Source organism: Brucella sp. HL-2 (assembly GCF_025846885.2).
In the GTDB taxonomy this organism is placed as follows: Bacteria; Pseudomonadota; Alphaproteobacteria; order Rhizobiales; family Rhizobiaceae; genus Brucella; species Brucella quorumnocens.
In genome coordinates, this window is record NZ_JAOYTK010000001.1 from 56,870 (window position 1) to 171,153 (window position 114,284).

Below are 114,284 nucleotides of genomic sequence, written 5' to 3' on the forward strand. Positions count from 1 at the left end.
TAGATAGAGTCTGTCCAGAAAAAGGACCCTCACTTTTCGGGAATAACGCAATGCTTCCTGATGGCAAAGGCTTCAACGTCTGCTAGAAAAAAGCACGCACGAGCTTAGGCGTCGGGGGACTCGCGAGCATATGCATACGGATGACAGATTGATCGACAAAGCCGTCCGCATGCAGAGCGGCTTATTTTCAGCAGAATTGCTGCACCGATTATCCAAGGTTGCAGGCGCGCTTGCTGTTTTGGTGGCCATCGCTGTCACCGTGATTTATTCCATCTCGAAACCGGACAACAACTGGGACATGATCCCCTATATCGCCACCGCGATAGAGGATCGTTATCCTGATGCCGTAGCGCTTCATGACGAAACATGGCGACAGGTCGCAGCTGCGACCTCGCAAAACGAGATCAACGCTCTGAAATACGCCGGTGATTACCGTCGCGCCCAATGGGAAAGTCCCGATAACTTTCAGTCACAACTCATCATGTACAGGGTCAAGGTCGGTTACGTGCAAATGTTGCGTCTGATCGAACCCTATACAGGACTCGTCCTGGGAGGACATCTCATCAGTCTTGCAGCAGCCATTGCTTCTGGTCTGATTATCCTCGCGATCCTTGCCTATTATAACGCCCTTCAAGCCGGTCTTCTAGTCGGACCTGCCCTTCTGTTGGCAGGCTTTGGACCAATGACCTCGGCAGTCTTTCCGGACATCGTTCTCGCCGCATTTTCCTTTGCAGCCATTTTTGCTCTGTTGAAAGAGCGCGACTGGCTCGCATCTATTCTGCTCGTTCTGTCATTCACGATCAGGCCCGATAATATAATTATGATTTTTGCCCTGCTGATTGCTGCGGTGCTCTTTGGCTGGCGCAAACTCCCCTTGCTCGCAGCATTCGTCGCATCGGTGATCATAGGCCTCGTTATATCAAGTCACACCGGGCATACCGGCTGGTGGGCGCATCTCTATTTCACCTGCATCGAAATGCAGCATTCAATGGCTGGCTTCAAGCCAGACTTCTCACTCGCGCTTCTCGTCAAAGCCTATGTTCGCGGGATCATTTTGGCTCTGTATCTTGAAAGCTGGCCTTCAATCCTTTTGGTATCGCTGGTTGCTTGGGCGGCAATGGCGAGAGCCGGGATCAACACGACGATTCCGCGGCTCAATGGCATTATCTTCGCCATGTTCATCGGAATGCTCGGCAAGTTCGTCTATTTTCCGATGCCCTATGACCGCTTCTTTTTCAATATGCTCATTACGATGGTGCTGATGCTGTCCCTCGCATGGGCCACACACACAAACAGGAAGATCGCCTGAAGCCAGCACTGGAAGCGATGGCAAGACGCCCTATGTGAGGTGTTACCCCAAACAGAGGAGTTTCCCATGGACAGAAAAGCAACGGCGGTCTGGAAAGGTACACTCAAGGACGGCAAAGGCACGCTCAACACGCAAAGCGGCGCGTTGAAAGATTTGCCTTACGATTTCAAGGCACGCTTTGAAGACGAAAGCGGGCGCGCTGGTACCAATCCTGAAGAACTGCTTGGAGCGGCACATGCAGGCTGCTTCGCAATGCAGCTTTCCGCACTTCTGACAGAGCACGGCACGCCACCTGAGAAGCTGGAAGCCACCGCTGCTGTAACGGTTGGCCCTGCCTCCAGCGGTGGTTTTTCAATCTCGCGCAGCGCTTTAACACTCAGCGCCACCATACCCGGTATTTCAGCAGACGACTTTGCGAGCCTTGCCAAGAAAGCAAAGGAATCCTGCCCTCTTTCCAAGGCACTGGGCGCGATTGAAGTAACTTTGGATGCGAAGCTCGTCTGAGCGATCACTCCACAAAAAGCAGGCCACTCTATAATTTAGAGCGCGTTTCGATCTGATTGGATCAGATCGGCCGCTCTAATTATCTGTTTTAACGAGCATCTTTATCCGAAAACCGTTTCTCACTTTTCGGGATGCGCACTAAACTGCAGAGTGACCTTTGTGCGCCCAGCCGGGCGCACGGCGCGCTATGCCGCTTTTTTACTCCGGCAAATGACAGACAGCCTCAATATTGTGCCCATCGGGATCAATCACGAAGGCCGCGTAATAGTCCGGATGGTAGTGCTCACGCAGCCCGGGCTTACCATTGTCACGACCGCCTGCTGCAAGTGCTGACTCATAGAAGCGATCAACCTCAGATCGCGTGCCAGCCGAAAAAGCTACATGCAACACGCCTTCAAGTTTTGAGCCTTTTTGCTTGCCGATCCAGAATTCCGGCTTGCCGTTGCGGCCATAACCGACCCACTCACCGAATTCCATCGCCCGAGTGATGCCCAACGGCGACAAAGCCGCATCGTAAAATGCACGGGATTTAGGCATGCTGGAAATGTTGAAACCGATATGATCGAGCATGAAAGACCTTCAAAGCAGCGGTGAACTCTACTGAATAGATCAGATATCGGCGAAACGGCAAAGATCAAGTCTCTGCCAATAGATCAATAAAAGAAAAGGGAGGCTAAGCCTCCCTTCGTATTCGTTTATCAGAGCAGGATTTAGACCCGGCGCTCGACCATCATCTTCTTAATCTCGGCAATCGCCTTGGCAGGGTTGAGACCCTTCGGGCAAGTCTGCGCACAGTTCATGATCGTGTGGCAGCGATAGAGACGGAACGGATCTTCGAGGTTGTCGAGACGTTCGCCCTTGGCTTCATCGCGGCTGTCGATCAGCCAGCGATAGGCTTGAAGCAGTACAGCTGGACCGAGATAGCGGTCGCCGTTCCACCAGTAGCTCGGGCACGAGGTCGAGCAACAAGCGCAGAGAATGCACTCGTAAAGACCGTCAAGCTTCTGGCGATCTTCGTGGCTCTGCAGCCATTCCTTCTGCGGCTCAGGCGAAACCGTCTTGAGCCAAGGCTCAATCGAACGGTGCTGGGCGTAGAAGTTGCTCAGATCCGGCACAAGGTCCTTCACCACCGGCATATGCGGCAGCGGATAAACCTTGATGGAGCCCTTGATCTCGTCCATGCCCTTGGTGCAGGCGAGCGTGTTTGCGCCATCGATGTTCATTGCGCAGGAACCGCAAATGCCTTCACGGCACGAACGGCGCAGCGTCAGCGTCGGGTCGATCTTGTTCTTGATATAGAGCAGACCATCGAGCACCATCGGGCCGCAATCATCGCGATCGATATAATAGGTATCGATGCTTGGATTTGCGTCATCATCCGGCGACCAGCGATAAATACGGAACTCCGTTACATTCTTGGCACCATCTGGACGCGGCCAGGTCTTGCCTTCCTGCATACGGGAGTTTTTGGGAAGTGCGAGTTCAACCATTGCTCATTCCCTCGATCAATAAACGCGCTTCTTGGGCGCAATCTTGGCCAAGCTGATGCCGCCTTCATCCTCGGTCGTCAGCGGATCGAGATGAACTGGGCGATAATCAAGCTTCACTTCGCCATCTGGCGACAGCCACGACAGGGTGTGTTTACGCCATTCGGCATCGTTACGGTCCGGGAAATCCTCGTGTGCATGTGCACCGCGGCTTTCGTGACGGGCTTCAGCCGAAACGACTGTCACCATCGCGTTTGCCATCAGGTTTTCCAGCTCCAGTGTCTCAACCAGATCGGAGTTCCAGATCATCGAACGGTCGCTGACCTTAATGTCGGGCAGTTCTTTCCAGATTGCCGACATGCGCGCGACACCCTGCTTAAGCGACTCATCCGTGCGGAACACGGCAGCATCTTCCTGCATGGTGCGCTGCATCTTCTCGCGCAGTTCTGCGGTCGGCGTCGAGCCGTTGGCATAACGAAGGCGATGGAAACGATCCATGATCTTTTCAACAGCGGCTTCGTTGATATCAGGGATCTTGGCGGCGCGGTCGATGACCTCGCCTGCACGGATCGCAGCCGCGCGGCCAAACACCACCAGATCGATCAGCGAGTTGGAGCCGAGACGGTTGGCACCATGTACTGATGCGCAGCCTGCTTCGCCAACAGCCATCAGGCCCGGCTGAACGCGGTCTGGATCTTCCGAGGTTGGGTTCAGCACTTCACCCCAATAATTGGTTGGAATGCCACCCATATTATAGTGAACTGTCGGCAGAACCGGGATCGGTTCCTTGGTCACATCGACGCCTGCGAAAATCTTGGCCGACTCGGAAATACCCGGCAGACGTTCATGCAGAACAGCCGGATCGAGATGGTCAAGATGCAGATAGATGTGGTCCTTGTTCTTGCCAACGCCGCGACCAGCGCGGATTTCCATGGTCATGCAGCGCGAGACAACGTCACGCGAAGCAAGATCCTTGGCGGAAGGCGCATAACGCTCCATGAAGCGCTCACCTTCGGAATTGACGAGATAGCCGCCTTCACCGCGTGCGCCTTCAGTAATCAGGCAACCTGCGCCATAAATACCGGTTGGGTGGAACTGAACAAATTCCATATCCTGAAGTGGCAGACCAGCACGTGCCGCCATACCGCCACCGTCACCGGTGCAGGTGTGAGCAGAAGTAGCCGAAAAATAGGAACGTCCGTAACCACCGGTCGCCAGAACCACCATCTTGGCGGAAAAGCGATGGATCGTACCGTCGTCGAGGTTCCAGGCAACAACACCGGTGCAGACGCCGTCAGTCATGATCAGATCGAGCGCAAAATATTCGATGAAAAACTGCGCATTATTCTTAAGCGACTGGCCATAAAGCGTGTGCAGGATGGCGTGGCCGGTACGGTCAGCAGCAGCGCAGGTGCGCTGTACCGGCGGACCATCACCAAAGTTCTGCATGTGGCCACCGAATGGGCGCTGATAAATCTTACCTTCTTCGGTACGCGAGAAAGGAACGCCGTAATGTTCCAGCTCATAGACCGCGGCAGGCGCTTCACGCGCCAGATATTCCATGGCATCAGTATCGCCCAGCCAGTCCGATCCCTTAACGGTATCGTACATGTGCCACTGCCAGCTATCCGGACCCATATTCTTGAGCGAAGCCGCAATACCACCCTGCGCCGCAACCGTATGGGAGCGCGTCGGGAAAACCTTGGTGATGCAAGCCGTCTTCAGACCCTGTTCGGCCATGCCGAGCGTTGCACGCAGTCCGGCACCACCGGCACCAACGACGACGACATCGAACTTGTGATCGACGAACGTATAGGACTTTTCGCCCGCAGCACTGGCTGCATTGTTTTCTGCACTAGCCATCAGGCTCTCAACCTCCGAAGCTCAGCTTGAGGATCGCGTAAACGCAGGCAACGCCAACAACAACCGTGAAGAAGGTGTTGAGCATAACCAGCAGGACCTTCAGGCCTTCGCCGTGAATGTAATCTTCAATAATGACCTGCATGCCAAGTCGCATGTGGTAGACACCGGTCAGCACGAACAGCGCCATCACGAGCGCTGTGAAAGGATGTGCCAGAACGGCCTTCACTTCCGCATAGCTCGCGCCATTGAGCGAGATAACCAGACCAAGGAAAAACAAAACAAGCGGCACGAGCGCGACAGCACTCATACGCTGAAACCAGAAATGGCCGGTGCCTTCCTTGGCCGACCCCAGACCGCGAACCTTGCCGAGAGGCGTACGCATATCGCTCATGTCAGAATTCCTTTCAGCGCACCGCGAAGGCAACAACCCAGACAAGGATCGTCGCAGGCAGCGAGAAGGCCAGCGTCAGCCATGCAATCTTGCTGGCCGTGTGCTTTTCAAGTCCGGCACCCATGTCCCAGATGAAATGGCGTATGCCGCCAGCCAGATGGTGCAGCAGCGCCCACGTATAGCCAAACAGCACCAGATAGCCGATCCAGGAATTATAAACCCAGCTCACCGTGTTGAATGCATCTTCGCCGATTGCAGCAGCGATCAGCCATGCAGCAAGCAGAAGGGTTCCAAAATAAAGCGCGCCACCAGTGATACGATGAATGATGGACATCGTCATCGTGACTTTCGGTCGATAAATCGACAGATGTGGCGACAAAGGACGCTGACGCGTAACGGTCGGTTGTGTCATGGCTCTCGTGGGCTTCCCTGACGTTTCTACCCATTTCATAGTGCCGGAGTTTTATTTGGCATAATGAAACGAATGGCCGGTTTTTCAAAACCGAGTTCGATGTCGCTCACAACGCAGGGAACAGAATTTTCGATCCTGCGCCGGCACGACCCAGAAAATGTGGCTTGATCGTGTCGCACGACCCTATGTGGCGCTTTCTACTGCGCTTTTACCATCACGTCAAAGAAGCTTTTTCACGAAAAGACTAACAATTGGTCGCACCCGGGCGACACTTTCGCGTGATTTGGGAATTTAAACGATTGAAGACCGGGATTCCCAAAAACATGTGTAATTTCATCCACTTTTGCGGATGAGGCCTAGTTGCCGAAGCGAATCACATAGCTCGACCAGTCGGCAGCAGTTGCGATCTGCTCATAAAGCTTACGACCATCTTCGGGTACACGCGGCGCATTGAGCACCAGCTTCGACCAGCTGCGTTCTTCTGCCTTGTCGGCCAGCAAATCGATGAGCGCCTTGGCGATGCCTTTGCCGCGGTGATCGTGATGCACATAGATATGATCCACCTGCCCTGCACGAAGCCCCGATACCGGCTCGGGGAGATCATAGAAGATCACAAAACCAACGAGATCGCCGTCAACGCGAGCGCCCAGAATTTCGGTAGCACGGTCCTGCAACAAATGCTCCGCGTAAAACTCGTCCGGACGACGCGGCGCGCCGCGCTTCAATGCCTGCGCATAGCTTGCAAGCAGCGGCGCGAACTCGTGGGCATCGCGCAGATGAAGAAGCGCTATATCGACGGCATGATCTACGGTCATGAGCAATCTTTCCCTCAAAATATATTTCCTGAAATCGGAAACATCTCAATGTTAAACAAGTGCTGGGCGTAGACAAGAGCCCTGCCCATACCAAAGTGTATCGAGTGAAACTCATTAGGCTTTGATTAAGCCCGAGTGGCGCTTGAACTTTATCAAGGCGTGATGGGTTAGCGTCTTAGCGCCTTGGTATAAAAGTAAAGCCCATTGCATGCGAAATCAGCTCAGCCTGCGGCCACTGTTGATGCCCCGAAACTCGACCACATTGTCATCGAGCATCATCGGTAGCGCTGTGCGAACACAATTACGGCCATTCTTCTTGGCTTCGTAGAGCGCGCCGTCGGCCCGCTTGTAAACATCGGAAAAGTAGTCATCAAACTCCATTTCCGTAACACCAAAACTCACTGCGAAGGCAACATCGCCCGAAACACCGGGAAGTGTGATATCGGCACAGGCCAGGCGCGCCCTTTCTGCAAACCGCCATGCCGATTGGATCGTATGGCCGGGAAGCAGAACAGCAAACTCCTCGCCGCCCATGCGCGCAGCAATCCCACCTTTGGAGGCCGCCGAACGGCGCAATTCATCGGCAAAAGCCGCAATCACCCGGTCGCCCAGCGCATGTCCATGGGTGTCGTTGATCGACTTGAAGTAATCAATATCGCAGACAATGAGCGAGAGTGCCTGTCGAACACGCTTTGATTTATCAATTGCAGCTTCTGCCCGGAACTCAAACCCCCGTCGATTAAGAAGGCTCGAAAGCTGATCCGTTTCCGAGCGCAACGTGACGTCGGAAATCAATTCACCCATGAGACTCAGCAAAAGTAGCAAACCCGCCGCAACCGAGAGCCCTGCCCCGATTGATTGCACCAGCAGCGCATAGTCAGTGCGAACATAGTCGTTCGGATCAACACCAACCCCACCCACCAGCGAGGCCAAGACTGGCTTGATCAGAAAATGAATGGCGCTGATCGTAAACAGCCCCGCCATGAGCCCATCAAGCGCGCCCCAGGACCGTCCAAACGGTCGATTTTGTGCACGCGTGTTTGAGCGCCCGCGCATGATCACCCAGACGGCAAGCATCAATGTCAGGAAATAAGGCGACTGATACAGAATTTGGCCAATCATCTCGCTGCGTGCAATGTCGTAAATGCCATAGACCAGCGACAGTGATCCGATCAGCAGCAACCCGAGCGGCCACCATGGAACCGTCGAAGAGTACATGCGCGCAAGTCCAATCACCAGACAGGCCAGCGTCATGAAATAAGCGCCAAAGGCCAGCATATAGCCAAGTTTCTGATTTGGGATCGATGGGATCAGCAGTTCTGTGAGGAAGTAGAGCATCGCGAAAACGAAGCCCATTGCAAAAACCGGTGCAGCAGCATTGTCGCGCGCAAAGGCCGCAATACCGAGAAAGGTAAACACAAACAGACCCGAAACGGTCATATTGATCAGGAGTATGAACTCTGCTCCGTCCATCCGCGCTTTCCGGCATACGCCTACGGACCATTCCTATAGGTCCGCATTCCCCGATCCGATTACCCGACAAGACCGCTCGTTTCAGCCAAGCTGAAGAAGCATTTGCCAACCCCACGCATCGCGTTTTCCAGAAATCGATATATACTCTTGGACCGATGCATAGATTAAATAAAGTAGAACGTCCTCTGTACGCCAAGAGGGCGCACGGCGCTCTAACGCATTATACATTCAAAGCATAAAAATGCAGCTAATTTAGCACGTAAACCTTTCATTTCAGACAGTGCCCTAAGCACAAAAAGCCGACGGATTACTCCGGCGGCTTTTTTCAAGTTTGTTCAAAATCTCTCGAAAGAACGATTAGAACGTGTCGCGTTTAATTGCACCCATGGTGCTCGCTCTAGATTCATTTAATTGCCGCATGTTCGCGAACGTTAAATGAATCCATTTAACTGCGACGTGTTTTAGTTCCAGTCGCGGATATCCACGAAATGACCAGCAATAGCAGCGGCAGCAGCCATCGCAGGCGAAACCAGATGCGTGCGTCCCTTGAAGCCCTGACGGCCTTCAAAGTTGCGGTTTGAGGTCGATGCGCAACGTTCGCCCGGCTTAAGCCGATCATCATTCATGGCAAGGCACATGGAGCAGCCCGGCTCACGCCAGTCGAAACCAGCTTCGATGAAGACTTTGTCGAGACCTTCGGCTTCTGCCTGTTCCTTCACAAGACCCGAACCCGGAACAATCATTGCGCTTACGCCAGCGGCAACTTTCTTGCCCTTCGCCATACGTGCAGCGTCACGCAGATCTTCGATACGGCCATTGGTGCAGGAACCGATAAAGACGCGGTCAATCGTAATGTCGGTCATCTTGGTGCCTGGCTTCAGGCCCATATAGTCGAGCGCACGCCACTTCGATGCACGCTTGGTTTCGTCCTTGATCTCATCAGGATTAGGTACGATATCGGTGACGAACACCACGTCTTCCGGGGATGAGCCCCAGGAAACAACTGGCGAGATTTTGGCAGCATCCAGTTCGACTATCTTGTCGAAATGTGCACCTTCATCCGAATGCAGAGTCTTCCAGTAGCCAATCGCCTGATCAAGGGTTTCGCCCTTTGGTGCACGTGGCTTGCCTGTGATGTAAGCGAAGGTCGTCTCATCAGGTGCGATCAGACCGGCGCGTGCGCCGCCTTCAATCGACATATTGCAGACCGTCATGCGGCCTTCCATCGACAGCGAGCGAATGGCGCTACCGGCATATTCGATCACATAGCCTGTGCCGCCAGCCGTGCCGATCTCACCAATGATCGCAAGCGTGATATCCTTGGCGGTGACGCCTGGGGCCAGCTCACCATCAACACGCACCAGCATGTTCTTGGCTTTTTTCTGGATCAGTGTCTGGGTGGCCAGAACATGTTCGACTTCCGAAGTGCCGATACCGTGTGCAAGCGAACCGAAAGCACCATGCGTCGACGTGTGGCTGTCGCCGCAGACAATCGTCATACCCGGCAGTGTAAAGCCCTGCTCAGGTCCAACAATATGGACGACGCCCTGACGCTTGTCGCGCTCGGAATAATATTCAACGCCGAAATCAGCAGCGTTCTTGGCCAGAGCTTCGACCTGAATACGGCTTTCCTCGTTCTTGATGCCGTTGATACGGTCAGGCGAGGTCGGCACGTTGTGGTCGACAACAGCCAGTGTTCTCTCTGGATGGCGCACCTTGCGGCCGGTCAAGCGCAGACCTTCAAAAGCCTGCGGGCTTGTCACTTCGTGCACAAGATGGCGATCAATATAAAGGAGGCAGGTACCATCGTCCTGCTGATCCACTACATGGTCGTCCCAGATCTTGTCATAAAGTGTACGCGGCGCGCTCATTGCGAGAGTTCCTTTGAATAGTTCTTAATTGAGCTGTCATATGCACTCACCTTGGCGTTTCGTCAAGAAAGCGAAACCGCAACAGGGTGTCGCAGTAATAATCTTGCGTGATTTAGGCAAAATTATGCGCGATATTATGCGAAGCATTTTGATTTTGGCAAACAAAAAAGGCGGCCAATGGCCGCCTTTTTAAAGATCTCTGCTTCAAAACTTATTCAGCAGCGGTCTTGGCAGCCTGCGCCTGGGCAGCTGCAGCTAGCTTGTCAGCTTCACGCTCGGCCTTGGTGCGGTTGTCTTTCTTTTCAGCAATACGAGCAGCCTTACCGGTGAGGCCACGGAGGTAGTAAAGCTTCGCGCGACGGACTTTACCGCGGCGAACCAGTTCAACGCCTTCTACGATTGGCGAATAAACAGGGAATACGCGCTCTACGCCTTCGCCGTAAGAAATCTTACGAACGGTGAAATTTTCGTTGATGCCAGCGCCGGAACGGGCAATGCAAACGCCTTCATAGGCCTGCACACGGGTACGTGTACCTTCGGTAACGCGAACCTGAACGCGAACGGTGTCGCCTGGCTGGAAATCTGGAAGTGTGCGCTTTTCAGCGATCTTTGCTGCCTGTTCGGCTTCAAGCTGACGAATGATGTCGGTCATCGTCTGACTCCTTCTGAATTCTTCTCAAACAGTCAGAGCGCTCTGCACTTGCCGCCAAGCAACCTTGGCCTTGCGGCTATGCCCAAAGAATCAGGCAGGAGCGGTACACCATTTATTGGTTTACGGACGTCTCGGGCTTTGCCCGAACCGGATATTACGATGTCGGATTTCCCCGAACTGGCAGGCTCATACAGCATCGCCATCAACTTGTCACGCCCTGTCAGAAATTTTCGTAGCCAGTAGTCCAAGACTGTGCCACTCTTATTGTCAACAATAAGAGATTAAATTGCAAACAATCTCAATAAGCTACTACTAAAATGGGGACAAAATGACTATCAAAAATCCATCACCCTCATTGTATAATGAGGACTTAGCACCGGCTGAAGACCGAAAATGGGGCGCATTCAGCATTTTCAACGTCTGGACATCGGACGTGCATAGCCTCTGGGGCTATTATCTTGCCGCAAGTCTCTTTCTTCTTTGCGGCAGCTTCCTGAATTTTGTGATCGCCATTGGCATCGGATCGTTGGTGATTTTCTTTCTGATGAGCCTCGTGGGCAATGCCGGTGTGCGAACGGGCGTGCCATTTCCGGTCTTGGCGCGCGCATCGTTTGGAACTTTCGGCGCAAACTTTCCAGCACTCGTACGCGGCATCGTTGCCTGTTTCTGGTATGGTGCGCAGACTGCCGCCGCATCCGGGGCGATCGTCGCCCTCCTCATTCGCAATGAAAGCGTTCTCGCCTTCCATCAGAACAGCCACATGCTTGGCCATTCGACACTGGAAGTCATGTGCTACGTTCTGGTCTGGGCAGCCCAGCTTCTCATCATCCAGCGTGGCATGGAAACGGTACGTAAATTTCAGGATTGGGCAGGCCCCGCGGTCTGGATAATGATGCTGATCCTTGCGATCTATCTTCTTATCAAGTCGGGCACATTCTCGTTCGGCAGCGAAATTCCACGCGATATCCTTCTTGAAAAGACCAAGGATGCGGGTGTCACCGGCGAACCTGGCTCCTTTGCAGCGCTTGCTGCTGTTTCGGCAACCTGGATCACCTATTTTGCAGCACTTTATCTCAACTTCTGCGACTTCTCGCGCTACGCGAAGGATGAGGCTTCTCTGCGCCGTGGCAATCTTTGGGGCTTGCCCGTCAACCTTCTGGCATTCTGTCTCGTCGCAGGCGTAACGACCACCGCCGCCTTTACGGTTTACGGTGAAGTGCTTCTCCATCCTGACCAGATTTCTGCGAAATTTGACAGCTGGTTCCTTGCGCTTCTAGCAGCTTTGACCTTCACAGTAGCGACGCTGGGTATCAACGTGGTTGCAAACTTCGTGTCAGCTTCATTCGATTTTTCCAACACCTTCCCACAGAAAGTGTCATTCAAACGCGGTGGTGTAATTGCGGCCTTGATCGCGCTTATTCTCTATCCGTTCGCACCATGGGAAACGGGTGCAGCACATTTTGTGAACTTCCTAGGCTCTACCATGGGTCCGATTTTCGGCATCATGATGGTCGATTATTATCTGTTGCGCCGTGGCAAGATAAACGTTGCCGACCTTTATCAGGAGAATGGGGAATTCCGTTTCCAAAATGGCTGGCACATCAAAGCGTTTATCGCTTTTGGAATTGGCGCACTATTCTCATCGATCCTGCCGATGACGACCAATATCCTGCCTGCATGGTGGGCGACCTATGGTTGGTTCTTTGGTGTCGCAATTGGTGGTGGCGTCTATTTTGTGCTCCGTAAATCCGCTGCACAACAACAGTCCGTGGCAAAGCCCCACATGGCCTGATCGTTAAACAAAAAATGCCCGGCATTCACCGGGCATTTTTATTCAACTGCCAATAAGCCCAAGATGGGTATCATTAAAGCCGGTCCCGTATTTGAGACCAAACCCAAGCGCACGATCCACGCCAATATGTACGGCCCAGATAAGAGCAATCGCAAAGCAAAGCGGCCAGCTCATCACCCAGCCCAGCACAGACAGCAGCACCACGCCAATCCAGCTATGCGCTATATTATAAACCACCGCACCTGTGCGTGGGCCTTTCAGATAGGCAAAGAACGACAGATCCGGCGCGAGAATAAGGATCGCGAAAAGCCACCAGCTCACGCCACTGATCCAGTAAGCGCCGAGCGCCAGCAGCGCTAAGGAAAGACTTTCAAGCCGCTGGATCAGGTTCATTTGCGTTTGGCCTCTCGATAGGCTTCCCAAAGATCAGGACGCCGTTCCTTTGTGATGCGTAGAGCCTCAGTATGCCGCCATTTATCAATCGCGCCATGATTCCCGGATGTCAGGATTTCAGGGATGGATCGCCCTTCCCAAACCTGCGGGCGCGTATAATGCGGATGCTCTAGAAGTCCGGTCTCGAAGCTTTCCGTTTCGCCCGATTCGCGATTGCCCATGACGCCCGGAAGAAGACGCACAATAGCGTCGAGCAATACGATTGCCGCTGTCTCGCCACCCGAAAGGATATAATCACCGATCGATATTTCTTCGAGCTCACGCCCTTCGATCACCCGCTCGTCCACGCCCTCAAAGCGTCCGCAAAGGATAATCGCACCCGGACCGTCCGCCAGTTCACGCACGCGCTTCTGCGTCAGTGGCGCACCGCGCGGGCTCATCAACAGCATAGGGCGATTATCCGCGACCGAATCAAGCGCACGCGCCACAACATCCGGCTTCATCACCATGCCTGCCCCGCCACCCGAAGGTGTGTCGTCAACCATGCGGTGCTTGCCCTCGGCAAAATCACGGATCTGCACCGTATCAAGCGACCATGTGCTTTCGGCGAGTGCTTTGCCAGCCAGAGAAATACCCAATGGTCCGGGAAACATTTCGGGATAAAGCGTCAGAACGGAAGCATGAAATGTTTGCTCGGCTCTATCCGTCTCAGGCAGATCGATCATGATTTCTTCGGCCGCTTCTTTTCGCTCTGGGGCTTGTTATCTTCACGAAGTGGATTGTCGTCTTCGTCCGCGATCAACCCCGCCGCATGCGGATCGACACGTATCGTGCCTTCCTCAAAATCGATCTCCGGTACTGCTGCTTCCGTGAAAGGGATCAGCATGGGGCGCTTGCCCTTGAGGCTCAGTTCAATCAGATCGCCACCGCCAAAATCGAAAACGGCACTGACAACGCCATAAGACTTGCCGTCTGCATCAAGTGCTTCAAGGCCAATCAGATCAGTTTGAAAAAACTCATCCTCATCAAGATCATCATCCGACAATTGCGAACGATCGATAAAAAGCTCGGTTCCGTTCAACGCTTCGGCAGCATTGCGATCATTAACACCTTTAAAGCGTACAACCACCACAGTCTTGGCCGAACGTGCCTCAAGCACCTCATAGGCTTTGCCCTGTGCATCATAGAGCTGGCCATAGTCGGCAATCGCCAGCGGGTCGTCGGTATATGTCTTGACCCGGACTTCGCCGCGTATGCCATGGGCGGCTCCAATAACGGCAAGCTGAATAGGGTTCTCTGGGCGCGACATGAAAATTTCCGTAATTAAGGGCTGTTTTATACCGCTTACTCAATTTCCTGTAAAAACGCCAAGAAAAATACAATTTCGCATCTTTACGGCTGGGCAACCTATCAATGGCAAACTGGGTAGATTGTAATGGAAGCAGTGAAACCCGGCCATGACGACACAGAGCGAAATCCTGATCCCGGCCCGCGCCGATCTTGCGGCCGCGCGCGAAGAATGGCTGAAAACGCTGAAAGATATGCGCCGTCTTTCCGAAAACACGCTTGAAGCCTATGAACGCGACACGCGCCAGTTTCTGCATTTTCTAACCCATCATCTGGGAGAACCGCCCTCAATCAAGGATGTCGGTAATCTGCGTGTTGCTGATCTGCGTTCGTTTCTTGCCAATCGCCGCAATGATGGCGTGGGTGCGCGCACGCTTGGTCGTGGTCTTGCCGGTGTACGGTCACTGCTGCGGCATCTGGAAAAACGTGGTCTGGTCAATGCGGCTGGTGCGGCTGCGATACGTGCGCCCCGCCAGCCAAAATCGCTGCCAAAGCCCCTCACCGCAGAAGATGCGTGCCGTGTTGTTGCAGCTGATGGACAGATGGCAGAGGAGCCGTGGATTGCAGCACGCAATGCTGCGGTCCTGACGCTTCTCTATGGCTGCGGCCTGCGTATCTCGGAAGCGCTTGGGCTTGCCGGTGACGCGCTCAATGACGCTTCCGCCCTCTCGATCTCAATCACTGGTAAGGGCGGCAAGGCACGCATGGTGCCACTGCTTCCGGCGGTGCATCGTGCGGTCGCACAATATCGCGCGCTTTGTCCGTTTGATCTTTCCGTCGAAAAGCCGCTGTTCCGCGGTGCCAAGGGAGGGATACTGCATTCGGCAATCATCCAGCGAGAAATGCAAAAGCTCCGTGCCGGTCTTGGTCTGCCGGATACTGCAACGCCACATGCGCTGCGCCATTCTTTTGCCACGCATCTTTTGGGTCGCGGTGGTGATCTGCGCACCATTCAGGAATTGCTGGGCCATGCGAGCCTGTCGACCACGCAGGTCTATACCGGCGTCGATACGGCGCGACTTCTCGAAGTTTATGACAAGGCGCATCCGCGCGCCTGAAAATTGGCATTTAATATCGCGCCCGACCACCTATATTCTCTTTATGAAAAAGCTGTTTCTCCTGTTTGCCTGCGCCCTCTTTGCAAGCTCGATCCATGTTCGCGCGGAAGAGGCTTCCACGACCTGCACCACACGTGGTGTCAATCTGCTCGACGGTCTGGACAAGAAAGACCCAAAACTCTGGGACGAGCTACGCGCAGAAACAGAGACCATTCCCAATCACAAAGGCATTATCTGGAAGATAGAAAAGGACGGACTGGCACCGTCTTATCTTTTCGGCACCATTCATCTCAGCGACCCTCGTGTGATGAAATTACCGGATACTGCTGCAAGGGCTTATGCGTCTGCCGACACCATCGTGATCGAAGCCACCGACGTTCTTGATCAGAAAGCTCTTTTTCGGCTCAAGCTGGAACAGCCGGAGCTGATGCTTTTTACCGATGGTACGACGCTACAATCGCATCTGCCACCCGATCGCCTTGCCGAAATCACCCAAAAGCTTGAGGCGCGCGGTATTGTTCTTGGCGCTGTCGCCAAAATGAAGCCGTGGATCGTCAGCAGCCTGCTGGCACTTCCCAAATGTGAGCGGGAACGAAAGCTGCGCGGCGAAGCGTTTCTCGATGGTCAACTTGCAGGGGACGCCGAAGAAGAAGGACGCCCCGTGGAAGGATTGGAGACAGCAGCCGAACAACTAGGCGCCATGAACAAGCTTCCGCTCGATTTTCATATGCGCAATCTGATTGCCACTGCTGATTTCGGCGACGCAATCGAAGACACCACAGAGACAATGATCGCCCTTTATCTTCAGGGCGAAACCGGAATGATCATGCCCGCTCTACGCAAAATTGTTCCCGGTGATCTGACCGATGAAGACTATGACCTTTTCCAGAAAGTCATGCTCACCGACCGCAATCACACCATGGCGGAACGTGCAGCCCCACTTCTTGAGAAAGGCGGGATGTTCATTGCTGTTGGTGCGCTACATTTGCCCGGCAAAGAAGGTCTGGTCGAATTGTTACGCAATGAGGGTTATCGCGTCTCGGCAATGTAAGACGGAACAATCGGAACTTCTTTGCGTTAACTCTCCAATGGATACAACCAACTGGAGGAGAGCTAATGGTTGACCCACTCGATCCCCGTAATGATCCGCTGAACAGTCCGCGTCATGCCGACCCGCTCGCCAACCCCGTCGGAAGGCCGCCACAGCCCAGAGGAAGCAACGGCCTTATGCTGGCTGTTATTCTGGTAGCGGCCATTCTGATACTCGGCTATTTCTTTTATCGCGGCGGCAGTAGCACGGATACGGCAGCACCGCCGCCGCCTGCTGCACAGGGCGAAACCACGATGCCGCCCGCAGCACCGCCTGCAACTCCACCGGCCACACCGCCAGCACAAAACTAATTCTACGAAAAAGGCCCGCTTTCGCGGGCCTTTTGCATACCGAGCTTAAACAACAATTACATATGGATTGGCTTGGCGAAGGTCGCCAGTGCCGATTCACGAACAGCTTCCGACATGGTTGGATGCGCATGGCAGGTACGTGCGAGATCTTCAGACGAACCACCAAACTCCATCAGAACAGCCAGTTCGTGGATCATTTCACCAGCATTATAACCAAGGATATGAGCACCCAATACGCGATCAGTTGCCTTGTCGGCGAGGATCTTCACGAAACCATCCGTGTGCAGCATGGCGCGTGCGCGACCGTTTGCCGTGAACGGGAACTTGCCGATCTTGTATTCGATGCCTGCGGCTTTCAGCTCTTCTTCGGTCTTGCCGACAGACGCTACTTCTGGCTGCGTGTAAACAACGCTTGGAATAACGTCAAAGTTTACGTGTCCAGCCTGACCGGCAATGATTTCAGCAACCGCGATACCTTCGTCCTCGGCCTTGTGCGCAAGCATCGGACCCTGCACAACGTCGCCGATGGCATAGATGCCTTCGACATTGGTGCGCCAGTGACCATCGATTGCAACGCGACCGCGATCGTCGACATTCACGCCTGCTTCCGCAAGACCAAGACCATCCGTGTAAGGACGGCGGCCCGTGGAAATCAGAACGGCATCAGCGTCAATGGTTTCGGCATCGCCGCCCTTGACTGGTTCAAAGGTCACTTTCGCACCCTTACCGGCCTTTTCAACGCCAGTAACCTTTGCGTTCAGCTTGAAAACAATGCCCTGCTTTTCGAGAAGACGCTGGAACTGCTTGGATACTTCGCCATCCATCGCGCCAAGCACCTTGTCGAGATATTCGACAACGGTCACTTTCGCTCCCAGACGTGCCCAGACCGAACCAAGTTCGAGACCAATTACGCCGCCGCCAACGACAACCAAATGACCCGGAACCTTGTCGAAAGCGATTGCGCCGGTCGAGGACACAATGATTTTTTCATCAATGTCGACCTTGACGCCAGGAATGCCAGCAACGTCTGAACCGGTTGCGATGATGATGTTCTTAGCTTCGATTTCCTGAACAGTGCCGTCTTCAGCGGTCACGGAAACCTTGCCTTTGGCAACGATCTTGCCGGTGCCGATAAAAGGCGTGATCTTGTTTTTCTTGAACAGGAATTCAACGCCAGTGACGTTCGACTTTACCGTCGCGTCCTTGTGAGCCAGCATTTTTTCGAGGTTGAGCTTCGGCTTACCGATTTCAACGCCCAGCGTGTCGAAGGAATGACCGGCTTCAGCAAACACTTCGGATGCGTGCAGCAGCGCCTTGGAAGGAATGCAGCCAACATTGAGACAAGTGCCGCCAAAGGTCTTGCGCTTTTCCACAACAGCCACGGAAAGGCCGAGCTGTGCGGCCTTGATTGCGGCGACATAACCGCCAGGGCCGGTACCGATGACAACCACATCGTAAGACATTGAACTATCCTTCTTCAGTCTGATCCAGAATGGGTCGTTCTAAGACCCTTAAACTTTCATACAACCGGCAATCCGGTCATTCTTCTTCAGGCGAGCACGATTTGAAACGGAACGTTTCAAATTGCAGCGGCTTTTCAGGCTTCGCTGCACCAAAATCATACCCGTCCAGCGCCGTTGCCAGATCGGGAAACAGGATGGCCTGCGCTGCTGGCTCATCGGCCTTCGGCAGCACATCCGCTTCTGCACCTTCCTTCAGCGCGTAGACAACGCTTTGCCAGAGGCTGCAATCATCGAGGTCCTCCGGATCGGTGCCACCATTCTTGCAGTTATAGGTAATGAGCGCATAGGGGCGTGCAACCCCCTCTTCCGGCCAAATGACGAGGCCGGAGAGTTTGAACTCTGGCTTATCATCGGCAGTGATTGTGAATTCGTTGGTCGGTGCCGGGCTCATCTTGAGCGCATTGGACTGCGCGGCATGAAAAGTCAGCGTGTAGGCGTCACCCTGATCGCGATAAACAGCGCGGTTCTGCGTACAAGCGGCCTGAACGGCGCTTGAAAAAACCGTCACGGCCAGCGCCGATGCAGCCACCACCTTGAAGAGCTTCTTCACGTCATGCATCTGTCGGTTCTCCTCGGTTGTCCGGCAGTTCGCGCTACTGCGCTTTCACGATGGCAAGTTTCAGACCAAGAGCAATGAAAACCACGCCGCTTGTTCTGTCGATCCATTTTGAAGCGCGCGAGAAAACGGCACGCATCTTCGGCGTCGTCATGAAAAGGCTGACACCGATAAACCACGAAATCAAAGTCGTGGCCATAACCACACCGTAACCAAGTTTGACTTCGGTTGGCGTATGAACGCTGATAACCGTCGAAAAGATGGAGAGGAAGAAGAAGACCGCCTTCGGATTAAGCGCATTAGCGGCAAAGCCCAGGCTGAAAGCCTTGAGTGCACTTTGCTTGCGGCTCGGCTCCTGCGCGGTCATATCGACATCGATCTTGGTGGCACCTGCGCGCAACGCCTTGATGCCGATATAGATCAGATAGGCGACGCCACACCATTTGACGATGTTGAAGAGATAGATCGACTGAGAAATGATCAGCCCCAGGCCAAGCACCGTATAGGTGACATGCATCATGAAGGCAGCACCAATGCCGAAGCTGGTGATGATCGCTTCGCGACGTCCCTGCATCAACGACTGACGGATCACCATCGCAAGATCAGCACCCGGCGAAACGATAGCAAAGACGAAAATCGCCATCAGAGATGCAAGTTCAAACAGATAGGGATGCATCACTTTTCCTTCGCTCCGCACCCGTCAGATGCGGACAACCGTCAAAAAACCAGATTGAAAAACATGAGCGCAAGCCCGGCTAGCGAACCGATCCAGACGAGCGAGCGGATATAGGGAATACCCGCAAGATAAAGCGGAATATAGACAATGCGGCATGCAAACCAGATCCACGCACCATAAAGCCCCCATCCGTGAGCATCACCCTTGAACACAAGTGCAAGCGCCAAAGCGATAAATGCGGGATAGGTTTCGCGGAAATTATTGGAGGCACGTTCCGCGCGACCGGCAAGATGGCCGGTGGGTTTCAACCCATTGTCGCGCGGACCCGCATTCCATTGAGAGCCGAGTTCCTTCGTCACTGTCCAGCCCTGCAGGAGGATATGAAACACCAGCAGGGCAACACTCCAGCCAATCAGCGGGAGAAAAGGTGACGCGGAAAATAAACCCGGCTCCATCACGTAATTCCTTGTTAAAGCATTTGAACCAAAAACTGCGAAGCCGTTTGGCGTTGGATAATGCGCAAAAAAAAATAGTTACAGCGGCTCCAACGATTCAGTCTTAACTGAAACCGTTGTACGCGTCCCCTGAAAGCCGTGCCTTCAGGGGTATCGCATCTTACAGGTCGAGAACGAGACGTTCCGGATCTTCGAGGCTTTCCTTGACGCGGACGAGGAAGGTTACGGCTTCCTTGCCGTCAACGATGCGGTGATCGTAGCTCAGTGCCAGATACATCATCGGACGGATAACGATCTGACCGCCAACAACAACCGGGCGATCCTGGATCTTGTGCATACCGAGAATACCCGACTGCGGCGCATTGAGGATCGGCGAGGACATCAGCGAGCCGTAAACACCACCATTGGTGATGGTGAAGGTGCCGCCCTGCATGTCGCCAACCGAAAGCGAACCGTCGCGTGCTGCCTTGGCAAGACGTCCCAGTTCTTTTTCAACGCCAGCGATCGAAAGCTGATCTGCGTCACGGATGACAGGAACAACAAGACCCTTGTCGGTGCCGACAGCCATGCCAACATGCGCAAAGTTCTTGTAGATGATGTCGGTGCCGTCGATCTCGGCGTTAACAGCCGGGATTTCCTTGAGCGCATGGGTTACAGCCTTCGTGAAGAAACCCATGAAGCCAAGCTTCACGCCGTGCTTCTTTTCAAAGATGTCCTTATAACGCGAACGCAGTTCCATCACAGCAGACATGTCGACTTCGTTGTAAGTCGTCAGCATTGCAGCGGTGTTCTGTGCGTCTTTCAGACGACGTGCAATCGTCTGACGCAGGCGGGTCATCTTCACGCGTTCTTCGCGCGAGGCGTCGCCAGCTGATGATGCCGGACGGGCAGCAGCAGGTGCTGCGGCGGCAGCCGGAGCGGCCGAAACGCCCTTTGCAATCGCATCAAGAACATCGCCCTTGAGAACCTGACCGCGCTTGCCCGAACCTTCAACCTGATCAGCCGAAAGGCCATTTTCAGAAAGGATCTTGGAGGCAGCAGGGGCTGGCTGCATTGCAGGTCCCGAGGTTGAAGCAGCAGGGGCAGAAGCAGCGGCAGCCGCTGGCTTGGCTTCTTCCTTCTTAGGAGCAGGAGCGGAACCCGCGCCCGAAATCTGGCCGAGCAGTGCGTTGACTTCAACGGTGTCACCTTCCTGCGCCACGATTTCAGCGAGAACGCCAGCAGCCGCTGCCGGAACTTCAATCGTCACCTTGTCGGTTTCCAGTTCCACCAGCGGTTCGTCAGCAGCGATAGCGTCGCCAACCTTCTTGAACCACTTTCCGATGGTTGCCTCAGTAACGGACTCCCCAAGCGTGGGAACGCGAATTTCGGTGGCCATGGTTTCTTCTTCCGTGATCTTCGATCTTTAGATTTTACGTTCAATTCAAGCTGGAAGCGATTTTTCCAAACCGCTCCAAGCCGAAAATTAAATTAGTTTCCAAGCGCATCCTCGAGGAAAGCCTCGAGCTGTGCAAGATGCTTCGACATCAGACCCGTCGCAGGCGAAGCTGCTGCCGGACGACCGGTGTAGCGAACGCGCTGATGCTTGGCATCGATATGTGCAAGAACCCATTCCAGATACGGATCGATGAACGACCACGCACCCATGTTCTTTGGTTCTTCCTGACACCAGACGATTTCCGCATGACGGAAGCGGGAGAGCTCATTGATGAGCGCCTTAGCCGGGAACGGATAAAGTTGTTCCACACGCAGCAGGTAGACATCATCGATGCCACGCTTTTCGCGCTCTTCATACAGATCGTAATAGACCTTGCCCGAGCACAGAACGACGCGACGGATCTTGGCATCCTTCTGAAGCTTGATCCCATCGCCCTTGTTGTACTGGGCATCATCCCAAAGCAGACGGTGGAACGAAGAATCGCCCGACAGTTCGTTGAGGGTCGAAACAGCACGCTTGTGGCGCAGCAGCGACTTCGGCGTCATCATGATGAGCGGCTTACGGAAGTCACGCTTCATCTGACGGCGCAGAATGTGGAAGTAGTTAGCCGGCGTCGTAACGTTGGCGACCTGCATGTTATCTTCCGCACACATCTGCAACCAGCGCTCCAGACGTGCCGAGGAATGCTCAGGACCCTGACCTTCAAAACCGTGCGGCAGAAGGCAGACGAGACCGGACATACGAAGCCACTTGCGCTCACCCGACGAGATGAACTGATCGAAAACGACCTGTGCACCGTTGGCGAAATCGCCGAACTGAGCTTCCCAGAGGACCAGAGCACGCGGATCGGACAGCGAATAACCATATTCGTAGCCGAGCACTGCTTCTTCCGAAAGCATCGAGTTGATGGCTTCGTAGATCGCCTGCCCCTTCTGAATGTTGTTCAGGGGCGTATAGCGGTTCTGGGTTTCCTGATCGTAGAGAACCGTGTGACGCTGCGAGAAAGTGCCGCGTTCAACGTCCTGACCCGACAGGCGGATCGGGCTGCCTTCAGCAACCAGCGAACCAAACGCCAGCGATTCAGCGGTTGCCCAATCGATGCCTTCACCGGTTTCGATCATCTTGGCGCGGTTATCAAGGAAGCGCTGGATGGTGCGATGGACGTTGAAATCCTTCGGCACTTCAACAAGCTTCTTACCGATTTCCTTGAGCGTCTTGATCGGTACACCGGTCTTGCCGCGGCGCTGTTCGTCTGCATTGTCTGCTGTGCGCAGGCCAGCCCAGGCACCGTCCAGCCAGTCAGCCTTGTTTGGCTTATAACTCTGACCAGCTTCAAATTCCTGTTCAAGCCGCTCACGCCAGTCCGCCTTCATCTTGTCGATGTCAGCCTGCGTTACAAGACCTTCGCCAAGCAGCTTTTCGCTGTAGAGCTGAACAGTGGTCTTATGAGCGCGGATTTCCTTGTACATCAACGGCTGGGTGAATGAAGGTTCGTCACCTTCATTGTGGCCGAAGCGACGGTAGCAGAACATGTCGATGACCACCGGCTTGTGGAAGGTCATGCGGAATTCCATTGCAACCTTGGCTGCAAAAACCACAGCTTCCGGATCGTCACCATTGACGTGGAAGATCGGCGCTTCAATCATCTTTGCCACATCCGATGGATAAGGCGATGAACGCGAGAAGGCCGGATTGGTGGTGAAACCGATCTGGTTGTTGATGATGAAGTGCAGCGTACCGCCGACGCGGTGACCCTTAAGGCCCGAAAGACCAAGGCACTCAGCTACAACGCCCTGACCAGCGAATGCAGCATCACCGTGCAGCAGCAGCGGCAGAACCTTTGCGCGTTCGCTCAATGGCACCATGTCATCGCGGGTGCGGCCAACAAGCAGGTCCTGCTTGGCGCGCGCCTTACCCATGACAACCGGGTTGACGATTTCAAGATGCGACGGATTTGCGGTCAGCGAAAGGTGAACCTTGTTGCCATCGAACTCACGGTCCGATGAAGCACCAAGGTGATACTTCACGTCGCCCGAACCTTCCACATCGTCCGGTGCGTAAGAACCGCCCTTGAACTCGTGGAAGATAGCGCGATGCGGCTTGCCCATAACCTGGGAAAGCACGTTCAGACGACCACGGTGCGCCATGCCGAGCACGACTTCCTTGAGGCCCATCTGGCCGCCACGCTTGACGATCTGTTCCAGTGCCGGAATCAGAGATTCACCGCCATCAAGACCAAAACGCTTGGTGCCCTTATACTTCACGTCAATGAACTGCTCGAAACCTTCGGCTTCGATCAGCTTCGACAGAATGGCCTTCTTGCCTTCAGCAGTGAAAGCATAGCCTTTGTCCGGACCTTCGATGCGTTCCTGAATCCAAGCCTTTTCAACTGGATCGGAAATATGCATGAACTCGACGCCGATATTGCCGCAATAGGTGCGCTTGAGGATTTCAAGCATCTGCGGAACGGTCGCATATTCGAGACCGAGTACGTTGTCGATGAAGATCTTGCGTGTGTAGTCAGCAGGCGTAAACCCATAGCTCGATGGATCGAGTTCGCTGAAATCATTTGGCTTTTCAGCAAGACCGAGCGGATCGAGATTGGCATGCAGATGGCCACGCATGCGATAGGCGCGGATCATCATGATGGCGCGAACGCTGTCGCGTGCAGCCTGTGCAATCTCTTCGGCTGTCAGGGCAGCAGCTGCCGCACTTTTGGCATCGCCTTTTCCGGCCTTACCCTTCAGCTTGTCGGTAACGTGCTTTTCAACGTCAGCCCAGTTGCCATCAAGCGCGGATACCAGCTCGCCATTCGCAGGAATGGGCCAGTTCGGCTTTGTCCAGGATGCACCCTGCGCATTCTTGCGCACATCATCGGCGTCGTCTTTCAGCTGCGCGAAGAAATCGCGCCACTCAGCATCGACCGAGTTGGGATCATCCTCATACTTGGCGTAAAGCTCCTCGATATAATCGGCATTGCCGCCATAGAGGAACGAGGTAAGGGCGAAAACGTCGTTGGCTTGTTCTTGCCTTGCCATAACCTAATCCGGAGCCTCCGCTCCGTCTCCTTGTAGTAGCTCATCATGCGCGGGCCGGAAGCTCTCTCAACTTCATCCCTCACGCCGCCGGGGAGGAACCACAACAGACCCCGGCATAACTCGATCACAAAACTCAATTCCTGCAGAAGAATGATGGTCCTGCAGAAGAATGATGGCCAAAGCCTGACATTCTCTTAAATCGGCCCTTAAACCGGCCGTCTCCGGTATCTGTATTAAACCCGGCAGCAGCTTTCGCCACTGCCGGGGCATTTCAATCAGCAATGCGATCTCAGCCCTTGAGGACTTCGACCAGCGTCTTGCCAAGCTGTGCTGGCGAAGGAGACACGCGAATGCCAGCCGATTCCATGGCTGCAATCTTGTCTTCTGCGCCGCCCTTGCCGCCCGAGATCACGGCGCCAGCATGGCCCATGGTGCGTCCGGCAGGAGCTGTACGGCCAGCGATGAAACCAACCATTGGCTTCTTGCGACCGCGCTTTGCTTCGTCCTTCAGGAACTGCGCTGCTTCTTCTTCAGCGGAGCCACCGATTTCACCGATCATGACGATCGACTTGGTTTCATCATCGGCGAGGAACATTTCCAACACGTCGATGAACTCAGTGCCCTTGACCGGATCGCCGCCGATACCGACAGCGGTTGTCTGGCCAAGACCTTCGTTCGAGGTCTGGAACACTGCCTCATAGGTAAGTGTGCCGGAGCGGGAAACAACACCCACCGAACCCTTCTTGAAGATATTGCCCGGCATGATGCCGATCTTGCATTCTTCAGGAGTCAGGATGCCTGGGCAGTTTGGTCCGAGCAGGCGCGACTTCGAGCGTTCCAGACGCTCCTTGACGCGAACCATGTCCATGACCGGAATGCCTTCGGTGATGCAGACGATGAAGCTGACTTCAGCTTCGATCGCTTCGATGATTGCAGCCGCAGCACCTGCTGGCGGAACGTAGATCACCGATGCGTCTGCACCTGTGCGTTCCTTGGCTTCTGCAACAGTTGCGAAAATCGGAAGCTTTTCGCCCTTGGAACCTTCCCAGGTCTCGCCACCCTTCTTAGGATTGATACCGCCGACCATCTGCGTGCCATAATAAGCAAGCGCCTGTTCGGTGTGGAAAGTGCCGGTCTTGCCGGTCAGGCCCTGTACGAGAACCTTGGTGTCCTTGTTAACGAGAATGGACATGCCTTAGTTTCCCTTCACTGCAGCGACGATTTTCTGCGCAGCATCGTCGAGATCGTCAGCCGAAATAACATTCAGGCCGCTCTCGTTGATGATCTTCTTGCCAAGCTCAACATTGGTGCCTTCAAGACGGACAACCAATGGAACCTTGAGGCCGACTTCCTTGACCGCAGCGATAACGCCTTCAGCGATCACGTCGCACTTCATGATGCCACCGAAGATGTTGACCAGAATGCCCTGGACAGCCGGATCAGCGGTGATGATCTTGAACGCCGACGTTACCTTCTCCTTGGTAGCGCCGCCACCAACGTCGAGGAAGTTAGCTGGCTCTGCACCGTAGAGCTTGATGATATCCATGGTCGCCATGGCAAGGCCTGCGCCGTTGACCATGCAGCCGATGTTGCCATCAAGAGCGACGTAAGCGAGATCGTGCTTGGAAGCTTCGATTTCTTTTTCGTCTTCTTCCGACAGATCGCGCAGTTCCTGAATGTCAGGATGACGGAACAGTGCATTGCCGTCGAACGATACCTTGGCATCGAGAACGCGCACGCGACCATTGGTCATGACGATCAGCGGGTTGATTTCCAGAAGGCTCATGTCCTTCTCGGTGAAGGCCTTATAGAGGATCGGGAACAGCTTGAGGCCGTCTTCACGGGCTTCACCTTCAAGCTTCAGCGCATCGGCGAGCTTGTTGGCGTCTGCATCGGTCACGCCCTTGGCAGGATCGATTGCGACCGTGATGATCTTCTCAGGGGTTTCTTCAGCAACAGCTTCGATATCCATGCCGCCTTCTGTCGAAACGACGAAAGCCGGACGGCCGACGGTGCGGTCGATCAGGATCGAGAGATAGAGCTCGCGCTCGATGTCTGCACCATCTTCGATGTAAAGACGGTTGACCTGCTTGCCAGCATCGCCGGTCTGCTTGGTAACGAGTGTGTTGCCGAGCATTTCCTTTGCGTGGGAAACCACTTCTTCGATCGACTTTGCAAGGCGCACGCCGCCCTTGGCATCAGGACCGAGTTCCTTGAACTTGCCCTTGCCGCGGCCACCAGCGTGGATCTGGCTCTTGACGACATAAAGCGGTCCTGGAAGCGTCTTTGCCCATTCTTCCGCCTGTTCGACGGAATAGACAGCCACACCATTGGCGATCGGGGCGCCGAAGGTGTGAAGCAGGCGCTTGGCCTGGTATTCATGAATATTCATCTGGTTGTCCTCTACGGATTCCCGGCCCTTTCAACTGAGCCGGTACGGCCCGAATCTTCGACCGATAATTGACAGCCGGAAAAGGCCGGGACTGCGTATCTCGCAGCGATCCGGCCTTGTCTGGAACTTATTTCAGTGACGGAGCAATGCCGATGCAGGCCTCGCAAAGACCGGCAACAGATGCGACCGACTTTTCGAACTCGGCCTTTTCGTCCTTATCGAGATCGATCTCGATAATACGTTCAACGCCATTGGCACCGATCACGGTTGGAACGCCGACATACATGTCCTTGACGCCATACTGACCGGAAAGCTGTGCTGCGACAGGCAGAACGCGCTTCTTGTCCTTGAGGTAGGATTCAGCCATCTGAATGGCGGACGCTGCCGGTGCGTAGAAAGCGGAACCGGTCTTGAGCAGGCCGACAATTTCTGCGCCGCCATCGCGGGTGCGCTGAATGATCTTGTCGAGCTTTTCCTGGCTGGTCCAGCCCATCTTGACGAGGTCTGGCAGCGGGATACCGGCAACAGTCGAGTAACGAGCGAGAGGAACCATGCTGTCGCCGTGGCCACCAAGCACGAATGCAGTGACGTCTTCGACCGACACGTTGAATTCTTCCGACAGGAAGTAGCGGAAACGGGCGCTGTCCAAAACGCCAGCCATGCCGACAACCTTGTGTGCTGGCAGACCGGAAAACTTCTGCAAAGCCCAGACCATCGCATCGAGCGGGTTGGTGATGCAGATGACGAAAGCTTCAGGAGCATATTTCTTGATGCCTGCGCCGACCTGTTCCATGACCTTCAGGTTGATACCCAGAAGATCATCGCGGCTCATGCCCGGCTTACGCGGCACGCCTGCGGTAACGATGACAACGTCTGCGCCTTCGATCGCGGCATAGTCGTTTGCACCGGTGAACTTCGCATCAAAACCGTCAACCGGTGAAGATTCTGCAATATCCAGTCCCTTACCCTGCGGAGTGCCTTCCGCAATGTCGAAAAGGACGACGTCGCCGAGTTCCTTCAGACCAGCAAGATGAGCGAGCGTGCCGCCGATCATGCCGGAGCCGATGAGGGCAATCTTGTTGCGTGCCATGATTGTTTCTTTCCTCAAGTTTGATCCAGAAACGCATGAAGCTATCCGGTTTCCTCCCGGAAAACGCGTCTGCGCTGCGAGGGTTCGATAGGACTCTTTGCAAAAAAACTCAACTCATTATTTTGCGACTAATGTTTTCAATCGTTTAGAATTATATGTTCTTACGTAAACGTAAGATATTTTGGCAAATTCAAGGCAATTCGCTGCCGTCGTCCGGCTGTTTCGCATTGCTCATAATGCGTCAGCCGGGCCGCAGATTAGTTTTACAGGCAAGGACACACGATTAGGAAACAACCGCATTCAACCCAAGCTCCTGCCAGAACAACATAGCCCGTAGTTCCTATAAGTCGAGTCTGTGGCAGTTCAATGATACGCGAAGGAAAGTGTATAAGCCCTGTCTCAGCTTTCTGCTTTCTCGGAAAATGCATCGAGATATTCAGCGCTCTGCATTTCAAACAGGCGCGAAGCTGTGCGGTCAAATTCGAAGGCTTCCACGCCTTGTCTTGCTTCATAAAGCTTTTCAGGCTGCGCTTCGGCAGAGATGAATAACCGCGCATGATGATCATAAAGCACGTCGATCAGCAGAATAAAGCGTTTGGCCTCATTGCGGCGTGAATAATCGAGTATCGGCACATCATCGATAAACAACGTCTGATATCGTGTGACGATAGCAATATAATCGGATGCAGCAAGCGGCTGCGCGCAAAGCTCATTGAAAGTGAACCGTGCCGCTCCTGCCACTGCATGGCGCACGGGAATGTCGCGCCCTTTGATGTGGATCACATCCGGCTTTTCTTCCGCACCATTTTTATGGGCAGTCCATGCGGCATCCATGCGTTTGGTCGTCTCCGAACCGAGCGGCGTCAGATAAACCGGCTGGCGATCAAGTTTTTCCAGACGGTAATCGGTGCGCGAATCGAGATTGATCACATCGACATGCTGCTTGAGGATATTGACGAATGGCAGGAAGAGCTGGCGGTTTAACCCGTCGCGGTAGAGATTGTCGGGCGCAACATTGGATGTTGCGATCAGTACCACGCCGCGAGCGAACAAGGCGCTGAACAGACGCGACAGGATCATCGCATCGGCAATATCAGTCACGGTAAACTCATCAAAGCAAAGCACCCATGCCTGCTCGGCCAGCGCTTCTGCGACTGGCGGGATCGGGTCTTCCTGCTTGGTTTCACCCCGTTTCAAGGCTTGACGGTGGGCGTTGATGCGCTCATGCGCATCAGCCATGAAATCATTGAAATGCGCACGGCGTTTGCGTTCAACTGGCAGAAGCTGAAAGAACATGTCCATCAGCATGGTCTTGCCGCGCCCGACTTCGCCGTGCACGTAAAGTCCCTTGACGATTGCGACTTCCTTGCGCTTGCCGAACAGCCAGCCAAGGGCGCTTGATTTGCGCGACAGACGCTTGGTGCAAACTTCTTCGATCAGGCGATCATAGCGTTTGGTGAGCTCAAGCTGCGCTGGATCGACTTCAACTTCGCCTGCCCTCACCAGCGCATCATAATGCTCGCTGACCGAAGGAAACGCTTTCAGATTACCGTCGAAAGACATGATTGCTTCCGTTCACCGCTTATAGCATGCCTCCCAAAAGCGGGAACCGGTTTGGGGACAAAGACATGCTTGAAAACAAACCACTAGAGCATTTCTTCCAATTCCGTCAAAAATGGAAACGCTCTAATTGCAAAAACGGCGGAGCGTCTTGCGACTGCTCCGCCTGTTTTAAACGTTAATGACTTATCAGCGCGACAGCGAAACTGCCTGACCGCCTGTGGTCTGACCATCGAAACGGCCCTGACCCGAGGAATAGAGCGTCGCGACTGTTCCGCCATTCGCATCATAGAGCGAAAGCTGCTTGCCGCTGACCGACCACGAAGCAAGGCTTCCAAGTTCGCCCGGGCAGCGCAGCGGACCCGCGCGGAAACCCTGACCATACTTGGTCTGCGGCGTTGCGATCTTACAGTTCTGACCGGCAAGCGATGCATTCCAGACACCTGCGACCGTACCCGGTGTCAGATCAGGTGCTGATTCGGGTGGAAGGCTTGCAACCTGCGTATTCCCGTCCTGTGGAGCAGTGCTGGTCGTCGGCGCGGTTGGGAAAGAATTCGGAGCGTTAAGATTACCAGACTGTACGGAACTGACGGGAGCAGATCTCAGTGGTGCTGGCGGCGGCGGCGATGCATTGTTGTCAAAGCCTCCAACTCGGGAGCTTTGGCAACCGGCCAAAATGACGCCCGCTGCAGCAATGCTGAGCAAACTTGCTTTTGAAATTCCCATCTGGTTCTCCAATTCCTTCGTGTACTTGGGGCGTGATCTGGGGCTTGATCTGGGGCCTGACTAATTGGGGGAGTGCCCCTCGCACCATCGAGCATGAAGACTCGACCTAAAAACAATATTGCACCGATAAAATGGCGATATGGTTAAAAAATCAACTGTGCAATGGCGCAAATGTGGGTGAGATGGCATCAAGAACGCTTGAAATAGCTTAGAAATTTTCAGAATGGCGCAGGAAGGACACAGTTTCTGAGTAATCTGCGATCCATAAAGATGATGAACCGATACCGGTGCGGCCAAAAGCGCGCCGGTACTGGCAATTTGTGGGCTTTTCCGCCATATAGAGCCTTTCCAACATGAACGGCCAAATGAACGGGACCCGGAACCAGCAATGAGCAAGGCAGTCTTCTCCAAAATGAACGGACTGGGCAACAAGATCATTGTTGCCGATATGCGCGGACGTAGCGATCGTATCGCTCCGACCGCTGCCATCCGTTTGGCCGGAGATGAGGCAACCTCATTTGATCAGATCATGGCCATCCATGACCCCAAGACGCCTGGCACCGATCATTATATCGAGATCATCAATTGCGATGGCACACAGGCGCAGGCTTGCGGCAATGGCACTCGCTGCGTTGTGCAGTGGCTTTCTAACGAAAGCGGAAAACAGGATTACATTTTCCAGACACTGGCTGGCATCCTGACCGCCAATGAGCACGAAGACGGGCTGATTACCGTCGATATGGGCAAGCCGCATTTCGGCTGGAAGGAAATCCCCCTCGCCCATGAAGTTGCCGACACGCGGGCCATCAACCTTTCTGCAGGCCCTGTGGACGCACCCGTCCTGCAATCACCTTCGATTGCCTCCATGGGCAATCCGCATGCAATTTTCTGGGTCGAAAACGACGTCTGGTCCTATGCGCTCGATCAACATGGACCGGGGCTGGAGCACGATCCGATCTTTCCGGAACGCGCCAATATTTCCATCGCTCAAGTGACATCACGTGAAAGCATCAATCTGCGCACATGGGAACGCGGTGCGGGTCTCACCCTTGCCTGCGGTTCAGCCGCTTGTGCTGCCGCCGTTTCAGGCGCACGAACCGGACGCACAGAGCGCAGCGTCACAGTGAACGTCCCCGGCGGTCCGCTTAAAATCGAATGGCGCGAGGATGATCACGTCATGATGACCGGCCCTGCCGAATGGGAGTTCGACGGCACATTTGATCCTGCAACCGGCGAATGGGAGTACGCCCCCAATCAAGACCGGGGAGCTGCCTGATGAGCGTGGAAGTCGTAACCTTTGGATGTCGTCTCAACACCTATGAATCCGAGGTGATGAAGCGCGAAGCAGATGCCGCGGGTCTGGGCGAGCTGAAAGACGGCGCGATCATTTTCAACACCTGCGCGGTGACATCGGAAGCCGTGCGTCAGGCGCGCCAGGCAATCCGCAAGGCGCGTCGAGACAACCCGGAAGCGCGCATTATTGTCACCGGTTGTGCTGCGCAGACTGAATCGGCCAAATTCGAAGCGATGGATGAAGTCGACCTCATTCTGGGCAACGAGGAAAAGCTCAAGTCCAATTCCTACCGCATGCTGCCTGATTTCGGCGTGAACCAGTTCGAGAAGGTTCGCGTCAATGACATCATGGAAGTGCGCGAAACTGCAAGCCACATGGTTGATGCCATCGAAGGCCGTGCGCGCGCTTTCGTGCAGGTACAGAACGGCTGCGATCACCGCTGCACCTTCTGCATTATTCCTTATGGTCGTGGCAATTCGCGTTCCGTGCCGATGGGCGGTGTCATCGATCAGGTCAAACGCCTCGTCGATAACGGTTATGCCGAAGTGGTTTTGACCGGTGTGGACATGACCTCTTACGGTCCTGATCTGCCGGGAAGCCTTCGTCTCGGCAAACTGGTGAAGACGGTTCTGACGCAGGTGCCAGGTTTGCAGCGTCTGCGGCTTTCATCCATTGATTCCATCGAAGCTGATGATGATCTTATGGACGCCATCGCCAATGAAAAACGCCTGATGCCGCATCTGCATCTGTCGCTTCAGGCAGGCGACGACATGATCCTCAAGCGCATGAAGCGCCGCCATTTGCGTGATGACTCCATTCGCTTCTGTGAGGATGTACGCGCGTTGCGTCCCGATATCGTGTTCGGTGCCGACATTATCGCCGGTTTTCCGACAGAGACTGAAGAAATGTTCGCAAACTCGATGAAGATCGTCGAGGAATGCGGGCTCACGCATCTGCACGTCTTTCCCTATAGCGCCCGCGAAGGCACACCAGCCGCGCGCATGCCACAGGTTCGGCGTGAAATCGTCAAGGAACGTGCAGCACGGCTGCGTGCCGTTGGCGACCGCGCCTATGAAAAGCATCTCACTTCTCTCAACGGCACTCACCAGCGCCTGCTGATCGAGAAGGAAGGCATTGCGCGAACGGAAGGCTTTACGCTCGCCGTGATCGATCAGGGCAATCCCGGCGAAATCATCGATAGAATTGTGACGGGTCATGACGGAGAAAAACTTCTTACCCGTCAGGCAGAGCCGCAAGCGGCTTAAAGCTAAACAGGGCATCAAAATTTATGGCAATGGGCTTCATCAAGAAAATGTTCTCCTTCGGCAAGAAGGAGGTCGAAGAAAAGCCGGTCGAACAATCGGCCCCCGATACTGCTGAAGCTACTGTTGAAGCTGCAGTGGAAGCACAGCTTCCTGAAGCCGTCGAAGTACCCAAAGAAACGGAAATCACTGTCGCTGAAGTGGTGGTCTCCGAACCGGATACGCCTTTGGTCGTAGCCGAGCCCGAGCCGGCTGAAGAACCTGCGGCTCAAACGGTGGAAGAAGAAAAGGCTGAGCCGGAACATCCGGTTGCCGAGATCGAAATTCCTATCGAACAGCCGCCTGTTATGGAGCCCCCAGTGATGGAGCTTGGGGCAATCGAACCCGTCGTCGTTGAAGTGCCAGCGATCGAGCCGGTTGTTGAACCAGAGCCAGAACCTGTCGTTGAGCTGAAACAGCCCGAAATCGCAGACGTTCCGGAATTTATCGAGACGCCGATTGTCGAGGAAGTGGTCGAACCTGCACCTCAACCTGAGCCGGTGAAACCTAAAAAGGTCAAGGTTGCCAAGGCCGTTGAAGAACATCAGGACGAAACGCCGGTCGAAGCTGCTCCAGAGCCAAAGCTGTCGTGGTTTGAGCGTCTGCGTCGCGGATTGTTGCGTTCATCGAATTCGCTGAGCGATTCCATCGGTAGCATTTTCACCAAGCGCAAACTTGATGAAGACACGTTGCAGGACCTAGAAGACGTTCTCATTCAGGCCGATCTCGGACTTGAAACAGCAATGCGCGTGACGGACGCCCTTTCATCGGGTCGTTACGGCAAGGATGTGACCGGCGAAGAAGTCCGCAACATCATGGGTGCGGAAATCGAGAAGGTGCTGGGCCCTGTTGCCAAACCGCTGGAACTTGATCTTTCGCACAAGCCGCATGTCATTCTGGTTGTCGGCGTTAACGGCACCGGCAAGACCACGACCATTGGCAAGCTGGCGGCAAAACTTACCGCAGGTGGGCTCAAGGTCATGCTGGCAGCAGGCGACACATTCCGCGCCGCTGCAATTGAACAGCTCCACATCTGGGGTGAACGCACCGGCTCGCCGGTTGTCTCAAGCAAACTCGGTGCCGATGCGGCGGGTCTCGCCTATGATGCCTGGAAACAGGCAAAAGATGCGGGCAGCGACGTGCTCATCATCGACACTGCTGGCCGCTTGCAGAACAAGGCCGAGCTGATGGAAGAACTTGCCAAGATCGTCCGCGTTTTAGGCAAGCACGATCCAGAGGCACCGCACACTGTTTTGCAGACGCTTGATGCCACTACTGGGCAAAACGCGCTCAATCAGGTCGAGATTTTCAAGAACATCGCTGGCGTCAATGGTCTCGTCATGACCAAACTCGACGGCACGGCACGTGGCGGCATTCTGGTGGCAATCTCAGCCAAACATAAGCTACCGATCTACTTCATCGGTGTCGGCGAAGGTGTCGACGATCTTGAACCATTTGCGGCCAAGGATTTTGCCCGCGCCATCGCAGGAGTTGCCTGATGCAGCATCCCGTTTTCGAACGCGACCCGTCGGAAAAGACAGAAGCCGAACGCAAGGAAGTTCCGCCGCTGCTCAAGCTTGCATTGGAACTTGGACCGCTTCTGGTGTTCTTTTTCGCCAATGCACGCGGCGAAAGCCTGATTGAGCGCTTTCCCTTGCTCGGTCAGATCGGTGAACCGATCTTTCTCGCAACCGCACTTTTCATGGTGGCAACTGTCATAGCACTTGCTGTGTCATGGTCGATGACGCGCACATTGCCGATGATGCCGCTCATTTCAGGCATCGTGGTTCTGGTGTTTGGTGCGCTGACACTCTGGCTGCACAACGATACCTTCATCAAGATGAAGCCGACCATCGTCAACACGCTGTTTGGCGCGATCCTCCTGGGTGGGCTTTTGTTTGGCAAATCCCTGCTCGGTTATGTGTTTGATTCTGCTTTCAAGCTGGACGCCGAGGGCTGGCGCAAACTCACCTTCCGCTGGGGGCTGTTCTTTGTTTTCCTCGCGATTGTGAATGAGCTTGTCTGGCGGAATTTTTCAACTGATGCCTGGGTTTCCTTCAAGGTCTGGGGCATCATGCCGATCACCATTGTCTTCACGCTTTCACAAATGCCGCTTATCCAGAAGCACACTTTGCCTGAGGCGAATAAGCAAGGTTAGGGCGCAAGCCGAATAACAAATGCATGAAAATGGAGGACGCCATGCCCCAGATAGACAAAAGGCTCGATATCGAGCAATTCATCTGCCGTAGCGATAATTATGGCGTTCTCATTCATGATCCTGAAAGCGCCCTGACGGCGGCGATCGATGCGCCCGACGCAAATGCCATCGAAGCGGCGCTTAAGCGCCGTGGCTGGACGCTGGACTTCATCTTCACGACCCACCACCACCTCGACCATGTCGAAGGCAATGAGCAGCTGAAAGCCAAATTCGGCGTCAGCATCATTGGTCCGAAGGCCGAGGAAAGCAAAATCCCCGGCATTGATCGCACCGTTGCGGATGGGGATGAATTTACCTTCGGTCTGTTCAAGGTTCAGGTTATCTCGACACCCGGACATACGTCCGGTGAGATTTCATTCTATCTGCCGGAAGCGAAAGTAGTGTTCACTGGCGACACGCTTTTTGCGCTGGGCTGCGGACGGTTGTTTGAAGGGACGCCTGCAACCATGTTCCGGTCGTTGCAAAAGCTCGTCGCTCTGCCCGGTGACACGGCGGTTTATTGCGGCCATGAATATACCGAAAGCAATGCTCGCTTTGCATTGACTATCGACGCGGATAATTCAGCGCTCAAAGAGCGGGCACAGGGTATTGCGCGGTTGCGTGCGGCAGATAAGATGACCCTGCCTTCCAGCATAGCGCTCGAAATGGCAACCAATCCATTCCTGCGCTGGCACGACGGCTATATCCGCTCACGTCTTGGTATGCAGGAAGCTACCGATGAAGCGGTTTTTGCAGAAATCCGTAAGCGTAAAGATCTATTTTAGGATGTTACCATGAAGAACTTTTCCCACTTTAAAAGCCTCCATGCTGCAGCCCTCTTCGGCTTATCGCTTATGATCCTGCCGCAGTCTGTGAAAGTGGCCGTTGCGGAAGATATACTGGCAATCGCAACACCGCCGCAAACGCCTGCTGACATCAACAATTTCAAGCTGACCGAAGACCTTCTCGCGCGGATGGAAAAGATCCATAACAAGCTTGAAGACATGCAGCTCTCACCTACTGCCGAAGAAGGGCAAGATGCGCAGCCTTCCATGGATTCCATGGTGAAGAGCATTGAATCGCGCCCGCAAGTTGTTGCTGTGATGAAGGCTGAGAATATCGAGCCGCGCGATTATCTTCTTGGCTATTTCGCCATGATGAGCGCACTTGCGGCGGCTGATGCCGAGGAAGAAGATCAGCTTGTCGATGAAGTGAAGCAGATCAATCCCGAGCACGTGGCCTTCGGCAAACAATATGGCGAGCGCATTCGCGAATTGATCGGCGAGTAATGCATCAAGAAAAAACCGGCGAAGTTTCCTTCGCCGGTTTTTTTATCAGCTTGGCTGTCTTAACAAACGCAGCGCATTGATCGTTACCAGAACGGTCGCGCCCGTATCGGCCAGAATGGCTGGCCAGAGGCCGGTAATCCCCAGCACGGTCGTTACGAGAAACACAGCCTTCAGCCCAAGGGCAATTGTGATGTTCTGATGGATATTGCGCATGGTCCGCTGAGACAGATCGACCATGGCTGCAACGTCTCCCACCCGACCATGCAGCACTGCGGCATCCGCTGTCTCCAGAGCCACATCGGTGCCGCCGCCCATGGCAATGCCGACATCAGCCGCAGCCAGCGCTGGCGCATCGTTGATACCATCACCAACTTTGGCAACGACCTGACCTTCATTACGAAGCTCACCGACGATGCGCTGTTTGTCTTCCGGCAGAAGTTCCGCACGCACCTCGATGCCGAGATCCTTGCCGATGGCTTCCGCAGTACGGCGATTGTCGCCAGTCAGCATCACGGTGCGAATGCCTGCATCTTTCAACGTCTTAAGTCCGGCTATCGCATCAGCACGAGGTTCGTCGCGCATGGCGATGGCACCTGCAATCCTGCCGTCCGCGACCAGTACCGAAACCGTCTTGCCTTCATCGTTGCATGCGGTAATTCGGGCCGCAAGTTCATCTGGAATGGCTGAGATTTCATTGGCAGCCCTACGCGAACCGAGGAACAGTTCAATGCCATTGGCCTTGCCTGACACACCCTTACCGCCATGGGCTTTGCCTGTCGAAACCTCGGATAGTTTCAGACCGCGCGCCTCTGCTGCACCGACAATTGCCAGCGCAAGAGGATGGCTTGAGCCCGCATCAAGCGACGCAGCAAGGCGCAGAACTTCTTCTTCTGAAAGCCCTGCAGGAAGAACATCCGTTACCTGCGGCTTGCCTTCAGTCAGCGTGCCGGTCTTATCGAAGCAAGCGGTAGTGATCTTACCGATTGTCTCAAGAACCGCACCGCCCTTCAACAGAAGCCCCCGACGTGCGCCAGCAGAAAGCGAAGCTGCAATCGCAGCAGGCGTCGAAATAACCAGCGCGCAAGGGCAACCGATCAGCAAAATGGCGAGACCTTTGTAGATCCATTCATCCCATGCGCCCCCCGCCACCAGTGGCGGCAGGATCGCAACCAAAGCTGCAACCAGGACAACGCCCGGCGTGTAATAGGTCGAAAAGCGATTGATGAAACGCTCGGTTGGTGCCTTGGCTTCCTGTGCTTCTTCCACCAGCCGCACAACGCGTGCAATGGTGTTGTCTTGCGCCGCAGCCGTTACCTTCACACGAAGCAGCCCGTCACCATTGATGGTGCCTGCAAACACACTATCGCCCACTACCTTGCCAACTGGCGTGCTTTCGCCCGTCACCGGCGCTTCATCGACAGCACTTTCGCCCGATATAATTTCGCCATCGGCAGGCATACGGTCACCTGGACGCACAGAGATTACATCGCCAACATTCAGGTCTTCCGCTGAAACTTCCCTTGTCGAACCACCATTGCTTTCGAGAAATGCGGTCTTGGGCACCAGCGCTGTCAGCGACTGAATGCTTGCGCGTGCCTTGCCGGCAGCAACACCTTCGAGCAGTTCGCCAACCAAGAACAGGAAGACGACGGCTGCCGCTTCCTCAGTGGCACCGATGATAACAGCACCGATTGCGGCAATCGTCATCAGCATTTCAATAGAGAACGGAGTGCCGTTGATGGCTGCCGAATAAGCGCGTTTTGCGATCGGTATAAGACCAATCAGCATCGCAGCCGTGAAGGCCCACAAGGCAATCGGCGGGTAAAGATGGCCAACAATGTAGGCAACCACCAGACCGCCGCCACAGGCAAGCATCATCTGGCCTTTGCCGGTCCGCCACCAGCGTTTGGGCTTTGCGGGAGCCGTTGGCGATGCCTTCTTGCCAACGGCTGGCTGCGCGCTGGCCTTATAGCCAAGTCCCGTCACCTTTGCAGCAATCTCGTCGGGGTTTGCCGAGCCATCATGATTGACGGTCATGGTACCATTGGTCACAGAAACTGAAACATCCTGCACGCCACCAACGCGACGCACAGCCGTATCGATCTTGGCTGCACAAGAAGCGCAATCCATACCATCCACCTGAAAGCGGAAACTATTGGTTCCGGCAGTAATCTGCTTTGCTTCTGCTTCCTCATGGTCGTGATCATGATCATGATGGTCATGCTTGTGATCGTGACCGCTGCAACCTGCATGATCGTGGTCATGCTTGGCCGGAGCTTTTTCATCCGCTACTGGCTCAACACTGTAACCAAGGCTGCGCACCTTTTTGGCAACGCTTTCCAGATCGCTGCTGCCATCATGGCGCACCGTCATCATGCCTGTCGTCACCGATACGGACACATCTTCCACACCTGCAACGCGGCGCACAGCGGTATCGATCTTCGTCGCACAGGAAGCGCAATCCATGCCTTCCACACGAAATCGGTTTTGTTTCAGAATCTCGTTCATGATTTGCCCTTTTCAGAACGCCCTTGAATTATCTGAAACAAGATCTACATCCTCTAGTGACTAGAGGAGCAAGCGAAAAAATGATTACCAATGTTCCGATTGGCGAGGCATCAAAAGCCAGTGGCGTAAAAGTGCCAACAATCCGTTATTACGAGCAAATCGGGCTTCTTCCGGTTCCGCCACGCACGGAAGGCAATCGCCGTCTTTACGACAACAGCGATGTCCAGCGGCTTCTGTTTATCCGTCACGCCCGCGATCTGGGCTTTGAAGTGGACGCGATCCGCACGCTTCTCGACCTTCAGGACAATCCCGACCAATCATGTGCTGCAGCTGATTCTATTGCGCGCGCGCGCCTGATTGATGTCGAGCACCGTATTGCAAAACTGATGTCTTTGAAGACGGAATTGTTACGCATGCTCGATTGCACAGCACATGGCCGCATCGATCAGTGCCGGGTTATCGAAATTCTCGGCAATCACGAGGAATGCCTGCATCCCAGTCACTAGAATATTTCCTGTTTAAGATGAATCGCCAGAAATACGTCTCACTATTTGTATTTACGCATGTCTTCATCCCAAAATCGGTTCCCACTTTTGGGAGACATGCTCTAACTTTACTCGGCGGGTACCGCTTCTTTGCCCCGCGAAAAAATCATGTCTTTTGCAGCCAGCGCCGCACCTGCCGTAATCAACAGGCAAGCGGCGAGAATGCGCATGGATGGCTGGGCCGTACCGGCTAAGATCAGAACAAGCGTGGATAGAAGCGGGGCGGCATAACTTGCTGCGCCCAGCACCTGAATATTGCCGCGCTTCACTCCAAAATCCCAGGCATAAAACGCCGCTCCCACAGGCAACAGGCCAAGTGCCAGAACGCAAAGCCATTGCATTCCGGTTTCCGGCCACACTGTCTGTTCAAGTGCCAGATGGCAGATCAGTGACAGAACAGCGGTCGCCACGCAGAAACCGGTTACAGCATCCGTCGGCACGCTCGAAAAACGGCGAGAGAGCAGCGAATAGCTCGACCACGTCAAAGCGCAAAGTGCGGCCATTGCGTAACCAAAGCTGTAACGGGCTTCAAAGCCGAAACCACCGCCTTTACTCACGATCAGCACGGTCCCGCCAAGACCAAGAAGCGCGCCCGCGATATGATACCAGTGGAGCCGTTCGCCCGGCATCAGGGCGGATCCAATCACAATCAGCAGCGGCCAGAGATAGGCAATCAGGCTGGCATCAACGGCAGGCGCATTTCGGAGCGCGGTAAAATAGAGAAAATGGTAGCCGAAAAGGCCAACCACACCAACAAACCAGACGATTGGCGGTTGGCGCAGATGTTTGACGGCATTCGGGCGCCACAGCCAGGAAATGAGGCCTATGGATGCGCCGACTGAAAACGTCATGGCTGACAGTTGGAATGGAGGAACCTGACCGGAACCGGCAGTAAAAAGCGCCAGAAGCGCCCACATCGCTATGGCCGAAAAGCCGATCAGCGTCGCCAACTTCATGATTGATCCCCCCATTTGCGGGATCGCTCGCGCGGCTCAAGCCGTCTTTGGCGTCCCGTTATCTTATCTTTTCAAATCGTGTCGCCTCGATCTTCAGTGTCCCCAGCTGTGTGCCGATGCGTGCCACAACGGGCGCATAGATACCGGAATCGCCAAGCGATGCAAAGGAGATCGTGATCTTGCTGCGGGTGCTCAGATAATCAATCGCCTTCTTGCCCTTTTGATAGCCCGAGATTGGTGTGAACTTGGCCGAACAGATGACCGATTCGCCGGTGAAGCCTTCGGTAGTGAAGGATTCAGTGCCATTGAAATCCAATCGGATATCGGCACGAGTCTGACCATCAAAGACACTCAGTGTGCGATTGCAAACAGCTTTTGGGTCTCGGGTCGGAATCATAAGTGCGCTTAGCGGATCGCTCACATTGACCAGATCGTTTGGAGCTGTCTCCACCCAGGGATCGCGCTTTTTCACTGGTGGCAAATTTTCAGCGCTTGTTACGTTGCCACCTGCAAAACGTATCTTTGTGCTCTTGTTCTTTCGTCCATGCTTATAGGCAAGATCGAAGGCCGAGGGTGTTACCTTACCGGGGGCAGAACTGCCGCCCACATAGACCGTCCCGTCCGTATCGTCGAAAACGCGGGCAATACCAGATGTCTTGAAGCGACCATTGACGCCGTAATTGGCGCCTTTGACAATGGTTTCAATCGCTGAGCGCGCGATGGAAAGGCCAAACATCGAGATTTCATATTCGGTTCGGTATAAAGCGTCTGCTTTTGCGGTTCCCACCGCGGCCACACTCGCAATCGTCAATCCGGTTAGAAGTGCAAGTGCCCGCCGCTTTGCCCCATTCCTGATCAACTTGCTCTCAATCGGCTTGAAGAAATGCGATTGATTGATCATGCCAGATTTTCCTTTCGCGATATCTACTTCGAGAGCACCATACACCCGCATGAACAGCGCTCCAGCAAACCAAGTCCATGCCCAAGTCCATGCCCAAATCCGTGCCCAAATCCGTGCCCAAATCCATGCATTGAGCCTGCAAAACGATTCTGTTTATCTGGCCCATGCTCTAGTTTGTCTTTAAGCTTCCGACTATAAATGGCCCCAGATTCTCGTTTTACATTCTCTGTCGAACAGGAAAAACCGGCGAAGTTATGATCGGGCAGACCACCAGAGGATGCAAAACGCTGTAAATGCGCGCCTTTAGAGGTTCACAGCGGAATCTGTCTTGACTGTTTTCGCTACTGTCACTATAGAAACGCGACTTTCCCAATAGGCCGCCTGTCCGAGATCGCGCGCCAGCAGCAGCAAACTGCTATGATTGCTTTGAATTCGGACATTCGGGTCGGGGCCTGAGAAACAAAAAATTTGAAGGTGAGACCAAAATGTCCCGCGCTTGTGAATTGACCGGCACCTCGGTCCAGTACGGCAACAATGTGAGCCACGCAAACAACAGAACGCGTCGCCGCTTCCTGCCAAACCTCTGCAACGTTACGCTTATGTCCGAAGTACTCGGCCAGAGCTACCGTCTCCGCGTTTCCGCTTCTGCTCTGCGTTCGGTTGAGCATCGCGGTGGCCTCGACGCTTTCCTCGTCAAGTCTGACGACAAGGAACTCTCGCAGCGCGCCCGCCTGCTGAAGCGTCAGATCGCGAAGAAGCAGGCTGAAGTTGCTGCATAAGCAATCAGCTTTTTAAAGTTTGACAAAAAAGGCTGACTCGCGTCAGCCTTTTTTGCTGGTTCCATCACCCAGGATAAAAAAATGCCTATTACAGGTCCTTCTTTTGCCCGGCTCTGGCCGGCCGTGATAGCGATGTGTGCGGCAGTTGCGGCCTCCAACATCCTTGTCCAATATCCTTTTCAGCATTTTGGCCTTGGTGAACTGCTCACCTATGGTGCCTTCACCTATCCGGTGGCATTTCTCGTCAACGATCTGACGAACCGCCGCTTTGGCCCTTCGGCTGCGCGCAAGGTTGTCTATGCCGGTTTTGTGCTCGGCGTACTGATGTCGATCTGGCTGGCAACGCCGCGTATCGCCATCGCCTCCGGCTCTGCATTTCTGGTCGCACAATTGATGGACATCACGGTCTTCAACCGTCTGCGTCGCCAGACATGGTGGAAAGCGCCATTTGCAGCCGCCATGTTCGGATCGGTCGTCGATACGATTCTGTTCTTCTCCATTGCCTTTGCTGCAAGCTTCGCGTGGATTGATGCGATCACCGGCATGCCCGATTCATCTCTCGCCGAACCTGCCGCCTTCCTCGGTCTTGGAATGCCGCTGTGGGCTTCGCTGGCAACGGGCGACTTCTTCGTGAAAGTTGTCATGGGAACGCTGATGCTGGTGCCCTATGGAGCCATTCTGGCCATTTTCGCACCAACCCTTTATGCGCCCGACCGGATGAACACGAACAAGCGTTGATTTCACCCATCACGATCGGTTTATCTGAATAAAAATCGATTTCATTGAGGTGCTTCGGCCTCTATATACGGCGCTTCGATAAACCGGCAGAATTAATCTGCCGACTTTCTTTATTGGTTTAGATTTCTATATTGTTCACAGTGAGCATAATCCGCATTGATTTATTTCAAATGCGGATTTTATGCTTGTTGTTGATATTTTATATTTAGATAAAGGTTAATTAGATGTCAGAAAATAAAGAAAAGATTCCGCTTGTCATTATTACCGGGGCAAGCTCTGGAATCGGCCTTGCCACAGCCCGAATGTTTTCAGATCGCGGCCAACCGTTGCTGCTGCTTGCCCGGCGCCTGGACGCGATGGAAAAGCTCAAGCTGCCGAACACGCTTTGCAAATCCGTTGATGTGACTGATCGTCAAGCTCTGCTTGCGGCAGTCCAGGAAGCTGAAGAAAAATTCGGCCCTGCTGATGTCATCGTCAACAATGCTGGCGTGATGCTTTTGGGCGACGTAACCAAACAAAATCCCGAAGAATGGGATCGTATGCTTGAGGTCAATGTCAAAGGCTTGCTGAATGGCATTCATGCCGTCTCGAGCGGCATGGCTGCCCGCAAGCATGGCACGATCATCAACATCAGTTCAGTCGCCGGCCGCAAGACATTCGCGAACCACGTCGCCTATACGGCCACGAAATTCGCGGTTCATGGCCTGTCGGAAAACCTGCGCGAAGAACTGTCTGCACATGATGTACGTGTGGTGACGATTGCGCCGGGTGCCGTTGAAACCGAACTTCTCAGCCATACCAATGATGCGGGCATCAAGGCAGGCTATGAGGCGTGGAAAAAGGATATGGGCGCGCCAGTCTTATCGGCAGATGATGTGGCGCGGGCGATTGTCTATGCCTATGATCAGCCGCAAGGCGTATGCATTCGTGAGATCGTACTGGCCGCAACCCGCCAGCAAGCCTAAAAAAGGGGCCGAAAAGGCCCCTTTATTCTATCGCCTGCCTGCGCGGCGGCGTCCTCTGCCAGACGCCTCTGCACCCTGTTCCTCGAACAACGAAGCAAGCTGTTCGGTCATTGCACCCGCCAGCTCTTCTGCATCCACAATGGTAACAGCGCGCTGATAATAGCGCGTGACATCATGGCCGATACCAATGGCGATCAGCTCCACCGGCGAGCGATTTTCGATCTCTTCGATCACTGCGCGCAAGTGACGTTCCAGATAATTGCCCGGATTAACCGACAGCGTCGAATCATCTACCGGCGCGCCATCTGAAATCATCATCAGGATCTTGCGCTGTTCGGGGCGCGCCAACAAGCGATGATGCGCCCAGATCAGCGCTTCACCGTCGATATTCTCCTTGAGCAGCCCTTCGCGCATCATCAGGCCGAGATTGCGCCGTGCACGCCGCCATGGCGCGTCGGCACTCTTGTAGATGATGTGGCGCAGATCATTGAGACGACCGGGATTGGAAGGCTTGCCACGACCAAGCCATGCCTCACGCGATTGGCCGCCCTTCCAGGCTTTGGTGGTAAAGCCGAGAATCTCGACCTTCACACCGCAACGTTCCAGCGTGCGAGCCAGAATGTCGGCGCAAGTTGCAGCAACGGTGATCGGGCGACCACGCATCGAACCGGAATTATCAATCACCAGCGTTACAACCGTATCGCGGAAATCCGTATCGCGTTCCTGCTTATAGGAAAGTGGCTGCGTCGGATCGATGACAATACGCACCAGACGAGCCGAATCGAGATAGCCCTCTTCCAGATCGAAATCCCACGAACGGTTCTGCTGCGCCATCAGGCGGCGCTGCAACCGGTTGGCAAGTCTTCCGACCACGCCCTGAAGATTGGAAAGCTGTTTATCGAGAAACCCGCGCAGACGATCAAGCTCGGCCTCATCGCAAAGATCGGTCGCTTCGACCTCTTCATCGAATTCGCGCGTGAAGACATTGTAATCGACATGCTCGGAAAAATTGGCAAAAGGCTGGTTCTGACGGCGTGTATCGCCCGGCGTTTCCGCGTCGACATCTTCGCTGTCATCCATATCGTCGGAGGCAGCATCAGCGGCGTCCATTTCGCCCTGCTCGCCCTCTTCACTGGAACTGTCTGATTCATCGCTTTCGGCTGAATCAGAACCTTCCTGGCTTTCTTCGCCACCGTCCTCGTTTTCATCGGAGTCTGGCGTCTGTTCGTTGTCCTGATCCTGTTCGTCGCTCTGCTCTTCTTGAGAAAGCTCTTCGGCCATATCCATGGAGGCCAGCATATCGCGCACCGTGCGCGCAAAAGCTTGCTGATCTTCCAGATTTTCGCCAAGACGTGCCAGTTCAGGACCAGCTTTCTGCTCAATCCATTCGCGCCAGAGATCAAGTACAGGCCCCGCTTCAGCAGGTGCCGCGCGTCCGGTCAGCTTTTCACGCAAGAGCAGCGATACCGCTTCTTCAAGCGGCGCGTCTTCCTTATCTGTGACAGAAGCGAAATTGGCGCGGGTATATTTATCCGCAAGCATGGTGGCAAGATTGTCTGCAACACCGGCCATGGCACGGGCACCGATGGCTTCAACGCGAGCCTGTTCGACCGCATCGTAGATCGCACGTGCCTGCTTGCCTTCTGGTGCTAAGCTTGCATGGATACGGGCATTGTGGCGTGCCTGACGCAGCGCCATGGAATCGCCGAGGCCACGCGTAACCGCAACATCATGAGCAGTTGGGCGCTTTGGCAGGTCAGGCAGGCGGGCACGATTAGCAGTCAGCGCAGGGCGATCATTGCTGAAGGCGACTTCCAGCTCGTTCTCGCCGGAAATCGCGCGCATGGTCGCCGTCATTGCCCGCTTGAACGGTTCGGAATCTACCGGCCCGTTTTTACGCTCACGCGAATTATCGCCTATTGCTGACTTCTGGCCCGACATCTGCCTATCCTGACTTCACTGCCCTGACTTACTGTCATGACTTTATTGCGCTGCCGCCCGAAATGGGCGGCAGGCATCATCCAGTCTTATGCCAAAACGATATTGGCAGCAGATTCTGGAAGTTCCTCACCAAAGGCACGCTGATAGAACTCGGCCACAGTCTGGCGTTCTAGTTCATCGCACTTGTTGAGGAAGGTCAGGCGGAATGCAAAGCCGACATCGTTGAAGATCGCGGCATTTTCGGACCATGTAATAACCGTACGCGGGCTCATCACGGTCGAAAGATCGCCATTGATGAACGCCTGACGGGTCATATCGGCAACGCGGACCATCTTGTTCACGATCTCACGGCCTTCTGCATTCTGATAATGCTTGGCCTTGGCGAGAATGATGTTCACTTCGTTGTCATGCGGCAGATAATTGAGCGTGGTTACGATTGACCAACGGTCCATCTGCGCCTGATTGATCTGCTGTGTGCCGTGGTAAAGGCCCGTGGTGTCGCCGAGACCAACCGTGTTGGCGGTCGCAAACAGGCGGAATGCCGGATGCGGACGGATCACGCGGCTCTGATCGAGAAGCGTCAGGCGACCCGACGATTCCAGAACACGCTGGATCACGAACATCACGTCCGGGCGGCCCGCATCATATTCGTCGAAGACCAGCGCAACATTGTGCTGATAGGCCCAAGGCAGAATGCCGTCCTTGAATTCGGTAATCTGCATGCCGTCCTTGACGACGATTGCATCCTTACCGACGAGATCGATACGGCTGACATGGCTGTCGAGGTTGACGCGAACGCAAGGCCAATTGAGGCGCGCTGCGACCTGCTCGATATGCGTCGACTTACCGGTACCGTGATAGCCTGAAACCATCACGCGGCGGTTAAAAGCAAAACCTGCGAGAATGGCGAGCGTCGTCTGACGGTCGAAAATATAATCCGGATCCGTTTCCGGCACATAGGAATCGCCTGCCGCATAGGCTGGCACGCGCATGTCGGAATCAATTCCAAACACCTCACGTACCGAAACCGTCGTATCCGGCAAATTGGCTATATCCCGCTCAACCTTGTTCATCATGCCTCCAGGGCGGCAGGATTGTCCCACCGCGACATTCAAATTCGATCAGGGAGCCAGGTTCCGGCGAGCCAGATGACGCCCCTTCTGTTCAGTTGCGGGCATCCGTACTTGCGTCCGCGCAAATGCGCGGCAGATGAATGTCCGTTATACCAAGGCGCTGAGATGCTGACGCATCACGCCTTGAAAATGTTCAATCGCCACACGGGCTTAACCAATATCCCATGAGTCCCACTCATCGGATATTGGTATTAGAGCATTAAAACATGGCGCATGGGGAAACCAGTTCCCGTTTTCGCGACATGCCTCAACCACTCCGATACCCGGCTCATAAAGCCCAAACAGGCTTTAGCAAAAACCTGCCTGCTTGAGCAATTGATAAGCCTGAATGACGTCGCGAAATCTTTCTTCGGACCCGCGGTCGCCACCATTCGCATCGGGATGATGTTGCTTCACGAGTTCTTTATAGCGCGCCTTGATCTTATCGCTAGTTGAATTTGGTTCAAGACCGAGCGTGGCGAGCGCTTTTACTTCCAAGGTTCGTGGCTTGCGAAGCGCGGTTTTACCCGCAGGCGCTGCTTTTGCGTCTTTCACGAAATTGAACGGATCACGCAGACGGTTGTGATAGGCAGCCGAACCCGAACGCTTCTGCGCCATATCGGGCGAAGTGTGTTTTGTGGCTGTGGAATTGGACGCGGTCGACCAGGTCGGACGATTTCCTGTGATCGCGTCCTTCTGGAATTTGGAGATATCTTTGTCCGACAAACCCGAGAAATAATTGAAAGTCTTATTATATTCCCGGACGTGGTCGATACAGAAATGAAGATACTCGCCCTCGCGCATGCGCCCGACCGGCGCACGATGTGTGCCCGGCTTATCGCAACCATCCCACTGGCAGCAGGGACCGCTGGACTTCTTTTCCGCTTCCTTCTTGGGACGGATGCGGATGCTGTCGAAAAATTTTGAGTTCGTTGTCATCGAATCGGATTATGCGAATTAAGAGGAACTAAACAAGAATTGACATTTCGTCCTGACTGGTTTTGGCCATTCTTCAGGGCGAAATTTTGATGCAGACTGCATTTCCTGTGCGGATTTGCCCCACCAATGTCGCCGAGGCGACGTCTATATGAAGCACAGCACCTATATGGGGAGAACTGGCTCGAATGTCCATTCACAATAGCAAACAATCTTCAATGGAAGCGAAGCTTACGGCCGCTTTCGCGCCGGAACAGCTTGAAATCATAAATGAAAGCCACCTCCATGCCGGTCATCACCATGAAGATAGTGGCCATCATGAAGTTTACGATGGCACCGGCGAGACACATTTTCGTGTACGCATTGTATCGGGCAAGTTCGAAGGACTGAGTCGCATTGCCCGCCATCGTGCTATCAACGATATTCTGAAAGAAGAGCTCAACAGCGGCGTTCATGCACTGGCGCTCGAGCCTTCCGCTCCCGGCGAGCCAACCCGGCGCTGATCTGCTTACGCGTGAGCTTTAAGCCATTTGCGCAGACGACCACGCGCATTGGCGTAAGGCGAAGACGTGTTGAACTGGATCATGCGCCCAAGCGTATATTTTTCGTACCAAGCCACTCCATAAAGCTGCGCATCGCTGCGTGCCTCAATCAGTTCAACCAGCGCGTCTTTCGCGGCTTCGAAGCGCGACAGGAGTTCTGCGAATGGTAAGCTCTGGTAATCGTGGTAGAATTTGGATGCCAGATTGCCGAGTTCGTTCCATTTGAAACCCGTTGCCGGAAAATCGACCGGCTTCCTCTCATCGCGCAACTGGCACCATTTCAGAACCAGCTCGTTCCATCCGACCAGATAGGAAACGAGATTGTGTACGCTCATCATCGTGCCTTTCGCATGCCCTTCCATGGTGTTTTCCATGGCTTGCTCTGGCGACAAACGCGCAAGATCAATTGCCAGCCGGGCATAGTTCGTTTCGATCGCTGTAAGGAGTTCCTGCTTGTTCGCTGGAACCCCCATCAGTTTGAAACCTTCGCGGCGATAACACCTGATATGGGTTTGCCGTCGGCATCGAGCGGCACAATGCGCAGACGTGTCAGGCGGTTCTTTTCCTTCTTCAGCACGGAAAAGCGCTTTCCATGGAATGTGAAGGCCTGCTTCACTTCGGGTATCGTCTGGGTTTCGTGGATCACAAGGCCGGCAATGGTGGTTGCTTCCTCATCGGGAAGGTTCCAGCCCAGCGCACGATTAAGATCACGGATCGGCAGCGAACCATCGACCAGAACCGAACCATCCGGCTGCAGTCTGACGCCTTGCATGTCGAGATCGTGTTCATCGGAAATATCGCCGACAATCTCTTCGAGAATGTCCTCAAGCGTCACCAGCCCCTGCACATCACCATATTCATCAACGACGATGGCAATATGCGCCTTGCGACGGAGGAATGCGTCGAGCTGATCCTGAAGTGTCGTGGTATCGGGCACAAACCATGGCTTGCGTGCCACCTTCATAATGTCGATACGCTTAAAATCATTTTCGACGTCATAAAGCGTACGCAGCAGATCCTTGGTGTGGATGATGCCGATAATATTATCGATCTCATCGCGCCAGACTGGCATCCGCGTGTGCGGGCTTGCCAGAATTTCGCGCACCACCTGCTCCGCTGGAGCATCGGCATTGATGGTGCCCATTGAGGTGCGATGCACCATGACATCGCTGACCTCCAGCTCTTTGAGATCAAGCAAACCGCCCAGCTGATCGCGGTCTTCCTTGATCAGCGACTTATCGCGATGCAGCACTTCAACAGCGCCACGCAATTCTTCCTGCGCCGAAAGCATCGAACGGCCAGCTGCCAGATTAATCCCAAACAGTCGCAGGATCACCCGAACAATCCAGTTTACCAGCCCCGAAACCGGACCCAGCACCGTCACCACCGCTGAAACCGGACGTGCAACATTCAAAGAAAACCGGTCAGGACTGGAAATGGCCCATGACTTGGGCAGCACTTCGGCAAAGATGACCAGAATGACCGTCATTGCCAATGTCGAATAGGCAACACCTGCATCGCCGAACAGGGTGAGAAAAATGCTGGCCGCGATTGAGGATGCAAGAATATTGGCAAGGTTGTTGCCGATGAGAAGCACACCGATCAGTCGGTCCCGCTTGCCGATCAAATGCTGTACGACCGAGGCGCGCTGATCGCCATTATGTTCATAGGTGAGCATGCGGGCGCGGGAAGCCGCCGTCAGCGCCGTTTCAGCACCGGAAAAAAACGCCGAAAAAACGATGCAGAGCAGGATGATGCCGCACATAACCCATAGCTCGAAACCCATTCTCGTAATCCTTTCAGATTCAGACGGAGAGGCGTTCCTTCAGGAATTCAAGCACAGCCGCAGGTGGCACATCCTTGGCTATGAAGGATTGGCCAATACCGCGCGTCAGAATGAAGGTGAGCGCGCCGCGCGCTACTTTCTTATCCTGCGCAATGTAATCCATCAGCTTTTCAGCATCCGGCAAACCGCCCGGCACATCATTGAGCGAAATCGGGAGACCGACGGCCTTCAGATGCGCTTCCACACGTTCCGCATCTTCAATACCACAAAGGTTCATCTTGACCGAGAAGCGATGCGCCAAAGCCATGCCGATGGCAACGCCTTCACCATGCACCAGACGGCTTGAATCGTAGCCTGTCGCCGTCTCAAGCGCATGTCCGAATGTGTGACCGAGATTAAGCAGTGCGCGGTCGCCGGTTTCGCGTTCATCACGTGCCACGACTGCGGCCTTTGAGCGGCAGGATTCGGCAATCGCCTCTGTGCGTGCCGTACCGCCCGCAAAAATGTCCTGGCAGTTTTTCTCAAGCCAGGCGAAGAAATCCGGCCGGTCAATGAGGCCGTATTTTGCCACTTCCGCATAGCCTGCACGAAATTCGCGCGGGCTCAGCGTATCGAGCACTTCGGTATCGGCCAGAACCAGCTGCGGCTGATAGAAAACACCAACAAGGTTCTTGCCATATTGCGTGTTGATGCCTGTCTTGCCGCCAACCGACGAATCCACTTGTGCTAGAAGCGAGGTTGGCATCTGCACGAAATTCATGCCTCGACGCACAATGCCTGCGACAAAGCCGGAAAGATCGCCAACGACCCCACCGCCAAAAGCCACGACTGCGTCGCCACGCTCAAGCCTTGCAGCAAGTACGGCATTTGTTACGGTTTTGAGTGTCGAGAAAGATTTCGATTTTTCACCGGGTGTCACGATAACGGGCGTGGATTGAATGCCAGCGCGCGCAAAACTGTCGGTCAGTGCTTCAAGATGTGCCTTTGCAACATTCTCGTCGGTGACAATTGCCACACGAATGCCTGGAAGTCGCTTTGCAACTTCTTCACCTGCACGGGCAATAAGACCTTTGCCGATCAGGATCTCATAGGATCGGTCGCCCAGCGAGACGGGAACCGTAACAGTATCGGCAGCAGTCATAATCCACTCCAAAGCAGTCTAAACTTATTTCTTATCCAGATACTCGGCCAGAACGTCGATCAGTTCTCCGGCGATCACTTCTTTCTTGTCATCACGCGTCATCACATGCAGATCGGCGAGCGCGTAAACCGGATAGCGCTCATTCATCAGCCGCCGCATCACACCGCGCGGATCATCATTCCTGAGAAGCGGACGGTTCTGGCGGCGAGACACGCGGTCCATCAACACATCCAGTTCCGCATTCAACCAGACAGAAACACCATTTGCGGCAATTGCCTCACGAGTTTCAGCATTCATGTAAGCGCCGCCACCGGTTGCGAGCACCATCGGACCATCCTCAATAAGCCGCAGGATAACCCTGCGCTCCAGATCACGAAACTCAGCTTCGCCATAAGCTTCAAACAGTTCCGGTACCGTCATGCGGGCGGCAGATTCAATCTCGTTATCGGCATCGCGGAAAGGCAGGCCGAGCATTGTTGCTACCTTGCGACCGACTGTCGACTTGCCTGCGCCCATCAGCCCAACAAGAACAACCACTTTCGCACCAAGAAGCTGACGGACAGTGTCCGCCTTCTCGTTAAGATTTGTCTGTTTTGTTGTACTGCTCATAAACCTCATCCATTTCCTCCGGTTCCACATGAAAAACCGCGCGGCGTCAATCGCTTTCATCGCCTGAACGGCACCAAATAGGGCTTTTTATGCACGCGCTTTGGCTGTCCTTGCTTTCGTCTCAATAGCACAGCATAAACGCACCATGCCCACGCTGACGCGCATTCTTGTCCTGCTTGCTGTGATCGCTGCCATTGTCTACGGCGCAATGTTCTCGCTCGCCAATTTCGTGAAGCCCGTCACGCATGAGATCACCGTCGAAATCCCGGCGTCAAAACTGAAGCAAACAGTCGTTGCCCCACCTCCGGCGTCGGCACCGGCAACGATGCCGTCAGAAACCGTCACAGACGGCCAGACCGATGGGCCCGACGCGGCGGACAAGCAGGAGTAGACATGCGGGCATCTTTGGCGATTGAGAATTTTCTCGAAATGATGAGCGCCGAACGCGGGGCCGCGCACAACACGCTTGAATCCTATCGCCGCGATCTGGAATCTGCAGCCGACGTCATGACCGCACGCGGCATCAATATGACTGAGGCGAAAACCGACGATATACGCCATGTGCTTGATGGCATGGCCAATGAAGGCTTTGCTGCGACATCGCAGGCGCGCCGCCTTTCAACAATCAGACAATTCTTTCGCTTTCTCTATTCAGAAGGCTACAGGCAGGACGATCCGACCGGCGTTATCGATGCACCCAAAAAACAGAAGCCGCTGCCGAAAATCATGAGCGTTGAAAATGTCGGTCGGCTCCTTGATCGCGCCGACCTTGAGGCAAAAGAGGCGCTTGAGCCAGCAGACCGTATCAAAGCGCTTCGCCTTCACGCGCTGCTTGAAACGCTTTACGCCACAGGATTACGTGTTTCGGAGCTTGTTGGCCTGCCCGTCAGTGTCGCCCGCACCGACCATCGCTTTCTGATTGTGCGCGGCAAAGGGTCCAAGGATCGCATGGTGCCCCTGTCGCAAAAAGCGCGCGAAGCTTTGCAGGTCTTTCTTTCATTGCGCGATTCCCTGCCGGGCTACGACGATAACCCGTGGCTGTTTCCGGCTTTCTCTGAAAGCGGCCATCTGGCGCGACAGGTTTTCGGTCGTGAACTCAAAAGTCTTGCTGCCCGCGCCGGGCTTTCGAGCGCATCCATCTCGCCGCATGTGCTGCGTCACGCCTTTGCCAGCCACCTTTTACAGAATGGCGCAGACCTCAGGACAGTGCAGCAATTACTTGGTCATGCGGACATTTCAACGACCCAGATCTACACACATGTTCTGGAAGAAAGACTGCATAAGCTGGTAAGTGAACATCATCCGCTTGCCGATTAAGCGCGCGGCGGGTAAGAGAATTTCAGAAAAATTTGCAAGATGCGCGCGAAGTAAATATGTAAGGCGTCGTAAAACAGCCTCTATTGGGCTTGTTCTATGGCCAACATCTCTGGAAACGCACAATAGTCAGGCCCGATGTATAACTATCTCGATTTTGAAAAACCCGTCGCAGACCTCGAAGGCCAGATCCTAGAGCTGAAAAAGCTCGCACAGGAACAGGGCAGCGTCGAGATGAGTGACGAGATCAGCCGTCTCGAGAAACGATCGGCCGATGCGCTCAAAGATATCTATCGCAAGCTGACGCCATGGCAGAAGGCACAGATCGCCCGCCATCCGGATCGTCCGCATTGCCTTGAATATATCAACCGGCTGTTCACTGAGTTCACGCCGCTTGCCGGCGACCGCCAGTTTGCTAACGACGAAGCCATTCAGGGCGGCTTTGCCCGCTTCAATGGTCAGCCTGTTGCCATTCTCGGTCAGGAAAAAGGCTCGGACACCAAGACGCGCCTCAAGCACAATTTCGGCTCGGCCCGTCCTGAAGGCTACCGCAAAGCCGTCCGCATCATGGAAATGGCTGACCGTTTCCAGCTGCCGTTGATTACTTTCGTTGATACAGCAGGCGCTTATCCAGGCGTAAGTGCAGAAGAACGCGGCCAGGCAGAAGCCATTGCGCGCTCCACCGCAGAATGCCTCAAGCTGCGCGTGCCTGTCATCTCCATCATCATCGGTGAAGGTGGTTCAGGCGGCGCGATCGCGATTGCTGTCGCAAACCGCGTCTACATGCTCGAACATTCGATCTATTCGGTGATTTCGCCAGAAGGTGCAGCTTCGATCCTGTGGCACGATTCCACTCGTGCGAAGGACGCCGCCTCCAACATGCGCATCACTGCGCAGGATCTGTTCGATCTCAAAGTCATCGATGGCATCATCCCGGAACCGCTCGGCGGCGCACATCGCGGCAAGGAATCCACGATTGAAGCTGCAGGCGACATTATTACCGCCTCACTGCGTTCGATGAAGGATGTTGATGGCGAGACGCTGAAGCAGGAACGCCGCCAGAAGTTCCTCGATATCGGTCGTAACCTTTAATTTACTATAAAACTGGTTTTTGGCTCCGGCGCGCCACTACAGCATAATTCCTTAGACTTGCATCAGTTTAAGGTAAAATTAAGCTGTAAATATAAAGCGTTAGAGCGACATTTGTGCGCCCAAGAAGGCGCACGGCGCTCTAGTGGAGTGAATTTGGCGTTTGAATCCCGACTGACATAAATGCTGTTTCAAACGTCAAATTCGAAAACTCCACTAGAAACTTAAGCATTTGAGTGATCTTGATAATTCCGACATTTGCTCAGCGCCCGTATCACTGACAAGCAAATGTCAGAATTAGACCACTGTGTGCGCCGGATTTGCATCATGCCGTCATTTCCGCCATATTGCGGACACGGTGTTTTTTAGGTAATTGAGCAACGGTTTATCAACGATACTGAAAGGTTTAGTTGTTAATATCCGGGCACCGAAAAGTCAGGTTTGCTCAAATGCGTCAGAAGACGCGGCTTCGGGCAGGCTCTGATTAAAGCTGAGTACTCGTTGCTCTACCTATTTGTTTTTACGCATTATCCGATGCAAAATCGCTTCGCACTTTTGCTGGAAATGCTCTGACAGGCTCGATGCGATATGAAGATCAGAACCGCACTTCTTGGAACACTCTTGGCATCCGCTCTGCTTGCGGGCTGTCAAGGCTCGTCCGTTTCCGATCTCAGCTTACGCGCTGAAAAACCTCTTTCCGAAAAAATCGTCGCCAAGATGAAAACGAAGGGCATGACGCGCACTTCGCCGGTGATGGTTCGTATTTTCAAGGAAGAAGGCGTCCTCGAAGTCTGGAAGCAGAAGAACAACGGCAAATACGACCAGATTGCTTCTTATGAAATCTGCAAATGGTCTGGCAAGCTTGGGCCGAAATTCGTAGAGGGTGATCGTCAGGCACCAGAGGGCTTCTATAATGTTCGTCCCGCCCAGATGAACCCGAATTCGCAATATCATCTTGCCTTCAACATGGGCTTCCCGAATGCCTATGACCGTGCCCATAACCGCACCGGCCAGAATTTGATGGTGCATGGCGCCTGCTCGTCATCGGGTTGTTATTCGATGACTGATGACAGCGTCAGCGAGATTTATGCGTTTGGTCGCGATGCCTTCAAGGGCGGTCAGCGTGATTTCCAGATTCAGGCCTTTCCGTTCCGTATGACCGCAGCCAACATGGCGCGTTACAAGAGCGATCCGAATTACGGCTTCTGGAAGATGCTCAAGCAGGGCTACGACGCCTTTGAAACCACCAAGGTGCCGCCGAAGGTTGACGTCTGCGAGAAGCGTTACGTCTTCAACGTGCCTACACCTGAAGGTCAGCCGCTATCGGCAACAGATGCCTGCCCGCCTTCGGCCGGCTCGGAATCCATGGCCTACACGTCGTCTTATGAAAAGACATTCCAGTCCGCTTTCAGTGCGGCACAGAAGAAGCCAGCACCATCCATTCAGGGCATTACTGAAGCAAAGCTCGTTTCCGCCTGGAGTGCGGCGCGTGCACGCGGTGAAAAGGTAACACGCGAACCGCCATCGCTTTCGCCAGCATCCGCTGAAACGCCAAATGCACCGGATATCCAGCCTGCGGCAACGCCTATCTCGGCACAGCCAGCGACTGCTATTGCGGCAACGCCAGCAGTCGCTGCTCAAGCAGCACCCGCTGCCACTGCTCAGGCCGCAGCCGTTCCTGTTCCGCAGGAAAACCCTGCGGCTGTTTCGCCGATGACCACTGCAAGCACAGTGGCAGATACTGTTGTGGATAATGTCGCGGCACCTGCGCCCGAAAAGAAAAAGGCGTGGTGGAAACTGGGCGGTAATTAATAGCAGATGGATAAAGACGTTCCCGTCTATGATCTGAGAGGGCTTAAGTGCCCTCTTCCTGTTTTAAAGACGCGCAATCGCCTTCAAGATATGCCGAGCGGCGCGCTTCTCTGGGTGGAAGCGACTGATCCGCTGTCTGGTATTGATCTTCCACATTTCTGCACACAGGAAGGTCACGCCCTGCTTTCGCAAGAGCGTGACGAAAAACTGCATCGCTTTCTTATTCAGAAGAGATAAGTTTAACGCGTGGAATAGCCCGGAATAGCCAGCGGATTGTCCATCATCGCTGCGCGGTCGGGACGATCAATCCCCGCCTTGCCCAGAAACGCATCGAAAAGCTCGCGCACGTAGGTTTCCGGCAAATCCTTCACGATCAGCACGAGAAGCGTTTCATGCTCATCCTTGGGCCATTTTGGCAAACGTGCTGGCGGATGGAAGATTTTCTGCACTCCATGGATGACCAGTGGACGATCAGGGTCTTCGGCAATCTGCACAATCCCCTTCACACGCAATAGCTTCTCGCCATGGGTCGACCGCAACAGATCGAGAAACATCTCGAATGTCGAAAACGGGATTGGCTCCTTGTGCCGCAGCGAGAAGGAGCGGATTGCGTCATCATGATGGTGGTGGTGCCCATGATGGTGGTCATGATCGTGACTATGCCCGTGACTATGATCACAATCGGGTCCACACTCATGGTCGTGGTGATGAGCATGATGATGATCGTGATCATCCTCGTAGGCTTCTGCCTTCAGCCAGCGTTGCACGTCAGCCGTCTTGGTTTCGGGATTATACAGGCCACATTCAAACAGCGCTGCATAACCCGTGCGCGTGTCAGAAGCTTCCAGTATATCCGCAGCCGGATTAAGCAGCTTCAGCCTTGCTTTCAGAGCGTTTAAGCCCTGCTTCGCTTCCGACATATCCGCTTTTGTAATGATGATGCGGTCAGCCATTGCCGCCTGTTTGACCGCTTCCTCGTGATTGTCGAGCGTTGCCATGCCATTGACCGCATCAACAGTCGCAAGCACACCATCAAGGCGCAAAGCCTGCATCAGAACCGGATGGCCCATGATCGAATGCAGCACCGGAGCCGGATCGGCAAGGCCGGTCGTCTCAATGATAATCCGCTTCAACGCCTTGATCTTTCCCGTCTGCATACGGTCGATCAGATCGGCCAGTGTGTCCACCAGTTCGCCACGTACCGTGCAGCACAGACAGCCGTCTGCAAGCTCGATAACCCCTTCACTGGCTTCTTCAACCAGCAGGTGGTCGATGCTCACCTCACCAAATTCATTGATGATGACTGCGGTATCGGTGAGTGCCGGATCTTTCAGCAGACGATTAAGCAGCGTTGTCTTGCCCGAGCCAAGAAAGCCGGTCAGCACAGAAACAGGAATTGGATGCGGCATGGCTCTGTTCTTAGTTAATCGTGGCTGTATTGGCACCTGCCGCAGCACGCTGAGGGCGTGGCATCGGCACAGGGATCTGCGAAATATCGAGCTGTCCGACTTTGGTGACCTTTGCAGGCGGCGCGGAAACAAGTCCAACCTGAACCGGCACCGGCTCACGGGTCAGTGCATGGATATAAGGCGAATTGATCTGGAGACGCCCTTCGACATCACGGCCATCCCAGCGATCAGCCATGGCTTGCTGGCTGCAGATTGTCTTACGCATATCCACCGCCTGATAGGCGGCGCTGCTTGCTGGCGGCACCATGCTCCCAAGCGTTGGCACTCCGGCGCCGTTGCTCCTGAAAGCATCGGTCATCAATTGCGCCGCCTGTATCGCGCGCACTTCCTGACGGTCCGCGCCCAGCACAACAGCCAGAATGGTGCGTCCCTGGCGGGTTGCGGAGCTGGCCAGATTGAAGCCTGAAGCACAGACAAAGCCGGTCTTCATGCCATCGGCACCATCAAAGCGACCGAGCAGAATGTTGTAATTGGCCTGTGGCTTCTTGCCGTCGCCCGTATCAATGGCCTCAGTTCCGAAATAATGCGCATATTGCGGGAATTCGCGGCGCAACTGCACGCCAAGCACGGCAAGGTCGTGCGCTGTCGAATAATTGTTCGGATCATGCAGACCGTTTGGATTGGCAAAATGCGAACCACTCATGCCGATGCGCTGTGCTTCCGCATTCATGCGCTGCACAAAAGCAGATTCCGTACCGCCAACAGCTTCCGCGACCGCAACGGCCACGTCATTGGCAGATTTCACCAGCATGATCTTGAGCGCAGTATCGAGCGTCATCACCGAGCCGGGACGATAACCCATCTTGCTCGGTGGCTCTTTCGAGGCGTTGACCGTCATGCGCACAGGAGATTCCAGCGTCAGCTGCCCTGCTTCAATCGCGCGGAAGGTGACATAAGCCGTCATCATCTTGGTCAGCGAAGCCGGATACCAGCGCTGGAAAGGATCCTGCGCGGAGTAGACCTTGCCACTTGCAACATCCACCGCAATCGATGGATTTGCCAAAGCAGGAGATAAAGCACCAGCTAAGGCCAGGCTAGAAATCGCCGCAGTTGCAAACCAGATTTTCAACGACTTCGAAATCATTTCGTAGTTCCAATCAACAAGAGCCGCAATTCCTGCGGGTTATCGGTTCCGCTTCCTGTTGTATCGACCTGGAAAAGCCGTAACGGCTCGCGAATACACCAGTCAAAAAGGAGAATTTGTACTGCTCTTATCTATGCCATGTGGCAAGGAAAAGGCAAATAGGGATTGCCCGCTTTCACCGAAACGTCATATTCTCGTTTCTTCTGAATAAAGAGAATCTGCAGGATATTTCCGAAATGCCAGTGCTCAATCGTGCCGTCGAAACTCAAGCGGAGATCGCCACATGGCGTCGTCATCTGCATCAGAATCCCGAACTTCTTTATGATGTTCATGAAACGGCACGCTTTGTCGAAGAAAAGTTGAAATCATTCGGTTGCGATCTTGTTGAAACCGGGGTTGGGCGCTCAGGCGTCGTTGCGGTCATCAAGGGACGCCATGGCGATGGTCCGGCCATCGGCCTGCGCGCCGATATGGATGCCCTGCCGATCACCGAGACCAGCGGTGTCGAATGGGCCTCGAAGAATCCTGGCAAAGCGCACTCCTGCGGTCATGATGGCCACACATCCATGCTGCTTGGTGCTGCACAATACTTAGCTGAAACCCGTAATTTCCGCGGTTCAGCCGTGTTGCTTTTCCAACCAGCGGAAGAAGGCGGCGCAGGCGCGCTCGCCATGGTTCAGGATGGCGTGATGGACCGCTTTGGCATTGCGGAAGTCTATGGCGTTCACAATTTGCCGAGCCTTGCGGTCGGCCAGTTCGCCATGTGCAAGGGCCCGATCATGGCCGCAACCGACGAGTTCGACCTGCTTATCAAGGGACGCGGCGGTCATGCCGCACAGCCTCACCGCACGATTGATCCAATCCTAGCCGGTTCGCAGCTGCATGTTGCCATTCAGGGCATTGTCGCACGCAATATCGATCCACTGGATTCACTCGTCATTTCCATCACCAAGTTTCATGCGGGCGAGGCTTATAACGTCATCCCGGAAACGGCGAAACTCTCAGGCACCGTGCGTACACTGAGCAAGGAAACGCGCGCCTATGCCGAACGTCGCATCCGCGAGGCGGCAGCGGGCATCGCAACCGTTAGCGGCGCGGAAATCACCGTGCGCTACAAGAACAACTATCCAGTCACGTATAATCATGACGACCAGACCGACTTTGCTGCCCGCGTTGCAAAGAATGTGGCAGGCGAAGGCAAGGTGAAAACTGATGTGGCTCCAATGATGGCTGCGGAAGACTTCTCCTACATGCTGGAAGCGCGTCCCGGCGCATATATCTTCCTTGGCAATGGCGACACACCGGGCCTGCATCACCCTGCCTATGATTTTAACGACGAAGCCATTCCCTATGGCGTGAGCTATTTCGTATCGGTGATTGAAACCGCTCTCGCTGCCTGACGCTTTTCGATATGCAAAGAAATGCACTTGCCCCGCTTTTTGCGGGGTTGGCGAAAGCCATGAAAAACAGTATGTGTCGGAAAATGCTCCGGTATATCCTGGCATTTTTGATGACTGGTCCCGTAGCTCAGTAGGATAGAGCGCAAGATTCCTAATCTTGAGGCCACTGGTTCGAATCCAGTCGGGATCACCATTCACCCCTCGGCAACGGCCGATCCCATCTCGCTCAAATTATCTTGAAGTCCTGTGATTTCCAGCCATTTGTGCTATACCCCGCTCGCGGTCTTGTGGCGAGCTTTCTCATCTCTCCGACGGTTTGGCCAACCACTGGGCGCGTATCCTCTGAGTGAGTTTGCAACCGTTCCTGACACATTCCCCGGACCGAAAATTGATTCCCCAAAGATCGTCACAGATGATCAACCCTATAGGCTGGCCGTTTTGAAAGACAGGTCGGCGCGTTCGCAAAGCTGAAGCAGCCATGACTATCATCCAGGAAACTGAAACGTCGACCAGTGAACAAAGCGCGTCACTGGAAGCGAAAAGCAATTTCCGGATCATCGCCCTCATCGTCGCGAGTGCTATGCTGATGGAACAACTCGATGCTACGATCCTGGCAACTGCTTTGCCGACCATGGCCAAAGATTTCGATGTCGCCGCACCCTCGATGAGTGTCGCGCTCACATCATATCTTCTGAGCCTCGCCATTTTCATTCCGGCAAGCGGAAAGATCGCTGATCGCTTCGGAACCCGAACCGTGTTCCGCTTCGCGATAGGTATTTTCATCGCTGGCTCTATCCTCTGCGCACAGGCGCCGAACCTTCCCTTTCTGGTCTTTGCCCGCCTGTTGCAAGGCGCTGGCGGCGCCATGATGCTGCCAGTCGGACGTCTGGTGCTGATCCGTTCTGTCGAGCGCAAGGACCTCATCTCAGCAATGTCGTGGATGCTGGTGCCTGCGCTTATGGGTCCGATCCTCGGACCGCCCATTGGGGGCCTATTCGTGACCTGGCTCGACTGGCGCTGGATCTTTTACATCAATGTGCCGATTGGCATTCTGGGCATGATTTTCGTCTCGCTCTATATCGGAGAATATAAAAGCGACACCAAAGAACCTTTTGACTTTATCGGTTTGATCCTGTCGGGCATAGCGCTTGGTGCGCTGCTTTTCGGACTTGAAAGTGCCAGTACCACCAGCGCTTTGGCGGCCAAGTTCTTTGTGGTTGGCATTGTGTTTGCGATTGCGACCGTCATCCATTCGCACCGCCACCCAGCTCCGCTTCTCGATTTTTCACTGATGCGGATTGAAAGCTTCGGCACCTCGATGGTCGCTGGTTCGATCACCCGCATCACACAAGGCGCGCACCCATTCCTGTTGCCTTTGATGCTGCAGGTAGCCTTCGGCATTTCGGCTGTATCCGCAGGCAATATGGTTTTGGCGACCGCGCTTGGTTCCATGGCCATGAAAGCCTTTGCGCCTAAAATCATTCGCCGGTTCGGCTTCCGCTCGTCACTGGTTGTAAACGGCATATTCTCGTCATGCAGTTACGCAATCTGCGGTTTGTTCAGCCCTGAATGGCCGCATTGGCTGATCTTTGCCGTGCTGTTCATGTCCGGCTTTTCGATGTCGTTTCAGTTCACAGCCTATAATACGGTTGCCTATGACAAGGTTGATGAAAAGCAGATGAGCTCGGCCAACAGCTTCTATTCAACCTTCCAGCAACTCATGCTTTCTTTCGGCGTTTGTATCGGCGCCCTCGCGCTTCACACGTCCATGGCCTGGCATGAGCGCGACGTACCGCTGACATCGGATTTCTCTATGGCTTTCTTTATTGTGACCGGCATATCGCTGACGGCCACCTTCTGGAACCTTCGCTTCTCGAAAGACGCGGGCGCACAAATGCGCGGACGATAAAGCGCATTCCGAAAAGTGGGAACCGATCTAATTTTCCTCACGCCCCATAAGGCCAGTTGGCTTGTGAAAACAGGCCGCCATCGACCCAGATAGTCTGGCCCGAAACAAAAAGCGCAGCATCAGACGCCAGAAACAGTACCGGACCGGAAAGGTCTTCCACGGTTCCAACCCGTCGCAGTGGCGTGATCCGGCCCCATGTTGCTGCATAGTCAGGCTGTTCCTGGGCGGTACGCTCATTGTAAATCGCACCGGGAGCCACGCAATTGACGCGAATACCATGCGGCCCAAGTTCCACGGCAGACACTTTGGTAAACTGCTCAATCCCGCCCTTGGACGCCGTGTAGGAAACGAGCTTCGGGAATGCGAGCTTGTTACAGCCCGAACCGATATTGATAATTGCTCCGCCTTTACCGACGTCAACCATCCTCTTGGCAGCGGCTTTCGTGTTCAGAAAGCAGCCTTTCATATTGGTGCGGATCACATCGTCCCAGCCTTCCTCGGAAAGCTCCAGCAACGGCGCCCAAGTCTGGATACCGGCATTGTTGACGAGTACGTCCGGTGCATCACCATACCAGCTGCAGACTTCATCGAAGAACTCTTCGACCTCAACTCCAGAACCGACATCGCATTCGATCCCCAACGCCTGTCCGCCCGCAGCTTCGACTTCTTCCATAAGTGTATTTGCAGCCTCGTCATCGCCTCTGAAGCTGAAAGCAACCGCATATCCGGCTTCCGCAAATGCAGAAACAAGATGCCGTCCAATGCCGGTGCTTCCACCGGTGACAATCGCAAACCCACTCATAAAATTCCCTCCCAAAGGATCTCGAAAGGCAATTTAATCAACTTCAGGCAATGGTAAAGCTGTGAAAATGGAAATATCAGTTTCCTGAAAGAGGAGACCAGCATGAACCCCGATATCAAAGTAGCCAACGGTGCCTGCCACTGCGGAACAGTGCGCTTTCGCGTCAAACTTTCCGATGGCCTTAACACGGCGCGCCGTTGCACCTGCTCTTATTGCCGGATGCGCGGTGCAGTTGCCGTCTCCGCCGATCTGGATGGACTGGAAATTCTCGAAGGCGAAGATGCGCTGACGCTCTACACGTTTAATACGGGTGCCGCGAAGCACTTCTTCTGCTCGAAATGCGGGATTTACACCTTCCACCAGCGCCGCTCCAGCCCGCACCAGTTCGGCGTGAATGCGGCCTGCCTCGAAGGCGTTTCTCCCTTCGACTTCAAGGTTATTCCCGTCAATGACGGCGTGAACCACCCATCCGACAATCCCAACTACAAAGGTTCCGGCATTGCTGGCTATCTGCGTTTCGAACCATTTGATGAAACCAAGGCTGACTAAATCCTTGCACGCCGCTTCTGCTCGTTTTTCTCCCATGAAAACACGACCGGCGGCAGCGGATCGAAGCCGCGAATAATATCCGCCCCCTTTTCGCCGACCATGATGGTCGGCGCATTGGTGTTGCACGACGGAACGCGCGGCATGATCGAGCTGTCGCAAACCCGCAGACCTTCAAGACCGCGCACTTTCAAATCAAGATCGACAACAGCCATCGCATCCGTCCCCATCCTGCAGGTGCCGACCGGATGGTGATCGGTCTTGGCATTGGCGCAAGCATAATCGAACAGATCATCGTCACTGACGACCTTTGGCCCCGGCAGACGCTCGGCCATCACGTAAGGTTTCAATGCATCCTGGCTCATGATTTCGCGCGCGATCTTCAGACCTTCAAGCGACATCTTGCGATCATGCGGATCGCTCCAGTAATTAGGATCGATCAGAGGTGCAGCTGCCGGATCGCTGGATGCCAGCCGCACGGTTCCACGCGAACGCGGATGCAGATAGGCGGAGTTGAGCGTTACACCGGCATTTTTGAGCTTCTCAACACCTGCCTCGATGCCCGAACCAAGCCCCAGATGAAACTGGATATCCGGTGAGCGCGCATCCGGATCAGCATACCAGAAGCCGCCGGTTTCAAAGAGGCTGGACGCCACCGGACCAGAGCGCAGAAAGATATATTGCAGGCCCGCGCCCAGCGTCCGATGCAACTTTGCCACGCCATCATAGGTGTGATCGCCTGTGCATTCGGCAATAACAAACAGGTCGAGATGGTCCTGCATGTTCTCGCCCACACCCGGCAGATCATGCTTGACCGCGACACCGACCTTTTTCAGATGATCCGCGGAGCCGATGCCGGATTGAAGCAGAAGTTTCGGCGAACCAATCGCGCCGGACGATACAATCACCTCGCGGCTTGCGCGCAAAATCTCCCCGCTCATCAGCGTTACGCCGTTGACGCGCGTCTTCTCCATTTCGATGCTGCGCACCGGTGCATTCATGCGGATCGTCAGGTTCTTGCGACCCTTGATCGTGGACAGATAAGCAAGCGATGCAGACGAGCGCCGGCGGTTGCGCTGGGTGAGCTGATAAAAGCCGACGCCTGCCTGTTCGCGACCGTTGAAATCCGCATTATACGGAATGCCGAGTTCCTGGCCCGCTCGGATATAGGCGTCGCAGATCGGCAGTGGCGCGGATGGCATCGAAACACCAAGCGGCCCGCCATAGGAATGGAAATCATCGTTGAAACGCTGATTGTCTTCGGCGCGTTTAAAATAGGGCAGCACATGGCGGTAGTCCCAGCCGGTACAGCCGTCTTCGCCGGCCCAAAGATCATAATCGGCTGCATTCCCGCGCGTATAAATCTGCGCATTGATGCTGGAGCCGCCGCCGATGACTTTTGCCTGCGTATAGCGCAACACCCGATTTTTGAGGTATTTCTGCGGAACGGTTTCCCAGCCCCAGCTCGCCACACCCTTGGTCATCTTGGCAAACCCGGCTGGCATGTGAAACAGCGGATTCCAATCGCTTCCACCGGCTTCCAGCAACAGCACCTTTATCGCTGCATCTTCGCTCAATCGATTGGCGAGAACACAACCGGCCGGCCCGCCACCGACAATGATATAATCGTAATCCATCATGCCGTTCCTAAAGCTTTGCTATCGACAGGCCGCCATCGGCATTGATCGCCGAGCCCGTCGCAAAAATGAAATCGCCACCGGCAAGTCCGGCCACAATCGCGCCGACATCGCCCGCCTCTCCCCAGCGCTTCATCGGCACCAGACCGGCTTCAATCAGTCCGTCATAACGCTCAGCAACTTTCGCCGTCATATCGGTGCGGATGATGCCGGGACGGACCTCGAACACGCCGATCCTCGCTTCAGCCAAACGCAATGCCAGTCCTTGCGTGAATGCCGTCAGCCCTGCTTTGCTGATGCAGTAATCAAGCCGCTCGGGCGAGGTCATCACCGACGAAACGGAGCTGATCGTCACAATGCTACGAGAAAAACGTACCTCGTTCACCGCCAGCATGGCCTTCACCACGGCCTGGGTGAAAAACACCGTGCCGCGCAGGTTCACGCCCATGATCGTATCGAAATTTTCAGGCTTCAGCCCAAGAAAATCGCCGCGCTCAATTGAGCCCATGCCTGCATTGTTGACCAGACAATCAATGCCACCGAGTTCGCTCACGACAGCTGATACAGCCGCCTCATGTGTATCAACCGCGGCAAGATCGCTTTCAAAGAAAGCCACTTTTCCGCCAAGTTCCCGTAGTTCACGAATGACAGCGTCGTCGCTTTCGCGATCGGTAATGGCGAGATCAAAACCCTTGGCGGCAAGCGCACGCGCTATCCCAAGCCCGATGCCGCGACAGCCGCCGGTTACCAGTGCCACAGGTCTTTGACGGTTCATGCCAGCACCTCGCTTTGAATGTGGTCGGATACGCGCAGAGCCTGCGCCGCAATGGTTAGCGCCGGATTAACCGCAGCCGAGGTCGGCAGAAACGAAGCATCGACCACATAGAGATTGGGGTGATCATAAGCACGGCAATAAGGATCAAGTGGCGCTGTTTCTGGATTATTGCCGATACGTACCGTGCCGCATTGATGCGATGGTGTTCGCCGGTCGAATGCCCGCGACAGCACAATTGGAAAGCCCGCCTGCCTGAGCGCGGATTTGAGCTTATCAACCAGCATCAGATGCGCTTTCCAATTGGTACGCACCCAATGCAGAATGATGCGATCACCATCCACGCTCACGCGGCTTTCTGGCGATGGCAGGTCCTCACTCATCGCGTAGAAATCGATTGTATGTCCGGCAATGCGGTTTAAAAACCATTCCGGCACCTGGCGTATATTGGATTTCAGGATCGCGCCTGAAACCCGCCCCAGCAATTGCACATTGCCAAGGGGCGGCCCGCCAGCCCCATCCGAGAGATAATAATCATTGAAGCCAAACGTTTTTTGGTAAACGCTGTCATTGCGATAGCGCGGATCAAACCCGATCACCGTACTGGCATTGTGGTTCATGAAATTGCGACCGACCTGATCCGAACCGTTCGCCAGTCCTGAACGCAGCAGAAGTGCCGCCGATTGCACGGCACCGGCAGATAGAATGACCAGTTTGGGACGCAGGACCAGCGCCTCGCCGTTCTTCACATAATGAACTGCCGTGATGGTCTTTCCGTCGGGCCCGGCTTCCAGCTTCGTTACCCGCGCGGATGTTTCAAGCCGGACATTTGGATGTTTGAGTGCGAGTGCTAACGGACAGGTTTCCGCATCCATCTTGCCGTCATTGCTGTTCGGATGCGCATCCCACGGCGTTTTGGCCTTTGCCAGCCAGCGCTCGATATCAACACCCAGTGGCAAGGAAGCCGGATGCAGCCCTGCCTTTTTCAACCGCTCACGTACATCGGCAATCGGATGTTCATCATTGATTGCAGGATAAGAATAAGGCTTTGAATGATACGGCTCGGTCGGGTCATCGCCAAGCTCGCCGCGCACCTGAAAAAGCGCTTCCGCCTTGCAATACCAGGGCTCAAGTTCATCATAGCCAAAAGGCCATGCCGGAGACACGCCTTCAAGATGCGCAAGCTCCTCAAAATCCTCGCGCCGATAGCGCACCAGCACCGCGCCATAGAACTTGGAATTGCCGCCGACATTGTAATAATTGCCGGGATTGAACGGCGTGCCGTCCGTCTCATACCAGAATTCTTTCGGGCGAAAGAAACCACGCTGGAAAATGGCGCGTGGGTCGCGGTTTTCCGGCCTGTCAGCAAGCCGCTCACCAGCCTCCAAAATCAGAATGTCCGCACCTGATGCGGCAAGACCGACGGCCATTGTTGCGCCGCCGATACCTGATCCGATGATGACAATATCCGGCTGTCCTCCCAAAGCCGTCACTCCCTAGTTAGCCTGCGGCATCCACCAGCCGGTCCGCGCGCCGATATGCATGTTGAGCGTCTTGGTTTCGGTATAATCCTCCACCGCATGACGGCCCAGCTCGCGGCCCAGACCCGATTGTCGATAACCACCAAAAGGCAGTTCCGGCGTACCGTCCATAAAGGTGTTCATCCAGACCGTGCCCGCCCGCACCTTGCGACCAATGTTCATGCAAGTATCGAAATCGCGGCTCCACACGCCAGCCGACAAGCCATAATCAACCGCATTGGCAATCGAAATTGCCTCATCCACCGTATCAAAAGACAGCACCGACAGAACTGGGCCGAACACTTCTTCACGCGCAACGGCCATGTCGGCTTTCACACCTGCAATAATGGTCGGTCCCATATATTGGCCAAGGCCGAGATCCAGCACATCGCCGCCATGGGCAATTGCAGCACCGGCCTTTTTAGCCTGATCGACATAGGCACCGACCTTTTCAAGATGCTGTGGCGTGATGATCGCGCCCACTTGCGTGCTGACATCGAGCGGATCGCCGACGATCACTTTCTTCGACAGATCAGCGACGCGCCCAACAATCTCATCGACAATCGAGCGATGCACAATCAGCCGCGAACCGGCATTGCAGCACTCGCCTGCATTAAACCATGCGCCAAAAACCGCAGCATCGATAAAGGCATCCATATCCGCATCCGGAAACAGGATTTGCGGATTTTTGCCGCCAAGCTCCAGCGATACTTTCTTCAGCGTCTGCGCCGCATTGGCCATAGTCAGTTTGCCAACGCCAGTGGAACCGGTGAACGACACCATGTCCACATCCGGATGCGTGCTCATATGCTGGCCAACGTCCGCACCGGTCCCGGTGATGATGTTGACGACACCGTCAGGGACGCCTGCTTCAGCCAGAATTTCGCCGAGTAACAATGTTGATCCGGAAGTCAGCTCCGAAGGCTTAACGACTGCCATACAACCCGCAGCGAGTGCGAATGGCAGCTTTTGGCCCACGATCAGGAACGGGAAATTCCACGGCGTAATGATCGACACAACGCCAATTGCCTCGCGCAGCACGACGCCGAGCGTCCCATCGCCCAGATTATTATAGCTCTCGCCATGCAGATCGCGCGCCAGTGCTGCCGCATAGCGCCAGATATCAACTGATCCTGCAATCTCGCCACGCACCTGAGAAATCGGCTTACCCGCTTCAATTGCATCGAGATAGGCCAGCTCTTCGGCCCGCACTTCGATCAGATCGGCGGCCTTCAGCAAAATCAGCGAACGCTGCGAGGCAGTTTTAGACGACCAGCGCCCATCATCAAAAGCCTTACGCGCGCTCGCAACCGCGCGTTCCACATCGGCCTTGTTGCCAGCAGGATAGCGGCTTACCGTGACGCCATGGCCGGGCGCTACGCGTTCAATAGTCTCGCCGCTTTGGCTTCCAACCCATTTACCATCAATCAGCATCGAGAATTCACGAACTTCAAGCCCATTCAGCGGCTGCGGTTTTACGACTACGCTCATCACCATTTTCCTTCAAAATTCGCTTCGCGCTTTTCGGTAAACGAGCGCACGCCTTCTTTCAGATCACCGGTCTTTGCAACGAGTATTGAACCCAGCGCCTCGACCGCAGTGCCATTATCCTCGCCATTGGCGACGGAAAGCATCAGTTTAGAAATTTCGAGCGCAGCCGGTCCGCGCTTGGCCACCCGCGCCGCATAGTCCTGCGCCGCCTGCAGGGCCGCACCCGTCTCCACCACAGCATCGACAAGCCCGTGCGACAGCGCTTCCTCGGCCGTAAACATTTCACCGCCCAGCACCATGCGGCGCACAATCTGCGCACCAAAACGGCGCACAAGACGCTGTGTGCCCGACCATCCGGGGATCATACCAAGCGAAGTTTCCGGCAGACCGATTTTTGCCTGTCGTTCAACAATGCGGATATCGGCGGCACCTGCCAGTTCCAGACCACCGCCCAGCGCATGGCCGTTCATCGCTGCGATCAGCGGCACACGCAAAGTCGCAAGCCGCTCGAACACGCGATGACCGTAGCGCACCCAGGCATGGCCGAATTCTGCCGGTTCCATGCCGCCCCAAGCCTTAATGTCGCCGCCTGCGGAAAAAGCCTTGCCTTCGCCGGTCAGGATCGCAACCCGCACACTGTTATCCGCTTCCACCCGATCACAGGCGGCAGACAATTCCTGCAAAAGCTCAATATCAAACGCATTGAGCTTTTCTGGCCGCCTGATCGTCACGACCGCGATGTGGTTCTCGACATTGATATCAATTCGTTCAGCCATGTTAAGCCTCCAGCTTTCGCGCAGGCTTTTGCGGCAATTCAAGCCCGATCGGCTGGTCACGGAACAGTGCCTCATCCATGAGTTTAAGCTGATCGGAAACGATCAGCGGGAACTCAGCCTGATCGAGAATATGTGCCTGCAAATCGACACCCGGCGCAATCTCGGTCAGCACAATGCCTTCCGGCGTCAGCTTCAAGACCGCGCGTTCGGTGACATAGGTAATGTCTTGCCCCTGTTCGACGCCACGCGGGCCGGAGAAAGTGACATGCTCGACCTCATTCACGAGCTTCTTGAGCTTGCCTTCCTTCTCGATCACCAGCTTGCCGTCAGCGACCGACAATTTCGCCCCTGCATTAAACATACCGGAAAATACAATCTTCTTTGCCCTTGCAGTGATATCGACAAAGCCACCGGCACCAGCAGTCACATGCGGACGGAATGACAGCTTCGAGACATTGACCGAACCGTCGCGCCCGATCTCAAGGAAAGACAGAAGCGAGGCGTCGAAGCCTGCGCCTTGAAAATAGGTAAACTGATAGGGTGACGGCATATAGGCATCGGCATTCGACGCACAGCCAAAGGCAAAGTCGAGAAGCGGCACGCCACCAACGGCACCCTGTTCGATCACCCAAGTAACCGCGCCATGCAAACCCTCTTCCAGCAGAATGCGCGGCACATTGGCGGAAATGCCGAAGCCAAGATTGACCGCACTACCTGCCTGCAACTCCTGTGCGACACGCCTCGCAATCGCCTTCTGAATATTGAATTCGGCCAAGCGGAATGTATCGAGCGGACGGAAAATCTCGCCGGAAATTGCTGGATCATAAAGCGTCTGTGTTGTCTGTTTCTGGTCGGGATCAACCACAATATAGTCAACCAGAACGCCCGGCACGCGCACATCATGCGGTTTCAGCGTACCTTCCTTGGCGATGCGCTTGACCTGCGCAATGACGATGCCGCCATTGTTGCGTGCAGCCAGCGCCTGATCGAGACCGCCAAGATATGCGCCCTCATGTTCATAGGTGAGATTGCCGCGTTCATCGGCAGTGGTGGCGCGAATGATCGTCACATGCGGCACGATATTGGGAAAATAGAGCCAGTCCTCGCCTTCAAAACTGACCTGTTTGACAACTGGCTCCTCACGCGCCTTATCGTTCATTGCCGATCCCTGACGCTTTGGGTCTACGAAGGTATCAAGCCCCACTTTGGTGAGCACGCCGGGACGCTTGGCAGCTGCCTCACGATGCATGTCGAACAGAATGCCCGATGGGATATTATAGGCCGGAATCTCGTTATTGGTGATCATCTGCCAGATCAGCGGCGGCTCGGCGCTCGATGGTCCGGACGGATAAGAACCGCCAATGATCTTTTTGAGAAGACCTTTTTTGGCGATGTAATCGACGCCCTTGATGCCGCTCATATCGCCTGCCGCAATCGGGTGCAGCGTGGTGATATTCTGGGGATGGCCTGTCTCGTCGAAACGCTGTCCGATGGCTTTCAGCATCAGATCAGGACAGCCAAGACCGCTCGATGAAGAGACTGAGACGACAGCGTTGTCGGGAATGAGTGCGGCTGCTTGCGCAACTGAAATATGTTTGTTCATAGTTCTCAAAGTCCTGAATGAACGGCTGTGGCCTTGCCGGTCTTTGCGGCGTCAGCGACGGCAAGCCCCGTTGCGAGCGACCAGATGCCGTCGACCAATGTAGCGGAAGGCTGCCCTTTGCCAGCCATAGCCTCGTGGAAGGCCAGCAGAGCAGTTTCGTAGAGGTTCTTATGATCAAGCGGCAATTCGCGCTCGCCGTCCTTGTCCCGCAGGGTGACGATCCCGACCGGCTTCTGCGTCATGACATTGCGTGCAATGAGCGAGCCTTCGCTGCCATGCACTTCAAAGCCGGTTTCCGCATATTTGGTGGTGAAGGCATCGTGGAACTGGGCAATCGCGCCGGAAGGAAAACGCAGTGCGCCCATCACGCCGTCTTCGATGCCTTTACCGCTTAAGCCGCCTTGCTGGCTGAAAGCCACCGCCTCAACCGGATTTTCACCCAGCACAAAACGCAACGTATCGGCATCATGCACGGTAATATCGAGAATGACGCCGCCGCCCGCATCGGATCGTTCGATGCGCCAGCCCTGCAAATGCGGCGGCAGATAAACTGCGTGGAAAACCCGCGCGCCAAGCACCTTGCCGATCTTGCCTTGAGCGATAGCATCACGCATGGCGCGGTGGCTTGCAGCATTGCGCAAGTGATGATTGGTGCCCGCCACAACGCCCGCTTCACGCACGGCTTTCAGCATTTCGTGGGCATCACCAATCGTCAGTGCCAGCGGCTTTTCGCAGAGAATGTGCTTGCCCGCTTTGGCCGCCGCAATCGTCTGATCGCGATGCAATTCATTGGTGGTGGAAATATAGACCGCGTCGATTTCCTGATCGGACAACAGCTCGTCAAGGCTTGTTACAGAACGGGCAATATCATTGTCGCGGGCATAGGCCTCGCCACGCGCAGCATTGGTGCTGTAAACGGACACAACTTCACCGCCGGTCGCGCGAATGGCGCCGATCACCCATTCTTTTGCAATGGTGCTTGCGCCTATAAGGCCCCACTTTGCCATTCGAATTTCTCCTCCTTTTTCGATTGCGTACCGCAACTTGCACGCACCGCAAGACGCACCGCCAAGCGCTGCGCCTCCGCCTCCACCCGTTCCGAATTAATTTGTTTCAGCAAAAGCTGTGCCGCACGTTCTCCCAAACCTTGCGGGTCAACAGCCACAGTCGTCAGCGCCGGAACAGCCGTCTTGGCTTCGATCACATCGTCAAAACCCACCACCCCGAAATCCCGGCCCGGCTCAAGATTTGCAGCGCGCAAACCATCGCAGACACCGAAAGCCACAGCATCATTGAAGCACACCGCAGCCGTCGGTTTCATGCCGTGCCGCAACATATGCTCAAGAGCCTCGACACCACCCGCACGTGAAGGCGCACTTGTGAAAACCAGTGCATCATCAAACACAATTTGAGCCTGCTCAAGACCCGCACGATAGCCAGCAACTCTTTCAGCAAAAACAGCTGTATCGGCATAGCCGCCCATGAAAGCGATTGTCCGATGCCCCAGCGAAACCAGATGCTCCACCGCTTTTGCCACGCCGCCGCGATTATCGGACAGGATAGAAGAAACCCCCGATCCCGGCACATCGCGCACCATTTGAACAACCGGCAGGCCGCTTTTTGCCAATGGTTTTAGATCACTAGCCTCGGTGCCACGCGCAGGCGAAACGATCAGCCCCGCAATGCCATGCTCGCGCATCGAAGCAATCACCTCGCGTTGACGATCAATGCTTTCAGCCGTATTGGCCAGAAACTGCACATAACCGGCCGATTGCATGACACGATCAACCCCCACCGCAAGCTCGGCAAAGAAGCTGTTAGTCAGATCATTAACCACCAGCCCGATGATCTTGGATTTCGACTGACGGAGATTGGCGGCTGAGCGATTATAAACATAGCCCAGCTTCTTAATCGCATCCTGAACCTTGGCGCGGGTCTCGGCATGAACAAGCGGACTGTCACGCAGAACAAGCGACACGGTCGATTTCGACACGCCTGCTTCGCGTGCGATATCAATGACCGTAATGCTGCTCTTGCTCATATTTGTCTCCTGCGCTCTTAAGTTAATTGGAACGATCCAAATTTGTCAACGCCTTTCGGTTATCACGAAATGGCCATATTTTTGACGTCAGTTTGCCGCAATTATTAATGCATTTCGCAGTGCTAAAATGGAAAAATAGAGCCTCAAGCCTCACTTTACAGCTATATCTTGAAATTTGGAACGATCTAAATTATTCATACCAACGTGGAGTTGGAGGACTGACATGAGCGCATCATCGGAAAACGTGCTGACCCTGCCATTCGCTGACGGCAGCGTAAAACCCTATCGCTTGATCGGCACACCGACACCAAGACCCACCTCACCACCCCGCTTCAACCGCATTGCCTATGCTGCGGCGCATGTGGTTTCAGACCCGCTCAAAGATATTCATCCCCAGAGTGGTCCAGCCATTGATTGGGATGCGACAATGGCTTTCCGCCATCACCTTTGGAGCCTTGGTTTCCAGATTGCGGAAGCGATGGATACCTCACAACGCGGCATGGGACTTAGCTGGACAGGTGCACAAGAACTGATCCGCCGCTCGATTGCAGAAAGCAAGACTGTTGCGGGTGCCGATCTCGCCTGCGGCGCCGGAACTGATCATCTCGACCCAGTAGACGCAAAGAGCCTTGATGACGTGATTAGAGCCTATGAAACACAGGCTGAATTCATCGAAAAACACGGCGGTCGTTTCATTCTCATGGCCAGCCGCGCCTTAGCGCGTATCGCCCGCTCGCCTGAAGATTACGTCAAGGTTTACAACCAAATCCTCACCAACGCGCGCGAAAAAGTGGTGCTGCACTGGCTGGGCGATATGTTCGACCCACAACTCAAAGGCTATTGGGGTTCGGACAAGTTTGAAGACGCGCTTGATACCGTCATCAGCATCATTGAAGGCAATCGCGATAAGATTGAAGGCATTAAAATCTCGCTGCTGGACGAGCGTTACGAGATCGCACTCCGCAACCGCCTCCCAGAAGGCGTGCTGTGTTTCACGGGCGATGATTTCAATTATGCACCGCTGATCGAAGGCGACGGCGACAAGCACAGCCATGCACTGCTTGGTATTTTCGACGCGGTCGCACCACAGGCTTCCAGCGCATTGGCACATCTTGCCAATGGAGACACGGAGCGTTTCCGCACGATCATCAAGCCGACAGTTCCTCTGTCGCGGAAAATCTTTGAGGCACCAACGCAATATTACAAGGCTGGCGTGGTTTTCCTTGCCTGGCTCAACGGCCACCAGAGCCATTTCACGATGCCAGCAGGAATGCAATCAGCCCGTAGTATTCTCCATTATGCAGATATTTTCCGCCTTGCTGATCAAGCAAATGTTCTCGATCTGCCGGAACTGGCTACCGCCCGTATGAAACATCTTCTCGCGGTCTATGGCTTAGAGCGCGTTTCGATCTGATTGGACCAGATCGGCGCTCTAATTATCTGTTTTAACGCGCATCTTTGTCCGAAAACCGTTTCACACTTTTCGGGATGCGCTCTAAACTAGCCCTGAACGACAGCGTTTGAGCCAGAGATGCGAAGCGGTTTTGCTGGAAATGCTTTAACGCGCCTCTTTTCTGATCGAAACAGGTCCAGAATTATTCCTTCGAATTCAATAATAATCCAATTTTATGCATAAAATTCCAATACTCGTTTAATTGGAATCAATATATAATAGATAGGGAATATTTATTCTAAATTTATAAAGCTCTAATAGAGAGTTAATACTTTAATGAAAAAATATAATCTATTTATAAATTCGATAATACTTTCATTTTACGGATCTCAATCTTGGGCTGAAACCCCTGTTTATGAAGTCCACGGCTCTTTCGGGGGCATACGGGCCGATGCTGTGAGTATATCCGCTGACGGCAAGGTATTTGGCGTAAGGCGTCAGTCTTCGGACGGCTCTTTCGACAAATCTTTTGTCATCACCAAGGATGGCATAAGCGATATTGGTTCGCTAAGCGATTCCGATGAAGCTTCGCTTCAGGCAATATCAGCGAATGGCCTTGCAGCAATAGGCGTAAGTTCTGCCAGTCCGCTTGAATCGCACGCATTCTGGTGGACGCATGAAACAGGCATGCACGACATTGGTACTCTGGGAGGAAACGCGTCCTATACCACTGGGGTTTCGGCGAATGGGACTGTTGTTGCGGGCGATAGCTATCTCGTCGGAAACGCCAAGACCAATGCTTTCCGCTGGACCTTACAGGATGGCATAACCGGTCTTGGAACTCTCGGTGGACCATCGTCGTTCTCGCATGCGATTTCCGCCGATGGCAGCACGATTGTCGGTTACAGCACTATGGCCACCTCTGAAACAAACGCTTTCCGCTGGACTGAAAGCACCGGCATGGTCAGCCTGCAGACACTGGGCGGCAACAATTCGACAGCGCGCGGCGTTTCAGCAGATGGTTCTGTGATTGTTGGCGCCAGCGACACCGCTGCAAGCCAGCAACATGCGTTTCGATGGACTCTGGAAACCGGTATGGTCGACATCAACGCGCATACAAATGTCCACGAAAGCCTTGCCAATCTCGTGTCCTATGATGGCAACGTTATCGTGGGTTCGGCCATTTTCAATAGCAGCGATAATCAGGCTTTCCGATGGACACAGGAAACCGGCATGATCAGCCTGGACTCGCTTGGCGGCGGGCTTTCCCATGCTCTGAGTATGTCCAATGACGGCTCGGCTGTGGTTGGCTACAGTTACACAGACACTATGGCGCTTCGTGCTTTCCGGTGGACAGCAAGCGACGGTATGATCGATTTGGGCACCATCGGAGGCAATAATGCTATCGCGTGGGATATTTCCAATGATGGTAGCGTTATAGCCGGGACCGCAGAAACCGCTGACGGTGCACTTCACGCGACATTATGGAAGTTCCCAAAACCGGATACCGGAACACCACCGACAGAGCCTGAAACCAATCCCGGAACGGGCTATAACCCCGGCTCCAGTCCAGAAACGCCATCGGGGGAAAATCCGCCTGTAAAAGAGCCTGAAACCTCGCCGGCGGTCATAGACCTCGACCACACTGCAACTACAGTCTTCTCGCTGGCGAACAACAGTTTCTCCGCCATGGAAGCGCAGCGTTTGACACTCAACAAATTGCAGAATTTTTGCGATGTCGAGCGCGCACGCCAGACCTGCTATTCGATGTTTACCGATATCAGTGGGTTTGGTGGCCAAAAAGATTTGCTTTCAGGCTTTACGCTCGGTCACGGGTTTACCGACAACTTTTCAGCAGGCGTCACTGTCGCCCATTCATTCTGGCGCGACCAGCCTGACGGTTTTGACACGGGAAGAGACAATTTCGGTGGCGGTCTCTATGCACAGTGGAAAGACAAAACCGCCATTGGGGACTGGTACGTGCGAGCAAGTCTCGCAGCCAATCGCTACGATACAGATATCACCCGGCCCGTTCTCCCCTATACCGAAGTCGGAACCGGCGAAAGCAGGCTGCAAGGCTGGAGCACTGCACTGGAGCTGGGACGAAAAGACAATCTGAATTTCCATAATGCCCGCCTCGGCTATTATGGCGGTCTGCGCTACAGCAATCTGTCGATGGACGGCTATACCGAAAGCAATGCGCTGTTCCCGTTCAGCTATAGCGATATGAAGTTCGCGCTGACCACTGTCTATGCGGGTGCTAATTACAGCATGCCTCTGACCGACAAGATCCGGTGGTTGATCAATCTGGAAATCGAGCAGGATCTTGCACATAAAGACCCGGTTTTTAACGCGACGGCTGATTACATCGGCGCGCTAAAGCTCAACTCAGACTTTTCTCATATCAGAGGCTCCGCATGGACGAGTCTGAGCTATGCCTTCAATGATGCTGTCGATCTTTCCCTGACGCCCTATGTCGCCCGAACTGTGTTGCGCGACAATGCGTTCGGAGCCATGGTCCGTGTTTCTGGAAAGTTCTGACCTAGAAATAAAAAGCCTCGCGGCACAACATGCCGCGAGGCTTTTCAAGTCGTATGGTGCAATATCACCGCCAGCCAAGGGCTGGCGCAACATGCTTCAGGATCGATTCAATGACATGCGCATTGTAATCAACGCCCAGCTGGTTTGGGACAGTCAGAAGCAGCGTATCGGCCTCGGCAATAGCCTCATCCTTCTCGAGTTGCTTGATGAGCTTATCCGGTTCAGCCGCATAGGAGCGGCCAAAGACGGCGCGCAAATCCTCTTCAATGTAGCCGATCGAATCCTGCTCGTTGCTACCGCCACCAAAATATGCCCGATCACGGTCATCAACCAGCGCGAAGATGCTGCGGCTTACCGAAACACGCGGCGTGCGGGTGTGTCCGGCTTCTTTCCATGCTTCGCGATAAGCGCGGATCTGCTTGGCCTGCTGAATATGCAAAGGCTCGCCGGATTCATCCTTTTTCAGGGTAGAACTTTGCAAGTTCATACCAAGCTTTGCAGCCCAGATTGCCGTGGCATCCGATGCAGCGCCCCACCAGATACGATCGCGAAGGCCTTCCGAATGCGGCTCGATCTTCAGAAGCCCTGGAGGGTTCGGAAACATTGGCCGTGGGTTGGGCTGGGCAAAGCCTTCGCCTTTCAGCGCTTCAAAGAACACTTCACCATGCTTGCGGCCCATATCGGCATCGGTCATGCCCTCTTCAGGCTCATAACCGAAATAGCGCCAGCCATCGATCACCTGTTCAGGTGAACCGCGGCTGATGCCGAGCTGCAGTCGACCCTTGGAGATAAGATCGGCAGCACCTGCATCTTCAACCATATAAAGCGGGTTTTCATACCGCATATCGATGACAGCGGTGCCAATCTCGATCTTGCTGGTTTTGGCACCAACAGCCGCAAGCAACGGAAACGGTGAAGCCAGCTGACGGGCGAAATGGTGCACGCGGAAATACGCGCCATCTGCGCCAAGCTCTTCGGCCGCAACAGCAAGGTCTATCGATTGCAGAAGCGCATCGCCCGCAGAACGAGTGCCGGACTGTGGCGAAGGCGACCAGTGGCCGAATGACAAAAAGCCTATCTTTTTCATGACTATGTTCCTCAGAGCACAATCCAACCACCGTCAAACGCGGACCGGCAGGCTTATGCTTCAAACGTTGTGCAGTGGCACTTTTCATCAGTTTTGTCAGAATATGGCGGCAGGCGATAGTCATTGAAAGGGCCCTGAACACAGTGTTCATGAAACGGAATATAACGGGCAAAGTATTGCCCGATGCCGACAACGTGCCGACAACGCGATGACGACACGTTGACAGCCCAAACAGACCAGATTAAGCCTCGATATGAGGCGGATTGGCCTTCCATCCCAACATAGATTTTGGGCCCAACATAGATTTTGGGCCCAACATAGAGTTTGAGATTGGATGAAAGGTCAATGTCCACGAAATGCCCAAACAGGCAACGCACTAAAACAGGGGAGATTTTTATGCGTTCTATGCTTCTGGCCTTGCTGGCCGCAACGGCTATCGCCACTCACGCACAGGCCAAGGATGTAACGGTCGCCGTTACTGCTATCGTTGAACATCCGGCACTTGATGCCGCACGCGACGGCGTGAAGGATGCGCTGGCTGAAGCCGGTTTCAAGGAAGGCGAAAATCTTAAATTCGTCTATCAGTCCGCTCAGGGCAATCCGGCAACGGCCGCCCAGATCGCACGCCAGTTTGTTGGCGAAGCTCCGGATGTCATCGTCCCGATCTCGACACCTTCGGCGCAGGCTGTTGTTTCTGCAACGCGTGATATTCCGATTGTCTTTACCGCTGTTTCCGATCCTGTCGGCGCACAGCTCGTCAAGGACATGACAAAGCCGGGCGGTAACGTGACCGGTCTTTCCGATATGTCGCCAGTTGTCGAGCACATCAAGCTCATCAAGGAAGTGATGCCGAATATCAAGAAACTCGGCTATCTCTATAATTCCGGTGAAACCAACTCGGTCTCGCTTCTGGCAGCGCTGAAAGAAGCCGCTTCCGCAGAAGGCATCGAAATCGTTGAATCGGCTGCAACCAAGTCGGCAGAAGTTCAGGGTGCAGCGCGTGCCCTCGTGGGCCGTGCGGACGCCATGTATGTTCCAACCGACAACACCATCGTTTCGGCTCTTGAAAGTGCCGTTGGCGTTGCTGAGGAAAGCAAGCTTCCGCTCTTCACCGCTGATACGGATTCGGTCAAGCGCGGTGCGCTGGCTGCTCTCGGCTTCAACTATTACGACGTTGGCAAGCAGACTGGTGCTGTCGTGGTCAAGATCCTCAACGGTGAAAAGCCAGGTGATATCGCTGTCGACATCGCCAAGGGAACCGACCTCGTCATCAATCTTTCTGCAGCCAAGAAGATGGGCGTCGAATTTCCACAGGCAGTAATCGACCGCGCGACCAGCAAGGTCGAATAATCGGTCTCAAGATTGTAATTAGAAAGGGCGGGATGATATCCCGCCCTTTTCTTTGAAGCTACTTTCCAACATTTGAGCTTTTTAAATGCCTGTCATTCGTATCCTTCCCGCTGACGACAACACCAATGGCTGGAGCAAGATATTGCCTGCGCGCACGCCGCGTACAGCGCTCAAAGGTGATATCAAAGCCGACTGGATCGTGCTGGGCGCTGGATATGCAGGCTTAGCCGCCGCCCGAAGGCTGTCCGAGAACCGGCCCAACGACCAGATTGCACTGATCGATGCGCAAGAGGTCGGTAAAGGCACATCTGGGCGCGCTGCGGGTTTTGCCATTGATCTTCCGCACAATGTCAGTTCTTCGATGGAGGAGCTGGCTAAGTCGCACAGCTACCGAGCACTGGCGCGTGCAGCGATCGACCACCTTAAACAGCAAATTGACCGGCACGGCATTGACTGTGACTGGCGACAGGACGGAAAGTTTCACGCAGCGGTTTCCGATCAGGGTGTGCGTGAGGTTCTTGAACCGACAGTCAAAGAACTCGAACGCCTTAACGAACCATTCGACTGGCTCGAAGGCGATGCGCTGGCCAAACGGCTCGGAACAAACCATTTCAAGGCCGCTGTCTTCACCTATGGCACCTCGCTGTTGAACCCGGCTGCATTGGTACGCGGCCTTGCCGACTGCCTGCCCGACAATGTCACGCTGTATGAAAATTCTGCCGTGACCAAAATCGATTATGGCGACCACATTCACATTATCACGCCAAAGGGTAGCATTCAGGCACCCGCCATGATCCTGACGGTCAACGGTTTTGGCGAGCAGTTCGGCTTTTTCAGACGAAAGCTCCTGAACTTTGCTGCCCATGCAAGCCTCAGCCGTCAGCTGACCGACGATGAATACAAAGCGATTGGTGAGGTGGATCCGTGGGGGCTTACGCCCGCGAACTCCTTTGCCGGGATCACCATGCGTTTGACATCGGATCGGCGCATTCTGATGAGGCAGAATGTGCATTTTTGTCCATCGCTCCGTCAGTCGGATGGGCAGCGCCAAACCGTAAAGCGCGAACATAAGCGGCTGTTCGACGAGCGTTTCCCAATGTTACCCAATGTCGAGATGCAGCACACATGGACGGGCTTTATCTGCCTATCGCGCAACGGTGCGCCAGGCTTTGGCCAGATTGCCAGGAATGTTTTCACCTCACTCTGCCAGAACGGTGTCGGCATAACCAAAGGAACCATTGGCGGCATTCTCGCAGCCGATATGGCCTGTGACATTGATAATCCACTGATCGACGACATGCTGAAACTGGGCAGCCCAACTGAGCTACCGCAGCGCCCCTTCCTCGATATAGGCGTGCGCGCGCGGTTTGCCTGGGAGCTGTGGCATGCACGCGGCGAAGTGTGATCAGAACCGAGTGAGCTGGATGTTGTAACAGGCGCACAGACTGGTGCTTTTTGGCGCATTTGCAGCGATAATGCTTGCTTATTGGAGCTTTTGGGTTGTATCGGGAAAAAGACAGAGCCAGAACAATCGCAAGCAATAAAATTGCGCATGAAAAACCGGGGAATGGTTCCAAAGGCAAATGTGTTTGGAACAAACTCAAATCAAAACCGGTCGTGATTGAAACAGGTCTTTCGGACATGAAAAGGCAAATGCCTGAATGTGCGAAAGCCAGTGAATCTATGTGCCTTGAATGGTGCATCTTCATTTTCAGCCACGGCAAAGAACAAGGAATCTCAATGTGAGTCAGATCGCCTTCTGGGGTGCGGTCGAATTGGGCCTCGTCTTCTCTTTCGTCGCCATCGGCGTCTATCTGGCTTTCCGCGTGCTCGATTTCCCCGATCTGACCGTGGACGGCTCCTTCCCGCTTGGTGCTGCCGTGACTGGCGTTCTGATCATTGCTGGGTGGAACCCCTGGCTTTCAGCTGCTGTTTCGATGATTGCAGGCTCGCTTGCAGGACTTGTGACAGCAACGCTCAATGTGCGCTTCAAGATTCTCAATCTTCTGGCCTCCATTCTCACAATGATCGCGCTGTTTTCAGTCAATCTGCGCGTCATGGGACGTCCGAATATCGCCCTGATTAATCAGGACACGATGCTCTCACCGTTCTTCGGTCATGGCATTCCTGAATATTATGTGCGTCCGGCATTCCTTTTCGTGCTTGTTGCTGTCACGGTTTTCCTCGTCTGGCGTTTCCTTGAAAGCGACATGGGCCTTGCCATGCGCGCAACCGGTGCCAATCCGAAAATGGCCCGTGCGCAGGGCGTACGCACCGACCGCCAGATTTATCTGGGCATGGCCCTCTCCAACGCGCTCGTGGCGCTTGGCGGCTCGTTATTCGCCCAGACAAACGGCTTTGCAGACGTAACATCGGGCGTTGGCACGATCGTTGTCGGTCTGGCCGCTGTGATCATCGGTGAAACACTGCTGCGCACGCGTCTCATCCTTGTCATTCTCATCGGTTGCGTCCTGGGTTCGATCATCTATCGTATCGCCATCCAGCTTGCGCTTTCCAATGGCAGTATCGTCGGGCTTCAGGCTTCCGACCTCAATATCGCTACAGCGCTTCTCGTCACCTTCGCACTGATCTTGCCGCGCCTGCGCCGTGGAGGAGCATCATCATGATCGAAGTTTCCAATCTCGAGGTCATTTTCGGTCGTGGGACACCGCTCGAGAAGCAGGTGCTCAACAAGATCAATCTGACGATGGATCAGGGCTCGTTCGTCACCGTGATCGGCTCCAACGGTGCCGGTAAATCGACCATGCTCGGCGTTCTGGCAGGCGATGTCATCCCAACCGCTGGCAAGGTTGTGATCAGCGGACAGGATGTAACGCGCAAGTCCACAGCCGAACGTGCCGGTCTTGTGGCCCGCGTGTTTCAGGACCCGCTCGCAGGCAGCTGCGGGACGCTGACGATTGAAGAAAATCTTGCACTGGCCGCATCGCGTGGTACGCGCCGTGGCCTCACCCATGCGCTCAATTCCAAGCGCCGTGAATGGTTCCGCGAACGTGTGGCAAGCCTCAACCTCGGCCTCGAAAACCGCATGCAGGATCGCATGGAGCTTCTCTCCGGCGGTCAGCGTCAGGCGCTCTCGCTGATCATGGCCACTCTCGCCGGTTCCGAAGTTCTGCTGCTCGACGAACATACCGCAGCCCTTGATCCGGGCATGGCTGAGTTCGTCATGGAACTGACCCGCACGCTGATCTCGGAAAACAAGCTCACAGCATTGATGGTCACGCATTCCATGCGTCAGGCGCTCGATTATGGCGACCGCACCATCATGCTGCATGGCGGCAAGATCCTGCTTGATGTTACCGGCGACAAGCGCAAGACGCTGGGCGTTGAAGACCTCATCGAGATGTTCCGCAAAGTGCGTGGGCAGACGCTCGATGATGACGCTTTGCTGATCGAATAAGCATGTCGCGGAAAAGTGGGAACCGGTTTTCCGATAACGGCATGCGCAAAACCAGAAAATAGAGCGAGCGCAGTGGGTACGACTAAGCGCGACACGCTCTAAGCTTTGCAAACAGCTTTGTTTCACAGCCGCCGTTCAGTTTGACCGGCGGCTGTTTCGTTTGAAAACGAATTGCGCTACTTAATCCCTTATGGCGCAGAAAAAAGCACACGAAGTAGATCAGTTCATTGGCAGGCCGAGCAGCTCGTTTCCGGTCGTGCTTCTTTATGGCCCAGACAAGGGGCTGGTGAGCGAACGTGCGCGCCGCTATGCAAAGGCCACCAAACTGCCGCTGGATGATCCCTTTGCGGTCATTCGCATGGAAGCCGATGAGATCGATGCGGATCCTGCAAAACTCGCCGATGAAGCGCGTACAATCTCTATGTTCGGTGGTGAACGGCTAATCTGGATCAAGAACGCAGCCGGGCAGAAGAAGCTTGCAGACGCCGTGAAACTTTTGGCAAATGAGCCACCGCGTGAAACATATATTCTGGTGGAAGCCGGCGACCTCAAAAAAGGTGCAGGCCTGCGTAGCGCTGTCGAGAACGCGACCGCTGGCATGGCCCTTCCCTGCTATGCGGACGACGCGCGCGGCATTGACGACGTTATTGACGACGTTTTGGCTGAATGGAAGATGCAGATCACCATGGACGGGCGTCAGCTGCTGCGCGCGAGCCTTGGCGGTGATCGGCTTGCGACGCGTGGCGAACTGGAAAAGCTTTGCCTTTATGTGCGCGGCAAAGAACGCATCGATATAGACGATGTGCGTGTAGCGGTCGGCGATGTAGCAGGTCTTTCAACAGATGAAGTCATTGACGCTGTGTTGACGGCAGACCTGCCCCGTTTTGAAATATCTTTTGACCGGGTTGTGAAATCCGGCACAGCCCCATTCCTCCTGCTTAACACTGCCATGAGGCAATTCCAACAAATTCAGACCCTGCGCCATATCGCCGATACCGAGCGCAAAAGTGCTTCCGTGGTTGTCGCCTCTGCGCGTCCGCCGATCTTTTTCAATCGCAAGAAACTGATCGAAAATGCTGTTGACCGCTGGAAGGCAGAGAACCTCGTGCGCGTTATGGAGCGCCTGCAACGCGCTGTGCTGGAAAGCCGTCAGAATGCGGTACTCTCCGTGCCTATCATTCGTCAGTGCTTGCTTGCTATTGCTGTCGAAGCTGCCAAGCTGGCACGCAGATAAGCTCTACCGGCTAAGGTTTAGCCTAGGGCTTTCTCGATACCTCCGCCACAGCGATACAAGCCAGCCTGTGAAATAGCCCGTTGATGCGCCTGATACGACGGCTGTCACCAGCATCAATGTGGAATGCTCCTGTGGATAGAACGCATTGAGCACTGCCAGAACATACTGAGCGCAAAAGAAAATCAGATTGCGGATCAGCGGAAGTATCGTCCCAGCCCGCTCGACGGTTTTGTTCTGATGATCAACTGCGAGAACACGCGGGCCTGTGAGATAACCAACAGGTGCCAGCACGAACAGTCCTGCAAACCACGCAATCAGGAATGAACTGAATCCATCCGAACCGCTATCAAAGTGCATGAAACCGACGGCAATGAAGATCACGGGGACGAATAGCAGTCTCCAGACCGAAACCGTGCTTGTTTCACGCCCTTTCACCCCCTGTATGACGAGATAAGCGAGCAGCCCCCAAACATAGATCGGTGTATGAATTATGATTTGAGTGAGCATTTCCATGAAACAATATCTCCCCGGCGCGGTGTTCTAAAAGCAATATCTCAATAGTATAAGACTTATACCAAAGCGCTAAGATGCTGATGCAGCACGCCTCGAAAATGTTCAATCGCCACACGGGCTTAACCAACGTCCGATGAGTCTTACTCAATGAACTTTGGTATTAGCGAAAGTCCGGCAGAAACCGCGTTGGGTGTTAGACAGCTGCAATAATTCAGCAATTGATCAAGAGCACGTGAGCAGCCTCGCTCAACCTTGAGCTTGTTGGCGCATTCAGCAATATTCCATATGGTTCGATTTCATAACTGAAATGACAACCCCAAGTTTTCAAGCCCCCATTTTACTATAAGTCATTGGAATATAAGAATGATCGGCTGCATACCTCCAATTCTTCTGCTCATGCTCGGTGCATTGTTTGGTTGGCTGATCGGCGGCAATTACGGCGCCTTCTGGGGAAGTGCGGTCGGCGTTATCATCGGTATCATCCTGATGATAATTATCGTCTTTTCGCTGATCAAAGCGCGCGGTCGATAAAACGAAAAAGCCGTGAAACAAATGTTCCACGGCTTCAAATTCAGACTTCTAAGCAAATGTCGGAATCACACCACTAGCTTTGAAGACGACGGCAGATTTCGTCGAGCTGCTCAAGAGAGCTGTAACGAACTTTAACCTCACCACCACGCTCGCGGTGATTGATTTCGACCTTCATGCCAGTGACGTCGGAAAGCAGCTTTTCAAGCGCCTTTGTATCGGCATCTTTCTCAATCGGCACGCTCTTGCCCGGCTTTGGTTCAGCACCATTGCGCGCTTGTGACAGCGCTTCAACCTGACGAACAGACAGACCTTCCTTGACCACGCGCTCCGCAAGCGCAGTTGGGTCATCCATGGTGATCAGGCTACGTGCATGACCTGCAGACAAAGCGCCATCCGAGATGAAATCCTGCACGCGCTGCGGTAGTTTCAAAAGGCGCAGCGTATTGGCAACATGGCTTCGGCTTTTGCCGATCACCTGTGCCAGATCGTTCTGCGTGTAGTCATGATTGTCGATAAGCTGTTGATATCCCATAGCTTCTTCGACAGCATTCAGGTCGGCACGCTGAACGTTTTCAACAATTGCGATCTCAAGCGCAACGCGATCATCCACATCGCGAATGATAACCGGGATCGTATCGACGCCTGCACGCTGCGATGCGCGCCAGCGACGCTCACCGGCGATCAGCTCGAAACGATCAGGTTCACCCGGTGCCGGACGCACGACGATTGGCTGAACAACGCCGTGTTCTTTAATCGACTGCGCCAGATCTTCCAGTTCTACTTCCGAGAACATGCGTCGCGGATTGCGCGGATTGCGCGTGACGAACTCAATCGGAACGTTACGCTCGCTGCTGATCGGCACCTTGCGCTCTTCCGCCGGGCGGTCGATTTCACCAATCAGTGCGGCCAAGCCGCGGCCAAGGCGCTTTTTTGAAGGATCGTCGTTCATCGTCGGCAGTTCCTGCAATTGTTACGTAGTCGAATCGATCAAAGCATCGCAATTGCGACACTCGCTAATTATGCGGCTTTAAGCTGCCGCTCCCGCTGGATAACTTCCGATGCGAGCTGCAAATAAGCCTGGCTGCCAGCGCATTTCAAATCATAAAGAATAGCTGGCTTGCCATGGGATGGCGCTTCTGACACCCGCACATTGCGTGGGATGACAGTACGATAAACCTTCTCACCCATGAATGCGCGAACATCGTCCACCACCTGAGAGGCAAGGTTGTTGCGACTGTCGAACATGGTCAAAACAATGCCCTGTATCGTCAGATCGGGATTGATGGTTGAACGTACTTGGTCGACCGTCTGCAGGAGCTGGCTCAGGCCTTCCAGTGCGAAGAACTCGCACTGCAGGGGAACCATGACCGAATCTGCTGCCGCCATCGCGTTCAACGTCAGCAAGTTCAACGATGGAGGGCAATCAACCAAAATATACGAGAATTTATCAGCAACAGCAGAATCAAATCGCAACGCATCACGCAAGCGACGTGTGCGATCAGGAGCCTGCGCTATTTCCATCTCAATGCCGAGAAGATCGAGCGTTGAAGGCACGATATAAAGGTTTGGAACGTCGCTCTGCATGGCGGCATCATTCGCTGATGCTGCCTGCGTCAGCACGTCGTAGGACGAAAGCGGACGGTTGAGGCGATCAATTCCGAGGCCAGTACTGGCATTGCCCTGCGGGTCGAGGTCAACGATTAGCACAGTTTCGCCAATAGCAGCGAGAGCTGTCGCAAGGTTGATAGCTGTCGTTGTCTTACCAACGCCACCCTTCTGATTTGCAATGGTTATGATCCTGGATCTTTTGCTCATTACCGTCGCCCTGCTGCTTTCTGTCATATCGATTCCGAAATAACTGGGGCGGATTAACTTAAGATGCGTCGTAGATTGCTGATCTCAAGTATCACCGAGTTATTATCGATAGCACTTTCATGTTGTACCAGATCGAAACTCCAGCCGACACGGCTTTCATCGATTTCTCTCTGGTAATCCCGACCTTTTTGAAAAAGCGCCTTTGAACCACTGCACAACCATGGTCCGGCAAGCTCAAAAAGAACGTTCAGCGATGCAAGTGCGCGGGCTGTAATGACCTGCGGCGTCTCAATTTTATCCCACATTGCCTCGATGCGCGCCGCATGGACACGCGCCGGAACACCGACATGCCCTGCGGCAGTGCGTAGAAAAGCTGCCTTTTTTCCCGCACTTTCAACAAGATCAATCGAAGCACCCGGAATGTCTTCCAGAAAACAGGCTGTTACGATGCCAGGGAAACCACCACCCGAACCCAAATCGAGCCAGCGCGTCGCTTCAGGTGCGAGCGGAAATATCTGCGCGCTATCGAGAATATGGCGGTTCCAAAGATCAGCGAGTGTCGAAGGAGATGCCAGATTTATGGCCGATGACCACTTGCGGAACAGTTCTTCAAACGCAATCAAGCGGTCCGTTGTTTCACGTGAAACATTAGGAACGATAGTTTTCAAGCTCGAATAACGTCTATCCACAGTCATGCCACGCCCTTCTCGGCGTCCAGTACAGCGGCTGCACGTTCGCGCGCACCATGCCTCTTTATATGCGTAATAAGCAGCGCAAGTGCTGCCGGTGTAATACCTTCAACACGTTGCGCTTCGGCAATCGTCTCTGGTTTACGCTGTTTCAGCTTGGCTTTAAGTTCGTTTGAAAGGCCAGAAATTGCATCAAAGTCCAATGTCACTGGAATGAAAAGTCGCTCCTCGCGTTCCATCACTGCTATATCGCTCTGCTGGCGGTCCATATAAACCGAGTACTGCGCTTCAATTTCCAGCGCTTCTTTAGTGGCTGAATCAATAGAATTCAGTTCTGGCCAGATAGCCTGAAGCTTCTGCAAATCGATATCCGGATAAGACAACAGATCATAAGCAGAGCGACGTACCCCATCCTGATTGAGATGAAGGTCATATCGGCTGGCCTGATTTGGCGTGATAGTCAGCTCTTGGGTCATCATACGCGCGGTCGACAATGCATCCTGACGCGCTGTAAACTTTTCGCGGCGATCATTGCCAAGAATGCCCAGTTGATCAGCCAAAGGCGTCAACCGCTGATCGGCGTTATCAGCACGCAATGACAGACGGAACTCAGCACGTGATGTAAACATACGATAAGGTTCGCTGACGCCGCGAGCAGTCAGGTCATCGACCATGACGCCAATATAAGCTTCCGTTCGTTGTATGATAATAGGATCGCTGCCCCCTGCACGCTTGGCGGCATTCAGGCCTGCGAGAAGTCCTTGCGCTGCGGCCTCTTCATAACCGGTGGTGCCATTGATCTGTCCTGCAAGGAAAAGCCCGGTGACGCGTCGTGTCTCCAGGCTGCGCTTCAACTCTTGCGGATCAATAAAGTCATACTCAATTGCATATCCCGGCTGAAGCATCACCGCCTTCTCCAGACCCGGAATGGTCGCGAGGTAGGCAAGCTGAACCTCTTCTGGCAGTGACGTGGAGATGCCGTTTGGATAAACGGTGTGGTCATCCAGCCCTTCAGGTTCCAGAAATATCTGATGTCCATCACGGTCGCCAAACTTGACGATCTTGTCTTCCACCGATGGGCAGTAGCGCGGACCTATTCCCTCGATCGAACCCGAATACATTGCGGAACGATGAAGATTGGCGCGGATGATCGCATGAGTTTCAGGTGTCGTGCGGGTAATACCGCAATCTATTTGCGGCGTCGTGATCTTATCCGTCATCAGCGAAAACGGCACAGGGTCTTCGTCTGCCGACTGCATATCCAGGCTCTGCCAATCGATAGTGCGGCCATCAAGACGCGGCGGAGTACCGGTTTTCAACCGACCGACGGCAAAACCAAGGCCACGCAAAGTATCAGAAAGGCCCAGTGCAGGCTTCTCGCCCATACGTCCAGCGGGGATTTTCTTCTCGCCAATATGGATAAGACCATTCAGGAATGTACCGGTGGTCAGCACAACTGCAGCACAGGCAAGCTCGCGTCCATCGCCCAGAACGACCCCTGAAATGCTGCCATCTGTGATACGAATGTCGGAAGCCCCACCTTCAACGACAGTAAGGTTCTCCTGGGCAGAAATAAGCACCTGCATCGCCAGCCGATAAAGCTTACGATCAGCCTGCGTGCGAGGACCGCGGACCGCCGGACCCTTGCGACGATTGAGCAGGCGAAACTGGATGCCAGCCTTATCGGCAACACGACCCATAAGACCGTCAAGCGCATCAATCTCGCGAACAAGGTGGCCCTTCCCCAGACCGCCAATGGCCGGGTTACAGGACATGACGCCAATCGTATCAAAACGATGTGTGACGAGAGCCGTACGAGCGCCTGCCCGCGCCGATGCTGCCGCCGCCTCGCAGCCAGCATGTCCGCCACCAATGACGATCACGTCATAAGCTGTGACTTCTGAAGAACCTGAAATGTTCATCCTGATACGTCCAAATCCGTTCCAGCGCATTTCCGGCAAAGTGGGCGGGCCCTCCGTCTCGGATAATGCATAAAAGAAAGAACAAAGCGGCCCGGGCGATTCAATTCAAATCAGAGCTACTCTGGAAAGCAGTCTCTTTGACATGTTTGTCGGCTCAACGGAAGAGGCAGTATAGCGAAGGTCGATCAACTCTTTGATAAAGTTGATACGAAACTCGACTCACGGAAGAGTTTGGGAGTCAATACGAACTGGCAGATTCCACAGATGTTTCACGTGAAACAATTTTCATGCCGCCCTACGCTCCAGCGTCACTGTTTCACGTGAATCACTCATTTCCCGATACAGAATTGCGAGAAGATCACGTCCAATATCTCTTCAACATCCACGTCACCGGTAATGCGTCCAAGATACTGTGAGGCATGACGCATATTCTCAGCGCGTAACTCCAATGGAAGATCGTCGCGATTAGCCGCGGTTTCAATTTCCGAAACCGTTGATTGCAGGAGATTGATGTGACGCTGCCGTGTCGGAACCGCGTCATTGATCTGCCCGATGCGATTTTCCGCAAATACTTGCAGCGCGGCGAGCAATTCGACGAGGCCTGCATTGGTCTTGGTGGAAATACGATATTTCCATCCACCGGTCTCAGAATTACTAAGGTCAACTTTGGTGCCAACCGTCCAGACATCAGCTTCGCTCTCATCAAGAGAGACAGCGATGGGGTTTTGCATATCTTCCAGCAACAGGACCAGATCAGCTTCGGCCGCGCGTTCTAGCGCACGTTCGATGCCGATCTTCTCAACCTTGCTGGTAGTCTCTCGAAGTCCAGCAGTATCAGTTACATAGACGGGAATGCCTGCAAGGTTGAGTTTGACTTCCAAAAGATCGCGCGTTGTGCCTGCCTCTTCTGAAATGATTGCAACCTCGCGACCAGCCAGGAAATTCAGAAGACTGGATTTTCCTGCGTTGGGTGCACCAGTGATAACGACATGCAGTCCATCGCGCAGCATTGCTGCGCGCTTTCCGCTTTCAATATGTCGTAGAATTGCTGTTCTTAGTGACCTGAGTTCTTCCCATACCTGTCCCGAAACGGAACCCGGTACGTCGCTTTCATCCGCGAAATCCAGCTCCGCTTCAATCAAAGCCCGGGCGCGCACAAGCCTTTGGCGCCATTCCGTATAAAGTTGACGCTGCGCACCTGAAGCGACCTGCAAAGCAAGACGGCGTTGGCCTTCCGTTTCCGCTGCAATAAGATCAGCCAGACCTTCGGCGATGGTCAAATCCATCTTGCCGTTCGTAAAAGCTCGGCGCGTAAATTCTCCAGCTTCAGCTATCCGGCAGTTTGGGAAGCTGCCCAACTCCTCAAGCAGTTTTTCGACGACAGCAATACCACCATGAAGATGGAACTCCGCACAATCTTCGCCGGTAAAGCTGTTAGGACCGGGAAAAAACAATGCTAATCCACGGTCAATGGCGTCTCCATTCCGCGCGCGGAACGTCTTGTAAGCTGCATAACGCGGCTCAATCATCTTTCCAATAATCGTTTCGACTACGAATCGAACCTGCGGGCCTGATATCCTGACGACCGCAACACCCGATGGAAGGCGCCCACTCGACAAGGCAAAAATAGTGTCCTGAAGATGCTGCCGCTCGCTCATTTGATTTCCCGTTCTATATTGGTAAGCACGTGCATATTCATTCGCGCCACGAAAGAAAAGACTTATGACCAATATCAGCAGCAACAGACTCGGAGCCGCACCAAGCGCCTATCTGCGTCAGCACGCCGATAATCCGGTTCATTGGCAGCCCTGGGGCAAAGATGCACTTGATGCAGCGCAGGAGCTGAACCGCCCTATCCTGCTATCGATTGGTTATGCTGCCTGCCACTGGTGCCACGTCATGGCGCATGAGTCTTTCGAAGACCCGGAAGTTGCCAGCGTCATGAACACGCTGTTCGTCAATGTTAAGGTCGACCGCGAGGAACGACCCGATATCGATCAGATCTATATGGCTGCGCTGAGTGCCATGGGACAGCAAGGCGGGTGGCCGCTTACGATGTTCCTGCGTCCTGATGGCAAGCCATTCTGGGGTGGTACATATTTTCCACCTCAGGCTCGACATAACTTGCCGGGTTTTTTGGACGTGCTCAAGGCAGTCAGTAGTCTCTGGCAGGGAAATAAAGAAAAAATTAACCATAATGCCGAGGCTGTGTTTAATCATCTGGAAGCACGGCTGGCGGCGCAGAACGATGCCAGCGCGAACGAGATCGTACGCTTCGATGATGTTGCAGATCGCATATATGAAATGTTCGATCCGGTTCGAGGCGGCATCAATGGCGCACCGAAGTTTCCGAACACGCCGTTCATGGATGCCCTCTGGTTAACCTGGCTCTATAATCGGCAAGCGACCCACCGCGATATGTTTCTGCTTTCATTGAAGACGATGTTGCAAGGCGGCATCTATGATCATTTGGGTGGCGGACTTTGTCGCTATAGCGTCGATGCAGACTGGCTCGTGCCACATTTTGAAAAGATGCTTTATGACAATGCTCAAGTCATTCGACACGCAACCTATGCCTATGCCGAGACCAAAGACGAATTGTTCCGTGTCCGAATCGAAGAGATAGTCAATTGGTTGATACGAGAAATGCGTTTGCCGGATGGCAGTTTTGCATCAAGCCTCGATGCGGACAGTGAAGGCGAAGAAGGAAAGTTCTATATCTTTTCAGAGGCGGAAATCGATAACGTCCTCGGTGATCAGGCGGGAAACTTCAAAACCTATTATGGTGTGAAACCCGAGGGTAATTTTGAAGGCATGAATATTCTCAACCGTCTTCATGCCGTCTATGAAGACGGTTTAGTACCGTCGAATATCGCGGCGGCCAGAGACAAGCTTCTCCGTTATCGCAATGCTCGTGTTCGACCGGGGCGCGACGAAAAAGCTCTTACCGACTGGAACGCTCTTATGATCCGCGCGCTGGCAGAGGCCGGCCGTTGTTTCAAGCGATCAGATTGGGTTGACTACGCCGTTTCGGCCTATCGTTCGATAGGTTCATCGTTTCAGGATGGGCGCATCGCACATTGCCGAATGTATGACGTGCTGGTCTACCCTGCCCTCTCGACAGATTACGCCGCGATGATGAATGCCGCACTTTCGCTGTTTGAAGCAACTGGTGACAGAACATTCATTCGCGATGCGGTTGCGCTCAAAGACGCGCTTGATGCAAACAATTGCGACGCGTCAGGCAATCACCGACTTTCCGCACTCGATGCGGAGGACGTAATTCTGCATAGTTATGGCGATTATGACGAAGCGATCCCCAGTGCCACCAGCCAGATCATTGAAGCTTTCACACGGCTGTTTCTCGCAACAGGCGATATGCACCTTTATATCCAGAATGAACGTCTGGTTGAACAGGCCATGGGTCGTGCGCTTGTCCAGCAATATGGCCAGATCGGCATATTGAATGCGTGCCGCTTTGCAGCCGAACCGCTGTCTCTGGTGATTGCTGATGAAGGTGCTGATGGTGAACTCGCTGCCACGGCAGAAAGAATTCCCGATCCAAGGCGGCTTGATAAATTCGTTCAATTTGAAGCAGGCAAAGAAATTGAGCTTCCGACAGGTGGCATTGCACATGCCAATAAACCGTCAGCCTGGCTCTGCAAGGGGCAAGTCTGCCTAGCGCCTGTCGAGACCCCTGCCGCACTCGAAATCCTGCTGAGAGGCTAAGCCTGCCGATTTCTGAGACCAGAAAATAGAAACGCCGCGCTGATGTCTCAACGCGGCGTTTTGTTTGGATACGGATAAACCGAAATTACGTATTCATCGAATCGAAGAACTCGCCATTGCTCTTGGTCTGCTTGAGCTTGTCGATAAGGAACTCGATCGCATCGGTAGTCCCCATCGGTGCAAGAATGCGACGAAGTACGAAAATCTTCTGGAGATCGGCGCGTGGCACCAACAGGTCTTCCTTACGTGTGCCGGACTTGAGAATGTCCATGGCAGGGAAGATACGTTTGTCGGCAACCTTACGATCAAGAACGATTTCCGAGTTACCCGTGCCCTTGAATTCTTCGAAGATCACTTCGTCCATACGCGAACCGGTATCGATCAGCGCGGTGGCAATGATGGTGAGCGAGCCACCTTCTTCAATATTACGGGCTGCACCGAAGAAGCGCTTCGGACGCTGGAGTGCGTTTGCATCGACACCACCGGTCAAAACCTTGCCGGATGAAGGCACAACGGTGTTGTAAGCGCGTCCAAGACGGGTGATGGAGTCGAGAAGGATCACAACGTCACGGCCATGTTCAACAAGGCGCTTTGCCTTTTCGATGACCATTTCAGCGACTTGAACGTGACGTGATGCCGGTTCGTCGAAGGTCGAAGAAACAACTTCGCCCTTAACCGAACGCTGCATGTCGGTCACTTCTTCCGGACGTTCGTCAATCAGAAGAACGATCAGATAGCATTCAGGATGGTTCGCAGTGATCGAATGCGCAATGTTCTGCAACAGAACAGTCTTACCGGTACGTGGCGGAGCGACGATCAGACCGCGCTGGCCTTTGCCGAGTGGTGCAACCAGATCGATAACGCGGGACGAAAGATCCTTCGAGGTTGGAACTTCCAGCTCCATCTTGAAGCGCTCATTTGGATAGAGCGGCGTCAGGTTATCAAAATGAACCTTGTGGCGGATCTTTTCCGGATCTTCAAAATTGATCGTGTTGACCTTGAGGAGTGCGAAATAACGTTCGCCTTCCTTAGGACCACGGATCGGACCTTCAACCGTATCGCCGGTCTTCAACGAGAAGCGGCGAAGCTGGGAAGGAGAAATATAAATATCGTCCGGGCCTGGCAGATAGTTGGCATCGGCAGAGCGCAGGAAACCAAATCCGTCCTGCAGCACTTCAACAACTCCCTCGCCGATAATTTCGACGTCCTGAGCAGCAAGGCTCTTGAGGATCGCGAACATCAGTTCCTGCTTGCGCATTGCGCTCGCATTTTCGACCTCAAGCGTTTCGGCAAATGCCAGCAGCTCGACCGGGGTTTTGTTTTTAAGTTCTTGTAGTTTCATTTCCTGCATGGGTGAGGAACTCTTTTGAAATATAAGGAGAAAATGCAGTTGTTCGGAAAGGTGGTCACGTGGAGTGTGACCGGCATCGAAGGCCTGCTGTCATGGTGGGAAGAGGACTCACTCATACCGGTTTGCGGCATGAAGAGCAAGTCTCAGTTAAGGATTGCTGGAAGTTAGTGCAATAGGAAAAAGGTAGAAGCCCGAAAAAATCGCGAAAAAACTATCGGGCTTCTTTGAAAAATATAGAAAATTAGAATGGCTTCACGATCACAAGAATAACGATGAAGATCATCAGTAGTGTCGGAACTTCATTGATGATTCTCCAGTGTTTGGCTGATTTGGTGTTACGATCTTCTGCGAAGAGCCGTGTTGCCTTTGACAGATAACCGTGAAGGCCAGACAACAGAACGACCAGCAAAAGCTTGGCATGCAACCAGCCACCCCGAAACCCGAAAATCTCCCAAGCCATCCAAAGACCGGCTATCCATGTCACAACCATGGCGGGATTAATGATGAAGCGAAGCAACCGCCGTTCCATCACCTTGAAGGTTTCCGAGGTTTCTGAACCGGGTGTTGTCGCGCAATGATAGACGAAAAGACGTGGGAGATAGAGCATACCCGCCATCCAGGCGATTACGGCAATGACATGGATCGATTTGACCCAAAGATAAGCGTCAGCTGGATTCACGTGAAACAATCCCCATAAACCAAGTACCACAACCGCAAGACCGACGACGGTACGGATCAGAGCGGCTTTGCCGCTGTTTGCTTTATCGGAGGCACTCATCATCAGCCTCCACGAACGCGATCAATCATGCGCTGAACGTTTTCAATTGGCGCCTGTGGCGTAATTCCGTGGCCAAGATTGAAGATCAGCGGGCCCTGACCGAGATTTTTCAGGATTGCATCAACCCCTTCATCCAGAGCCTCTCCACCAGCCACAACGCGCAGCGGATCGAGATTTCCCTGAATGGCGCCTTCCTTCTGCAATTCCTGCGCAAATGAGTTTGGAACAGACCAGTCAAGGCCGAGCACATCAACACCGGTCTTTTCACGGTAGCCCGCATAAAGCATTCCGGCTCCTTTCGGAAACCCGATGATACGTGCGTCGGGATAAACCGCCCTCACCTTCTGGACGATCCGGGCGACCGGACAGATACAGAAACGTTCAAAGCAATCTTCATCGAGAACGCCAGACCAGGAATCGAAAATCTGCACGGCATCAGCGCCTGCATCGAGCTGTTCGATGAGATATTCCGCTGAAACATCCGCCAGATCATTCAAAAGCTTTTCGAACGCTTCCGGGAAACGATAGGCAAACAAACGAGCGGGAGCCTGATCAGGCGTGCCGTGACCGGCGATCATATAGGTCGCAACGGTCCAGGGAGCGCCACAGAAGCCCAGCAGCGTTGTTTCGTCGGGGAGTTGCTCGCGGAGCAGCCGAACCGTCTCATAGACCGGCTCCAGCCTTTTGGCGACACCTTCAGTCTCAAGCCAGAATATCTCATCGGCATCAATCGGTGTCATCAATGGTCCCTTGCCTTCTTCAAAGCGAAGGTCTCGTCCAAGGGCGTGAGGGACAACCAGGATATCTGAAAACAAAATGGCTGCATCAAAGCCATAACGGCGGATTGGCTGAAGTGTCACTTCGACTGCCAGATCGGGTGAATAGCAGAGGTCGAGGAAGCTTCCGGCTTTCTTGCGCACTTCGCGATATTCGGGAAGGTATCGTCCGGCCTGACGCATCATCCAGATTGGAGGTGGAAAGACTGTCTCACCGTCTATCACTTTCAGGACCTTGCGTTTCATTACATTCCACCCTGTCTGATCTGTTTCCGTGGTTCTGTGTGAAAGTTTTCCCGTCCGGCTCTCATAAAGAAAGGATGATTCAGGAATCTTTTGATTCTTAGAGTCTGTTGGAATCGGGGATTAAGGTTTGTCCGTCTTTTCCCCACAGTTCCGCTCTGGCCATCTCAGCCTGTGCGATAATTCACCGATCGCTCGGACAAAAGCAATGAAAACTAAAATCTTTCATTGAATAGAAGGGGTTACCAATTGACGCAGTTTCGGCCTCTTTGTGGACAAGCTGGGTATATTGTTGTGATTTCCAAATGTTACGAGTCTTGTCCACAGTGGCTTTCTGAAGCTTCTCACATGTGGGCTCGCTGTGGATGACTTGCCAAGTTTCCCACTGCCTGCCATGGCTTGTGGATGAAACCTGTGTTTTACGCACACTCGTCAACAGGGGCGGGAGAAAACTGTGACCAGACCGCTTTCTTACTTTCATCTTCATCTGATTTCTGATGCGACGGGAGAGACTCTCCTGGCGGCTGGCCGCGCTGCGGCCGCTCAATATGCCAATGCGCGGGCAATTGAGCATATCTATCCGCTCATCCGCACAGAGAAGCAGCTGCGAAAAGTGCTTGAGAATATCGACGCTGAACCCGGCATCGTTCTCTATACAATCGTCGATCAGAAGCTCGCTGCCATCATCGACGACACCTGTGCGGAAATGGGTGTGCCGAGCGTTTCGGTACTTGAGCCGGTGCTCAACACGTTTCAGTCTTATCTCGGAGCGCCTGCGCATCGCCGTGCAAGCGCCCAGCATGTGCTCAATGCCGACTATTTTCGCCGGATCGACGCGCTTAATTTCACCATGGAGCATGACGACGGCCAATTGCCGCTCGATATAGAAGAGGCGGATGTCATTCTGGTGGGCATTTCACGCACATCGAAGACGCCAACCAACATCTATATGGCGAATCGCGGTATCAAGGCGACAAATGTGCCGATTGTATTGGGTATTCCGGTGCCTGAGGTTCTTTTTACGGCAAAGCGACCCTTGATTGTCGGTCTGGTGGCAACTGCGGAACGTATTTCCCAGATCAGACAGAACCGCCCGCTTGGCAATGTACCGTCTCTTGATACGGGTCTTTATACAGACCGCGTTTCAATTTCCGAAGAACTGGCTTATGCCCGCAACCTGTGCAACCGGCACGGTTGGCCGATTATTGATGTGTCGCGCCGGTCGATTGAGGAAACCGCAGCCGCTATCATGGCCTTGCTGCGCGATGGCAAGAAGGAAGATCAGTCATGACCACGAAACTTATTCTCGCCTCGAAGAGTCCGTTCCGTTCGGCAATTTTAAAAAATGCCGGCATCGTGTTTTCGACCGAAAGTGCGGATATCGATGAACGTGCGGTTGAGGCTCCTCTCTATAAAAGCGGTGCAACACCGCAAGAGGTAGCGCAGGTTCTGGCCGAAGCAAAAGCCTTATCTGTCAGTGAAAATCATCCCGATGTCGTGGTGATTGGTTGCGATCAGACGCTTTCGCTGGGCGATCAGATTTTCCACAAGCCTGTGGATATGGATGCAGCGCGCCGCCAGCTTTTGCAGTTTTCGGGCAAGACGCATCAGCTTAATAGCGCTGTCGTGCTGGTCAAAAATGGCAAGACCCTGTGGCGGCATGTTTCGGTGGCGCGCATGACCATGCGCGATCTCGATCCGGGCTTTGTCGGACGCTATCTTGGTCGCGTTGGCGATATTGCCCTTTCAAGTGTCGGCGCTTATCAGGTAGAGGGTCCGGGCATTCAGCTCTTTGAAGAAATCGAAGGCGATCATTTCACCATCGTTGGATTGCCCCTGTTGCCACTGCTCAATGAATTGAGGAAGGAAAATCTGATCGATGGCTAAAAAGGCATTTGTGACCGGCTTTCCAATAAAGCATTCGCGCTCACCGCTCATTCACGGCTTCTGGCTCAGGGAGCTGGGTCTCGAAGGCTCTTATGAAGCCATTGAGGTCGCACCTGAAAATTTTGCAGAATTTGCCACCTCGCTTGAACAAAACGGCTTTGTCGGGGGTAATGTCACAATCCCACATAAGGAAGTGGCTTTTGCGGCTGTGGAAATCCGCGATGAAGCAGCCAATGCCATTGGCGCAGTCAACACGCTCTGGCTCGACAACGGCAGGCTTTGCGGCGCCAATACCGACGCTTATGGTTTCGCGGCCAATCTGGATGCGCTGGCACCCGGTTGGGACAATGCGGATACGGCACTGGTTCTGGGCGCAGGCGGCGCGGGACGCGCTATTGTCCACGCTTTGCAGACGCGCGGTTTCTCGCGCATCGCAATCATCAATCGCACGCTAAGCCGGGCCGAAGAACTGGCAAGCCATTTTGGCCAAGGCGTTTCAGCGCATGGATGGGATGCAGCGCAGCGTCTTGTCAAAGAAGCGGGTCTGATCGTCAACACCACTTCACTCGGCATGAGCGGACATGGCGAGGCGACAGAGTTTCCGCTTGATCTGAGTGAGGCGCAGAAATCAGCCGTTGCCACCGATATTGTCTATATTCCGCTCAAGACGCCGTTTCTCACCAGCGCTGAAGCAGCGGGTCTTAAAACTGTCGATGGGCTTGGCATGTTGCTGCATCAGGCGGTTCCGGGTTTTGAACGCTGGTTTGGCAAAAGACCAGAAGTGACAGAAGCACTTCGTAATTATATTCTGGATGATATGAAAAAGGCTGGTGCTTTATGATCATCCTCGGACTGACCGGCTCTATAGGCATGGGAAAAACCACTGCGGCAAACATGTTTGCCGACAATGGTGTGCCGGTCTACAGCGCGGACGATGCCGTTCACCGGCTTTATTCGGGTCGGGCGGCTCCCCTGATCGAAGCCGCCTTCCCCGGAACGGTTGTCGATGGCACGGTCGACCGGACAAAACTATCAGCAGCCGTGCTTGGCAGGCCGGAAGCGCTTAAAAAGCTTGAATCCATCATTCACCCACTGGTGCACGAAGAAGAAAAAGCCTTTCTTGCGAATGCGCGCGCCGGCGGCGCTGAAATTGCCCTCATTGATATTCCTTTGCTGTTTGAAACGGGCGGTGAAAGCCGCGTGGATAAAGTGGCTGTTGTGTCAGCGCCTGCCGAAATCCAGCGCGAACGTGTGCTGTCGCGTCCCGGCATGAGCGAAGAAAAGTTTGAAGCCATTCTTGCCCGACAGATGAAGGACAGCGAAAAGCGTGCGCGTGCGGATTTCGTCATCGATTCTTCGGGCAACTTTGAGGAAACGCGGGCGCAGATCAAAGCCATCATCGCTGAATTGCGTGGAAAGCCTGTCAATCAGTCCTGAGAGCTGGCCCTGAGAGCTGGCATAGCGTGCTATAAAGTACCAAATCATTTAGAGCCGTTTCGATCTGATTGAATCAGATCGGGCTCTAATCCTTTTGTTTAAACGCGCATCTTATCCGAAAACCGCTTCGCACTTTTCGGGATGCTCTCTAAGAGGTTTTCCATGCGTGAGATCGTTTTCGATACGGAAACCACTGGCCTTGAACGGCTTGAGGACCGCGTGATCGAAATCGGTGGTGTGGAAATGATCAACCGCTTTCCCACGGGTCGCACGTTCCACAAATTCATCAATCCACAGGGGCGCAAGGTTCATCCCGATGCACTCGCGGTCCATGGTATTACGGACGAGCAATTGCTCACCGAGCCAAGCTTTGCCGACATTCTCGATGAATTCATGGAATTTTTCGATGGTGCAAAACTCGTCGCGCATAATGCGATGTTCGATCTTGGTTTCATCAATGCGGAATTGGGCCGCTTGGGAAAGCCGGAAATAGCCGTTGATCGCATCGTCGATACGCTTGCGCTTGCGCGCCGTCGAAATCCGATGGGGCCCAATTCGCTTGATGCGCTTTGCAAGCGTTATGGCATCGACAATTCGCACCGCACATTGCACGGCGCATTGCTCGATTCTGAAATTCTCGCCGAAGTCTATATCGAGCTGATTGGCGGTAAACAAACCGCTCTTGGACTCAGTTCTTCCGGTGGTTCCGGTAGTGATGACCGCTCTGAGAATGGCGGCAATATTGTCTTGCGCCAGCGTCCGAAACCATTGGCGCCACGTATCAGTGAAAAGGAACGCGCTGCGCATGATGCTCTTGTTGCGAAAATGGGCGACAAGGCAATCTGGAAAAAATACGTAAGCTGACGTCTAAATAAAAACCCCGCAAGAGCGGGGTTTCTTTTGATGCGTGTAGAGATTAGCTCTTTACAGCGTTCTTGGCTTCTTCTTCGGCCATACGGCTCTGGAACATCTGAGCAAAATCGATCGGATCGATCATCAGTGGTGGGTAGCCACCATTGCGCGTCGCATCAGCAATGATCTGACGAGCAAACGGGAACAGCAGACGTGGGCATTCGATGAACAGCAGCGGAAGCATGTGCTCCTGTGCGATGCCCTGAATGCGGAAAACGCCGCCATAAACCAGCTCGGTGTTGAACAGAACGTCCTTGCCGTCAACAGCTTTGGCTTCGAGCGTGAGAACAACGTCGAAATCTGTTTCGGACAGCGGATTAGCGTTTACGTTCACATTGATGTTGATCGAAGGAGCCTTTTCGCGTGGGCGCAGCGACAGAGGCGCGCCTGGGCTTTCAAAGGAAAGATCCTTGATGTACTGGGCCAGAATGTTGAGGGACGGCTGGGCGGTTGCGCCATTGCCGTTCTTTACTTCGCCCGCAGCGGCCTTATCGCTCATTATCGGTATGCCTTCTCTTTAATAATTTATCTTGTTGCCCAAAAAGCAGTGATGCTTGGCTAGCATGTGTGCGTAGATGAGGCAAGAAACCGTTTTTAAGTTAGTATTTGCGCGATTAGCGATCCTTGCGATCGGGATTCCATGGTGAGTTTTCATCCGGCTTTGCGGTATAATCTTCCGGGTCCAGATCGATCACGTTGTTTTCTTTAGTCTCATATGGGTTTTCTCTAGGTTCATACGGACGATAGGCTTCCGAATAGCGTGTCGAGGCGGTCGCGACGACCAGTCGATTGCGCACAAACCGGTTCCAGACAAGATTGCGAATAAACGGAACGAAAAGCAGAAGTCCGATGGCGCTTGTGACAAAGCCAGGCACGATCAGCATGATAGCGGCGACAACGATCATCGCTCCATGCATCATTTCGCGGTCCGGCACGCATCCTGCAGCACTTTCGGCGCGGATGCGCTGCAGCAGCCCGAAGCCCTGTACACGCAGCAGGAAAAAGCCGAGCATGGCGCTAAGGATAATGAGACCAAGCGTAGCAAACACACCGATTTCGCTGCCGACGATCACAAAACCTGCAATCTCGATGAATGGCATTGCCAGTATGGCAAGGGGTGCAAGGGAAGAGGACACGTCGATTATGACCTTATGTTGATTTGCGTTTGTAATGAAGCAAACTTCATTCGCTTGTTCTATTCATGACATACATGCAAAAATGCTTCGCATTCTTACGAAATTGAAACTCTCTATCATACAATATCAGATAGGTATGCGTGATCGGGATTTGAATGATCAGTGAAGCCGATCTATATGTATATGTAACGAAATTGACGACGTGAGACGGATTCGTAATCCTGAAACGTCCATTGGTGGCAGGCGGTATGGAATTTTTTGATTTTGGCACGATATTCTTCTTCATCGCGGCGGTGGTAATCTTTCTTCAGTTGAGGAATGTTCTTGGCCGCCGTACGGGAAATGAAAAACCGCCAATAGATCCATATACTTCCGCACGTAATACCGATGCCCAGACTGCAAGTGGCGAAACCGACAATGTCGTTTCCCTGCCGCAGCGTCCCGGTGAAAAGGATTTTACCGCAATCGACAAGGTCGCGCCTGCTGGTACGCCTATTAATGATGGGCTCCGTGCCATTCAGGCAGCCGATCCAACTTTCGACCCCGCAAGTTTCGTTGATGGCGTGAAGATCGCTTATGAAATGATCGTGATGTCTTTTGCCGACGGCGACCGTAAGGTTTTGAAAAACCTTTTGTCTAAGGACGTCTATGAGGGCTTTGTCTCGGCAATCGATGAGCGCGAAGCACGCGGTGAAAGCACACGCTCAACCTTTGTAGGCATTGATAAGGCAGAAATCGCCAATGCCGAAATGAAGGGCTCGGAGGCGCACGTCACGCTCAATATCGTGAGCCAGATGATTTCTTCCACACTCGACAAGGACGGTAATCTCGTCGAAGGTGATCAGGAAAACGTCGTCGAGATCCGCGACCTCTGGACCTTTGCCCGCGATACACGTTCGCGCGATCCAAACTGGAAGCTTGTCGCGACCGAAGCCGAAGACTAAAGAGAGTTGACGATTCAGGGCCGCACTTTTTTACCTTGTGCATTATCCGACGCAAAACCGCTCCGCACTTTTGCTGGAAATGCTGAGTTAGCGGCCCTTTTAATTATTGACGGATGCGGCTTGTGCATAATCTGGCGAACATCATACGACCGGTCAGTTTTTCAGATTGCCCGGGCTGGGATCACGACGATCAGGCACTCGCCTTTTCGGCTTTTCGCCGTTCAGCCGATTATGCGGAACATAATCGCTATAACAGCGGTAGCCTCGGTATCAGTTTCGAGGCGCTTGCACCGGCTTTTGCTGCTGCCCGTTCCCTTGATAAACCCGATACTGCGCAGGCGCGGGCTTTCTTTGAAGAGCATTTCGTCCCGTGCCGTATTGATGCCGAAGGTTTTGTGACGGCCTTCTATGAACCGGAAATTGAAGCTTCGCGTAAGCCAGATGCGCATTTCACAGTGCCGTTTCTCAAAAAACCCGACGATCTGGTGAAAGTTACGGATGAGAACCGCCCTGCCGGGCTTGATGCCTCCTTCGCTTTCGCGCGCAAAACGCTACAAGGCATTGAGGAATACGATGATCGCCGGGCAATCGAACAGGGCAGTCTTAAAGAACATGGGCTTGAACTTGCCTATGTGGCTGACCGTGTTGATGCCTTCTTCGCCCATGTGCAGGGGGCTGCGCGGTTAAAACTCACCGATGGCAGTTTTATGCGTATCACCTATGCGGCCAAAACCGGCCATCCTTTTACAGGAATCGGGCGTATTCTGGTGGCGGAAGGCGGGATTTCTGCAGATGAAATCTCCATGCAAACGATCCGCCAATGGTTGAGAGAGCACCCGGATCGGGCCGACGATCTCATCTGGCAGAACCGCTCCTATATTTTCTTCCGCGAAGCACCTGTTGATGATCTGAATGTGGGGCAAATCGCTGCGGCCAAAGTCCCGCTGACCGCTGGACGTTCAATTGCGGTCGATAGATTTTTGCACACGTTCGGGACGCCCTTTTATGTCGATGCACCAAGCGTTACAGCGTTCGATAATGCCCCATTCTCGCGCCTCATGATTGCGCAGGATACCGGCACGGCGATTGTCGGTCCGGCGCGTGGTGATCTCTTTGCGGGATCGGGGGATGCCGCAGGCGAGATCGCCGGTGGCATCAAGAACAAGGCCGATTTTTATGCGCTTATTCCGCGCGCCAGTGCATCGGCCCTAAAATCGAATACGATTTTAGGGAAGCAGGCACGAGGCCCTATGGGGCGGGACTGATCGATGTCGCCCAAAACCGAAAAGCCCGCGAAAGATTATCTGAGACCAGAAGATCGCATCCTCTGGGAAACCGTTGCTAAAACGGCCAAACCGCTGGTGGGCAAAAAGTCCGCTGTAGAGGAAGAGTTTCCGGATTTCAAAGCTGTGATGGCGCAGGAGGTTGATAAAAAGCCTTCGCAAAAAACACCCTCGCCTTCGAGCGAGCCAGCGACGCCGAAAAAGAAGCTTACCTCTCTCAAGGAAATGCCGATCCATAGCTTTGATCGGCCGACGCACCGCAAGATTTCCAAGGGACGTGTGGATATCGAAGCGCGTATCGATCTGCATGGGCTCACGCAGAACGATGCCTATGAGCTGCTTTACGGATTTTTGCTGAGCGCACATGCCCGCGGGCTCAAGCACGTGATGGTCATTACCGGAAAAGGCCGCTCATTTGGCAGCGAAGGCGTGCTGAAACAGGCCGTGCCGCACTGGTTCTCGACGCCGTTGTTCCGGCTTCTGGTGAGCGCCTATGAAGATGCAGCCCATCATCATGGCGGTCACGGCGCGCTTTATGTGCGTCTGCGCAAGCAGACGCAGAACGGGAGTCTGATCCGATGACCCCTTTTGGCAAACGTCTGCGCGAATTGCGTGACGAGCGCAATGTGACGCAAAAGGAAATGGCGGCAGCCTTACGCGTTTCGCCTGCCTACCTTTCAGCGCTTGAACATGGACGGCGTGGACAGCCGACCTGGGATCTGCTGCAACGCATCATCACCTATTTCAATATTATCTGGGACGAGGCCGAAGAGCTGCAAAATCTGGCGGCGGTTTCGCATCCCCGCGTGGTGATCGACACCTCAGGACTATCGCCACAGGCGACCGAGCTTGCCAATCTCCTCGCCCGCAACATTCGCATCATTGATCGCGAGACGATCAAACATTTAAGCGAAGAAATAGAAGCCGCGCGCAAACGCCGCCGCGGCTTTAAGCCATTAGCCCCATCGGCTCTAAAATAGCGCTTTCAGCTCGTCGAGCTTGGTGTTGACCAGCCAGCCATAATAGTTTTCCTGCGGCATCAATGGTGCCTGACCGGACGCTTTGCGCTGAGCATTTTCATTGGCAAGCGCACGGGCGCGGACTTCTGCACCGCCGGTATTATAAAGGGTTGCGGTCAGGCCGGGATTCTTAGAAATGTCGAAATCGGCAATCTGGCGATAGGCAGTGATCGATTGCTTAAGCGTTGCCGCGATGTATGGCAGCGTGAGATCGGGGTCCATGATGGTTTTGTAGACCACATTTCCGTTCTCGGCGTTCAGCTTCGGCAGGCCGGATACACGATTGACCATGTCCGACATCTGCAGTGCAGTCAGCGGATTGATCTGGCCAAGGCCGAATGTCTGACCTGCATAAAAAGGCTGGAAGAACACCGCACTGAAACGGTTGTTCGGATAGGCTTTGCCACCCAGGGACTTTCCACGAAACTGCTTGTTCCAGACAGTCTCACGGCAACCCCACAGCGAATAGCTGTCTTTGAACTTGAGGCACTCCGAAAACTCCGGGCGCTTCACGAACTGGCCGATGCTTTCGCCATCATAGCCAAAACTCACGCCCTGGTTCACATAGGACATAGCCTTGACGTAATAGGTCTGTAGCCTGTCATAAACGTCGACATTATAGGTGTGTTCGCCAACGATGGCGCCGACGATATGGATCGGATCAATGCCGTAAGCCGAAGCAGTCGATTTGATTTTCGAGCGCAGCGAAGCATCTTTTTTCAGAAGATTATAAATCTTGCGATACTTGGCTTCATAGGTCGTGCTCAGTTCCTTGGTGCGCTTGGCCGAAGCGCCGGGAATGGGCGGCTGATCGTCATTGCGGTTTCCCGGCGGCACGCTAACAGCTGCGAAGGCGCTCTGGCAGGAGAAAGCGATGGCAAGGCAGATGCCTGCAATACGGTTCAATCGGCTGGTCATTGCGCGGTAACGGCCCCAATATGGTTAATAGAGCGCCGTGCGCCCCAGTGGGCGCACAAAGGTCGCTCTATCAGTTCAAACTATGCAGTAGCATGTAAAAGTTGGCGCAAAATAAAAAACCCCCTCGATGAAGTCGAGGGGATTTTTGTGTTTCAGGATTATGGGACCCGAGCGTGGCTTTCTGGTCACTTTCTGCTTTTAGAGAATGAAACGCGACAGGTCCGTATTCTTGGCAAGATCGCCAACGGTTTTGCGGACATAATCGCCATCCACCTTGAAAGCAGAGCCGGATTTATCGGGTGCATTATAGGAAATGTCGTCCAGAACCCGTTCCATCACCGTCTGCAAGCGACGTGCACCGATATTCTCGACCGTCGAATTCAGATCGACGGCAATATCGGCCAAAGCGTCAATCGCGTCATCGGTAATATCAAGCTTCACTTCTTCCGTCGCCATCAGGGCAATATATTGCTTGATCAGGCTGACTTCGGTTTCGGTGAGAATTCGGCGGAAATCTTCACGCGTCAGAGCGTTCAATTCCACACGGATCGGCAAACGACCCTGAAGTTCCGGCAGAAGGTCTGAAGGCTTGGAAACGTGGAAAGCGCCCGATGCAATAAACAGGATATGATCGGTTTTCACCGGACCATATTTTGTTGCAACGGTCGTACCTTCAACGAGCGGCAGCAGATCGCGCTGCACGCCTTCGCGTGATACACCTGCCCCCATTCCGCCTTCGCGCGAAGCGATTTTGTCGATCTCGTCGAGGAAAACGATACCGTCATTTTCGGTCGAACGCAGAGCTTCCTGAATAAGCTGATCCTGATCGAGCAGCTTGTCGGATTCGTCATTGATCAGGATTGCATAGGATTCCTTGACCGTGGTTTTGCGCGTCTTGGTGCGTCCGCCCATGGCCTTGCCGAAAATATCGCCGATATTGATCATGCCAATATTGGCGCCCGGCATACCTGGGATTTCGAAATTCTGACCAGCACCCGTATCGGCAACTTCGATCTCGATTTCCTTGTCGTCCAGCTCGCCTTCACGCAGTTTCTTGCGGAAGCTGTCACGCGTGGCGGGGCTGGCCGTCTTGCCGACAAGACCGTCGAGCACACGCTCTTCGGCATTGATATGCGCCTTGGCCTTCACTTCCTCGCGCTTCTTTTCACGCACGAGGCCAATCGCAGCTTCCACCAGATCACGGATGATCTGTTCGACATCGCGACCGACATAGCCGACCTCGGTGAACTTGGTGGCTTCAACCTTGATGAAAGGGGCACCGGCAAGCTTGGCCAGACGACGGGAGATTTCCGTCTTACCAACGCCAGTCGGTCCGATCATCAGGATGTTCTTTGGCATGACCTCTTCGCGCATCTGGCCTTCCAGCTGCTGGCGACGCCAGCGATTGCGAAGTGCAATAGCCACGGCGCGCTTGGCGTCGTTCTGGCCGATGATGAAGCGGTCAAGCTCGGAGACGATTTCACGGGGAGAAAAATTACTCATGATTATAACCCGGTTTGCCACTGCTTGATGAACTCGAACGGATGCAGCAGCATGATCACGTTGAGCGTAAGGTTGTCGCGGATGATAATCAGCGCAAGAACTTCGAAGAACAGCGCTAAAGCGACGGTGATTTTTGTTGGCAGCTTTGCAGCAAGCAAAAAGCCGATCAGGGCAGCGATGGTATCGGAAACCGAATTCACAATGCTATCGCCGAAATAGTCCACCGAGGACGTATTGGCGCGATAGCGCTCGATAATGAAATTCGAGTTTTCGACCAGTTCCCAGACGGCTTCAACGCCGACTGCCATGGCAAGCCTCAAGCCAAGCGGGGCTTTGGGTGCGATGACGCTCAGAAGCCAATAGAACAGAAAACCGTGAATGATGTGCGAGAGCGTATACCAGTCGGCTATATGCTGCGAGTTCTCAGACATCAGCGAACCGGACCATAATTTTATGGTGCCGCATTCGCACATGGGTATCCGCCCATCGAGATAAAGCCAGGAGGCCTGTATCGCGAGAATGGCAAGGACGATCAGAGCACCTAAGCCCCAACGTTGTGTTTTAGAAGTTGAGGCTTGCGCTATTGAGCTCATTCGGCGTCGAGGCTTTCAACAAGAATGCTATGATTGGTATAGATGCAGATATCGGCTGCAATCTCCATCGCCTTGCGAGCGATTTCCTCGGCATCCTTGTCTGTGTCGATCAGTGCACGCGCTGCGGCCAGTGCGTAATTACCGCCCGAGCCGATGGCCATGACGCCATGTTCTGGTTCAAGCACGTCGCCTGTCCCGGTCAGCGCCAGCGTAACCTTGCTGTCAGCAACCAGCATCATCGCTTCGAGGCGGCGTAAATAACGGTCGGTGCGCCAGTCCTTGGCGAGTTCGACGGAGGCGCGCATCAGCTGGTCAGGATATTGTTCGAGCTTGGCTTCAAGACGCTCAAGCAGTGTGAAGGCATCAGCTGTGGCACCGGCGAAGCCGGCAATGACGTTGCCTTTGCCGATGCGGCGCACTTTGCGCGCATTGCCCTTCATTACGGTGTTGCCGAGCGAGACCTGCCCGTCACCAGCAATAACAACCTTGCCGCCCTTGCGAACGGTGACAATGGTCGTGCCGTAAATTGTCGTGGGATTGTGTTCGATCATGGATCACTCCTTTGGCGACCTGTACGTTTCCATCTGGCAAACGCATAAGCCCCTGATATGGGCCCCGATATGGGGGAAGCCTCGGTTCGTCGGCTCAAGAGCTAACTGAATCGGGTTTCGTTGTGAATATTTAAGAAGCGTCTGGCAAAATGCAAATGGGTTCACGCGCATTCCAAAAAGTGGGAATCGGTTTTTGGATTAAATGCGCGTGAGGAAAAAGCGCATTCCAAAAAGCGTGAAGCGGTTTTTGGATCAAATGCGCAGTGAGAAAAGTCAGAATATTGGTGCATGCGCTAAAAGCATTGGCAAAAGCGGCCAGCTGTTCTAGAACGCGAAAAGATTTCAACAGAGGAAATGCTATGACGGCTGAAAGCGCCCGCAAAGCAAGTATCGAACGTTCAACGAAAGAAACGAGCATTGCCGTTTCGGTCGATCTGGACGGCAACGGCAAGTTCGACATTACAACAGGTGTCGGCTTCTTCGATCATATGCTGGAGCAGCTTTCCCGACATTCGCTCATCGACATGCGCGTGATGGCCAAGGGCGATCTTCATATCGATGACCACCATACGGTGGAAGATACCGGCATTGCGCTGGGTCAGGCTGTGGCGAAAGCGCTTGGTGAGCGTCGCGGTATCGTGCGTTATGCGTCGATGGATCTCGCCATGGACGACACGCTGACGGGTGCGGCGGTCGATGTTTCGGGCCGGGCCTTTCTGGTCTGGAACGTGAATTTCACGACGGCCAAGATCGGCACCTTCGATACTGAGCTGGTGCGCGAGTTCTTCCAGGCTTTTGCGATGAATGCAGGCATTACGCTGCATATCAACAATCACTATGGTGCCAACAATCACCATATTGCAGAATCAATCTTCAAGGCCGTGGCCCGGGTTCTGCGCACAGCGCTCGAAACCGACCCGCGCCAGAAGGATGCAATTCCCTCGACCAAGGGGTCGCTGAAGGGATAAGTCTTTCCCGAAAGGACGTGTCATGGCGCAATTCGTCGTTCTTGAACCAGCCGGATCTCAACGTTCCGAAAAAGCGGTTTTCGTGCGTGACGGATTCTACACCTTGGCACTTGTCCTGCCGGTTCTGTGGCTTTTGTTGCAGCGGCTCTGGTTTGAAGCCATTGCCGCTCTCGGTGTGACGATCCTGCTTGGATATGCTGGCTCCATGCTCGGCATCTCCAATGCGGTTCCCCTGATCACTTTGTTGTTTTCGCTGTTTGTGGCGCTGGAAGGCGTCAACTGGAAGATCGCAAAGCTTAAGCGTCAGGGTTTTATCGAGAAAGCCGTCATCGACGCGGCTGACCTGGAAGAAGCGGAAATTCGCTACTTCTATGGCATCGAAAAAGCTATCCAGCCTGCAACAGTCCCTGCGGAAGCGCCTGCACCCGAATGGGCCGGGCAGGCCCCTCGTCCCACTTATTCCTCTTTTGGCTCGACGATCGGATTTGTCGGTCATCGCGGAGAAAACTGAAAATGCGTGTTGCAATTATCGACTATGGTTCCGGCAATCTTCGCTCGGCCACCAAGGCCTTTGAGCGTGCCGCCCATGAGAGCGGTGTGAATGCTGAAATCGAACTGACCGCTGATGCTGATCGGGTGGCAACAGCTGATCGCATCGTGCTTCCGGGCGTCGGTGCCTATGCCGATTGCCGCCGCGGCCTTCATGCTGTTCCCGGCATGGTGGAGGCGCTGGAAGATGTGGTTCTCAAAAAAGCGCATCCATTCCTTGGCATCTGCGTGGGCATGCAGTTGATGTCCGAGCGCGGGCTTGAAAAGCAAGTGACTGAGGGGCTTGGCTGGATTGAGGGTGACGTGCGCGAAATGGTTCCGTCTGACCCATCGCTCAAGATTCCGCAGATCGGCTGGAACAGGATTCACGTGAAACATTCACACCCGGTCTTTGCCGGTATCGAGACCGGCGAGAACGGCTTGCATGCCTATTTCGTGCATTCCTATATGTTCGACGCCAAGAACAAAGCCGAAGTGCTTGCCGTCACCGATTACGGTGGCGATGTCACGGCAACCGTCGGTCGCGACAACATGATCGGCACGCAGTTCCATCCTGAAAAGAGCCAGCTGCTTGGCCTTTCGCTCATTGCCAATTTCCTGAAATGGAAGCCTTGAAGACATGATCCTTTTTCCCGCCATCGATTTGAAAGACGGTCAATGCGTGCGCCTGAAGCTTGGCGACATGGATCAGGCGACCGTTTACAATGAAGACCCCGCAGCACAGGCCAAAGCTTTTGAGGATCAGGGCTTTGAATGGCTGCATGTGGTCGATCTCAACGGTGCTTTTGTTGGCGAAAGTGTCAACGGCAAGGCTGTTGAAGCCATTCTCAAAGCCACAAAGAATCCGGTCCAGCTCGGCGGCGGTATTCGCACGCTCGCCCATATTGAAAGCTGGCTTTCCAAGGGTCTGCGCCGCGTGATCCTCGGTACTGTTGCCGTGCGTGATCCGGCGTTGGTGATCGAAGCTTGCAAGGAATTTCCGGGACAGGTTGCTGTCGGCATCGATGCTAAGGGCGGCTATGTCGCTGTTGAAGGCTGGGCCGAAGCGTCTGAGCTTGGCGTGGTCGAACTCGCTAAAAAGTTTGAAGGCGCGGGCGTTGCAGCCATCATCTATACCGATATCGACCGCGACGGCGTTCTGGCTGGCATCAACTGGGATTCGACCCTCAGCCTCGCGGATAGCGTTTCCATTCCGGTGATCGCATCGGGCGGCCTTGCCTCCATGGATGACATCAAGCGCCTCGCCGCTCTTGACGCGCGTAAGCTCGAAGGTGCGATTTCCGGTCGTGCACTTTATGATGGTCGTATCGATCCGGCCGAAGCACTGGCTCTCCTGAGGACTCCCGCATGACCTTGAAAGCACGCGTAATTCCTTGTTTGGACGTTAAAGACGGCCGCGTTGTTAAGGGCGTTAACTTTGTCGATCTGATCGATGCCGGTGATCCGGTTGAAGCAGCGCGTGCCTATGATGCGGCAGGCGCAGACGAATTGTGCTTCCTCGACATCACGGCGTCTTCGGACAATCGCGAGACAATTTTTGACGTCATTGCCCGTACAGCGGAACAGTGCTTCATGCCGCTCACCGTTGGCGGTGGCGTGCGTCAGGTCGCTGACATTCGCAAGCTGTTGCTTGCCGGTGCCGATAAGGTTTCGATCAACACGGCTGCAGTGAAGAACCCGGAATTTGTTGCGGAAGCCGCCGACAAGTTTGGCAATCAGTGCATCGTTGTTGCGATTGACGCGAAGAAGGTTTCAGGGGAAGGCGAAAGCGACCGCTGGGAAATCTTTACCCATGGCGGTCGCCAGACAACCGGCATTGATGCAGTGGAATTCGCGCAGAAAGTCGTGGGCCTTGGCGCTGGTGAAATCCTGCTGACTTCGATGGATCGTGATGGCACCAAGGCTGGCTACGACGTGGCTTTAACCCGTGCTGTTGCCGACAGCGTGCGCGTTCCGGTGATCGCTTCGGGCGGCGTTGGCAATCTCGATCACATGGTTGCAGGCATCCGTGATGGTCATGCAACGGCAGTTCTCGCAGCGTCGATCTTCCACTTTGGCACCTATACGATTGGCGAAGCCAAGCGCTATATGGCCGAAGCTGGCATTCCGATGCGGCTCGACCCGGTCCGTTGAAAACAAGATTTAAGGAAATCCGATGACTGAGTTCACACTTTCCGATCTTGAGCGCATCGTTGCGGAACGTGCGAGTTCGACGGATGGATCGTCCTATACTGCAAGTCTTGTTGCCAAGGGACAAACGCGGGCGGCAAAAAAGCTCGGTGAAGAAGCCGTAGAAACGGTCATTGCAGCGGTTAATGGCGACCGCTCGGAAGTGGTCACCGAAAGCGCTGATCTTCTTTATCATCTGCTGGTGGTTCTCAAGATTGCTGACGTGCCGCTTGATGAGGTTCTTCAAGAGTTGCAACGCCGTACGGCACAGACAGGCCTTGAGGAAAAGGCCGGTCGTCCGAAGGTGTAAAGCATGTCTCCACAAAGTGGGAACCGGTTTTTTGGATAAAGACATGCGTGAGAATAAGTGATCAGAGCATTTTCTCTGCATTAAAATGGAAATGCTCTGAATGCATATTAAACAGGATATACGTGAATTGGCGTTGAGGGAGAGCAGCGACAATATGTGGGAAAAAGTGGACCAGCTGACGCCGTCACGCTATTCGCCGTACCGTTTCTTTTCGGCAGAGGAATGGGCGGGCTTTCGTGCTGATACCCCCCTCACCCTCACCTATGAAGAAGTGAAGCGGCTGCGCTCGCTGGGCGATCCGATTGATCTTGACGAAGTGCGGCGCATTTATCTGTCGCTGTCCCGCCTGCTCTATGCACATGTGGAAGCCAGCCAGCTTTTGTTCCGCCAGCGCCAGCAGTTCCTCAATATGGAGGAGAGCTTCAAGACACCCTTCATCATCGGCATTGCAGGCTCTGTGGCTGTGGGGAAATCCACGACTGCCCGTATTCTGAAAGAGCTCTTGGCACGCTGGCCTTCAAGTCCGAAGGTTGATCTGGTGACGACGGACGGTTTCCTCTACCCCAATGCGGTTCTGCGCTCCGAGAATATGATGGAGCGCAAGGGCTTTCCTGAAAGCTATGACGTGGGTGCAGTCTTGCGCTTTTTGTCGGCGATCAAGGCAGGTATGAGCCAGGTGCAGGCGCCACTTTATTCGCATTTGAGCTATGATGTGCTTCCGGGCGAATATCAGCTTGTCGACAAGCCCGACATCCTGATTTTCGAAGGCATCAATGTGCTGCAGGTGCGCGATCTGCCTGAAGACGGCAAGATGGTGCCTTTCGTCTCCGATTTCTTCGATTTCTCGATCTATATCGATGCGGAGCCAGAGCTGATCCACAAATGGTATATTGATCGCTTCATGCGTCTGCGTGAGACGGCCTTCGTCAATCCGCAGTCCTTCTTCCATCGCTATTCGCAACTTTCGGAAGATGCGGCACGCTCCATCGGCGAAGGCCTATGGAACAACATCAATATGAGAAACCTGCTTGAAAACATTCTGCCCACGCGTCCGCGCGCCGATCTCATTCTACGCAAAGGCAGCGACCATCTGATCGAAGAAGTGGCGCTGCGTAAGATTTAGATTTCAAGGACCCTGAATGCCGCAAGTGCTGGAAATGTATCAGGTGGATGCGTTCACCAACCGCGTCTTTGCCGGAAATCCTGCCGCAGTTCTGATCCTGAAAGACTGGCTGAGCGATGCGACCATGCAGGCAATCGCTGCGGAAAATAATCTGGCGGAAACTGCTTTTGCATGCCCTGCAGAGGACGGCTGGAAGCTCAGATGGTTTACGCCGACACTTGAGGTCGATTTCTGCGGCCATGCGACTTTAGCAACGGCGCATGTTCTGGCTTGGCACCACAAGATTGATGGTGAACTGCATTTTCACACCCGCATAGGCAAGATCAGTGTTTCGCGCGCGGGCGACGATTATGTGCTTGATGTCCCGTCCATTGCTCCGGACCGGCTTGCCGAACTGCCCGCGTTCATAGCGCCTCTGTTTGAGAATGAGAGCGGAGCCACGTTCTTCAGGAACTTCGAAAATATCTATGTGCAGCTTGAGGATGAGGCTGCGGTCAGGGCTTTCGTTCCCGATCATATCCAGATTGAAAAACTTGGATCAGTCGGCCTGGTGATCACCGCGCGAGGTTCGTCGCACGACTTTGT

Annotated in this window: 112 protein-coding genes and 1 tRNA gene (1 of these 113 cut by a window edge); 53 read left to right on the forward strand and 60 right to left on the reverse strand. The window is 54.1% G+C overall.

The genetic code is table 11. The annotated features are described in order from the left end of the window. The first annotated feature begins 148 nt into the window (after positions 1–148). Positions 149–1,309 (forward strand): hypothetical protein, encoded by a 1,161-nt coding sequence (locus OIV19_RS00295; protein ID WP_264230375.1) that lies wholly within the window; start codon positions 149–151, stop codon positions 1,307–1,309. 66 nt (positions 1,310–1,375) lie between these two features. After that, positions 1,376–1,813 (forward strand): OsmC family protein, encoded by a 438-nt coding sequence (locus tag OIV19_RS00300; protein WP_264230376.1) that lies wholly within the window; start codon positions 1,376–1,378, stop codon positions 1,811–1,813. 198 nt (positions 1,814–2,011) lie between these two features. Here the strand turns inward: OIV19_RS00300 and OIV19_RS00305 are convergent, their stop codons facing one another. The 9 genes from OIV19_RS00305 to rplS form a co-directional block, all read right to left on the reverse strand. Further along, on the reverse strand, positions 2,012–2,383 hold the full coding sequence (locus OIV19_RS00305; protein ID WP_095447606.1) for a VOC family protein: 372 nt from the start codon (positions 2,381–2,383) through the stop codon (positions 2,012–2,014). 140 nt (positions 2,384–2,523) lie between these two features. Beyond that, positions 2,524–3,303 (reverse strand): succinate dehydrogenase iron-sulfur subunit, encoded by a 780-nt coding sequence (locus OIV19_RS00310; RefSeq protein WP_007872174.1) that lies wholly within the window; start codon positions 3,301–3,303, stop codon positions 2,524–2,526. A gap of 15 nt (positions 3,304–3,318) precedes the next feature. Next, entirely contained in the window at positions 3,319–5,163 is a 1,845-nt protein-coding gene (gene sdhA / locus OIV19_RS00315) for a succinate dehydrogenase flavoprotein subunit (protein ID WP_264230377.1), read from the reverse strand. A gap of 7 nt (positions 5,164–5,170) precedes the next feature. Beyond that, a complete protein-coding gene (gene sdhD / locus OIV19_RS00320; protein WP_264230378.1) occupies positions 5,171–5,554 on the reverse strand; it encodes a succinate dehydrogenase, hydrophobic membrane anchor protein in 384 nt (127 codons plus the stop codon). A gap of 13 nt (positions 5,555–5,567) precedes the next feature. After that, complete coding sequence (gene sdhC, locus OIV19_RS00325) at positions 5,568–5,966, reverse strand: succinate dehydrogenase, cytochrome b556 subunit (RefSeq protein WP_095447609.1); 399 nt, start codon at positions 5,964–5,966, stop codon at positions 5,568–5,570. Between the two features lie 356 nt (positions 5,967–6,322). After that, positions 6,323–6,781, reverse strand: a complete 459-nt coding sequence (locus tag OIV19_RS00330; protein ID WP_024898536.1) for a GNAT family N-acetyltransferase — start codon at positions 6,779–6,781, stop codon at positions 6,323–6,325. A gap of 216 nt (positions 6,782–6,997) precedes the next feature. After that, positions 6,998–8,254 (reverse strand): GGDEF domain-containing protein, encoded by a 1,257-nt coding sequence (locus tag OIV19_RS00335; protein WP_264230379.1) that lies wholly within the window; start codon positions 8,252–8,254, stop codon positions 6,998–7,000. Positions 8,255–8,715: 461 nt separating this feature from the next. After that, positions 8,716–10,125: a 3-isopropylmalate dehydratase large subunit gene (gene leuC, locus OIV19_RS00340; RefSeq protein WP_095447612.1), complete on the reverse strand. Its 1,410-nt coding sequence runs from the start codon at positions 10,123–10,125 to the stop codon at positions 8,716–8,718. 211 nt (positions 10,126–10,336) lie between these two features. Beyond that, complete coding sequence (gene rplS, locus OIV19_RS00345; protein ID WP_095447613.1) at positions 10,337–10,777, reverse strand: 50S ribosomal protein L19; 441 nt, start codon at positions 10,775–10,777, stop codon at positions 10,337–10,339. A gap of 328 nt (positions 10,778–11,105) precedes the next feature. On the opposite strand from rplS, the gene OIV19_RS00350 reads away from it, so the two are divergent. After that, positions 11,106–12,569, forward strand: coding sequence for an NCS1 family nucleobase:cation symporter-1 (locus tag OIV19_RS00350; protein ID WP_095447614.1), 1,464 nt, complete (start codon positions 11,106–11,108; stop codon positions 12,567–12,569). A gap of 42 nt (positions 12,570–12,611) precedes the next feature. On the opposite strand, the gene OIV19_RS00355 is transcribed toward OIV19_RS00350, so the two are convergent. The 3 genes from OIV19_RS00355 to rimM are packed head-to-tail and all read right to left on the reverse strand — an operon-like array spanning position 12,612 to position 14,271. Then, positions 12,612–12,962, reverse strand: a complete 351-nt coding sequence (locus OIV19_RS00355) for a DUF4260 domain-containing protein (RefSeq protein ID WP_264230380.1) — start codon at positions 12,960–12,962, stop codon at positions 12,612–12,614. Beyond that, on the reverse strand, positions 12,959–13,687 hold the full coding sequence (gene trmD / locus OIV19_RS00360) for a tRNA (guanosine(37)-N1)-methyltransferase TrmD (protein WP_264230381.1): 729 nt from the start codon (positions 13,685–13,687) through the stop codon (positions 12,959–12,961). Before trmD ends, OIV19_RS00355 begins: the two co-directional genes overlap by 4 nt. Continuing rightward, positions 13,684–14,271 (reverse strand): ribosome maturation factor RimM, encoded by a 588-nt coding sequence (rimM, locus tag OIV19_RS00365; protein WP_151092430.1) that lies wholly within the window; start codon positions 14,269–14,271, stop codon positions 13,684–13,686. The genes trmD and rimM overlap by 4 nt, the downstream gene beginning before the upstream one ends. Positions 14,272–14,419: 148 nt before the next feature. Here rimM and OIV19_RS00370 point away from each other — a divergent pair, with 148 nt between their 5' ends. The 3 genes from OIV19_RS00370 to OIV19_RS00380 all read left to right on the forward strand — a co-directional run bounded on the left by OIV19_RS00370 (position 14,420) and on the right by OIV19_RS00380 (position 16,768). Continuing rightward, on the forward strand, positions 14,420–15,367 hold the full coding sequence (locus OIV19_RS00370; RefSeq protein ID WP_264230382.1) for a tyrosine recombinase XerC: 948 nt from the start codon (positions 14,420–14,422) through the stop codon (positions 15,365–15,367). 43 nt (positions 15,368–15,410) lie between these two features. Next, positions 15,411–16,418 (forward strand): TraB/GumN family protein, encoded by a 1,008-nt coding sequence (locus tag OIV19_RS00375; protein ID WP_264230644.1) that lies wholly within the window; start codon positions 15,411–15,413, stop codon positions 16,416–16,418. A 65-nt stretch (positions 16,419–16,483) separates the two neighbouring features. Continuing rightward, complete coding sequence (locus OIV19_RS00380) at positions 16,484–16,768, forward strand: hypothetical protein (protein ID WP_151092432.1); 285 nt, start codon at positions 16,484–16,486, stop codon at positions 16,766–16,768. A 56-nt stretch (positions 16,769–16,824) separates the two neighbouring features. Here OIV19_RS00380 and lpdA read toward each other — a convergent pair whose 3' ends face one another. The 11 genes from lpdA to OIV19_RS00435 all read right to left on the reverse strand — a co-directional run bounded on the left by lpdA (position 16,825) and on the right by OIV19_RS00435 (position 30,222). Next, positions 16,825–18,231: a dihydrolipoyl dehydrogenase gene (gene lpdA / locus OIV19_RS00385; RefSeq protein ID WP_264230383.1), complete on the reverse strand. Its 1,407-nt coding sequence runs from the start codon at positions 18,229–18,231 to the stop codon at positions 16,825–16,827. A gap of 76 nt (positions 18,232–18,307) precedes the next feature. Then, positions 18,308–18,850: a hypothetical protein gene (locus tag OIV19_RS00390; protein ID WP_095447621.1), complete on the reverse strand. Its 543-nt coding sequence runs from the start codon at positions 18,848–18,850 to the stop codon at positions 18,308–18,310. 34 nt (positions 18,851–18,884) lie between these two features. Then, on the reverse strand, positions 18,885–19,523 hold the full coding sequence (locus OIV19_RS00395) for a LysE family translocator (RefSeq protein WP_095447622.1): 639 nt from the start codon (positions 19,521–19,523) through the stop codon (positions 18,885–18,887). Between the two features lie 41 nt (positions 19,524–19,564). After that, the gene (locus OIV19_RS00400) at positions 19,565–19,978 is read right to left on the reverse strand and encodes an MAPEG family protein (protein WP_264230384.1); all 414 of its coding nucleotides are present in this window, start codon (positions 19,976–19,978) and stop codon (positions 19,565–19,567) included. Positions 19,979–20,138: 160 nt separating this feature from the next. Beyond that, on the reverse strand, positions 20,139–21,356 hold the full coding sequence (gene odhB, locus OIV19_RS00405; protein WP_264230385.1) for a 2-oxoglutarate dehydrogenase complex dihydrolipoyllysine-residue succinyltransferase: 1,218 nt from the start codon (positions 21,354–21,356) through the stop codon (positions 20,139–20,141). A gap of 92 nt (positions 21,357–21,448) precedes the next feature. Next, positions 21,449–24,454 carry a 2-oxoglutarate dehydrogenase E1 component gene (locus OIV19_RS00410; protein WP_095447625.1) on the reverse strand — a complete coding sequence of 1,002 codons (3,006 nt, stop codon included), beginning with the start codon at positions 24,452–24,454 and terminating at the stop codon, positions 21,449–21,451. A gap of 289 nt (positions 24,455–24,743) precedes the next feature. Further along, positions 24,744–25,646 (reverse strand): succinate--CoA ligase subunit alpha, encoded by a 903-nt coding sequence (gene sucD / locus OIV19_RS00415; protein WP_095447626.1) that lies wholly within the window; start codon positions 25,644–25,646, stop codon positions 24,744–24,746. Between the two features lie 3 nt (positions 25,647–25,649). After that, positions 25,650–26,846: an ADP-forming succinate--CoA ligase subunit beta gene (sucC, locus tag OIV19_RS00420; protein ID WP_095447627.1), complete on the reverse strand. Its 1,197-nt coding sequence runs from the start codon at positions 26,844–26,846 to the stop codon at positions 25,650–25,652. Positions 26,847–26,973: 127 nt separating this feature from the next. Beyond that, complete coding sequence (gene mdh / locus OIV19_RS00425; protein ID WP_095447628.1) at positions 26,974–27,936, reverse strand: malate dehydrogenase; 963 nt, start codon at positions 27,934–27,936, stop codon at positions 26,974–26,976. Positions 27,937–28,335: 399 nt separating this feature from the next. Beyond that, a complete protein-coding gene (gene zapE / locus OIV19_RS00430) occupies positions 28,336–29,499 on the reverse strand; it encodes a cell division protein ZapE (RefSeq protein ID WP_095447629.1) in 1,164 nt (387 codons plus the stop codon). Positions 29,500–29,685: 186 nt separating this feature from the next. Beyond that, positions 29,686–30,222 (reverse strand): protease inhibitor Inh/omp19 family protein, encoded by a 537-nt coding sequence (locus OIV19_RS00435; protein ID WP_095447630.1) that lies wholly within the window; start codon positions 30,220–30,222, stop codon positions 29,686–29,688. Between the two features lie 388 nt (positions 30,223–30,610). Between OIV19_RS00435 and dapF the strand changes: the two genes are divergently transcribed. From dapF to OIV19_RS00465, 6 genes are read left to right on the forward strand one after another with little or no spacing between them, the layout of a single operon-like run. Continuing rightward, positions 30,611–31,498, forward strand: a complete 888-nt coding sequence (dapF, locus tag OIV19_RS00440) for a diaminopimelate epimerase (RefSeq protein WP_095447631.1) — start codon at positions 30,611–30,613, stop codon at positions 31,496–31,498. Then, positions 31,498–32,781 (forward strand): tRNA (N(6)-L-threonylcarbamoyladenosine(37)-C(2))-methylthiotransferase MtaB, encoded by a 1,284-nt coding sequence (gene mtaB, locus OIV19_RS00445; RefSeq protein ID WP_264230386.1) that lies wholly within the window; start codon positions 31,498–31,500, stop codon positions 32,779–32,781. The genes dapF and mtaB overlap by 1 nt, the downstream gene beginning before the upstream one ends. 23 nt (positions 32,782–32,804) lie before the next feature. Then, a complete protein-coding gene (ftsY, locus tag OIV19_RS00450; RefSeq protein WP_264230387.1) occupies positions 32,805–34,316 on the forward strand; it encodes a signal recognition particle-docking protein FtsY in 1,512 nt (503 codons plus the stop codon). Then, a complete protein-coding gene (locus tag OIV19_RS00455) occupies positions 34,316–34,975 on the forward strand; it encodes a septation protein A (RefSeq protein WP_095447634.1) in 660 nt (219 codons plus the stop codon). The genes ftsY and OIV19_RS00455 overlap by 1 nt, the downstream gene beginning before the upstream one ends. Positions 34,976–35,016: 41 nt before the next feature. After that, positions 35,017–35,799: a hydroxyacylglutathione hydrolase gene (gloB, locus tag OIV19_RS00460; RefSeq protein WP_264230388.1), complete on the forward strand. Its 783-nt coding sequence runs from the start codon at positions 35,017–35,019 to the stop codon at positions 35,797–35,799. A gap of 9 nt (positions 35,800–35,808) precedes the next feature. Beyond that, entirely contained in the window at positions 35,809–36,303 is a 495-nt protein-coding gene (locus OIV19_RS00465; protein ID WP_095447636.1) for a hypothetical protein, read from the forward strand. A gap of 45 nt (positions 36,304–36,348) precedes the next feature. On the opposite strand, the gene OIV19_RS00470 is transcribed toward OIV19_RS00465, so the two are convergent. Further along, positions 36,349–38,799 carry a heavy metal translocating P-type ATPase gene (locus OIV19_RS00470; RefSeq protein ID WP_488713743.1) on the reverse strand — a complete coding sequence of 817 codons (2,451 nt, stop codon included), beginning with the start codon at positions 38,797–38,799 and terminating at the stop codon, positions 36,349–36,351. 95 nt (positions 38,800–38,894) lie between these two features. Between OIV19_RS00470 and OIV19_RS00475 the strand changes: the two genes are divergently transcribed. After that, the gene (locus OIV19_RS00475) at positions 38,895–39,317 is read left to right on the forward strand and encodes a MerR family transcriptional regulator (RefSeq protein ID WP_191793337.1); all 423 of its coding nucleotides are present in this window, start codon (positions 38,895–38,897) and stop codon (positions 39,315–39,317) included. A gap of 107 nt (positions 39,318–39,424) precedes the next feature. On the opposite strand, the gene yddG is transcribed toward OIV19_RS00475, so the two are convergent. Further along, entirely contained in the window at positions 39,425–40,312 is an 888-nt protein-coding gene (gene yddG / locus OIV19_RS00480; RefSeq protein WP_264230390.1) for an aromatic amino acid exporter YddG, read from the reverse strand. Positions 40,313–40,370: 58 nt separating this feature from the next. Next, entirely contained in the window at positions 40,371–41,213 is an 843-nt protein-coding gene (locus OIV19_RS00485) for a DUF3108 domain-containing protein (RefSeq protein ID WP_264230391.1), read from the reverse strand. 485 nt (positions 41,214–41,698) lie between these two features. On the opposite strand from OIV19_RS00485, the gene rpmB reads away from it, so the two are divergent. The 3 genes from rpmB (at position 41,699) to OIV19_RS00500 (ending at position 43,695) form a co-directional block, all read left to right on the forward strand. Further along, positions 41,699–41,992, forward strand: coding sequence for a 50S ribosomal protein L28 (rpmB, locus tag OIV19_RS00490; protein WP_024898504.1), 294 nt, complete (start codon positions 41,699–41,701; stop codon positions 41,990–41,992). Positions 41,993–42,073: 81 nt separating this feature from the next. Next, positions 42,074–42,730 (forward strand): queuosine precursor transporter, encoded by a 657-nt coding sequence (locus tag OIV19_RS00495; protein ID WP_095447640.1) that lies wholly within the window; start codon positions 42,074–42,076, stop codon positions 42,728–42,730. A 224-nt stretch (positions 42,731–42,954) separates the two neighbouring features. Further along, positions 42,955–43,695: an SDR family oxidoreductase gene (locus OIV19_RS00500; protein ID WP_264230392.1), complete on the forward strand. Its 741-nt coding sequence runs from the start codon at positions 42,955–42,957 to the stop codon at positions 43,693–43,695. A gap of 27 nt (positions 43,696–43,722) precedes the next feature. Here OIV19_RS00500 and cobT read toward each other — a convergent pair whose 3' ends face one another. The 3 genes from cobT to OIV19_RS00515 all read right to left on the reverse strand — a co-directional run bounded on the left by cobT (position 43,723) and on the right by OIV19_RS00515 (position 47,687). Continuing rightward, complete coding sequence (cobT, locus tag OIV19_RS00505; protein ID WP_264230393.1) at positions 43,723–45,636, reverse strand: cobaltochelatase subunit CobT; 1,914 nt, start codon at positions 45,634–45,636, stop codon at positions 43,723–43,725. Between the two features lie 86 nt (positions 45,637–45,722). Further along, positions 45,723–46,709, reverse strand: coding sequence for a cobaltochelatase subunit CobS (gene cobS, locus OIV19_RS00510; protein ID WP_095447643.1), 987 nt, complete (start codon positions 46,707–46,709; stop codon positions 45,723–45,725). Between the two features lie 348 nt (positions 46,710–47,057). Then, on the reverse strand, positions 47,058–47,687 hold the full coding sequence (locus tag OIV19_RS00515; protein ID WP_095447644.1) for a J domain-containing protein: 630 nt from the start codon (positions 47,685–47,687) through the stop codon (positions 47,058–47,060). A 185-nt stretch (positions 47,688–47,872) separates the two neighbouring features. Between OIV19_RS00515 and OIV19_RS00520 the strand changes: the two genes are divergently transcribed. Beyond that, complete coding sequence (locus tag OIV19_RS00520; protein WP_095447645.1) at positions 47,873–48,187, forward strand: BolA family protein; 315 nt, start codon at positions 47,873–47,875, stop codon at positions 48,185–48,187. A 5-nt stretch (positions 48,188–48,192) separates the two neighbouring features. Here OIV19_RS00520 and OIV19_RS00525 read toward each other — a convergent pair whose 3' ends face one another. From OIV19_RS00525 to OIV19_RS00540, 4 genes are read right to left on the reverse strand one after another with little or no spacing between them, the layout of a single operon-like run. Next, positions 48,193–48,699, reverse strand: coding sequence for a ClbS/DfsB family four-helix bundle protein (locus tag OIV19_RS00525; protein ID WP_264230394.1), 507 nt, complete (start codon positions 48,697–48,699; stop codon positions 48,193–48,195). After that, entirely contained in the window at positions 48,699–50,012 is a 1,314-nt protein-coding gene (locus OIV19_RS00530; protein ID WP_095447647.1) for an HlyC/CorC family transporter, read from the reverse strand. Before OIV19_RS00530 ends, OIV19_RS00525 begins: the two co-directional genes overlap by 1 nt. 19 nt (positions 50,013–50,031) lie before the next feature. Then, positions 50,032–51,153 carry a 3-dehydroquinate synthase gene (gene aroB, locus OIV19_RS00535; protein ID WP_264230395.1) on the reverse strand — a complete coding sequence of 374 codons (1,122 nt, stop codon included), beginning with the start codon at positions 51,151–51,153 and terminating at the stop codon, positions 50,032–50,034. A 24-nt stretch (positions 51,154–51,177) separates the two neighbouring features. Beyond that, complete coding sequence (locus OIV19_RS00540) at positions 51,178–51,762, reverse strand: shikimate kinase (protein WP_264230396.1); 585 nt, start codon at positions 51,760–51,762, stop codon at positions 51,178–51,180. Positions 51,763–51,907: 145 nt separating this feature from the next. On the opposite strand from OIV19_RS00540, the gene OIV19_RS00545 reads away from it, so the two are divergent. The 5 genes from OIV19_RS00545 (at position 51,908) to OIV19_RS00565 (ending at position 56,214) form a co-directional block, all read left to right on the forward strand. After that, complete coding sequence (locus OIV19_RS00545) at positions 51,908–52,153, forward strand: hypothetical protein (RefSeq protein WP_095447650.1); 246 nt, start codon at positions 51,908–51,910, stop codon at positions 52,151–52,153. Between the two features lie 2 nt (positions 52,154–52,155). Next, positions 52,156–53,079: a site-specific tyrosine recombinase XerD gene (gene xerD, locus OIV19_RS00550; RefSeq protein ID WP_095447651.1), complete on the forward strand. Its 924-nt coding sequence runs from the start codon at positions 52,156–52,158 to the stop codon at positions 53,077–53,079. 135 nt (positions 53,080–53,214) lie between these two features. Continuing rightward, complete coding sequence (locus OIV19_RS00555) at positions 53,215–54,168, forward strand: acetyl-CoA carboxylase carboxyltransferase subunit alpha (protein WP_095447652.1); 954 nt, start codon at positions 53,215–53,217, stop codon at positions 54,166–54,168. Between the two features lie 585 nt (positions 54,169–54,753). Then, on the forward strand, positions 54,754–55,977 hold the full coding sequence (locus OIV19_RS00560; RefSeq protein WP_264230397.1) for a hypothetical protein: 1,224 nt from the start codon (positions 54,754–54,756) through the stop codon (positions 55,975–55,977). Between the two features lie 6 nt (positions 55,978–55,983). Continuing rightward, positions 55,984–56,214, forward strand: coding sequence for a sulfurtransferase TusA family protein (locus tag OIV19_RS00565; RefSeq protein ID WP_404901769.1), 231 nt, complete (start codon positions 55,984–55,986; stop codon positions 56,212–56,214). 2 nt (positions 56,215–56,216) lie between these two features. Here OIV19_RS00565 and OIV19_RS00570 read toward each other — a convergent pair whose 3' ends face one another. Beyond that, positions 56,217–57,386 carry a CobW family GTP-binding protein gene (locus tag OIV19_RS00570; protein WP_264230398.1) on the reverse strand — a complete coding sequence of 390 codons (1,170 nt, stop codon included), beginning with the start codon at positions 57,384–57,386 and terminating at the stop codon, positions 56,217–56,219. A gap of 10 nt (positions 57,387–57,396) precedes the next feature. Beyond that, positions 57,397–58,530 carry a D-alanyl-D-alanine carboxypeptidase family protein gene (locus OIV19_RS00575; RefSeq protein ID WP_095447656.1) on the reverse strand — a complete coding sequence of 378 codons (1,134 nt, stop codon included), beginning with the start codon at positions 58,528–58,530 and terminating at the stop codon, positions 57,397–57,399. A gap of 236 nt (positions 58,531–58,766) precedes the next feature. Here OIV19_RS00575 and OIV19_RS00580 point away from each other — a divergent pair, with 236 nt between their 5' ends. From OIV19_RS00580 to OIV19_RS00590, 3 genes are all read left to right on the forward strand, one after another. Then, a complete protein-coding gene (locus OIV19_RS00580) occupies positions 58,767–59,930 on the forward strand; it encodes a M20 aminoacylase family protein (protein WP_264230399.1) in 1,164 nt (387 codons plus the stop codon). A 116-nt stretch (positions 59,931–60,046) separates the two neighbouring features. After that, positions 60,047–60,123: transfer RNA gene (locus tag OIV19_RS00585), tRNA-Arg, on the forward strand. 285 nt (positions 60,124–60,408) lie between these two features. Next, positions 60,409–61,839, forward strand: a complete 1,431-nt coding sequence (locus OIV19_RS00590; protein ID WP_264230400.1) for a DHA2 family efflux MFS transporter permease subunit — start codon at positions 60,409–60,411, stop codon at positions 61,837–61,839. A gap of 37 nt (positions 61,840–61,876) precedes the next feature. On the opposite strand, the gene OIV19_RS00595 is transcribed toward OIV19_RS00590, so the two are convergent. Beyond that, positions 61,877–62,641, reverse strand: coding sequence for an SDR family NAD(P)-dependent oxidoreductase (locus OIV19_RS00595; RefSeq protein ID WP_095447659.1), 765 nt, complete (start codon positions 62,639–62,641; stop codon positions 61,877–61,879). 102 nt (positions 62,642–62,743) lie between these two features. Here OIV19_RS00595 and OIV19_RS00600 point away from each other — a divergent pair, with 102 nt between their 5' ends. Continuing rightward, positions 62,744–63,190, forward strand: coding sequence for a GFA family protein (locus OIV19_RS00600; protein WP_095447660.1), 447 nt, complete (start codon positions 62,744–62,746; stop codon positions 63,188–63,190). Here OIV19_RS00600 and OIV19_RS00605 read toward each other — a convergent pair. The 8 genes from OIV19_RS00605 to OIV19_RS00640 are packed head-to-tail and all read right to left on the reverse strand — an operon-like array spanning position 63,187 to position 73,027. Further along, positions 63,187–64,824, reverse strand: coding sequence for a GMC family oxidoreductase N-terminal domain-containing protein (locus tag OIV19_RS00605; RefSeq protein WP_264230645.1), 1,638 nt, complete (start codon positions 64,822–64,824; stop codon positions 63,187–63,189). The genes OIV19_RS00600 and OIV19_RS00605 overlap by 4 nt on opposite strands. A gap of 10 nt (positions 64,825–64,834) precedes the next feature. Then, on the reverse strand, positions 64,835–65,599 hold the full coding sequence (locus OIV19_RS00610) for a 3-ketoacyl-ACP reductase (RefSeq protein WP_264230401.1): 765 nt from the start codon (positions 65,597–65,599) through the stop codon (positions 64,835–64,837). Further along, complete coding sequence (locus tag OIV19_RS00615) at positions 65,596–67,080, reverse strand: GMC family oxidoreductase (RefSeq protein ID WP_264230646.1); 1,485 nt, start codon at positions 67,078–67,080, stop codon at positions 65,596–65,598. The genes OIV19_RS00610 and OIV19_RS00615 overlap by 4 nt, the downstream gene beginning before the upstream one ends. A gap of 12 nt (positions 67,081–67,092) precedes the next feature. Beyond that, positions 67,093–68,613, reverse strand: a complete 1,521-nt coding sequence (locus OIV19_RS00620) for an aldehyde dehydrogenase family protein (RefSeq protein ID WP_264230402.1) — start codon at positions 68,611–68,613, stop codon at positions 67,093–67,095. After that, positions 68,607–69,383, reverse strand: a complete 777-nt coding sequence (locus tag OIV19_RS00625) for an enoyl-CoA hydratase/isomerase family protein (protein ID WP_264230403.1) — start codon at positions 69,381–69,383, stop codon at positions 68,607–68,609. The genes OIV19_RS00620 and OIV19_RS00625 overlap by 7 nt, the downstream gene beginning before the upstream one ends. Position 69,384: 1 nt before the next feature. Then, positions 69,385–70,986 carry an acyl CoA:acetate/3-ketoacid CoA transferase gene (locus OIV19_RS00630; protein ID WP_264230404.1) on the reverse strand — a complete coding sequence of 534 codons (1,602 nt, stop codon included), beginning with the start codon at positions 70,984–70,986 and terminating at the stop codon, positions 69,385–69,387. A gap of 5 nt (positions 70,987–70,991) precedes the next feature. Then, positions 70,992–71,993, reverse strand: coding sequence for a Gfo/Idh/MocA family protein (locus OIV19_RS00635; protein ID WP_264230405.1), 1,002 nt, complete (start codon positions 71,991–71,993; stop codon positions 70,992–70,994). Beyond that, positions 71,972–73,027 carry a LacI family DNA-binding transcriptional regulator gene (locus tag OIV19_RS00640; protein WP_095447668.1) on the reverse strand — a complete coding sequence of 352 codons (1,056 nt, stop codon included), beginning with the start codon at positions 73,025–73,027 and terminating at the stop codon, positions 71,972–71,974. The genes OIV19_RS00635 and OIV19_RS00640 overlap by 22 nt, the downstream gene beginning before the upstream one ends. A 223-nt stretch (positions 73,028–73,250) precedes the next feature. Between OIV19_RS00640 and OIV19_RS00645 the strand changes: the two genes are divergently transcribed. Continuing rightward, the gene (locus tag OIV19_RS00645; protein ID WP_264230406.1) at positions 73,251–74,441 is read left to right on the forward strand and encodes a dihydrodipicolinate synthase family protein; all 1,191 of its coding nucleotides are present in this window, start codon (positions 73,251–73,253) and stop codon (positions 74,439–74,441) included. A gap of 435 nt (positions 74,442–74,876) precedes the next feature. After that, positions 74,877–76,961 carry an autotransporter domain-containing protein gene (locus OIV19_RS00650; RefSeq protein WP_264230407.1) on the forward strand — a complete coding sequence of 695 codons (2,085 nt, stop codon included), beginning with the start codon at positions 74,877–74,879 and terminating at the stop codon, positions 76,959–76,961. A 64-nt stretch (positions 76,962–77,025) separates the two neighbouring features. Here OIV19_RS00650 and OIV19_RS00655 read toward each other — a convergent pair whose 3' ends face one another. Next, positions 77,026–78,048 carry an LLM class flavin-dependent oxidoreductase gene (locus tag OIV19_RS00655; RefSeq protein WP_264230408.1) on the reverse strand — a complete coding sequence of 341 codons (1,023 nt, stop codon included), beginning with the start codon at positions 78,046–78,048 and terminating at the stop codon, positions 77,026–77,028. Positions 78,049–78,444: 396 nt separating this feature from the next. On the opposite strand from OIV19_RS00655, the gene OIV19_RS00660 reads away from it, so the two are divergent. The 5 genes from OIV19_RS00660 to holA all read left to right on the forward strand — a co-directional run bounded on the left by OIV19_RS00660 (position 78,445) and on the right by holA (position 84,050). Beyond that, positions 78,445–79,398, forward strand: a complete 954-nt coding sequence (locus OIV19_RS00660; protein ID WP_095447674.1) for an ABC transporter substrate-binding protein — start codon at positions 78,445–78,447, stop codon at positions 79,396–79,398. 85 nt (positions 79,399–79,483) lie between these two features. Then, a complete protein-coding gene (locus OIV19_RS00665) occupies positions 79,484–80,803 on the forward strand; it encodes an NAD(P)/FAD-dependent oxidoreductase (RefSeq protein ID WP_264230409.1) in 1,320 nt (439 codons plus the stop codon). Positions 80,804–81,140: 337 nt separating this feature from the next. Further along, positions 81,141–82,025, forward strand: a complete 885-nt coding sequence (locus OIV19_RS00670) for an ABC transporter permease (RefSeq protein ID WP_095447677.1) — start codon at positions 81,141–81,143, stop codon at positions 82,023–82,025. Next, complete coding sequence (locus OIV19_RS00675) at positions 82,022–82,816, forward strand: ABC transporter ATP-binding protein (protein ID WP_095447678.1); 795 nt, start codon at positions 82,022–82,024, stop codon at positions 82,814–82,816. The genes OIV19_RS00670 and OIV19_RS00675 overlap by 4 nt, the downstream gene beginning before the upstream one ends. Before the next feature lie 190 nt (positions 82,817–83,006). Next, complete coding sequence (gene holA, locus OIV19_RS00680) at positions 83,007–84,050, forward strand: DNA polymerase III subunit delta (RefSeq protein WP_264230410.1); 1,044 nt, start codon at positions 83,007–83,009, stop codon at positions 84,048–84,050. A 3-nt stretch (positions 84,051–84,053) separates the two neighbouring features. On the opposite strand, the gene OIV19_RS00685 is transcribed toward holA, so the two are convergent. Continuing rightward, positions 84,054–84,563, reverse strand: coding sequence for a hypothetical protein (locus tag OIV19_RS00685; RefSeq protein ID WP_264230411.1), 510 nt, complete (start codon positions 84,561–84,563; stop codon positions 84,054–84,056). A 363-nt stretch (positions 84,564–84,926) separates the two neighbouring features. On the opposite strand from OIV19_RS00685, the gene OIV19_RS00690 reads away from it, so the two are divergent. After that, positions 84,927–85,094 carry a hypothetical protein gene (locus tag OIV19_RS00690; RefSeq protein WP_157743478.1) on the forward strand — a complete coding sequence of 56 codons (168 nt, stop codon included), beginning with the start codon at positions 84,927–84,929 and terminating at the stop codon, positions 85,092–85,094. Positions 85,095–85,167: 73 nt separating this feature from the next. On the opposite strand, the gene OIV19_RS00695 is transcribed toward OIV19_RS00690, so the two are convergent. The 5 genes from OIV19_RS00695 to mnmE all read right to left on the reverse strand — a co-directional run bounded on the left by OIV19_RS00695 (position 85,168) and on the right by mnmE (position 91,178). Continuing rightward, a complete protein-coding gene (locus tag OIV19_RS00695) occupies positions 85,168–86,043 on the reverse strand; it encodes a ParB/RepB/Spo0J family partition protein (RefSeq protein ID WP_095447681.1) in 876 nt (291 codons plus the stop codon). A gap of 68 nt (positions 86,044–86,111) precedes the next feature. Beyond that, on the reverse strand, positions 86,112–86,909 hold the full coding sequence (locus OIV19_RS00700; RefSeq protein ID WP_094578485.1) for a ParA family protein: 798 nt from the start codon (positions 86,907–86,909) through the stop codon (positions 86,112–86,114). A 53-nt stretch (positions 86,910–86,962) separates the two neighbouring features. Beyond that, a complete protein-coding gene (rsmG, locus tag OIV19_RS00705; protein WP_264230412.1) occupies positions 86,963–87,604 on the reverse strand; it encodes a 16S rRNA (guanine(527)-N(7))-methyltransferase RsmG in 642 nt (213 codons plus the stop codon). Further along, positions 87,601–89,520 carry a tRNA uridine-5-carboxymethylaminomethyl(34) synthesis enzyme MnmG gene (mnmG, locus tag OIV19_RS00710; protein ID WP_264230413.1) on the reverse strand — a complete coding sequence of 640 codons (1,920 nt, stop codon included), beginning with the start codon at positions 89,518–89,520 and terminating at the stop codon, positions 87,601–87,603. The genes rsmG and mnmG overlap by 4 nt, the downstream gene beginning before the upstream one ends. A 329-nt stretch (positions 89,521–89,849) precedes the next feature. Continuing rightward, positions 89,850–91,178 carry a tRNA uridine-5-carboxymethylaminomethyl(34) synthesis GTPase MnmE gene (gene mnmE, locus OIV19_RS00715; protein ID WP_264230414.1) on the reverse strand — a complete coding sequence of 443 codons (1,329 nt, stop codon included), beginning with the start codon at positions 91,176–91,178 and terminating at the stop codon, positions 89,850–89,852. Positions 91,179–91,242: 64 nt separating this feature from the next. On the opposite strand from mnmE, the gene OIV19_RS00720 reads away from it, so the two are divergent. Then, the gene (locus OIV19_RS00720; RefSeq protein ID WP_264230415.1) at positions 91,243–93,249 is read left to right on the forward strand and encodes a thioredoxin domain-containing protein; all 2,007 of its coding nucleotides are present in this window, start codon (positions 91,243–91,245) and stop codon (positions 93,247–93,249) included. A gap of 85 nt (positions 93,250–93,334) precedes the next feature. Here OIV19_RS00720 and rho read toward each other — a convergent pair whose 3' ends face one another. Further along, positions 93,335–94,600: a transcription termination factor Rho gene (rho, locus tag OIV19_RS00725; protein ID WP_024898458.1), complete on the reverse strand. Its 1,266-nt coding sequence runs from the start codon at positions 94,598–94,600 to the stop codon at positions 93,335–93,337. Between the two features lie 33 nt (positions 94,601–94,633). Between rho and OIV19_RS00730 the strand changes: the two genes are divergently transcribed. After that, a complete protein-coding gene (locus OIV19_RS00730; protein ID WP_264230659.1) occupies positions 94,634–94,768 on the forward strand; it encodes a hypothetical protein in 135 nt (44 codons plus the stop codon). Between the two features lie 73 nt (positions 94,769–94,841). On the opposite strand, the gene hemJ is transcribed toward OIV19_RS00730, so the two are convergent. Further along, positions 94,842–95,378, reverse strand: coding sequence for a protoporphyrinogen oxidase HemJ (gene hemJ, locus OIV19_RS00735; protein ID WP_095447686.1), 537 nt, complete (start codon positions 95,376–95,378; stop codon positions 94,842–94,844). Between the two features lie 2 nt (positions 95,379–95,380). Continuing rightward, on the reverse strand, positions 95,381–96,400 hold the full coding sequence (hemE, locus tag OIV19_RS00740) for a uroporphyrinogen decarboxylase (protein WP_264230416.1): 1,020 nt from the start codon (positions 96,398–96,400) through the stop codon (positions 95,381–95,383). 451 nt (positions 96,401–96,851) lie between these two features. On the opposite strand from hemE, the gene OIV19_RS00745 reads away from it, so the two are divergent. The 5 genes from OIV19_RS00745 to dnaQ all read left to right on the forward strand — a co-directional run bounded on the left by OIV19_RS00745 (position 96,852) and on the right by dnaQ (position 100,585). Beyond that, the gene (locus OIV19_RS00745) at positions 96,852–97,688 is read left to right on the forward strand and encodes a pyruvate, water dikinase regulatory protein (protein WP_264230417.1); all 837 of its coding nucleotides are present in this window, start codon (positions 96,852–96,854) and stop codon (positions 97,686–97,688) included. After that, positions 97,685–98,284, forward strand: coding sequence for a Maf-like protein (locus OIV19_RS00750; RefSeq protein ID WP_264230418.1), 600 nt, complete (start codon positions 97,685–97,687; stop codon positions 98,282–98,284). The genes OIV19_RS00745 and OIV19_RS00750 overlap by 4 nt, the downstream gene beginning before the upstream one ends. After that, positions 98,277–99,125 carry a shikimate dehydrogenase gene (locus OIV19_RS00755; RefSeq protein WP_264230419.1) on the forward strand — a complete coding sequence of 283 codons (849 nt, stop codon included), beginning with the start codon at positions 98,277–98,279 and terminating at the stop codon, positions 99,123–99,125. The genes OIV19_RS00750 and OIV19_RS00755 overlap by 8 nt, the downstream gene beginning before the upstream one ends. Next, a complete protein-coding gene (gene coaE / locus OIV19_RS00760) occupies positions 99,122–99,721 on the forward strand; it encodes a dephospho-CoA kinase (protein ID WP_264230420.1) in 600 nt (199 codons plus the stop codon). Before OIV19_RS00755 ends, coaE begins: the two co-directional genes overlap by 4 nt. A gap of 162 nt (positions 99,722–99,883) precedes the next feature. Further along, on the forward strand, positions 99,884–100,585 hold the full coding sequence (gene dnaQ / locus OIV19_RS00765; RefSeq protein WP_095447692.1) for a DNA polymerase III subunit epsilon: 702 nt from the start codon (positions 99,884–99,886) through the stop codon (positions 100,583–100,585). Between the two features lie 52 nt (positions 100,586–100,637). Here the strand turns inward: dnaQ and secB are convergent, their stop codons facing one another. Then, on the reverse strand, positions 100,638–101,132 hold the full coding sequence (secB, locus tag OIV19_RS00770) for a protein-export chaperone SecB (protein ID WP_095447693.1): 495 nt from the start codon (positions 101,130–101,132) through the stop codon (positions 100,638–100,640). Positions 101,133–101,247: 115 nt separating this feature from the next. Further along, positions 101,248–101,769 carry an FxsA family protein gene (locus tag OIV19_RS00775; RefSeq protein WP_264230421.1) on the reverse strand — a complete coding sequence of 174 codons (522 nt, stop codon included), beginning with the start codon at positions 101,767–101,769 and terminating at the stop codon, positions 101,248–101,250. A gap of 248 nt (positions 101,770–102,017) precedes the next feature. Here OIV19_RS00775 and OIV19_RS00780 point away from each other — a divergent pair, with 248 nt between their 5' ends. From OIV19_RS00780 to OIV19_RS00795, 4 genes are all read left to right on the forward strand, one after another. Continuing rightward, positions 102,018–102,713, forward strand: coding sequence for a Tim44/TimA family putative adaptor protein (locus OIV19_RS00780; RefSeq protein ID WP_095447695.1), 696 nt, complete (start codon positions 102,018–102,020; stop codon positions 102,711–102,713). A gap of 113 nt (positions 102,714–102,826) precedes the next feature. Beyond that, positions 102,827–103,978 (forward strand): murein transglycosylase A, encoded by a 1,152-nt coding sequence (mltA, locus tag OIV19_RS00785; RefSeq protein WP_264230422.1) that lies wholly within the window; start codon positions 102,827–102,829, stop codon positions 103,976–103,978. Between the two features lie 3 nt (positions 103,979–103,981). Then, positions 103,982–104,578 (forward strand): Smr/MutS family protein, encoded by a 597-nt coding sequence (locus tag OIV19_RS00790; RefSeq protein ID WP_264230423.1) that lies wholly within the window; start codon positions 103,982–103,984, stop codon positions 104,576–104,578. Beyond that, complete coding sequence (locus OIV19_RS00795) at positions 104,575–104,976, forward strand: helix-turn-helix domain-containing protein (protein ID WP_095447698.1); 402 nt, start codon at positions 104,575–104,577, stop codon at positions 104,974–104,976. The genes OIV19_RS00790 and OIV19_RS00795 overlap by 4 nt, the downstream gene beginning before the upstream one ends. Here the strand turns inward: OIV19_RS00795 and OIV19_RS00800 are convergent. From OIV19_RS00800 to hslV, 4 genes are all read right to left on the reverse strand, one after another. Next, a complete protein-coding gene (locus OIV19_RS00800; protein WP_095447699.1) occupies positions 104,968–105,933 on the reverse strand; it encodes a DUF1402 family protein in 966 nt (321 codons plus the stop codon). The genes OIV19_RS00795 and OIV19_RS00800 overlap by 9 nt on opposite strands. Before the next feature lie 198 nt (positions 105,934–106,131). Further along, positions 106,132–107,436: an ATP-dependent protease ATPase subunit HslU gene (gene hslU / locus OIV19_RS00805; RefSeq protein ID WP_095447700.1), complete on the reverse strand. Its 1,305-nt coding sequence runs from the start codon at positions 107,434–107,436 to the stop codon at positions 106,132–106,134. A 2-nt stretch (positions 107,437–107,438) separates the two neighbouring features. Beyond that, the gene (locus OIV19_RS00810; protein ID WP_264230424.1) at positions 107,439–108,029 is read right to left on the reverse strand and encodes a DUF2585 domain-containing protein; all 591 of its coding nucleotides are present in this window, start codon (positions 108,027–108,029) and stop codon (positions 107,439–107,441) included. Next, positions 108,026–108,580, reverse strand: coding sequence for an ATP-dependent protease subunit HslV (gene hslV / locus OIV19_RS00815; RefSeq protein WP_095447702.1), 555 nt, complete (start codon positions 108,578–108,580; stop codon positions 108,026–108,028). The genes OIV19_RS00810 and hslV overlap by 4 nt, the downstream gene beginning before the upstream one ends. A 359-nt stretch (positions 108,581–108,939) precedes the next feature. Between hslV and hisB the strand changes: the two genes are divergently transcribed. From hisB to OIV19_RS00855, 8 genes are all read left to right on the forward strand, one after another. Next, on the forward strand, positions 108,940–109,548 hold the full coding sequence (gene hisB, locus OIV19_RS00820; protein ID WP_007872453.1) for an imidazoleglycerol-phosphate dehydratase HisB: 609 nt from the start codon (positions 108,940–108,942) through the stop codon (positions 109,546–109,548). Between the two features lie 22 nt (positions 109,549–109,570). Then, positions 109,571–110,059 (forward strand): DUF2628 domain-containing protein, encoded by a 489-nt coding sequence (locus OIV19_RS00825; protein ID WP_264230425.1) that lies wholly within the window; start codon positions 109,571–109,573, stop codon positions 110,057–110,059. Positions 110,060–110,061: 2 nt separating this feature from the next. Then, a complete protein-coding gene (gene hisH / locus OIV19_RS00830; RefSeq protein ID WP_095447704.1) occupies positions 110,062–110,712 on the forward strand; it encodes an imidazole glycerol phosphate synthase subunit HisH in 651 nt (216 codons plus the stop codon). Between the two features lie 4 nt (positions 110,713–110,716). Further along, positions 110,717–111,448 (forward strand): 1-(5-phosphoribosyl)-5-[(5-phosphoribosylamino)methylideneamino]imidazole-4-carboxamide isomerase, encoded by a 732-nt coding sequence (hisA, locus tag OIV19_RS00835; RefSeq protein WP_095447705.1) that lies wholly within the window; start codon positions 110,717–110,719, stop codon positions 111,446–111,448. Then, positions 111,445–112,230, forward strand: a complete 786-nt coding sequence (hisF, locus tag OIV19_RS00840; RefSeq protein ID WP_095447706.1) for an imidazole glycerol phosphate synthase subunit HisF — start codon at positions 111,445–111,447, stop codon at positions 112,228–112,230. The genes hisA and hisF overlap by 4 nt, the downstream gene beginning before the upstream one ends. A 22-nt stretch (positions 112,231–112,252) precedes the next feature. Beyond that, a complete protein-coding gene (locus tag OIV19_RS00845; RefSeq protein ID WP_095447707.1) occupies positions 112,253–112,576 on the forward strand; it encodes a phosphoribosyl-ATP diphosphatase in 324 nt (107 codons plus the stop codon). Positions 112,577–112,730: 154 nt separating this feature from the next. Next, the gene (gene coaA / locus OIV19_RS00850; RefSeq protein WP_095447708.1) at positions 112,731–113,699 is read left to right on the forward strand and encodes a type I pantothenate kinase; all 969 of its coding nucleotides are present in this window, start codon (positions 112,731–112,733) and stop codon (positions 113,697–113,699) included. A gap of 16 nt (positions 113,700–113,715) precedes the next feature. Further along, positions 113,716–114,284, forward strand: the 5' portion of a protein-coding gene (locus OIV19_RS00855) for a PhzF family phenazine biosynthesis protein (protein WP_095447709.1). It continues 226 nt past the right edge of the window; the window shows 569 of its 795 coding nt (coding positions 1–569); it begins with the start codon at positions 113,716–113,718; the stop codon falls past the right edge of the window.

Excerpts from the sequence above, each read along its gene's own strand:
- OIV19_RS00330 (WP_024898536.1), bottom strand. The coding sequence starts at position 6,781 with ATGACCGTAGATCATGCCGTCGATATAGCGCTTCTTCATCTGCGCGAT.
- OIV19_RS00540 (WP_264230396.1), bottom strand. The coding sequence starts at position 51,762 with ATGAGCAGTACAACAAAACAGACAAATCTTAACGAGAAGGCGGACACT.
- dapF (WP_095447631.1), top strand. The coding sequence starts at position 30,611 with ATGAGCAAGGCAGTCTTCTCCAAAATGAACGGACTGGGCAACAAGATC.
- zapE (WP_095447629.1), bottom strand. The coding sequence starts at position 29,499 with ATGTCTTTCGACGGTAATCTGAAAGCGTTTCCTTCGGTCAGCGAGCAT.
- OIV19_RS00780 (WP_095447695.1), top strand. The coding sequence starts at position 102,018 with ATGGAATTTTTTGATTTTGGCACGATATTCTTCTTCATCGCGGCGGTG.
- OIV19_RS00695 (WP_095447681.1), bottom strand. The coding sequence starts at position 86,043 with ATGAACGACGATCCTTCAAAAAAGCGCCTTGGCCGCGGCTTGGCCGCA.
- OIV19_RS00660 (WP_095447674.1), top strand. The coding sequence starts at position 78,445 with ATGCGTTCTATGCTTCTGGCCTTGCTGGCCGCAACGGCTATCGCCACT.
- OIV19_RS00810 (WP_264230424.1), bottom strand. The coding sequence starts at position 108,029 with ATGAGCTCAATAGCGCAAGCCTCAACTTCTAAAACACAACGTTGGGGC.
- OIV19_RS00600 (WP_095447660.1), top strand. The coding sequence starts at position 62,744 with ATGAACCCCGATATCAAAGTAGCCAACGGTGCCTGCCACTGCGGAACA.
- hisA (WP_095447705.1), top strand. The coding sequence starts at position 110,717 with ATGATCCTTTTTCCCGCCATCGATTTGAAAGACGGTCAATGCGTGCGC.
- hslV (WP_095447702.1), bottom strand. The coding sequence starts at position 108,580 with ATGATCGAACACAATCCCACGACAATTTACGGCACGACCATTGTCACC.
- OIV19_RS00690 (WP_157743478.1), top strand. The coding sequence starts at position 84,927 with ATGATCGGCTGCATACCTCCAATTCTTCTGCTCATGCTCGGTGCATTG.
- OIV19_RS00635 (WP_264230405.1), bottom strand. The coding sequence starts at position 71,993 with ATGGCAAAGTGGGGCCTTATAGGCGCAAGCACCATTGCAAAAGAATGG.
- OIV19_RS00435 (WP_095447630.1), bottom strand. The coding sequence starts at position 30,222 with ATGGGAATTTCAAAAGCAAGTTTGCTCAGCATTGCTGCAGCGGGCGTC.
- OIV19_RS00755 (WP_264230419.1), top strand. The coding sequence starts at position 98,277 with ATGGCTAAAAAGGCATTTGTGACCGGCTTTCCAATAAAGCATTCGCGC.
- OIV19_RS00590 (WP_264230400.1), top strand. The coding sequence starts at position 60,409 with ATGACTATCATCCAGGAAACTGAAACGTCGACCAGTGAACAAAGCGCG.
- rsmG (WP_264230412.1), bottom strand. The coding sequence starts at position 87,604 with ATGACTGTGGATAGACGTTATTCGAGCTTGAAAACTATCGTTCCTAAT.
- hisF (WP_095447706.1), top strand. The coding sequence starts at position 111,445 with ATGACCTTGAAAGCACGCGTAATTCCTTGTTTGGACGTTAAAGACGGC.
- OIV19_RS00645 (WP_264230406.1), top strand. The coding sequence starts at position 73,251 with ATGAGCGCATCATCGGAAAACGTGCTGACCCTGCCATTCGCTGACGGC.
- OIV19_RS00530 (WP_095447647.1), bottom strand. The coding sequence starts at position 50,012 with ATGGGTTTCGAGCTATGGGTTATGTGCGGCATCATCCTGCTCTGCATC.
- sdhC (WP_095447609.1), bottom strand. The coding sequence starts at position 5,966 with ATGACACAACCGACCGTTACGCGTCAGCGTCCTTTGTCGCCACATCTG.
- OIV19_RS00610 (WP_264230401.1), bottom strand. The coding sequence starts at position 65,599 with ATGAACCGTCAAAGACCTGTGGCACTGGTAACCGGCGGCTGTCGCGGC.
- OIV19_RS00570 (WP_264230398.1), bottom strand. The coding sequence starts at position 57,386 with ATGCCGCATCCAATTCCTGTTTCTGTGCTGACCGGCTTTCTTGGCTCG.
- hemE (WP_264230416.1), bottom strand. The coding sequence starts at position 96,400 with ATGAAACGCAAGGTCCTGAAAGTGATAGACGGTGAGACAGTCTTTCCA.
- OIV19_RS00700 (WP_094578485.1), bottom strand. The coding sequence starts at position 86,909 with ATGAGCAAAAGATCCAGGATCATAACCATTGCAAATCAGAAGGGTGGC.
- OIV19_RS00655 (WP_264230408.1), bottom strand. The coding sequence starts at position 78,048 with ATGAAAAAGATAGGCTTTTTGTCATTCGGCCACTGGTCGCCTTCGCCA.
- leuC (WP_095447612.1), bottom strand. The coding sequence starts at position 10,125 with ATGAGCGCGCCGCGTACACTTTATGACAAGATCTGGGACGACCATGTA.
- mnmG (WP_264230413.1), bottom strand. The coding sequence starts at position 89,520 with ATGAACATTTCAGGTTCTTCAGAAGTCACAGCTTATGACGTGATCGTC.
- OIV19_RS00620 (WP_264230402.1), bottom strand. The coding sequence starts at position 68,613 with ATGGTGATGAGCGTAGTCGTAAAACCGCAGCCGCTGAATGGGCTTGAA.
- sucD (WP_095447626.1), bottom strand. The coding sequence starts at position 25,646 with ATGTCCATTCTCGTTAACAAGGACACCAAGGTTCTCGTACAGGGCCTG.
- OIV19_RS00525 (WP_264230394.1), bottom strand. The coding sequence starts at position 48,699 with ATGGGGGTTCCAGCGAACAAGCAGGAACTCCTTACAGCGATCGAAACG.
- coaE (WP_264230420.1), top strand. The coding sequence starts at position 99,122 with ATGATCATCCTCGGACTGACCGGCTCTATAGGCATGGGAAAAACCACT.
- OIV19_RS00355 (WP_264230380.1), bottom strand. The coding sequence starts at position 12,962 with ATGAACCTGATCCAGCGGCTTGAAAGTCTTTCCTTAGCGCTGCTGGCG.
- OIV19_RS00465 (WP_095447636.1), top strand. The coding sequence starts at position 35,809 with ATGAAGAACTTTTCCCACTTTAAAAGCCTCCATGCTGCAGCCCTCTTC.
- OIV19_RS00795 (WP_095447698.1), top strand. The coding sequence starts at position 104,575 with ATGACCCCTTTTGGCAAACGTCTGCGCGAATTGCGTGACGAGCGCAAT.
- OIV19_RS00595 (WP_095447659.1), bottom strand. The coding sequence starts at position 62,641 with ATGAGTGGGTTTGCGATTGTCACCGGTGGAAGCACCGGCATTGGACGG.
- OIV19_RS00310 (WP_007872174.1), bottom strand. The coding sequence starts at position 3,303 with ATGGTTGAACTCGCACTTCCCAAAAACTCCCGTATGCAGGAAGGCAAG.
- OIV19_RS00625 (WP_264230403.1), bottom strand. The coding sequence starts at position 69,383 with ATGGCTGAACGAATTGATATCAATGTCGAGAACCACATCGCGGTCGTG.
- sdhA (WP_264230377.1), bottom strand. The coding sequence starts at position 5,163 with ATGGCTAGTGCAGAAAACAATGCAGCCAGTGCTGCGGGCGAAAAGTCC.
- mtaB (WP_264230386.1), top strand. The coding sequence starts at position 31,498 with ATGAGCGTGGAAGTCGTAACCTTTGGATGTCGTCTCAACACCTATGAA.
- OIV19_RS00495 (WP_095447640.1), top strand. The coding sequence starts at position 42,074 with ATGCCTATTACAGGTCCTTCTTTTGCCCGGCTCTGGCCGGCCGTGATA.
- mdh (WP_095447628.1), bottom strand. The coding sequence starts at position 27,936 with ATGGCACGCAACAAGATTGCCCTCATCGGCTCCGGCATGATCGGCGGC.
- OIV19_RS00300 (WP_264230376.1), top strand. The coding sequence starts at position 1,376 with ATGGACAGAAAAGCAACGGCGGTCTGGAAAGGTACACTCAAGGACGGC.
- yddG (WP_264230390.1), bottom strand. The coding sequence starts at position 40,312 with ATGAAGTTGGCGACGCTGATCGGCTTTTCGGCCATAGCGATGTGGGCG.
- OIV19_RS00555 (WP_095447652.1), top strand. The coding sequence starts at position 53,215 with ATGTATAACTATCTCGATTTTGAAAAACCCGTCGCAGACCTCGAAGGC.
- cobS (WP_095447643.1), bottom strand. The coding sequence starts at position 46,709 with ATGAACAAGGTTGAGCGGGATATAGCCAATTTGCCGGATACGACGGTT.
- hslU (WP_095447700.1), bottom strand. The coding sequence starts at position 107,436 with ATGAGTAATTTTTCTCCCCGTGAAATCGTCTCCGAGCTTGACCGCTTC.
- sdhD (WP_264230378.1), bottom strand. The coding sequence starts at position 5,554 with ATGAGCGATATGCGTACGCCTCTCGGCAAGGTTCGCGGTCTGGGGTCG.
- OIV19_RS00605 (WP_264230645.1), bottom strand. The coding sequence starts at position 64,824 with ATGGATTACGATTATATCATTGTCGGTGGCGGGCCGGCCGGTTGTGTT.
- OIV19_RS00390 (WP_095447621.1), bottom strand. The coding sequence starts at position 18,850 with ATGCATGACGTGAAGAAGCTCTTCAAGGTGGTGGCTGCATCGGCGCTG.
- xerD (WP_095447651.1), top strand. The coding sequence starts at position 52,156 with ATGCGGGCATCTTTGGCGATTGAGAATTTTCTCGAAATGATGAGCGCC.
- sucC (WP_095447627.1), bottom strand. The coding sequence starts at position 26,846 with ATGAATATTCATGAATACCAGGCCAAGCGCCTGCTTCACACCTTCGGC.
- OIV19_RS00685 (WP_264230411.1), bottom strand. The coding sequence starts at position 84,563 with ATGGAAATGCTCACTCAAATCATAATTCATACACCGATCTATGTTTGG.
- OIV19_RS00630 (WP_264230404.1), bottom strand. The coding sequence starts at position 70,986 with ATGAACAAACATATTTCAGTTGCGCAAGCAGCCGCACTCATTCCCGAC.
- OIV19_RS00720 (WP_264230415.1), top strand. The coding sequence starts at position 91,243 with ATGACCAATATCAGCAGCAACAGACTCGGAGCCGCACCAAGCGCCTAT.
- ftsY (WP_264230387.1), top strand. The coding sequence starts at position 32,805 with ATGGCAATGGGCTTCATCAAGAAAATGTTCTCCTTCGGCAAGAAGGAG.
- OIV19_RS00730 (WP_264230659.1), top strand. The coding sequence starts at position 94,634 with ATGCAGTTGTTCGGAAAGGTGGTCACGTGGAGTGTGACCGGCATCGAA.
- coaA (WP_095447708.1), top strand. The coding sequence starts at position 112,731 with ATGTGGGAAAAAGTGGACCAGCTGACGCCGTCACGCTATTCGCCGTAC.
- OIV19_RS00675 (WP_095447678.1), top strand. The coding sequence starts at position 82,022 with ATGATCGAAGTTTCCAATCTCGAGGTCATTTTCGGTCGTGGGACACCG.
- OIV19_RS00370 (WP_264230382.1), top strand. The coding sequence starts at position 14,420 with ATGACGACACAGAGCGAAATCCTGATCCCGGCCCGCGCCGATCTTGCG.
- OIV19_RS00800 (WP_095447699.1), bottom strand. The coding sequence starts at position 105,933 with ATGACCAGCCGATTGAACCGTATTGCAGGCATCTGCCTTGCCATCGCT.
- OIV19_RS00335 (WP_264230379.1), bottom strand. The coding sequence starts at position 8,254 with ATGGACGGAGCAGAGTTCATACTCCTGATCAATATGACCGTTTCGGGT.
- OIV19_RS00455 (WP_095447634.1), top strand. The coding sequence starts at position 34,316 with ATGCAGCATCCCGTTTTCGAACGCGACCCGTCGGAAAAGACAGAAGCC.
- aroB (WP_264230395.1), bottom strand. The coding sequence starts at position 51,153 with ATGACTGCTGCCGATACTGTTACGGTTCCCGTCTCGCTGGGCGACCGA.
- rho (WP_024898458.1), bottom strand. The coding sequence starts at position 94,600 with ATGCAGGAAATGAAACTACAAGAACTTAAAAACAAAACCCCGGTCGAG.
- OIV19_RS00665 (WP_264230409.1), top strand. The coding sequence starts at position 79,484 with ATGCCTGTCATTCGTATCCTTCCCGCTGACGACAACACCAATGGCTGG.
- OIV19_RS00750 (WP_264230418.1), top strand. The coding sequence starts at position 97,685 with ATGACCACGAAACTTATTCTCGCCTCGAAGAGTCCGTTCCGTTCGGCA.
- OIV19_RS00500 (WP_264230392.1), top strand. The coding sequence starts at position 42,955 with ATGTCAGAAAATAAAGAAAAGATTCCGCTTGTCATTATTACCGGGGCA.
- OIV19_RS00410 (WP_095447625.1), bottom strand. The coding sequence starts at position 24,454 with ATGGCAAGGCAAGAACAAGCCAACGACGTTTTCGCCCTTACCTCGTTC.
- OIV19_RS00845 (WP_095447707.1), top strand. The coding sequence starts at position 112,253 with ATGACTGAGTTCACACTTTCCGATCTTGAGCGCATCGTTGCGGAACGT.
- odhB (WP_264230385.1), bottom strand. The coding sequence starts at position 21,356 with ATGGCCACCGAAATTCGCGTTCCCACGCTTGGGGAGTCCGTTACTGAG.
- OIV19_RS00380 (WP_151092432.1), top strand. The coding sequence starts at position 16,484 with ATGGTTGACCCACTCGATCCCCGTAATGATCCGCTGAACAGTCCGCGT.
- dnaQ (WP_095447692.1), top strand. The coding sequence starts at position 99,884 with ATGCGTGAGATCGTTTTCGATACGGAAACCACTGGCCTTGAACGGCTT.
- OIV19_RS00485 (WP_264230391.1), bottom strand. The coding sequence starts at position 41,213 with ATGATCAATCAATCGCATTTCTTCAAGCCGATTGAGAGCAAGTTGATC.
- OIV19_RS00575 (WP_095447656.1), bottom strand. The coding sequence starts at position 58,530 with ATGATTTCGAAGTCGTTGAAAATCTGGTTTGCAACTGCGGCGATTTCT.
- cobT (WP_264230393.1), bottom strand. The coding sequence starts at position 45,636 with ATGTCGGGCCAGAAGTCAGCAATAGGCGATAATTCGCGTGAGCGTAAA.
- OIV19_RS00560 (WP_264230397.1), top strand. The coding sequence starts at position 54,754 with ATGAAGATCAGAACCGCACTTCTTGGAACACTCTTGGCATCCGCTCTG.
- mltA (WP_264230422.1), top strand. The coding sequence starts at position 102,827 with ATGCGGCTTGTGCATAATCTGGCGAACATCATACGACCGGTCAGTTTT.
- OIV19_RS00395 (WP_095447622.1), bottom strand. The coding sequence starts at position 19,523 with ATGCATCCCTATCTGTTTGAACTTGCATCTCTGATGGCGATTTTCGTC.
- hisB (WP_007872453.1), top strand. The coding sequence starts at position 108,940 with ATGACGGCTGAAAGCGCCCGCAAAGCAAGTATCGAACGTTCAACGAAA.
- OIV19_RS00305 (WP_095447606.1), bottom strand. The coding sequence starts at position 2,383 with ATGCTCGATCATATCGGTTTCAACATTTCCAGCATGCCTAAATCCCGT.
- OIV19_RS00350 (WP_095447614.1), top strand. The coding sequence starts at position 11,106 with ATGACTATCAAAAATCCATCACCCTCATTGTATAATGAGGACTTAGCA.
- rpmB (WP_024898504.1), top strand. The coding sequence starts at position 41,699 with ATGTCCCGCGCTTGTGAATTGACCGGCACCTCGGTCCAGTACGGCAAC.
- OIV19_RS00825 (WP_264230425.1), top strand. The coding sequence starts at position 109,571 with ATGGCGCAATTCGTCGTTCTTGAACCAGCCGGATCTCAACGTTCCGAA.
- OIV19_RS00520 (WP_095447645.1), top strand. The coding sequence starts at position 47,873 with ATGTCCATTCACAATAGCAAACAATCTTCAATGGAAGCGAAGCTTACG.
- gloB (WP_264230388.1), top strand. The coding sequence starts at position 35,017 with ATGCCCCAGATAGACAAAAGGCTCGATATCGAGCAATTCATCTGCCGT.
- OIV19_RS00400 (WP_264230384.1), bottom strand. The coding sequence starts at position 19,978 with ATGGAGCCGGGTTTATTTTCCGCGTCACCTTTTCTCCCGCTGATTGGC.
- hemJ (WP_095447686.1), bottom strand. The coding sequence starts at position 95,378 with ATGAGTGCCTCCGATAAAGCAAACAGCGGCAAAGCCGCTCTGATCCGT.
- OIV19_RS00640 (WP_095447668.1), bottom strand. The coding sequence starts at position 73,027 with ATGAGCAAGAGCAGCATTACGGTCATTGATATCGCACGCGAAGCAGGC.
- OIV19_RS00375 (WP_264230644.1), top strand. The coding sequence starts at position 15,411 with ATGAAAAAGCTGTTTCTCCTGTTTGCCTGCGCCCTCTTTGCAAGCTCG.
- rplS (WP_095447613.1), bottom strand. The coding sequence starts at position 10,777 with ATGACCGACATCATTCGTCAGCTTGAAGCCGAACAGGCAGCAAAGATC.
- mnmE (WP_264230414.1), bottom strand. The coding sequence starts at position 91,178 with ATGAGCGAGCGGCAGCATCTTCAGGACACTATTTTTGCCTTGTCGAGT.
- trmD (WP_264230381.1), bottom strand. The coding sequence starts at position 13,687 with ATGATCGATCTGCCTGAGACGGATAGAGCCGAGCAAACATTTCATGCT.
- hisH (WP_095447704.1), top strand. The coding sequence starts at position 110,062 with ATGCGTGTTGCAATTATCGACTATGGTTCCGGCAATCTTCGCTCGGCC.
- OIV19_RS00515 (WP_095447644.1), bottom strand. The coding sequence starts at position 47,687 with ATGACAACGAACTCAAAATTTTTCGACAGCATCCGCATCCGTCCCAAG.
- OIV19_RS00580 (WP_264230399.1), top strand. The coding sequence starts at position 58,767 with ATGCCAGTGCTCAATCGTGCCGTCGAAACTCAAGCGGAGATCGCCACA.
- lpdA (WP_264230383.1), bottom strand. The coding sequence starts at position 18,231 with ATGTCTTACGATGTGGTTGTCATCGGTACCGGCCCTGGCGGTTATGTC.
- secB (WP_095447693.1), bottom strand. The coding sequence starts at position 101,132 with ATGAGCGATAAGGCCGCTGCGGGCGAAGTAAAGAACGGCAATGGCGCA.
- holA (WP_264230410.1), top strand. The coding sequence starts at position 83,007 with ATGGCGCAGAAAAAAGCACACGAAGTAGATCAGTTCATTGGCAGGCCG.
- rimM (WP_151092430.1), bottom strand. The coding sequence starts at position 14,271 with ATGTCGCGCCCAGAGAACCCTATTCAGCTTGCCGTTATTGGAGCCGCC.
- OIV19_RS00790 (WP_264230423.1), top strand. The coding sequence starts at position 103,982 with ATGTCGCCCAAAACCGAAAAGCCCGCGAAAGATTATCTGAGACCAGAA.
- OIV19_RS00565 (WP_404901769.1), top strand. The coding sequence starts at position 55,984 with ATGGATAAAGACGTTCCCGTCTATGATCTGAGAGGGCTTAAGTGCCCT.
- OIV19_RS00545 (WP_095447650.1), top strand. The coding sequence starts at position 51,908 with ATGCCCACGCTGACGCGCATTCTTGTCCTGCTTGCTGTGATCGCTGCC.